The sequence below is a fragment of the Stenotrophomonas sp. INTA L402-1 genome (assembly GCF_059295135.1).
This window is the reverse complement of sequence record NZ_JCAFWP010000010.1, coordinates 1-102,964: the sequence shown is the minus strand read 5'-3', so window position 1 is coordinate 102,964 and position 102,964 is coordinate 1. Positions and strand designations below refer to the sequence as shown.

At 67.3% G+C, this 102,964-nt stretch carries 86 protein-coding genes; 38 read left to right on the top strand and 48 right to left on the bottom strand.

What is annotated here, in order from left to right; all coding sequences use genetic code 11:
• Nucleotides 1-276 precede the first annotated feature (276 nt).
• The gene (locus tag AC5O77_RS08405; protein WP_478058895.1) at nucleotides 277-2,370 is read left to right on the top strand and encodes a M13 family metallopeptidase; all 2,094 of its coding nucleotides are present in this window, start codon (nucleotides 277-279) and stop codon (nucleotides 2,368-2,370) included.
• A gap of 92 nt (nucleotides 2,371-2,462) precedes the next feature.
• Here the strand turns inward: AC5O77_RS08405 and AC5O77_RS08400 are convergent, their stop codons facing one another.
• From AC5O77_RS08400 to AC5O77_RS08385, 4 genes are all read right to left on the bottom strand, one after another.
• Nucleotides 2,463-3,080, bottom strand: coding sequence for an HD-GYP domain-containing protein (locus tag AC5O77_RS08400; protein ID WP_049446339.1), 618 nt, complete (start codon nucleotides 3,078-3,080; stop codon nucleotides 2,463-2,465).
• A gap of 44 nt (nucleotides 3,081-3,124) precedes the next feature.
• On the bottom strand, nucleotides 3,125-6,589 hold the full coding sequence (mfd, locus tag AC5O77_RS08395) for a transcription-repair coupling factor (RefSeq protein ID WP_110711665.1): 3,465 nt from the start codon (nucleotides 6,587-6,589) through the stop codon (nucleotides 3,125-3,127).
• Nucleotides 6,590-6,737: 148 nt separating this feature from the next.
• Nucleotides 6,738-7,283 carry a GNAT family N-acetyltransferase gene (locus AC5O77_RS08390; protein ID WP_004150340.1) on the bottom strand — a complete coding sequence of 182 codons (546 nt, stop codon included), beginning with the start codon at nucleotides 7,281-7,283 and terminating at the stop codon, nucleotides 6,738-6,740.
• A 95-nt stretch (nucleotides 7,284-7,378) separates the two neighbouring features.
• Complete coding sequence (locus tag AC5O77_RS08385; RefSeq protein WP_024958156.1) at nucleotides 7,379-8,236, bottom strand: 23S rRNA (adenine(2030)-N(6))-methyltransferase RlmJ; 858 nt, start codon at nucleotides 8,234-8,236, stop codon at nucleotides 7,379-7,381.
• Nucleotides 8,237-8,271: 35 nt separating this feature from the next.
• Between AC5O77_RS08385 and creB the strand changes: the two genes are divergently transcribed.
• The 7 genes from creB (at nucleotide 8,272) to AC5O77_RS08350 (ending at nucleotide 16,086) form a co-directional block, all read left to right on the top strand.
• Nucleotides 8,272-8,997 (top strand): two-component system response regulator CreB, encoded by a 726-nt coding sequence (gene creB / locus AC5O77_RS08380; protein WP_478057863.1) that lies wholly within the window; start codon nucleotides 8,272-8,274, stop codon nucleotides 8,995-8,997.
• A gap of 3 nt (nucleotides 8,998-9,000) precedes the next feature.
• Nucleotides 9,001-10,461: a two-component system sensor histidine kinase CreC gene (gene creC / locus AC5O77_RS08375; protein WP_478057864.1), complete on the top strand. Its 1,461-nt coding sequence runs from the start codon at nucleotides 9,001-9,003 to the stop codon at nucleotides 10,459-10,461.
• Between the two features lie 81 nt (nucleotides 10,462-10,542).
• Nucleotides 10,543-11,862 carry a cell envelope integrity protein CreD gene (gene creD / locus AC5O77_RS08370; RefSeq protein WP_478057865.1) on the top strand — a complete coding sequence of 440 codons (1,320 nt, stop codon included), beginning with the start codon at nucleotides 10,543-10,545 and terminating at the stop codon, nucleotides 11,860-11,862.
• A 10-nt stretch (nucleotides 11,863-11,872) separates the two neighbouring features.
• Entirely contained in the window at nucleotides 11,873-12,283 is a 411-nt protein-coding gene (locus AC5O77_RS08365; RefSeq protein ID WP_071228476.1) for a hypothetical protein, read from the top strand.
• A 142-nt stretch (nucleotides 12,284-12,425) separates the two neighbouring features.
• On the top strand, nucleotides 12,426-14,003 hold the full coding sequence (locus AC5O77_RS08360; protein ID WP_478057866.1) for a M20/M25/M40 family metallo-hydrolase: 1,578 nt from the start codon (nucleotides 12,426-12,428) through the stop codon (nucleotides 14,001-14,003).
• A 153-nt stretch (nucleotides 14,004-14,156) separates the two neighbouring features.
• Entirely contained in the window at nucleotides 14,157-15,560 is a 1,404-nt protein-coding gene (gltX, locus tag AC5O77_RS08355; protein WP_478057867.1) for a glutamate--tRNA ligase, read from the top strand.
• Between the two features lie 34 nt (nucleotides 15,561-15,594).
• On the top strand, nucleotides 15,595-16,086 hold the full coding sequence (locus tag AC5O77_RS08350) for a Fur family transcriptional regulator (RefSeq protein WP_004150412.1): 492 nt from the start codon (nucleotides 15,595-15,597) through the stop codon (nucleotides 16,084-16,086).
• A 32-nt stretch (nucleotides 16,087-16,118) separates the two neighbouring features.
• Here AC5O77_RS08350 and AC5O77_RS08345 read toward each other — a convergent pair whose 3' ends face one another.
• The 5 genes from AC5O77_RS08345 to AC5O77_RS08325 all read right to left on the bottom strand — a co-directional run bounded on the left by AC5O77_RS08345 (nucleotide 16,119) and on the right by AC5O77_RS08325 (nucleotide 22,692).
• Nucleotides 16,119-16,772: a hypothetical protein gene (locus tag AC5O77_RS08345; protein WP_478057868.1), complete on the bottom strand. Its 654-nt coding sequence runs from the start codon at nucleotides 16,770-16,772 to the stop codon at nucleotides 16,119-16,121.
• A gap of 75 nt (nucleotides 16,773-16,847) precedes the next feature.
• Nucleotides 16,848-18,008 (bottom strand): HlyD family secretion protein, encoded by a 1,161-nt coding sequence (locus AC5O77_RS08340; protein ID WP_121503868.1) that lies wholly within the window; start codon nucleotides 18,006-18,008, stop codon nucleotides 16,848-16,850.
• Between the two features lie 10 nt (nucleotides 18,009-18,018).
• The gene (locus AC5O77_RS08335) at nucleotides 18,019-19,692 is read right to left on the bottom strand and encodes an MFS transporter (protein ID WP_164079473.1); all 1,674 of its coding nucleotides are present in this window, start codon (nucleotides 19,690-19,692) and stop codon (nucleotides 18,019-18,021) included.
• A complete protein-coding gene (locus AC5O77_RS08330) occupies nucleotides 19,692-20,258 on the bottom strand; it encodes a TetR/AcrR family transcriptional regulator (RefSeq protein ID WP_010483118.1) in 567 nt (188 codons plus the stop codon). The genes AC5O77_RS08335 and AC5O77_RS08330 overlap by 1 nt, the downstream gene beginning before the upstream one ends.
• A gap of 229 nt (nucleotides 20,259-20,487) precedes the next feature.
• A complete protein-coding gene (locus AC5O77_RS08325) occupies nucleotides 20,488-22,692 on the bottom strand; it encodes a TonB-dependent receptor (protein ID WP_153856873.1) in 2,205 nt (734 codons plus the stop codon).
• A 136-nt stretch (nucleotides 22,693-22,828) separates the two neighbouring features.
• Here AC5O77_RS08325 and AC5O77_RS08320 point away from each other — a divergent pair, with 136 nt between their 5' ends.
• Entirely contained in the window at nucleotides 22,829-23,242 is a 414-nt protein-coding gene (locus tag AC5O77_RS08320; RefSeq protein ID WP_008264835.1) for a MerC domain-containing protein, read from the top strand.
• A 110-nt stretch (nucleotides 23,243-23,352) separates the two neighbouring features.
• Nucleotides 23,353-23,532, top strand: a complete 180-nt coding sequence (locus AC5O77_RS08315) for a 30S ribosomal protein THX (RefSeq protein WP_004150462.1) — start codon at nucleotides 23,353-23,355, stop codon at nucleotides 23,530-23,532.
• 98 nt (nucleotides 23,533-23,630) lie between these two features.
• Here AC5O77_RS08315 and AC5O77_RS08310 read toward each other — a convergent pair whose 3' ends face one another.
• The 3 genes from AC5O77_RS08310 to AC5O77_RS08300 form a co-directional block, all read right to left on the bottom strand.
• Nucleotides 23,631-24,881 (bottom strand): alkaline phosphatase family protein, encoded by a 1,251-nt coding sequence (locus AC5O77_RS08310; protein ID WP_478057869.1) that lies wholly within the window; start codon nucleotides 24,879-24,881, stop codon nucleotides 23,631-23,633.
• Nucleotides 24,882-25,119: 238 nt separating this feature from the next.
• Nucleotides 25,120-25,611 carry a methylated-DNA--[protein]-cysteine S-methyltransferase gene (locus AC5O77_RS08305; protein ID WP_012510484.1) on the bottom strand — a complete coding sequence of 164 codons (492 nt, stop codon included), beginning with the start codon at nucleotides 25,609-25,611 and terminating at the stop codon, nucleotides 25,120-25,122.
• The gene (locus AC5O77_RS08300; RefSeq protein ID WP_478057870.1) at nucleotides 25,608-27,086 is read right to left on the bottom strand and encodes an AlkA N-terminal domain-containing protein; all 1,479 of its coding nucleotides are present in this window, start codon (nucleotides 27,084-27,086) and stop codon (nucleotides 25,608-25,610) included. The genes AC5O77_RS08305 and AC5O77_RS08300 overlap by 4 nt, the downstream gene beginning before the upstream one ends.
• A 409-nt stretch (nucleotides 27,087-27,495) precedes the next feature.
• Between AC5O77_RS08300 and AC5O77_RS08295 the strand changes: the two genes are divergently transcribed.
• The 4 genes from AC5O77_RS08295 to ubiM all read left to right on the top strand — a co-directional run bounded on the left by AC5O77_RS08295 (nucleotide 27,496) and on the right by ubiM (nucleotide 30,932).
• On the top strand, nucleotides 27,496-28,659 hold the full coding sequence (locus AC5O77_RS08295; protein ID WP_478057871.1) for a COG3904 family protein: 1,164 nt from the start codon (nucleotides 27,496-27,498) through the stop codon (nucleotides 28,657-28,659).
• A gap of 58 nt (nucleotides 28,660-28,717) precedes the next feature.
• Nucleotides 28,718-29,272 carry a DUF4019 domain-containing protein gene (locus AC5O77_RS08290; RefSeq protein WP_423162617.1) on the top strand — a complete coding sequence of 185 codons (555 nt, stop codon included), beginning with the start codon at nucleotides 28,718-28,720 and terminating at the stop codon, nucleotides 29,270-29,272.
• Nucleotides 29,273-29,283: 11 nt separating this feature from the next.
• A complete protein-coding gene (locus AC5O77_RS08285) occupies nucleotides 29,284-29,673 on the top strand; it encodes an MAPEG family protein (RefSeq protein WP_032128357.1) in 390 nt (129 codons plus the stop codon).
• 80 nt (nucleotides 29,674-29,753) lie between these two features.
• The gene (gene ubiM / locus AC5O77_RS08280; protein ID WP_478057872.1) at nucleotides 29,754-30,932 is read left to right on the top strand and encodes a 5-demethoxyubiquinol-8 5-hydroxylase UbiM; all 1,179 of its coding nucleotides are present in this window, start codon (nucleotides 29,754-29,756) and stop codon (nucleotides 30,930-30,932) included.
• 25 nt (nucleotides 30,933-30,957) lie between these two features.
• On the opposite strand, the gene AC5O77_RS08275 is transcribed toward ubiM, so the two are convergent.
• Nucleotides 30,958-31,179, bottom strand: coding sequence for an RNA-binding S4 domain-containing protein (locus AC5O77_RS08275; RefSeq protein WP_010486399.1), 222 nt, complete (start codon nucleotides 31,177-31,179; stop codon nucleotides 30,958-30,960).
• 267 nt (nucleotides 31,180-31,446) lie between these two features.
• On the opposite strand from AC5O77_RS08275, the gene AC5O77_RS08270 reads away from it, so the two are divergent.
• From AC5O77_RS08270 to AC5O77_RS08245, 6 genes are all read left to right on the top strand, one after another.
• Nucleotides 31,447-33,393 (top strand): DEAD/DEAH box helicase, encoded by a 1,947-nt coding sequence (locus AC5O77_RS08270; protein ID WP_478057873.1) that lies wholly within the window; start codon nucleotides 31,447-31,449, stop codon nucleotides 33,391-33,393.
• 227 nt (nucleotides 33,394-33,620) lie between these two features.
• Nucleotides 33,621-36,044 carry a putative bifunctional diguanylate cyclase/phosphodiesterase gene (locus AC5O77_RS08265; RefSeq protein WP_049424576.1) on the top strand — a complete coding sequence of 808 codons (2,424 nt, stop codon included), beginning with the start codon at nucleotides 33,621-33,623 and terminating at the stop codon, nucleotides 36,042-36,044.
• Nucleotides 36,045-36,153: 109 nt separating this feature from the next.
• Nucleotides 36,154-37,818, top strand: a complete 1,665-nt coding sequence (locus AC5O77_RS08260; RefSeq protein ID WP_478057874.1) for a sensor domain-containing diguanylate cyclase — start codon at nucleotides 36,154-36,156, stop codon at nucleotides 37,816-37,818.
• Between the two features lie 34 nt (nucleotides 37,819-37,852).
• Complete coding sequence (locus tag AC5O77_RS08255) at nucleotides 37,853-38,575, top strand: pseudouridine synthase (RefSeq protein ID WP_049424580.1); 723 nt, start codon at nucleotides 37,853-37,855, stop codon at nucleotides 38,573-38,575.
• 144 nt (nucleotides 38,576-38,719) lie between these two features.
• On the top strand, nucleotides 38,720-39,790 hold the full coding sequence (locus tag AC5O77_RS08250) for a sensor domain-containing diguanylate cyclase (protein ID WP_478057876.1): 1,071 nt from the start codon (nucleotides 38,720-38,722) through the stop codon (nucleotides 39,788-39,790).
• 163 nt (nucleotides 39,791-39,953) lie between these two features.
• Nucleotides 39,954-41,114 carry an AAA family ATPase gene (locus tag AC5O77_RS08245; RefSeq protein ID WP_134951490.1) on the top strand — a complete coding sequence of 387 codons (1,161 nt, stop codon included), beginning with the start codon at nucleotides 39,954-39,956 and terminating at the stop codon, nucleotides 41,112-41,114.
• 30 nt (nucleotides 41,115-41,144) lie between these two features.
• On the opposite strand, the gene AC5O77_RS08240 is transcribed toward AC5O77_RS08245, so the two are convergent.
• From AC5O77_RS08240 to AC5O77_RS08230, 3 genes are read right to left on the bottom strand one after another with little or no spacing between them, the layout of a single operon-like run.
• Nucleotides 41,145-42,092 carry a DMT family transporter gene (locus AC5O77_RS08240; protein ID WP_478057877.1) on the bottom strand — a complete coding sequence of 316 codons (948 nt, stop codon included), beginning with the start codon at nucleotides 42,090-42,092 and terminating at the stop codon, nucleotides 41,145-41,147.
• A 34-nt stretch (nucleotides 42,093-42,126) separates the two neighbouring features.
• Nucleotides 42,127-42,954, bottom strand: coding sequence for a DUF72 domain-containing protein (locus AC5O77_RS08235; RefSeq protein ID WP_478057878.1), 828 nt, complete (start codon nucleotides 42,952-42,954; stop codon nucleotides 42,127-42,129).
• On the bottom strand, nucleotides 42,954-43,397 hold the full coding sequence (locus AC5O77_RS08230; RefSeq protein WP_478057879.1) for a VOC family protein: 444 nt from the start codon (nucleotides 43,395-43,397) through the stop codon (nucleotides 42,954-42,956). The genes AC5O77_RS08235 and AC5O77_RS08230 overlap by 1 nt, the downstream gene beginning before the upstream one ends.
• Nucleotides 43,398-43,507: 110 nt before the next feature.
• Here AC5O77_RS08230 and AC5O77_RS08225 point away from each other — a divergent pair, with 110 nt between their 5' ends.
• The 3 genes from AC5O77_RS08225 (at nucleotide 43,508) to agp (ending at nucleotide 48,376) form a co-directional block, all read left to right on the top strand.
• On the top strand, nucleotides 43,508-45,067 hold the full coding sequence (locus AC5O77_RS08225; RefSeq protein WP_478057880.1) for a serine hydrolase: 1,560 nt from the start codon (nucleotides 43,508-43,510) through the stop codon (nucleotides 45,065-45,067).
• Nucleotides 45,068-45,266: 199 nt separating this feature from the next.
• Complete coding sequence (gene smrA / locus AC5O77_RS08220) at nucleotides 45,267-47,099, top strand: multidrug efflux ABC transporter SmrA (RefSeq protein WP_478057881.1); 1,833 nt, start codon at nucleotides 45,267-45,269, stop codon at nucleotides 47,097-47,099.
• 44 nt (nucleotides 47,100-47,143) lie between these two features.
• A complete protein-coding gene (gene agp, locus AC5O77_RS08215; protein WP_478057882.1) occupies nucleotides 47,144-48,376 on the top strand; it encodes a bifunctional glucose-1-phosphatase/inositol phosphatase in 1,233 nt (410 codons plus the stop codon).
• Between the two features lie 141 nt (nucleotides 48,377-48,517).
• On the opposite strand, the gene AC5O77_RS08210 is transcribed toward agp, so the two are convergent.
• On the bottom strand, nucleotides 48,518-50,326 hold the full coding sequence (locus AC5O77_RS08210; RefSeq protein ID WP_012510496.1) for a DUF885 domain-containing protein: 1,809 nt from the start codon (nucleotides 50,324-50,326) through the stop codon (nucleotides 48,518-48,520).
• A 112-nt stretch (nucleotides 50,327-50,438) separates the two neighbouring features.
• Between AC5O77_RS08210 and AC5O77_RS08205 the strand changes: the two genes are divergently transcribed.
• Both AC5O77_RS08205 and AC5O77_RS08200 read left to right on the top strand, forming a co-directional pair.
• On the top strand, nucleotides 50,439-50,795 hold the full coding sequence (locus tag AC5O77_RS08205) for a GFA family protein (RefSeq protein WP_110711692.1): 357 nt from the start codon (nucleotides 50,439-50,441) through the stop codon (nucleotides 50,793-50,795).
• A 32-nt stretch (nucleotides 50,796-50,827) separates the two neighbouring features.
• On the top strand, nucleotides 50,828-51,607 hold the full coding sequence (locus AC5O77_RS08200; protein WP_279913191.1) for a DUF4349 domain-containing protein: 780 nt from the start codon (nucleotides 50,828-50,830) through the stop codon (nucleotides 51,605-51,607).
• A 31-nt stretch (nucleotides 51,608-51,638) separates the two neighbouring features.
• Here the strand turns inward: AC5O77_RS08200 and AC5O77_RS08195 are convergent, their stop codons facing one another.
• Together AC5O77_RS08195 and AC5O77_RS08190 are read right to left on the bottom strand one after the other, a co-directional pair.
• Nucleotides 51,639-51,932, bottom strand: coding sequence for a hypothetical protein (locus AC5O77_RS08195; protein ID WP_012510497.1), 294 nt, complete (start codon nucleotides 51,930-51,932; stop codon nucleotides 51,639-51,641).
• A 68-nt stretch (nucleotides 51,933-52,000) separates the two neighbouring features.
• On the bottom strand, nucleotides 52,001-52,945 hold the full coding sequence (locus AC5O77_RS08190) for a LysR substrate-binding domain-containing protein (protein ID WP_494506670.1): 945 nt from the start codon (nucleotides 52,943-52,945) through the stop codon (nucleotides 52,001-52,003).
• Between the two features lie 115 nt (nucleotides 52,946-53,060).
• Here AC5O77_RS08190 and AC5O77_RS08185 point away from each other — a divergent pair, with 115 nt between their 5' ends.
• Complete coding sequence (locus AC5O77_RS08185) at nucleotides 53,061-53,933, top strand: DMT family transporter (protein WP_478057884.1); 873 nt, start codon at nucleotides 53,061-53,063, stop codon at nucleotides 53,931-53,933.
• A 569-nt stretch (nucleotides 53,934-54,502) separates the two neighbouring features.
• Here AC5O77_RS08185 and AC5O77_RS08180 read toward each other — a convergent pair.
• Nucleotides 54,503-55,405 (bottom strand): peptidylprolyl isomerase, encoded by a 903-nt coding sequence (locus AC5O77_RS08180; protein ID WP_478057885.1) that lies wholly within the window; start codon nucleotides 55,403-55,405, stop codon nucleotides 54,503-54,505.
• Nucleotides 55,406-55,541: 136 nt separating this feature from the next.
• Between AC5O77_RS08180 and AC5O77_RS08175 the strand changes: the two genes are divergently transcribed.
• Both AC5O77_RS08175 and AC5O77_RS08170 read left to right on the top strand, forming a co-directional pair.
• A complete protein-coding gene (locus tag AC5O77_RS08175) occupies nucleotides 55,542-55,907 on the top strand; it encodes a PadR family transcriptional regulator (protein WP_032128337.1) in 366 nt (121 codons plus the stop codon).
• Nucleotides 55,904-56,893, top strand: coding sequence for a sensor domain-containing protein (locus tag AC5O77_RS08170; protein WP_478057886.1), 990 nt, complete (start codon nucleotides 55,904-55,906; stop codon nucleotides 56,891-56,893). Before AC5O77_RS08175 ends, AC5O77_RS08170 begins: the two co-directional genes overlap by 4 nt.
• 199 nt (nucleotides 56,894-57,092) lie before the next feature.
• Here AC5O77_RS08170 and AC5O77_RS08165 read toward each other — a convergent pair whose 3' ends face one another.
• Nucleotides 57,093-58,400 (bottom strand): polyhydroxyalkanoate depolymerase, encoded by a 1,308-nt coding sequence (locus AC5O77_RS08165; RefSeq protein WP_478057887.1) that lies wholly within the window; start codon nucleotides 58,398-58,400, stop codon nucleotides 57,093-57,095.
• 93 nt (nucleotides 58,401-58,493) lie between these two features.
• The gene (locus AC5O77_RS08160) at nucleotides 58,494-59,084 is read right to left on the bottom strand and encodes a class I SAM-dependent DNA methyltransferase (RefSeq protein ID WP_032128334.1); all 591 of its coding nucleotides are present in this window, start codon (nucleotides 59,082-59,084) and stop codon (nucleotides 58,494-58,496) included.
• Between the two features lie 149 nt (nucleotides 59,085-59,233).
• On the opposite strand from AC5O77_RS08160, the gene AC5O77_RS08155 reads away from it, so the two are divergent.
• Complete coding sequence (locus AC5O77_RS08155; protein WP_478057888.1) at nucleotides 59,234-59,689, top strand: CopD family protein; 456 nt, start codon at nucleotides 59,234-59,236, stop codon at nucleotides 59,687-59,689.
• Between the two features lie 330 nt (nucleotides 59,690-60,019).
• On the opposite strand, the gene AC5O77_RS08150 is transcribed toward AC5O77_RS08155, so the two are convergent.
• From AC5O77_RS08150 to AC5O77_RS08035, 24 genes are all read right to left on the bottom strand, one after another.
• Nucleotides 60,020-60,979, bottom strand: a complete 960-nt coding sequence (locus AC5O77_RS08150) for an acetyl-CoA carboxylase carboxyltransferase subunit alpha (protein ID WP_032128332.1) — start codon at nucleotides 60,977-60,979, stop codon at nucleotides 60,020-60,022.
• Between the two features lie 113 nt (nucleotides 60,980-61,092).
• Nucleotides 61,093-61,962: a hypothetical protein gene (locus tag AC5O77_RS08145; protein ID WP_369352686.1), complete on the bottom strand. Its 870-nt coding sequence runs from the start codon at nucleotides 61,960-61,962 to the stop codon at nucleotides 61,093-61,095.
• Between the two features lie 64 nt (nucleotides 61,963-62,026).
• The gene (gene dnaE, locus AC5O77_RS08140; protein ID WP_478057889.1) at nucleotides 62,027-65,617 is read right to left on the bottom strand and encodes a DNA polymerase III subunit alpha; all 3,591 of its coding nucleotides are present in this window, start codon (nucleotides 65,615-65,617) and stop codon (nucleotides 62,027-62,029) included.
• A gap of 218 nt (nucleotides 65,618-65,835) precedes the next feature.
• Entirely contained in the window at nucleotides 65,836-66,504 is a 669-nt protein-coding gene (rnhB, locus tag AC5O77_RS08135; RefSeq protein ID WP_478057890.1) for a ribonuclease HII, read from the bottom strand.
• On the bottom strand, nucleotides 66,501-67,703 hold the full coding sequence (lpxB, locus tag AC5O77_RS08130; RefSeq protein ID WP_100437555.1) for a lipid-A-disaccharide synthase: 1,203 nt from the start codon (nucleotides 67,701-67,703) through the stop codon (nucleotides 66,501-66,503). The genes rnhB and lpxB overlap by 4 nt, the downstream gene beginning before the upstream one ends.
• A 53-nt stretch (nucleotides 67,704-67,756) precedes the next feature.
• Nucleotides 67,757-68,548 carry an acyl-ACP--UDP-N-acetylglucosamine O-acyltransferase gene (gene lpxA, locus AC5O77_RS08125; protein ID WP_071228447.1) on the bottom strand — a complete coding sequence of 264 codons (792 nt, stop codon included), beginning with the start codon at nucleotides 68,546-68,548 and terminating at the stop codon, nucleotides 67,757-67,759.
• A 16-nt stretch (nucleotides 68,549-68,564) separates the two neighbouring features.
• Nucleotides 68,565-69,023: a 3-hydroxyacyl-ACP dehydratase FabZ gene (gene fabZ / locus AC5O77_RS08120; protein ID WP_032128326.1), complete on the bottom strand. Its 459-nt coding sequence runs from the start codon at nucleotides 69,021-69,023 to the stop codon at nucleotides 68,565-68,567.
• A complete protein-coding gene (gene lpxD, locus AC5O77_RS08115; RefSeq protein ID WP_010486339.1) occupies nucleotides 69,020-70,042 on the bottom strand; it encodes a UDP-3-O-(3-hydroxymyristoyl)glucosamine N-acyltransferase in 1,023 nt (340 codons plus the stop codon). The genes fabZ and lpxD overlap by 4 nt, the downstream gene beginning before the upstream one ends.
• Nucleotides 70,043-70,419: 377 nt before the next feature.
• A complete protein-coding gene (bamA, locus tag AC5O77_RS08110) occupies nucleotides 70,420-72,783 on the bottom strand; it encodes an outer membrane protein assembly factor BamA (protein ID WP_049463624.1) in 2,364 nt (787 codons plus the stop codon).
• Nucleotides 72,784-72,857: 74 nt separating this feature from the next.
• Entirely contained in the window at nucleotides 72,858-74,216 is a 1,359-nt protein-coding gene (gene rseP, locus AC5O77_RS08105) for an RIP metalloprotease RseP (protein ID WP_032127946.1), read from the bottom strand.
• 55 nt (nucleotides 74,217-74,271) lie between these two features.
• Nucleotides 74,272-75,462 carry a 1-deoxy-D-xylulose-5-phosphate reductoisomerase gene (locus AC5O77_RS08100; protein WP_049399539.1) on the bottom strand — a complete coding sequence of 397 codons (1,191 nt, stop codon included), beginning with the start codon at nucleotides 75,460-75,462 and terminating at the stop codon, nucleotides 74,272-74,274.
• Nucleotides 75,463-75,464: 2 nt separating this feature from the next.
• Nucleotides 75,465-76,301: a phosphatidate cytidylyltransferase gene (locus AC5O77_RS08095; protein ID WP_010486331.1), complete on the bottom strand. Its 837-nt coding sequence runs from the start codon at nucleotides 76,299-76,301 to the stop codon at nucleotides 75,465-75,467.
• Nucleotides 76,298-77,065 (bottom strand): polyprenyl diphosphate synthase, encoded by a 768-nt coding sequence (gene uppS / locus AC5O77_RS08090; RefSeq protein ID WP_032127943.1) that lies wholly within the window; start codon nucleotides 77,063-77,065, stop codon nucleotides 76,298-76,300. The genes AC5O77_RS08095 and uppS overlap by 4 nt, the downstream gene beginning before the upstream one ends.
• A gap of 5 nt (nucleotides 77,066-77,070) precedes the next feature.
• Nucleotides 77,071-77,625, bottom strand: coding sequence for a ribosome recycling factor (frr, locus tag AC5O77_RS08085; RefSeq protein ID WP_032127942.1), 555 nt, complete (start codon nucleotides 77,623-77,625; stop codon nucleotides 77,071-77,073).
• 96 nt (nucleotides 77,626-77,721) lie between these two features.
• Nucleotides 77,722-78,450 carry a UMP kinase gene (gene pyrH / locus AC5O77_RS08080; protein ID WP_010486325.1) on the bottom strand — a complete coding sequence of 243 codons (729 nt, stop codon included), beginning with the start codon at nucleotides 78,448-78,450 and terminating at the stop codon, nucleotides 77,722-77,724.
• A gap of 121 nt (nucleotides 78,451-78,571) precedes the next feature.
• On the bottom strand, nucleotides 78,572-80,110 hold the full coding sequence (locus AC5O77_RS08075; RefSeq protein ID WP_478057891.1) for an HDOD domain-containing protein: 1,539 nt from the start codon (nucleotides 80,108-80,110) through the stop codon (nucleotides 78,572-78,574).
• A 257-nt stretch (nucleotides 80,111-80,367) separates the two neighbouring features.
• Nucleotides 80,368-81,243 (bottom strand): translation elongation factor Ts, encoded by an 876-nt coding sequence (gene tsf / locus AC5O77_RS08070; protein WP_032127939.1) that lies wholly within the window; start codon nucleotides 81,241-81,243, stop codon nucleotides 80,368-80,370.
• 126 nt (nucleotides 81,244-81,369) lie between these two features.
• Nucleotides 81,370-82,176, bottom strand: coding sequence for a 30S ribosomal protein S2 (rpsB, locus tag AC5O77_RS08065; RefSeq protein WP_005408748.1), 807 nt, complete (start codon nucleotides 82,174-82,176; stop codon nucleotides 81,370-81,372).
• Between the two features lie 219 nt (nucleotides 82,177-82,395).
• Nucleotides 82,396-83,094 (bottom strand): fimbrial biogenesis chaperone, encoded by a 699-nt coding sequence (locus AC5O77_RS08060; RefSeq protein ID WP_478057892.1) that lies wholly within the window; start codon nucleotides 83,092-83,094, stop codon nucleotides 82,396-82,398.
• Nucleotides 83,094-83,312, bottom strand: coding sequence for a hypothetical protein (locus AC5O77_RS08055; protein WP_154353600.1), 219 nt, complete (start codon nucleotides 83,310-83,312; stop codon nucleotides 83,094-83,096). Before AC5O77_RS08055 ends, AC5O77_RS08060 begins: the two co-directional genes overlap by 1 nt.
• Before the next feature lie 289 nt (nucleotides 83,313-83,601).
• On the bottom strand, nucleotides 83,602-84,639 hold the full coding sequence (locus AC5O77_RS08050; RefSeq protein ID WP_478057893.1) for a Csu type fimbrial protein: 1,038 nt from the start codon (nucleotides 84,637-84,639) through the stop codon (nucleotides 83,602-83,604).
• Nucleotides 84,636-87,014, bottom strand: a complete 2,379-nt coding sequence (locus AC5O77_RS08045) for a fimbria/pilus outer membrane usher protein (protein ID WP_478057894.1) — start codon at nucleotides 87,012-87,014, stop codon at nucleotides 84,636-84,638. Before AC5O77_RS08045 ends, AC5O77_RS08050 begins: the two co-directional genes overlap by 4 nt.
• Nucleotides 87,015-87,021: 7 nt before the next feature.
• Nucleotides 87,022-87,771 (bottom strand): fimbrial biogenesis chaperone, encoded by a 750-nt coding sequence (locus AC5O77_RS08040; RefSeq protein ID WP_049399527.1) that lies wholly within the window; start codon nucleotides 87,769-87,771, stop codon nucleotides 87,022-87,024.
• Nucleotides 87,771-88,301, bottom strand: coding sequence for a Csu type fimbrial protein (locus tag AC5O77_RS08035; protein WP_032127934.1), 531 nt, complete (start codon nucleotides 88,299-88,301; stop codon nucleotides 87,771-87,773). The genes AC5O77_RS08040 and AC5O77_RS08035 overlap by 1 nt, the downstream gene beginning before the upstream one ends.
• Before the next feature lie 173 nt (nucleotides 88,302-88,474).
• Here AC5O77_RS08035 and map point away from each other — a divergent pair, with 173 nt between their 5' ends.
• From map to dapE, 6 genes are read left to right on the top strand one after another with little or no spacing between them, the layout of a single operon-like run.
• Nucleotides 88,475-89,317 carry a type I methionyl aminopeptidase gene (gene map / locus AC5O77_RS08030; RefSeq protein WP_080355365.1) on the top strand — a complete coding sequence of 281 codons (843 nt, stop codon included), beginning with the start codon at nucleotides 88,475-88,477 and terminating at the stop codon, nucleotides 89,315-89,317.
• A 20-nt stretch (nucleotides 89,318-89,337) separates the two neighbouring features.
• Nucleotides 89,338-91,947 carry a [protein-PII] uridylyltransferase gene (locus AC5O77_RS08025; RefSeq protein ID WP_478057913.1) on the top strand — a complete coding sequence of 870 codons (2,610 nt, stop codon included), beginning with the start codon at nucleotides 89,338-89,340 and terminating at the stop codon, nucleotides 91,945-91,947.
• Nucleotides 91,947-93,026: a 2,3,4,5-tetrahydropyridine-2,6-dicarboxylate N-succinyltransferase gene (gene dapD / locus AC5O77_RS08020; RefSeq protein ID WP_478057895.1), complete on the top strand. Its 1,080-nt coding sequence runs from the start codon at nucleotides 91,947-91,949 to the stop codon at nucleotides 93,024-93,026. Before AC5O77_RS08025 ends, dapD begins: the two co-directional genes overlap by 1 nt.
• Nucleotides 93,027-93,028: 2 nt before the next feature.
• Nucleotides 93,029-93,898, top strand: a complete 870-nt coding sequence (locus AC5O77_RS08015) for a hypothetical protein (protein ID WP_478057896.1) — start codon at nucleotides 93,029-93,031, stop codon at nucleotides 93,896-93,898.
• Nucleotides 93,899-93,929: 31 nt separating this feature from the next.
• Nucleotides 93,930-94,301 carry an arsenate reductase gene (locus tag AC5O77_RS08010; protein WP_180838119.1) on the top strand — a complete coding sequence of 124 codons (372 nt, stop codon included), beginning with the start codon at nucleotides 93,930-93,932 and terminating at the stop codon, nucleotides 94,299-94,301.
• A complete protein-coding gene (gene dapE / locus AC5O77_RS08005) occupies nucleotides 94,298-95,425 on the top strand; it encodes a succinyl-diaminopimelate desuccinylase (RefSeq protein ID WP_478057897.1) in 1,128 nt (375 codons plus the stop codon). Before AC5O77_RS08010 ends, dapE begins: the two co-directional genes overlap by 4 nt.
• A 58-nt stretch (nucleotides 95,426-95,483) precedes the next feature.
• On the opposite strand, the gene AC5O77_RS08000 is transcribed toward dapE, so the two are convergent.
• A complete protein-coding gene (locus AC5O77_RS08000) occupies nucleotides 95,484-96,362 on the bottom strand; it encodes a tetratricopeptide repeat protein (protein ID WP_478057914.1) in 879 nt (292 codons plus the stop codon).
• Between the two features lie 339 nt (nucleotides 96,363-96,701).
• Here AC5O77_RS08000 and asnB point away from each other — a divergent pair, with 339 nt between their 5' ends.
• Complete coding sequence (gene asnB, locus AC5O77_RS07995; RefSeq protein ID WP_478057898.1) at nucleotides 96,702-98,393, top strand: asparagine synthase B; 1,692 nt, start codon at nucleotides 96,702-96,704, stop codon at nucleotides 98,391-98,393.
• Nucleotides 98,394-98,493: 100 nt separating this feature from the next.
• Complete coding sequence (locus AC5O77_RS07990; protein WP_478057899.1) at nucleotides 98,494-99,879, top strand: cation:proton antiporter domain-containing protein; 1,386 nt, start codon at nucleotides 98,494-98,496, stop codon at nucleotides 99,877-99,879.
• 88 nt (nucleotides 99,880-99,967) lie between these two features.
• On the opposite strand, the gene AC5O77_RS07985 is transcribed toward AC5O77_RS07990, so the two are convergent.
• Nucleotides 99,968-102,295 (bottom strand): penicillin acylase family protein, encoded by a 2,328-nt coding sequence (locus tag AC5O77_RS07985; RefSeq protein ID WP_478057900.1) that lies wholly within the window; start codon nucleotides 102,293-102,295, stop codon nucleotides 99,968-99,970.
• Between the two features lie 123 nt (nucleotides 102,296-102,418).
• Between AC5O77_RS07985 and bfr the strand changes: the two genes are divergently transcribed.
• On the top strand, nucleotides 102,419-102,907 hold the full coding sequence (bfr, locus tag AC5O77_RS07980) for a bacterioferritin (RefSeq protein WP_004151115.1): 489 nt from the start codon (nucleotides 102,419-102,421) through the stop codon (nucleotides 102,905-102,907).
• The last annotated feature ends 57 nt before the right edge of the window (nucleotides 102,908-102,964 follow it).

Here is a 102,964-nt window from a genome sequence, read left to right as displayed (position 1 = left end):
TGCGGGATGGGGATCGCTCGACTCGTCTGTCGGCTAGTATCCGCAGATGCATGCTTGACGGTCCCTCCACCCTGGCTCCTACATACCGCGTAGGAGCCGGGAGGAACATACAAGCCATGCTCGACTGTTGTTGGCCTCTTGCCGCAAGGGCCATGAACCCGGGACGGAGAGCAGTCGAGCATGGCTCGACTCTACATAAGGGCGTCCTGTGACCTTTGGCGGTCCCCGCCGCGGGCCTGCCCGGCTACCCTGTGAAATTACCCGCAGGAGAGCCTCATGAACTTCCGCAACCTGGCCCCGTTGGGCCTGACCATCGCCATCGCTGCCTCGCTGGCCGCCTGTGGCAAGAATGAAACCGCGCCGGCGGCCAGCGCCGACGCCAAGCCGGCCTTCGACCTGTCGCAGATCAAGACGCCGCTGATCTCGCTCAACAGCGCCGACCTGGATCCGTCCATCTCGGCCTGTACCGACCTCAATGGCTTCGTCAACAGCAAGTGGCTGAAGGCCAACCCGGTGCCGGGCGACCAGACCACCTGGGGCAGCTTCGAGATCCTGCGCGAGCGCTCGCTGGAAGTGCAGCACGCACTGGTGCAGCAGGCCGCGGCCAGCCAGGCCAAGGCCGGCTCGGTGGAAGCCAAGATCGGTGACATCTGGAAGACCGGCAACGATGAAGCCAGGATCGAAGCCGCCGGCCTGGCGCCGCTGCAGCCGCAGCTGGACAAGATCACCGCGCTGAACGATACCGCCGCCATCACCCAGTACCTGCGCGACAGCCAGGCCGAGGGCAAGGGCGTGCTGTTCTCGCTGTTCGCCAATGCCGACTACAAGGATTCGGCCAACGTCATCGCCTATGTCGGCCAGGGCGGCCTGGGCCTGCCGGAGAAGGGCTACTACTTCGATGACGCGCAGGCCAAGATCCGCGACGCCTACGTGGCCTACATCGCGCAGGTGCTGACGCTGTCCGGCGTGGACGCGGCGCAGGCTGCCGAGCAGGCCAAGGCCGTGATGGCCTTCGAAACCCGTCTGGCCAAGGCCTCGATGTCGCGCATCGAAATGCGTGACCCGGCCAAGCGCTACAACCCGCTCAGCGCGGCTGACGCCGACAAGCTGACCCCGAACTTCAGCTGGAGCGCGCTGTTCGACACCCTGAAGGTGCCGGCCGCGCAGAAGTTCTCGCTGGCGCAGCCGGGCTTCTTCGGTGAAATGGACAAGATGCTCGCCGATGTGCCGGCCAGCACCTGGCAGGCCTATCTGCGCTTCCACACCATCGACGACGCCTCGCCGTACCTGAGCAGCCAGTTCGAGAAGGCCAACTTCGATTTCTATGGCACCACCCTGCGTGGCCAGAAGGAAATGCAGCCGCGCTGGAAGCGCGTGCTGGAGTCGGTCAACGGTGGCATGGGCGAAGCCCTGGGCCAGCTGTACGTCGATGCCGTGTTCCCGGCCGAGTCCAAGGTGGCCATGCAGCATCTGGTGGAGAACCTCTCGGTGGCGCTGAAGGCGCGCCTGGAGCAGCTGCCGTGGATGGGCGAAGAGACCAAGAAGAAGGCGCTGGAGAAGTGGGCCAGCTTCACCCCGAAGATCGGCTACCCGGACAAGTGGCGCGAGTGGACGGGCCTGCAGACCAACGCTGACAGCTACCTGGGCAACATGCAGGCCGCGCGCGCGTTCAACTACCGCTACATGCTGGACAAGATCGGCAAGCCGGTGGACAAGACCGAGTGGGGCATGACCCCGCAGACCGTCAACGCCTACTACAACGCCACCAAGAACGAGATCGTGTTCCCGGCGGCGATCCTGCAGGCACCGTTCTTCGACGCCAAGGCCGATCCGGCGCTGAACTACGGCGGCATCGGTGCGGTCATCGGCCACGAAATGATGCACGGCTACGATGACTCGGGCAGCCAGTTCGCCGCCAACGGCAACTTCGACAACTGGTGGACCGACGCTGACCGCAAGGCCTTCACCGAGCGTACCGACCAGCTGGTCGCGCAGTTCGATGGCTACGAGTCGGTGCCGGGCGTGTTCGTCAAGGGCAAGCTGACCCTGGGCGAAAACATCGGTGACCTCGGTGGCCTGACCGTGGCCTACGACGCGCTGCAGATGGCGCTGAAGGAAGACCCGAAGGCGAACGTGGAAGTCGACGGCCACAGCCAGGACCAGCGCTTCTTCATGAACTGGGCCACCGTGTGGCGCCGCAACTTCACCGACGGTGAGCTGCGCGTCCGCCTGAACACCGACCCGCACGCGCCGGCCAACTTCCGTGCCAACGGCGCGCCGTCGAACATGCCGTCGTATGCCGCTGCGTTCCAGTGCAAGGCCGGCGACGCGATGGTGCGTGCCGACGACAAGCGCGTGGTGATCTGGTAATCGATCATGCGTGATGTGTGATGCAAAAGGCCCGGTGAACGCCGGGCCTTTTGTTTGCGCGGTCGGTGGCGCCGGGCGGTGCCCGGTGGGTCTCAGGCTAGCTCCGGCTCCCGCGCCAGCATGCGATGGAAGCGCTGCAGCACGTAGGGGTCCACCAGCCCTCCAGATTGCGCTTCGATGATCCGCAATGCGGTTTCGTGCTCCATCGCGTCGCGGTACGGGCGCACGCTGGTCATCGCATCGTAGGCATCGGCGATGGTGACGATGCGCGCGCCCAGCGGGATGGATTCGCCGCGCAGCCCATCCGGGTAGCCGCTGCCATCGAACGCTTCATGGTGGGCGCGGATCAGTCGCGCCACGGGCGCGGCGTCACTGCGGCCGGTGGCCAGGAAGATGTGCTCGCCGCGGACCGGATGCTCGCGCATGATCGCGCGTTCCTCATCGGTGTGCCGGCGCGGTGCCAGCAGCACATCGTCGGGAATGCCGATCTTGCCGATGTCGTGGAAGCGCGCGGCCAGGCCGATCTGCGCACAGGCCTCGTCATCGAGATCGCAGTGCGCGGCCAGGCGCTGCGCGAACAGGCCGACGCGGTCGCAGTGGTGGCGGGTGTAGGCGTCGCGCATCTGCAGCGACATCGAAAGGGCATCGATCAGGCAGGCCTGCGCGTGCAGCAGGTCGGGGGCGGGTACGGCGTCAGGAAACATGGTCATCCGCCCGCACCGGGTGGGGGCCGGTGCGGGGTATTCGGGGGCGATCAACCCGGGGCGAGGGTGGTCAGAAGGGCGCGGGCCGCGTTGAAGCGGTCTTCCGGCAACGGCAGCGGGTGCTTGATGCGCAGCTTGTCAGGCCCTTCCATGGCGTACAGGTTCGGTTGTTTCTGGATCAGCTGGATCACCGCCATCGGGTCGATGTTCGGCTTGGATTCGAACACGATGCGGCCACCGTTCTCGCCCAGGTCGAGCTTGCGGATGCCCAGCGTATTGGCTTTCAGCTTCAGCTCGGCGATGGCGAACAGGTGCTTGGCCGCATCCGGCAGCAGGCCGAAGCGGTCGATCATTTCCACCTGCAGCTCGCGCAGCGCATCGCTGTCGCGCGCGCTGGAAATGCGCTTGTACAGGGTCAGGCGGGTGTGCACGTCCGGCAGGTAGTCTTCCGGAATCAGCGCCGGCACATGCAGCTCGACTTCGGCACCGCGCACTTCCTCGCCGGCATCCAGGTCGGGCAGCTTGCCCTGCTTGATGCTGCGCACCGCGCGCTCCAGCAGTTCGGTGTACAGGCTGAAGCCGACCTCGGCCATCTGCCCGCTCTGGTCCTCACCGAGCAGTTCGCCGGCGCCGCGGATTTCCAGATCGTGCGTGGCCAGAGTGAAGCCGGCGCCCAGCTCGTCCATCGACGCGATCGCTTCCAGGCGCTTTTCGGCGTCCGGAGTGATCGAGCGGCGGTCGGGGGCCACCAGGTACGCGTAAGCGCGATGGTGCGAACGACCGACACGGCCGCGCAGCTGGTGCAGCTGGGCCAGGCCGAAGCGGTCGGCGCGGTTGATGATGATGGTGTTGGCGTTGGGGATGTCGATGCCCGACTCGATGATCGTGGTCGACAGCAGCACGTTGAAGCGCTGCTTCTGGAAGTCCAGCATCACCTTTTCCAGCTCGCGCTCGGGCATCTGGCCGTGGGCGATGCCGATGCGCGCCTCCGGCACCAGCTCGGACAGCTCGCGCTGCATGCGGCCGATGCTTTCCACGTCGTTGTGCAGGAAGTACAGCTGGCCACCACGCGCCAGCTCGCGCTGGAAGGCTTCGCGCAGCAGTGCGTTGTCCCACTGGGTGATGAAGGTCTGCACCGCCAGCCGGTTCGGCGGCGGCGTGGCGATGATCGACAGGTCGCGCAGGCCGGCCATGGCCATGTTGAGTGTGCGCGGAATCGGCGTGGCGGTCAGGGTCAGCAGGTGCACGTTGGCGCGCAGCGCCTTCAGCGCTTCCTTCTGGCGCACGCCGAAACGCTGTTCCTCGTCGACGATGACCATGCCCAGGTCCTTGAACTTCACGTCCGGCTGCAGCAGGCGATGGGTACCGACGATGACGTCGATGGTGCCGGCGGCGACCTTTTCCAGCTCGGCCTTGATTTCCTTGGTGGTCTTGAAGCGCGACAGCACCTCGACCTTCAGCGGGTAATCGGCGAAGCGGTCGCGGAAGTTGCGGTAATGCTGTTCGGCCAGCAGCGTGGTCGGCACCAGCACGGCCACCTGCTTGCCGGCACTGGCGGCGGCGAATGCCGCACGCACCGCCACCTCGGTCTTGCCGAAGCCGACGTCGCCGCAGACCACGCGGTCCATTGGCTGGCTGCTGGCCAGGTCGCGCAGGGTCGCGTCGATCGCGGCCAGCTGGTCCGGCGTTTCCTCGAACGGGAAACCGGCGGCGAACGGCTCGTACATCGCGCGGTCCACCTGTAGTGCCAGGCCAGCACGCGCCTGGCGGCGGGCCTGGATCTCCAGCAGCTCGGCGGCGACGTCGCGCACCTTCTCGGCGGCCTTGCGCTTGGCCTTGCTCCACTGTTCGCCGCCCAGCGAATGCAGCGGCGCGGTTTCCGCCGACGCACCGGAGTAGCGGCTGATCAGGTGCAGCTGGGCGACCGGCACATACAGGCGGTCACCCTTGGCATATTCGATTTCGAGGAACTCGCCGGGCATGCCGCCGACGTCCATCGCGATCAGGCCACGGTAGCGGCCGACGCCATGGTCCTCGTGCACGATCGGCGCACCCTCGGTCAGTTCACCGAGGTCGCGGATGATCGCTTCCGGTTCGCGGCCGGCACGGCGCGTGCGGCGGGTGCTGCCGGCGCGCTCGGGGAACAGCTGGCGCTCGGTCAGCACCGCGATGCGCGGATCGTCCAGTGCGAAGCCATCCTCCAGCGGCGCCACCGCGATCGCGAAGCGCGCATCGTCGGCGAGGAAGCTGGGCAGGTCGGCCACCACCGGCGGCTTCAGCTCGGCGGCCTGCAACACTTCCAGCAGCGCCTCGCGACGCCCGGGCGAATCGGCGGCAATCAGCACCCGGCCCGGATAATGGCCGAGGAAGGATTTCAGCGCGTCGCCAGCGGGGGCCTCGCGCGCGGCCACCGGCAGCGGCGGCAGCGGCTGGTCGCCCAACGCATGGGCATCGGCGATGCGCGCGTGGTCAGCCGACCACACTTCGATGCGCGGGGCATCGTTCAGGCGTTCGCGCAGTAGTTCCGGCGACAGGTACAGCGCCGACGGCGGCAGCAGCGGCCGTTCCACATCGTGGCGGCGCTGCTCGTAACGCTCGCCGGTCTGCGCCCAGAACGCCTCGGCGGCTTCGCCGGCACCGGCGCAGACCACCGGCAGGCTGCCGTCGGGCAGGTAGTCGAACAGGGTCGCGGTGCGTTCGAAGAACAGCGGCAGGTAGTACTCGACGCCGGCCGGGGCCAGCCCGGACTTCAGATCCTGGTACAGCGCGCTGCGCCGGGTATCGACATCGAAGCGTTCGCGCAGCGTGGCCAGCACGCGGGCGATGCTGGCTTCGTCCATCGGTACTTCGCGGCCTGGCAGCATGTGCACCGCCTCGACCTTGTCCAGCGAGCGCTGGCTTTCCGGGTCGAAGGCACGGATCGAGTCGATGTCCTCGTCCAGCAGCTCCACCCGCAGCGGCTCGTCGGCGCCCATCGGGAACACATCGAGCAGGCCGCCGCGCACGGCGAAGTCACCCGGGTCCATCACCTGCGGGACGTTGCGGTAACCAGCACTTTCCAGGCGACGCTTCTCGGCTTCCAGATCCAGGCGCTGGCCGACCTTCAGGTCGAAGCTGCCACCGATCACGTAGCTGCGCGGGGCCAGCTGCTGCAGCAGGGTCTGCACCGGCACGATCACCAGGCCGCGCTTCAGCGTGGGCAGGCGGTGCAGGGCGGACAGTCGCTGCGAAATGATGTCCGGATGCGGGCTGAAGCGGTCGTAGGGCAGGGTTTCCCAGTCCGGGAAGGCCACCACCGGCAGGGCCGGGTCACCGCCGAGCAGTGTCTGCAGGTCGGCTTCGAGCTGGTTGGCACCGTGGTTGTCACGGGCGATCACCAGCAGCGGGGCGTCGTGCGCACGCGCGGCCTGGGCCAGGTACCAGGCCAGGGCGGTCGGAGATGCGGGGGCGCGCCACCAGGCGCGGAGCTGGCCGGCGCGCGGCAGCGGCGGGGCGGGGTATGAGGTACGCGACATGGACCCCGGATTTTAGCAGAAGCCCGATCGAAGCCCGGCGAGTCGTGCCGGCCGTTTGCTGGCCGCCTCATGTGCCGTTGGGGCATCGGAATGCCGGCCAGCGGCCGGCACTACCGGGAGGCGTCGCCGGGCACGCCCGGCGAATCCTTCAGTTGTCCAGCTCCAGCACCATCCGCACCAGGCCTTCGGCGCCGGTCGGGTGCGGCACCGGCTTGAAGCCCAGCGAGGCGGCCAGCTGCTTCATCGGCTCGTTCTCAGCGGCAACGTCGCCGTACAGGCGGTCCAGATACTTGCCGCGGCCCCATTTCACCAGCTTGCGCATCAGCTGCCGGCCCAGGCCCTGGCCAATGAGGAAGCGGCTGATCAGGATCGCGTACTCGGCTTCACGTGTACCGGGGATGATCGAGGCCCGGGCGACCGCGCCGACCACCGCTTCGCCAGCGGGCAGGGATTCGGCAGCGACCAGGGTGATCTCGGTCTTGGGATTCGGGTGGGTCAGGCGCTGGGTGGTTTCCGGCGAAAGCTCGGTCACCGCCTGCAGGAAACGATCACGGATTTCTTCCGGCCCGAACAGGCTGAACGCCGCTTGCAGCGGTGCGCCATCTTCCGGGCGGATGGGGCGGATCAGCAGCTCGTGGCCGCTGGGAGCCTTGAAGATCTCATGCCAGGGCGGCATGCGGTTGCGAGTGGCCATACCGGGTGATTCCTTGGTGGTCCATCGATTGTGGCATCACCGGGGCTGCATTCCGTGAACGAAAGGCTCACGGCGGTACAGCCTCGTGAAGGCCGTTATTCGGGTGCTTTGAGCCAATCCAGGCGGGTGCTGGCCCCGGGTTCACCCAGGTGCTGGCGCAGCGCCGGCAGGGCTGGGCCGACCACCCGGTCGAACTGCCAGGGCGGGTTGAGCAGCAGCATGCCGCTGCCGTTGAGGCGCAGCGGTGAGTCGTCCGGGCGCACCAGGAACTCGATCGTCATCGCCGATTTCACCGGCAGGGCGGTGGCCTTGCGCAGGAAGTGCAGGATGGTGCGGCGCTGCTTGATCGGGAACCAGACGGCACACGTGGCCTGCGGCCAGCGCGCCAGGGTTTCGGCCAGGGCGGCCAGAACGGCCTGGTATTCGGCGTCCTGGGCCTCGTAGGGCGGGTCGATCAGGACCAGGCCACGGCCGATCTTGCTGCCGTTGAACTTCGGCGGCAGCAGCGAACGCAGCAGCGCATAGCCATCGCCCGCCCGCACGTCGACACGGCTGTCATGGGCGAACAGAGCCTTCAGCGTGGCCGTTTCGGCTTCCTGCAGCTCACAGACCGCCATGCGGTCCTGCGCGCGCATCGCCTGCGCGCTCAGCAGCGGCGAGCCCGGGTAGTTGGTCAGGGCGCCCACCGGATTATCGGCCTGGACCGCCTTCAGATAGCGCTCGACCACCTCCGGCAGCTTGGGCTGGGCCATCAGCCGCATGATCCCGGATTCGGCCTCGAGGGTCTTGCGGCTCTCTTCGCTGGCCAGCAGGTAGCGGCCGGCGCCGCCGTGGGTGTCGAGCACGAAGAACGGGCTGTCCTTGCGCTTGAAGCTGTCGATCAGGGCCAGCTGCACGATGTGCTTGAGCACATCGGCGTGGTTGCCGGCATGGAAGGCGTGGCGATAGTTCATGGGCGGCAGTGTACGGGGCGGCGGCCGCAGCGGCTATGCTGCGCGCCATGACAGCTCCCGTTGCCCATGTCCTGGTGGTCGAGGACGAAGCCGCCATCGCCGAAACCGTGCTCTATGCGCTGCGCAGCGAGGGCTATGCCGCCAGTCACTGCCTGTTGGGCGGTGAGGCCCTGCAGCGGCTGCAGGACGGCGATATCGACGTGGTGGTGCTGGACGTGGGCCTGCCGGACCTGAGCGGTTTCGAGGTCTGCCGGCGGCTGCGTGCGCAGGCCGGGCCGGCGGCGCAGCTGCCGGTGATCTTCCTGACCGCGCGCAACGACGAAGTGGACCGCGTGCTCGGCCTGGAACTGGGCGCCGACGACTACATGACCAAGCCGTTCTCGCCGCGCGAACTGGTGGCACGGGTGCGTGCGCGCCTGCGCCGTGCGGCGCCGGTCGTCGCAGCGCCCAGCGCCGATGCGGGCTGGCAGGAGCATGGCGCGTTCGCCATTGACCGCGAGGGCCGGCGCATCCGCTTCCGCGGCCATGCGCTGGACCTGACCCGCTATGAGTACGCACTGCTGGAAGCGCTGCTGCAGCGCCCGGGTGCCATCCTCAGCCGCGCGCAGCTGATGGACCGGGGCTGGGACAGCAGTGCCGACAGTGCCGACCGCACCGTCGACACCCATGTAAAGACGTTGCGCGCCAAGCTGCGCGCGGCCGGTGCCAGCGACGACCCGATCCGCACCCACCGTGGCCTCGGCTACGCGCTGGAGGTCTAGCCGATGCGCCTGGTACTGAAGCTGTTCCTCGGCTTCTTCCTGATCACCGGCATCGCCGCGTTCTTCGTGATGCGCGTGTTCGTCAACGAGGTGAAGCCCGGTGTGCGCCAGGCGATGGAATCGACCCTGGTCGATGCGGCCAACGTGCTGGCCGAGATGGCCGCCGCCGACGTCAAGGACGGCACCATCCGCAGCGGCAGCTTCACCCGCAACCTGGCCAAGGCGCGGCAGCGCGACCTGAAGGCGATGGTCTGGCGTTTCCCCAAGCGCTCGCTGGATTACCGGGTGACCATCACCGACGCCAAGGGCATCGTCATCTACGATTCGCTGGGCCGTGATCTCGGCCGCGACAACTCGCGCTGGAATGATGTCTACCGCACCCTGCGCGGTGAGTACGGCGCACGTTCCAGCCCCGAGATTCCGGGCGAGGAAGGCGATACGGTGATGCATGTGGCGGCGCCGGTGTACGACCCGGCCGACGGCCGCACGCTGATCGGCGTGCTCAGCCTGGCCCAGCCGAACCGCAGCATCGATCCGTTCATCGCCGCCAGCCAGCGCGCCATCATCGAGCGCGGTGCGTGGCTGATCGGGCTGTCGGCGCTGGTCGGCGTGCTGGTGACGATGTGGCTGACCACCGGCCTCGGCCAGCTCAGCCGCTATGCACGCGCGGTCAGCGCGGGCGAACCGGTGCCACCACCACGGCGCCGCCGCGACGAGATCGGCGATCTCGGCCAGGCGCTGGAAACGATGCGCCAGAAGCTCGAAGGCAAGGCCTACGTCGAGCAGTACGTGCAGTCGCTGACGCACGAGATGAAGAGCCCGCTGGCGGCGATCCGCGGTGCCGCCGAGCTGCTGCAGGAGCCGTTGCCCGAGGCCGACCGCGTGCATTTCGCCCGCAGCATCGTCGACCAGCAGGAGCGGCTGACCGAGACCATCGACAAGCTGCTGGCGCTGGCCGAAGTGGAACAGCACGGCTGGCTGCAGACGCGTGACCCGATCGCGCTGCCGGCATTGCTGGCCGATGCGACGGCGGCCGCGCAGGTGCGCGCGCAGGCGGCCGGCGTGCAGGTCCGCATAGGCAGCGTGCCCGACCTGCGGGTGCAAGGCGACGCCTACCTGCTGCGGCAGGCACTGCACAACCTGATCGACAACGCGATTGCCTTCTCGCCGGCCGGCGCGGAGATCGCGCTGCAGGCCGAGGTGGACGGGCAGGGCGTGCGCCTGCAGGTGGCCGACCGTGGCGCCGGCATTCCCGACTACGCGCGTGAGCGGGTGTTCGAGCGCTTCTATTCGTTGGCCCGCCCCGGCAGCGGGCGGCGCAGCTCCGGCCTGGGCTTGCCGTTCGTGCAGGAGGTCGCGCGCCTGCATGATGGGCGCGCCAGCGTGGATATCCGCGAGGGCGGCGGCACCGTGGCCAGCCTGTGGCTGCCTTTGGGTGTGCCAGGCCTGCGCCCGCGCCGCTGACTTCACACTCGCTTCAAATTCGCCACAAACCCTGCTCACCGCGGCGGTCCATCCTGCAGCCCTCTCCAACGAGGATGGACCATGAAATCCCTGAAGATGCTGCTGCGGTTCGCCATTGTCGGCGGGCTGATCCTGCTGCTGCTGGTGCCGCTGACGATGATCCGCGGGGTCATCAACGAACGTAGCGCGTACCGCGACGAGGCCTTCTCACGGGTGGCCGACAGCCGCGCCGGTGCACAGCAGCTGGTGGGCCCGGTGCGGGTGGTGCCGTGGGTGGAACGCAAGCAGGTTGAACTGGTCGACCCGCTGGGCGTCAAGAAGACCGAGGTGCAGGTCACCGAGGGGCACTGGCTGCAGATGCCGGCGTCGCTGGAGGTGGGCGGCGAGATGCTGCCGAGCCAACGTGAGGTCGGCCTGTTCAAGGTGCCGGTATACAGCTGGAACGGCCAGATGAAGGCGACGTTCGCTGCAGACGACTATCCGGTGAAGGCCGGCCGCAGCTACGGCCAGCCGTATGTGGCGGTGGGCATTTCCGATGTGCGTGGTCTGGTCGGTACGCCGAACCTGCGCGTGGATGGCAAGCAGCTGCGCCTGCTGCCGGGGGTTGGTGCGGCCAGCGAGGTGGGGCGAGGCCTGCATGCGCCGGTGGCCGGTTTCGCCGCGGAACAGGGCGGTACGCTGGCTGCCAGCACCGTCGAACTCGAGCTGCGCCTGGATGGCAGCCGCATGCTGTCGGTGGTGCCGGTGGGCGATGACACCAAGATCGCACTGCGTTCGAGCTGGCCGCATCCGTCGTTCAGCGGCGCCTTCCTGCCCAACGAACGTCGCGTCGACGCACAGGGCTTCGATGCGCGCTGGGCGGTGTCCTCGCTGGCCTCCGACGCACAGCGACAGCTGCGCAATGATGGTTCGGTCGACTCGCAGGCGGTGACGGTCTCGCTGGTTGATCCGGTCGATGCCTACACCCAGGCCGACCGTGCCTCGAAATACGGCGTGCTGTTCGTGCTGCTCACCTTCGTTGGCTTCATCCTGTTCGAGCTGATCAGGTCGCTGCGCATCCACCCGCTGCAGTACCTCATGGTGGGCCTGGCGCTGGCGATCTTCTTCCTGCTGCTGATCAGCCTGTCCGAGCATATCGCGTTCTGGAAGGCCTACCTGGTTTCGGCGGTGGCCTGTATCGGCCTGCAGGCGGTGTACCTGGCCAACGTGCTGGGCCACTGGAAGCGCGGCCTCGGCTTCGCTGCGCTGCTGACCGTGTTGTATGGCGCGCTGTATGGCCTGCTGGTGTCGGAGAACAACGCGCTGCTGATGGGTTCGCTGCTGCTGTTCGTGATCCTGGCGCTGGCGATGTGGGTGACCCGCCGGGTGGACTGGTACGCGCTTGGCGCGGAACTGAAGTAAGGAGTACGCCATGGGCTGGCGCCAGGGATTGCGGCAACGGGCACGGCAGGGCATTCCGGCCCTGCTGGAAGTGGATGCACTGCTGCAGGCGCACGGCGTGCTGGCGGCCCTGCCCGGGGCACGGATCGCCCCCGGCCTGGTCCGCTTCCAGCTGGCAGCGGTGACCTGCGAGGGATTGCAGGGCCAGGGACTGGCCTGGCTGCACGGCGCGCGGCAGGGACGCGGCGCGCTGGCTGGCCGGGTGCCGCGCTACCGGCCATGGAAGGCCGGGGCGGAGGCGCTGGCCGAGATCGGCATCGGCGGCCTGCCCGAGGACTGGCCTGCGCATGCGGCGGTGTACGGCTGCAGCAGCATCGACCGGCGGCACTGGTTGCTGCTGCTGCCGGAACGGGCGCAGTTGTGGCTGGGATGGAGTGGGTGATTCGGTTGTTCATCCACGCATGGCGTGGATCTACTGTCGCTGTCCATGACCGATGGGACGGTATCGGCGCGCCCCTGCTGGCTAGACTCGATGGGTTGATGATCGAGCCGAAGGGCAGGGGTGCGATGTGTTGAAGTGGGGCATGCTGGCCGCAGCGCTGGCGATGGGGGGCAATGCAGGCGCGCAGCAGCGCGAGCCGGTGGACCTGGACATGGTCAGCCGCATCCGCCAGGAGGCCTTCCACCGTTCGCAGGTGATGGACACCTTCAGCTACCTCACCGAACGCATCGGCCCGCGACTGACCAACTCGCCGGCGATGGGCCGCGCCAATGCGTGGACCCGCGGCAAGTTCAACGAATGGAAGCTGGACAACGTCCATGACGAAGCCTTCGACGACTTCGGGCGCGGCTGGGAGTTCACCTCGGCCAGCGTGGAGATGCTGGGGGACCGTATACAGCCGCTGCATGCACTGCCGAAGGCGTGGACGCCGGGCACCAATGGACCGGTTGAAGGCGAACTGGTGCAGGTCGAGATCAAGAAGCCCGAGGACATCGAGAAGTACCGCGGCAAGCTGCGCGGCAAGATCCTGCTGCTGGGCGAGGCGCGCGAGTACAAGCGCGGCACCGAGGCGGATTCGCACCGCCACGACGCCACCTCGCTGGAGGGCCTGCAGGAGTTCACCCTGCCCAAGGACAAGGACGCCACCGCCGAGCGTGCGAAGCGGGTCAAGGAATACCAGGAACGCCAGCAGCTGGCGACCAAGGTCAATGCGTTCTTCGTGGAAGAAGGCGCGCTGGCCTCGATCAGCATCAGCAGCTGGGACAACGGCATCATCCGCGTTGCCGGCGGCGGCTCGCGCAAGGCCGGTGAGTCGGTGGGCATTCCCGAGCTGGCGATGATCAGCGAGCACTTCAATCCGCTGGTGCGCGCGCTGGAGGCCAAGCAGACCGTGCGCCTGCGCGTGGATGTGGCTGCGCGCTTCACCGACGAGGCCGACCAGCCGGGTTACAACACGCTGGCCGAGATCCGTGGCAGCAGCAGGCCCGATGAAGTGGTGATGATCGGCGCGCACCTGGATTCCTGGCACAGTGGTACCGGTGCGGCCGACAACGCGGCCGGCGTGGCGGTGATGATGGAAGCGATGCGCATCCTCAAGGCCACCGGCGCCAAGCCCAGGCGCACCATCCGGGTGGCGCTGTGGAGCGGCGAGGAGCAGGGCCTGATCGGCTCGCAGGCCTATGTGGCCAAGCACTTCGGCCGTTTCCCGGAACCCACCGACCCGGCGCAGAAGGCGCTGCCGGCCTCGCTGCGCGAGCCGACCGGCGCGCTGCAGAAGACCCGCGACTACGGCAAGTTCCAGGTCTACTTCAACATGGACAACGGCTCGGGCCGCTTCCGTGGCATCTATGCACAGGAAAACCTGGCGGCGATGCCGATCTTCGAAGCCTGGCTGGCCCCGTTCCATGACGTCGGCGCCACCACCGTGGCCACCCGCAACACCGGCAGCACCGACCACATCAGCTTCGACCGCATCGGCCTGCCGGGCTTCCAGTTCATCCAGGACCGGCTGGACTACTTCACCAATGTCCACCACAGCCACCTGGACACCTGGGACCACGCCGAACCGGAAGACCTGAAGCAGGCCGCAGCCATCGTCGCCTCGTTCGCCTACAACGCCGCGATGCGCGAGCAGTCCTTCCCGCGCAAGGTAGAACCGTAAAAGGGGACGGAGGGGATTAAGTCGTTTCTCCCCTCCGTTTCCCGGTTGCAGGCCCAGCGGCTGGGCAATCGCGACTTAATTCCCTCCGTCCCCTTTTTCCGTCGGGGGCGGCGGGCTGGTAAAATCGGGGGATTCCCGTTCCTCGAGCCGTCCATGACCTGCCGCACCCGCTTCGCCCCCAGCCCCACCGGTTACCTGCACATCGGCGGTGCCCGCACCGCGCTGTACTGCTGGCTGGAGGCCCGCCACCGTGGCGGCGAGTTCGTGCTGCGCATCGAGGACACCGACCGTGAACGCAGCACCCAGGGCGCGATCGACGCGATCCTGGAGGCGATGGAGTGGCTGGGCCTGGACTATGACGAAGGCCCGATCTACCAGACCGACCGCGTCGCCCGTTACCTGGAAGTGGCCGAGCAGCTGGTGGCCGACGGCAAGGCCTACTACGCCTACGAAACCCGCGAAGAGCTGGACGCGATGCGCGAGGCCGCCATGGCCAGGCAGGAGAAGCCGCGCTACAACGGCGCTGCACGCGAACTGGGCCTGCCGCGCAAGGACGACCCGAACCGCGTCATCCGCTTCAAGAACCCGCTGCAAGGCACGGTGGTGTTCGACGACCTGATCAAGGGCCGCATCGAGATCGCCAACAGCGAGCTGGATGACATGGTCATCTTCCGCCCGGACGGCTACCCCACCTACAACTTCGCGGTGGTGGTGGATGACTGGGACATGGGCATCACCGAGGTCATCCGCGGCGATGACCACATCAACAACACTCCGCGCCAGATCAACCTGTACGAAGGCATCGGCGCGCCGGTGCCGAAGTTCGGCCACATGCCGATGATCCTCGACGAGCAGGGCGCCAAGCTGTCCAAGCGCACCGGCGCGGCCGACGTGATGCAGTACAAGGACGCCGGCTACCTGCCGGACGCGCTGCTGAGCTACCTGGCCCGCCTGGGCTGGTCGCACGGTGACCAGGAGCTGTTCAGCCGCCAGGAGCTGATCGACCTGTTCGACGTGAAGGACTGCAACTCCAAGGCCTCGCGCCTGGACATGGCCAAGCTGGGCTGGGTCAACCAGCACTTCCTGAAGACCGAGGACGTGGCCGCGATCGTGCCGCACCTGGTCTACCAGCTGCAGAAGCTGGGCCTGGACGTGGCCGCCGGCCCCGCCCCGGAGGACGTGGTGATCGCCCTGCGTGAACGCGTGCAGACCCTGAAGGAAATGGCCGAGAAGGCCGTGGTCTGGTACCAGCCGCTGACCGAGTACGACGAAGCGGCGGTGGCCAAGCACTTCAAGGCCGGTGCCGAAGTGGCGCTGGGCAAGGCCCGCGAGCTGCTGGCCGCCCTGCCGGAATGGACCGCCGAGTCGGTGGGCGTCGCCCTGCACGACGCGGCCGCAGCGTTGAAAATCGGCATGGGCAAGGTGGCCCAGCCGCTGCGCGTGGCCATCACCGGCACCCAGGTCAGTCCTGACATTTCCCATACCGTTTACCTGGCCGGCCGCGAGCAGGCCTTGAAACGCATTGATGTGGCCATCACCAAGGTAGCAACGGCCTGAGGCATCCTTGCCAGGCCCGAACCGGAGAACACGCATGCCCGCCAAGACCGCCACTGCCTGTACCGCCCCGCACCACCACGTCCACGACGCATCGGATTTCGTGGCGGTGGTCGAGCGCGTCTCGCGCGAACGCGGGCTGCGCCTGACCCCGATCCGCGCCAATGTGCTGAAGCTGATCGCCGAGGCCGGCAAGCCGGTCAAGGCCTACGAGCTGCTGGAATGGGTGCGTAACGGCAAGGGCGTGGGCGCCGATGCCCCGCCCACCGTGTACCGCGCGCTGGATTTCCTGATGGCCAATGGCTTCGTGCACAAGCTGGAATCGGTCAATGCCTTCGTGGCCTGCCACCATCCCAGCAGTGCCGCGCACTCGGTGCCGTTCCTGATCTGCAACAGCTGCCACAGTGCTGTGGAGCTGGAAGACCGCGAGATCGTCACCCAGCTGGAGAAGCGCGCCAAGGAGCTGGGCTTCCAGCCGCAGGCGCAGACCCTGGAAGTGCACGGGCTCTGCGCGCGCTGCGCGGGCTGAGTCGCGGCGCATACCCGGACTGAGCCGCACGCTCAGTCCCGGGCGGCGTGCTCTTTCAGACGCTTCAGGACGCTGCGCTGTGCGTCGACCAGTACAGGGTCGTCCACCCGCAACTGCTCGACCCAGGCGAGCGCTGGTACCGGGTCGGCATGGCGCACGAAATACAGTGCCTGCGCCAGGAAATGCACATTGGGCACCCTGGCGTCCCAGATGAGCTTGGCGATACGCAGCATCGACGCCTGCATGCCGGGTGTAACCTCAACGCCGGTCTTCCCCGAAAGCGCGGTATTGAGGCAGTAAAGCGCCTGGCAGGGCAGATCACGCGGTGTGCCCGCACGCGACCAGTCAGCGCGTTCGGCAAAGTCCAGCAGGACGGCAATGGCGGCGGGGCCACTCACATCGGCCAGTGTGCCGAGCGCGAACACTGCCAGCTGGGGGTCACCCAGCATAGCGCGCAGGCCTTCCACGCCCTGGCGTCCCCAGGCGGTGCAGGCCTTGGCCCAGCCGCCGAACGGTACGACCCGGCTACCATCGCCCAGCAGGCCATCATCCGGCCAACCGTGCAGTATCCGCAGCCGCTCAATTTCCTTGCCACCTTCGGCGCCGTGCTCCTGCACGAAGGCGATCAGATCTTCCGCTTCCAGCGTGTCCTTGGCCGCCCGCCTGGCCAGTGTCGTAAATTTCATCGTCTTCCAGCGATCCTGATCCAGATCCGCAACGGTAGCGGATCAATGGGGTGAAGGCAGTCAGCAGCCTGCACCCTAGTCCATCGGCTTGGACCGGGTATCTACCCGCACGATCACCGACATGCCGGGCCGCAGCTGTGCGGCCAGCGTCTGGCCTTCATTGATCGATATCCGCACCGGCAGCCGCTGCACCACCTTGGTGAAGTTGCCGCTGGCGTTATCCGGGCGCAGCACGCTGAACTCCGAACCTGTGGCGGGTGCGATCTCCTGCACGCGGCCGCGCAGCACCTGGCCCTGGAACGCGTCCACCGAGAACGTGGCCGGCTGACCGATCGCCATGCCCCAGGTCTGGCCTTCCTTGTAGTTGGCCACCACCCATAGCGTGTCAGGCACCAGGAACAGCAGCTGCGAACCGGCGGCGACGTACTGGCCCACGCGCACGCTGGCTTCGCTGATCTGGCCGTCGCGCGGTGCGTGGATCACCGTATTGGCCAGATCGATGCGTGCCAGCTCCAGCTGCGCCTGCGCGCTTTCCACCTGGGCCTCCAGGCTCTTGCGCGCCACCTGGGTCGACACCAGCGTTTCCTCGGCGATGCGGATCTGCGCCTGCGACTGCTGCACGCTGGCCTGTGCCGAGGCCTGGGTGGTGCGGAACTTGTCGCGGTCGTTGACCGACACCAGTTGCTGCGCGGCCAGTTCCTCGTAGCGCTTCAGCTCGTTGCGCGAGCGTTGCAGCTCCGCCTGGCCGGCCGACAATGTGGCGTGTGCGGAGGCGATCTGCGCACGGTTCTGCGCCTGCGACTGGTCCGAATTGGCCAGTGCCGCGCGTGCGCTGTCCAGTGTTGCCTGTGCCTGGGCGACACGCTGCGTGTAGATGCGGTCGTCGATGCGCAGCAGCGGCTCGCCCTCCCTCACGTGCTGGAAGTCCTTCACCAGCACTTCGGTCACGTAGCCGTTCACCTGTGGCGCCATCACTGTGATCTGCCCGCGCACATAGGCGTTGTCGGTCACCATCACGCTGCTGGTGAACGGCCACAGGTGCCAGGCGCGCAGGATCAGCGCAATGCCCAGCAAGGCCACCACCACCATCACCACCACGCTGCGCGCGCTGGGCTTGAGGTACTTCGGCGCGGCAGCCGGTGTCGCGGGCGTGGGCGCAGGCGCCGCATCGGTCGGCGGCGGTGGAGTGACGTTGTCGGCGTCGATGTCGTCGGGGCGGGGCGGGACGGGAGGCATGGAGGAGGACTCAGCGGGGCGCGGCCGGCGTGACCGCAGCGGGGGAAGTGGGGTGGCGCTTGCGCCATTGCTTGAGCACGGCGGTGCGCAGCGACAGCAGCAGCAACCAGCCCAGGAAGCCGATCGCCAGCCAACCGCTCAGCGTGAACACATCATTGAAGCCACGCACGTTGGCTTCGCGGCGCGTGGTCTGCGCCAGCTGCGCGCTGCCCTGCGCGCTGCGCAGCACCGGGTCGGTGATCTGTGCGCTGTACAGCTGCTGCTGGAGGCGCAGGCGCTGCGCCACCACCGGGTCGGCCGGGTCGAGCTGGCTGGTCAACGCGCTGGAGTACAGCTGCTCGCGGTGCAGCTGGAAGGTGCCCAGCACCGCCGAACCGGCCAGGCCGCCCAGCGTCTGTGTGATCGACAGCGTCACCAGGAAGGTGATCATGTGGTCCACGCCCTGTTTCAGCGCGGCGGAAATGCCGAGCATGATCAACGGGCCCATGAACATGCCGGCACCGACCGAGGCCAGGAACTGGCTGACGTAGAAGTCGTGCGGCCGATCCATGCTGGTGCGGTGCTGATCGAAGAAGGCGGCAGCGCCGAGCAGCAGGATCGCCATCAGCAGCTGCGCGATCAGCCGCTTCGGGCCGAACGTCAGCGAGGCACCGGCGATGCCGGTGACCACGCCCGCGAGGATCACCACGAACAGCGGGCGCATCTGGTCCGGGCCCATGCCCAGCGTGCGCATCAGGTTGACCACGCCGTAGGACTGCTCGGTGGTCAGGAAGCGGATCAGGAACGCGCCGACGATGAAGTGCAGCACCGGCAGCTTCGACAGCCAGCGGATCTGCAGCAGCGGATTGCGCCGGTAGTGTTCGATGATGAAGGCAGTGGTGGAGAGCACGATCGAGGCGACCAGCGCCCAGCCCAGCCATGGCGTGTTGAGCCACCAGCGGGTGTAGCCCTGCGCCAGTACGATCACCAGCAGCGCGACAGCCGGCGCAAGCAGGGCGAAGGTGAGGAAGTCCAGTGGCTCGAAGGCTTTCACCTGGATGCCGGGCGGCAGCTTCAGCACCACCACTGCCGCGAACGCGCACAGGGCCAGCCCGGCTTCAAACGAGTAGAGCTGGTGCCACTGGCCGGTATCGACCAGGCCCGGCGAGACGATCCAGGCGATCGGCACCGCCAGCTGCGAGAGGCCCACGCCAACCACCAGCAGATTGCCGGTGAACCGTCGTGGCAGCGCCTGCAGCATGTAGAGCGTGCCCAGTGTCGAACAGGCCGCACCCGCGAAGCCGCTGGCGGCGCGGGTCAGCATCGTGGTCTCGAAGCTGCCGACGAACAGGTGCAGTACCGCCAGCGCCGCGTACAGGCCCAGCCCGATCTCGGCGAACAGGCGGATGCCGTACTGCTGGCGGAACTTGAAGGCCAGCAGGTTGGCCGTGACGTTGACCATTGCATAGGCCGCCACCAGCCAGCTGCCCTGGGTCGGGGTCAGTGCCAGCTGGCCCTGCAGGAAGGGCAGGTTGGCGGTGACCAGCGCATTGCCGAGGCCACCGGTGATCGCCACCAGCAGCGACACCAGTGCATAGGCCACGCGTCGATAGGGGGGATGCCAGGGCATCGAAGCCGAACCCGGCATGGTCGGCTTCTCGTGCTCCTCCCAATCCGGAACCGGCTTCAGATACGGCTGGACCATCAGCGGGCCTCGCTGGTTGCTCCCTGGAGACCCCCGCGCAGCAGCTGCAGGGCACGCCCGGCCAGGTGGGCGCGCTCGTCGCGGGTCTTGCCGCGCAGGGCTGCGCCCAGCATGCCCGAGATCAGTGAAATATCCGTCTTCTCCAGGTCGGCCCGGCACAGGCCGGCGGCCTTGGCACGGGCGATCGGTGCTTCCAGCAGATCGCGCACGGTCTCGCGCGCGGTGCGCATGGCCGGCACGTCCGAATCGACTGCACGCCAGTAATCGGCCAGTGCCGGCGAATCGATGATGCGCTGGGCCATACCCTCGAACACTTCGAACAGGGCATCGTCGCGGTCGCCGAGCTGCTCGACCTGGCGCCGGATACGGTCGACCGTACGTTGCAGCAGTGCCTGGATCAGCGCGGTGCGGTCGGGGAAGTTGCGGTACAGGGTGGCGCGGCCCACCTGGGCGCGTTCGACCACCAGGTCCAGCGGGGCGGTGACACCGTGTTGGCCGAACACATGATCGGCGGCGTCGAGGATGAGGGCACGGCGGGCAGCAGCATCGGCACGTTGGGCAGTCATGGAATTATTTTCGGACAAAAGTGTCCGATTGGCGAGACTTTGAGTGACGGGATTGTCCGCTTGTTGTGGTACGCACATCTTTGTGACGAATACGTGATGGATGCTGCACAAAGAGATGGGGGCCAGAAGGCCCCCATCGGATCTGCTTGCATTGGATCCACGCCATGCGTGGGCTGAGGCTGGGGTCAGAACCCATTCCTCTGGAATGGGATCCGACTCCACTACGCGATCAGAAGAACGCGCGGATGCCGAATGCGACACCACGGCCCGGCAGCGGCGAGTAATCACGCAGCAGCGAGGTATGCGGACGCACTTCGCGGTTGGTCAGGTTGCTGCCATCCAGGAACACCTCGTAGCTGTTGCTCGCGTTGCGATCCCAGCGGTAGGCCAGATGCGCGTCGACCAGGGTGTAGCCGTCGCTCGGCGCTTCGTTCTGGGCGACATCCTTCTGGCGGCTGTAGCGGACCGCACCGACCGAGGCGCGCCAGCCGTCCTTCGACCAGCGCAGGTCGGCGCCGACGCGGGCCGGGGCGATGCGCGGCAGGTAGCCGGTGTTGGCCAGCTCCACGCTGTAGTTGTGGTTGTGGTCGCCATGCGGCACGGCGATGTCGAGGTTGCGGCTGCCGTTGCCATCCAGCTTGGCCTTCACGTAGTCGCCGAACACGCGCAGGTCCCAATCACCGGCGCCGCCTTCGAACAGATGCACCAGCGCTTCGGCTTCGGCACCGCGGAACACCGCATCCTGTTGCGTCCAGGCGCGGACCGGCAGACCCTCGGTAACGCCGGTGTCGGCCAGGTAGATGAAGTCCTTGAATTTGGTCTGGTAGACCGACGCCGAGAAGTCCAGGCGTTCGCTGTGGGTGTGGATGCCCAGTTCCACGCGCTGGCCGCGCTCGGTCTTCAGGTTGGCGTCACCGATTTCCAGCGAGCGGGTGGCGATGTGCGCGCCGGCGGCATACAGCTCTTCGTTGGTCGGTGCACGCTCGGAGCTGTCCACGCCGATGCGAAGGTCAACGGCATCGTTGAGCTTCCAGATGCCGGCCGCAGACAGGTTGGTGGCGCCGAAGGTGCGGCGGCGATAGTCGCCGGTCGGGTCCAGCTTGACCTGGTCGTGGCGGCCGCCCAGTTCCAGCTTGAACGGGCCGAACTGCTTTTCCTGCAGTACGAACAGGCCGATGTTCTTCGTGCCGGTATCCGGAACGAACGCCTCTTCGCCCTTGGCACCGAAATCACTGTTGCCGAACTGCAGGCCGAAGGCGCCGTCCCAGCCGCCGATCTGCTGCTGCACGGCTTCCAGGCGCGCCTCGATGCCACGGTTGGTGAAGCGGGTGGACGGCGTGCCGGCTTCCAGCTCCACGTGCTCGTAGTCGGTGTAGGCCACGCGTGCATTGATGTTCTTCAGGAACGAGACCGGGTTGTAGATGCCGGCCTTGGTCTCGAAGCGGTTCTGCACCATGTCGATGCGCACGTCATGCTCGTCGCCGCCTTCCTCTTCATCGCCATGGTCGTGGCCGTGGTCATGGCCATGATCATCGCCATCGGCATGCACGTGCGCGCCATTGGGAATGCCGTAGTTGGTGCGATAGGTGCTGGCCGATACGCCGAAGTAGCCGCCGTCGCCCAGCCAGGTCGCGCCGACGCCGCCGGCGCGGGTGCGGATCGAGCTGTTGTCGAGGCGGCCGCGGCGCGGTTCTTCGCCTTCTTCGCCCGCGTGGTCATGGTCGTGATCGTGATGGTCTTCAAGGCTGTCGATCACTGCATAGCCGGGAATGCGGTAGTCGTCGCCATTGCGCACCAGGCCGTCCACATGCAGCACGACATTGCCGCTGACGCCATCGAGGCGGAACATGCCGCTGCGCTCGTTGTTCACCGAATTGCCGCGCAGCTCGGCGCGGCCGCTGAGCGGGCGCTCCGGCAGCTCGCGGGCGATGCGGCCATCCACCACATTGACCGCGCCACCGATGGCGCCACTGCCGAACAGCAACGTGGCCGGGCCCTTCAGTACTTCGATCTGGTCGGCCAGGAACGGCTCGATGCTGGTCGCATGGTCGGCGCTGACGGTGGAGGCATCCATGTTGCCCATGCCATTGGACAGCACGGCCACGCGCGGGCCTTCCTGGCCGCGGATGATCGGGCGGCCGACGCCGGGGCCGAAGAACGTGCTCTGCACGCCCGGCAGCTTTGCCACGGTATCGCCGAGGGTGCCGGCCTTCTGCTCGTCCAGGCGTTCGCCGGCCAGTACCTCCACCGGGCGCGCCAGCGATTCGGCATCGCCCTGCAGTGGCGACGCGGTGACCTGCACCGACGACAGTTCAGTCAGGTGGCGGTCACGATGAGCGCTGTCATCGCCGGCGGCAAAGGCAACCGAAGGCAGCAGGGCGGCGAGGGCCAGAGCGAGGGAATGCGGCTTCAACCGCGGGGTGTGGGCGGGCATGGAGCGGGTCCTTTGTTACAGTGTATCAATCGCTGGGCGCACGTATCCCGTCAGCGGGACAGGGGGAGGGAAACCGTGCGGGTCGGGAGCAGATGTTATATTATTCCATAACGATTCGCCGACCCTGCTGGAAGTCATGTCCCTGTCCTCACGCCTGCGCCACCTGCTCGACCGTTTCGGCGCCACTGGTTCGATGCTGTGCGCGGTGCACTGCGCGGTGATCCCCGTGCTGCTGGCCGCGGCGCCGTCGCTGGGCCTGTCGTTCTGGCTGAGCGATGGGGTGGAACAGGCGCTGGTGGTGTTCGTCACCCTGCTCGGATTGTTCAGCCTGGTCTGGGGCTACCGCCGGCACGGTGCGCTGCGTGCGCTGGGCTTCCTGATTCCCGGCCTGGTCGCGTTGTGGGCCGGCGTGCTGTACGACCCGCTGCACCACAATGCGGTGCCACACGCGGTGGTGATGACCATCGGCGGCCTGCTGGTGGGGGTCGCCCATCTGGTCAACCTGCGCCTCAACCACGGTCACGTGCACGACGCCAGCTGCGCGCACTAGGCGCTCCGTGATAGGATTTTCGATCGTGCGCGGGGGCGCCCAGCAAGGCGGCCCCGCCGAACCCGTGTCAGTACGGGGTAACCAGATTTCACATTTGAGGAGTTGAAGACATGGGTAAGGGTGACCGCAAGACCGCCAAGGGCAAGCGCTACAACGCCAGCTACGGCAACGCCCGTTCGCACACCGCGAGCAAGGTCGCCGTAGGCGCCGCCGCTCCGGTTGCCAAGAAGACCGTGGCCAAGGCTCCGGCGAAGAAGGCTGTGGCGAAGAAGGCCGTCGCCAAGGCCTGATCCGGCCCAGACCGGTTCAACGAAAAACGCGGCGCCTGGCGCCGCGTTTTTTTATGCCTGTCCGGCGAGCCGAGCGTGGGCTCGGCTCTACAACCGGATCAGCGCAGGGTTTTCTTCAGCGTTTCCGGATTGCCGTCGTTCGGCGCCGCCGGTACCTGCAGCAGGTGCGCCAGCAGCGGATAGACATCGACGTTGTCGAAGCCGTCGATCACCAAACCCTGGCGGAACGACGGGCCGCTGGCCACGAATACCGCGCGCATGGAGGGCAGGGCATTGTCGTAGCCATGCGAGCCACGATCCTGATGGTCTCGCTTGGCGATCTTCTCCTGGTGCAGGGCATCCCAGCCTTCATCCATCATGCAGACAATGGCGGGAATGCGCGGGTGGGTGCCGTAGTGCAGGCGCGCCGGCAGATTCTCTTTCTTCCAGCACTCATACCGGTCGTGACGACCGAGCAGGGCGCGCTCGGCGGCGGCTTCGTGACCGGCCAACGGCGCAAAACCCACCGACTGGCCCTGGCTGACGTTGCGCGCGATGGCCGGGTCGACCATTGATTCGGTGGAGATCACCTGGCCGACCGGGACGCTGGCCATGCCATGGTCGGAGACCACGATCACGTTGGTGGTCGCGGCCAGGCCGCGCTGCTGCAGGCCGTCGAGTACCTGGCCGATGATCTGGTCGGCGCGCACGATGGCGTCGGCGTACTGCTTCGATTCGGGGCCGTAGTTGTGGCCGGCCTTGTCCACGTGCTCCATGTACAGCGTGGTCAGGCGGGGGGCATCGGCATCGGTCTGTGCAAGCCAGTCCAGCACGATGCCGGCGCGCTGCTCCAGTGGTTCCTTGCCGTCGTACACGCGCCATTGGCTTGGGCGCACACCACGGATTTCCGATTCACTGCCCGGCCACGAGGTGGTGGCCGAACGCACCCCGGCGTTCTCGGCGCCGACCCAGATCGGTTCGCCGCCCCACCAGCCGCTGGTGGTGACCGCCTCACGGTTGCTCAGCTCGAACCGGCCTAGGGCTTCATCGTCCATGCTGTTGTTGACGATGCCGTGGTGGTCCGGGCGCAGGCCGGTGACGATGGTGTAGTGGTTGGGGAAGGTCAGCGACGGATAGGACGGGGTCATCCAGCGTGCACGCACGCCGCCGTCGATCAGGCGCTGCAGGTTCGGGGTCAGGCCGCGGTCCAGCGCATCGGCGCGCAGGCCGTCGATCGAGATCAGCAGCAGCTTCGGCGGCGCAGCCGCAGCGACAGCGGTGGGAGCGGAGGCGGAAGGGGCGGGCGCGGTGGTGCAGGCGGCCAATGGCAGCAGCAGCGCCAGCGCGCAGGTCAGGCGTACGGAAGTCATCCGCGCATGATAAGCCGGTGCAATGACGCGCCCAAGACACGGCGCGCTAGCGCGCGCAGTGTCCGCGCATTTTTCCTTATCCCCGCGCCTGCCGGCGTGCCCCCTTCAACAAGAAGGGGGTTTTTCCCCAAACATATTCCTGATGCTTCCATCCACGCATGGCGTGGATCTACCGTGTCGACCAAGGTCGACACCTGCCAGGTTGCGGCGGGTGCGGGGCGCAGCCCGGCCAGCCCTCTCAGGCGAACAGCGGGGCCTGGCGTTGTTCCAGTCGCAGCAGCGCGGCCTTGGTTTCCAGTCCGCCACCGAAGCCGGTCAGCGCGCCGTTGCTGCCGATCACGCGATGGCAGGGCAGGATGATCGGCAGCGGATTGCGCCCATTGGCGGCGCCGACGGCGCGGGTCGCACTGGGTTGGCCCAGGTGCTGCGCCAGCTGCAGGTAGCTCCAGGTCTGGCCGAACGGGATCAACGCCAGCGCCTGCCACACGCGCAGCTGGAACGGCGTGCCGCGTGGCGCCAGCTCCAGGTCAAAGCTGCTGCGTTCGCCGTGCAGGAACTGCAGCAGCTGCTCGCGTGCTTCCGGCAGCGCATCCGGCGCGTAGTGCCAGTCGTCGCGGCCGCGTGCCGGGTGGCGGTTTTCCGGGAACAGCACATGGGACAGGCCACGCTCGTCACCGGCGATGGTCAGCACGCCGATCGGGCTGTCGAAACGATCGAACAACAGGGTCATGTCGGTTCTCCAACGAAAGTGCCGGACAGGTGCCACAGGTGCAGCACGGCATAGGCGCGCCACGGCCGCCAGGGTTGCGAGCGTGCTTCGGTCGCGCGTTCGCTCAGGCGCTGGCCCTGTGCGTGGCCGAGGACCTGCTGCAGCACCAGGTCGCCGGCGGGGAAGGCATCGGGCTGGCCGAGGCCACGCAAGGCGATGTATTGCGCGGTCCAGGGGCCGATGCCGGGCAGTGCCACGCAGCGCGCAACGAATTCCTCCAATGCCTGACCGGGCGCAAAGTCGATCTGGCCGCTGGCGCAGGCGGCGGCCAGTGCGCGCACGGTGGCGGCGCGGCTGCGCGGCAGGCCAATCGATTCCAGCGGCGCCCCAGCCAGCACCTCGGGGGCGGGGAACTGGCGATCGAATTCCGACGGCATGCCCGGCAGGTGCGCGCCATAGGCATCGACCAGGCGCCGCGCAAAGGTGGTGGCTGCGGCAACGGTGACCTGCTGGCCGAGTACGGCGCGCACGCCGACCTCGAAGCCGTCCCAGCCGCCGGGTACGCGCAGGCCGGGGCGCTCGGCGATGCCACGCGCCAGCAAGGGTTCCTCATCCAGTGCTGCGTGGACCTGCTGCAGGTCGGCATCCAGATCGAACACGCGACGCACGCGGCGTACGATGTCCGGGATCAGGCGCGGATCGACCGCGCCCAGCTGCAGGCGCAGTTCCGGGCGCTTGGGGTCGGCAGTGACGCGCAGCAGGGTGGGGCGCTCGGGTGTGCCGAGCACGCGCTGGTAGCTGTCTTCGCCGATCAGCTCGATGCCGGGCAGGCTGCGCTTGCGCAGGAAGGCCAGCATGCGCGGGAAATCCAGCGGTGGCCGGTATGCCAAACGCAGTACCAGGCAGCCATCGTCGGCGGCCAGCGGCTGGTGCTGGCGACGCAGTGCCGTCGGTGCCATGCCACAGCCCTGCAGGAAGGCGGTATTGAAACGGCGCAGGCTGTTGTAGCCGGCGGCCAGCGCGACGTCGGTCACCGGCAGCGTGGTCTCGGTCAGCAGCTGCTTGGCCAGCAGCAGGCGATGGGTGGCGTGGATCTGCCCTGGCGTTGCGCCCAGATGTTCGACGAACAGGCGCTGCAGCTGGCGCGCGCTGAGTCCGATCTTCTCTGCGAGGTCGGCTACCGGCTGTTCCTGCAGGAAGCCACCATGGATCAGGGCCAGTGCGCGCTGCACGGTCTGCCCGGCCAGTGCCTGCTGCGCCTGCGGTGCCAGCTCGGGGCGGCAGCGCAGGCACGGGCGGTAACCGGCTGCCGCAGCAGCGGCCGCAGTCGGGTAGTAGGTGATGTTGCGTGGCTTCGGTGGCGGTGCCGGGCACACGGGGCGGCAATAGATGCCGGTGCTGCGCACGGCGGTGTAGAACACGCCGTCGAAGCGTGCGTCGCGGGCCAGGCGGGCGCGGTCGCAGGCGGCGGTGTCGAGGGCAAGGGCGGTGTCCATGGCGCCAGTCTAGGCGCGTGCGGGCGGCGATACTCGCCGGATTCGGACATGGATGCTGGAGAGGGTTCTGGCAGGGCTGCGCCCTGCACCCGCCGAGGCCAGAGCAACAGCAACAGCGGGCTTCCTGCGGGTGGGCGGGGTGGGTCCGGTTGCAGGGGGCGCTGCAAGTACGTCCCTGTAAGCTCGGTCGCGCCATCCATGGCGCTCACGCCCCTGCAACCGGACCCACCCCGCCTTCGACAGGTTCCTGCGAGCTGTTGGGACGGCGTTCCGCAATGCTGTTGGTGGGTGGCGACCTTGGTCGGCACGCTTTTTTCCCAAGGGTCAGAAGGGGTTCAGTGCCACGCGCTGAATGCGCGGCCTGGACGGGTAGACTGTGGTTCTTGCTCCCATGAATCCCGGTTGCCCGATGTCCGCCAAATTCCGCTGGTTGCCCCTGTTGTGCCTGGCCCTGGCGGGCTGCAGTCAGTTGGAGAATCCGGGCAATGTGACCGCTGCCGACAAGGCGGCGCGGGCGCCGGCCAGTGATGGCGAGAACATGGTGTCGATCAATGCGGCTGACGCACCGCCACCGCCGGCGCCGCCGCGCAGCCGGGCGGATCGGCCTTGGCCGCAGGCGCAGTTGGAGAATGGCCGCGCCTGGGTCAGCTGCAGTACCGAGTACGCCGGTGAGGCGGGCGATGGCGTCGAGCTGGAGGGCCTGCAGCGCGAGCAGATTGCCCAGGCCCTGGCGCCGTGTGCCGAGCGTGGCCTGATGCGTGTGCGTTACGCCGGCAAGATCAATCCGGGCTTCGCCGAAATGATGTGGCGACTTGCCGTGGTCGCCGATGAACAGAAGATCCACAAGCGCATCCTTGATCTGGACTCCAGCGGTGGCCAGGTGGAATCGGCGATCGTCGCCGGTGACAGCATCGGTGAATCGGGCTGGACCATCTGGGTGCGCGAGGGCTCGATCTGCCACAGCGCGTGCGTGTTCGTGCTGGCCGCCGGTGACAACCGCCTGCTGTCGGGCAAGGTCGGCATCCACCGCATGATGCGCATCAGTTCCAAGGCCACCTCGCGCGCCGAGCTCAACCGCGAGCTGCACGAGGTCTACGACAACGTGAAGGATTACCTGCAGCGCAATGGCGTGGCGGTGGGTGTGGCCGACCTGATGATGACCGTGCCCAACCGCAGCCTGCGCTTGCTGAGCCCGGACGAGCTGCGCCAGTACGGCCTGGATGGCACCAACGCGGTGCAGGACGATCTGGAGCGGATCAAGCAGATGCGGGCCTGCGGCGATGATTTCGTGCAGCGCAAGGACGCGTTCCTGATTGCCTTCGACCAGCAGTGCAAGCGCGAAGGCGCCGACATGGAATCGATCAACAGCTGCGGCCAGGCACTGAAGCAGCGCTTCGGTTTCCCGGATGCGGTGTGCCCGGAAGAAAGCCCGCTGTCGGAAATCGATGTGGCAACGTTGCCGCCGGCACCGTCGGAGCCGCCGCCGGTGGCCGAACAGGCGCCAGCAGACATCGGCACGCCTGCCGCGCAGGCCGATGCCGCAGCGGTGGAAGGCAGCGCCCACGCGCGCTGACGAACAGCTCACCGCGCTGGCGTAGACTGCGGTTCTTTCCCGAGAACCGGCGGTGTCCATGAAGCGCGTGCTCCTGCTGCTGTCCCTGCTGTCCCTGCTGCCCCTGACCGCATTGGCGCAGGCACCCGCGCCGGCCACGCCTGCACCGGCACCCGCGCGCCCCGCACCGGCATCGCCGGCGGCTGCGAAACCGGCCACGGCCGGCGCTCCGGCGTTGACTGCCGCGCAGCAGGCGCAGGTGCAGAAGCAGGATGCGGAAATGGGCGCGGCCGCAGTGAAGGCGGCGCAGCTGGTCGATGCCAACCGCGCAGGCGAGTTGTGGGATGGCGCTTCGGCCGTCGCGCGCCGTGCAGTACCGAAGGCCGCCTTCGTCAGCCAGTTGACTGCCGAGCGCACGCGCCTGGGCGCGCTGGCCGGGCGTGGCCAGCCGACCATCACCCGGGTCAAGTACAGCGCCGGTGCCGCGGTGCCGGAGGGGCTGTACATCAACGTCAGCTTCCCGACCCGTTTCGCCAACAGCGCGCAGCCGGTACGCGAGCTCGTCTCGTTCCGTTTCGACGAGGACCAGGTGTGGCGCCTGGCCGGTTACAGCCTGCGTGCGTCGGCACCCTGAGGAGATGATCGATGGCAACTGAACTGACGATGCTGGCCTGGTCGGTGCTGCTGGGCTTTGTCTACATCTTCGCTACCTCCACCGTGGTCACCCGCGAGCGTGGGATGAAGTGGAATGCCTCGGCGCGTGATGGCGAAGCCAGGCCACTCAGCCCGCTGGCCGGGCGCCTGCAGCGTGCGCAGGCCAACTTCCTGGAGACGTTCCCGTTCTTCGCTGCCGCCGCCATCGCAGTGGTCGTGGCCGGGCGCGGCAACGACACCACGGCGCTGGCGGCGCAGGCCTACTTCTGGGCGCGCGTGGTCTACCTGCCGCTGTATGCCGCGGGCGTGCCCTACGTGCGCAGCCTGGTCTGGGCAGTGTCGCTGCTGTCGATCCTGGCGCTGGTGTTCGCGTTGTTGTGATCCCGGCCTGATCCAGATCAAGGCCGGTCAGGTGCGCGGCGCTATGCTGGCGCGGACTGAATCAACGGCAGGAGGCGCGCATGCGCAGGATGGACGTGGTGGTGGTCGGCGCCGGACCGGCGGGTCTGTGCTTCGCGCGCGCGCTGGCCGGTAGCGGCCTGCAGGTCGGGCTGGTCGAAGTTCAACCGCGCCAGGCCCTGGCCGAGGCCGCCTTCGATGGCCGTGAGATCGCGCTGACCCATGCCTCGCGGCAGAGCATGGAGCAGCTGGGGCTGTGGCAGCGCCTGCCGCATGCCGAAGTCGCTGAACTGCGCGATGCCAAGGTGATGAACGGCGGCTCGCCGTTCGCGCTGACCTTCGCCAGCAGCCAGGTGGACGGTCAGCCGCTGGGTTGGCTGGTGCCCAACCATCTGATCCGCCGCGCTGCATGGGATGCCGTGCAGGGGCAGGACGGCCTGGAGCTGTTCGACGGGCGCAAGGTGCTGGGCGTGCAGGCCGATGCGCAGGGCCACGTGGTCAAACTCGATGACGGCAGCCAACTTCATGCGCGCCTGCTGGTCGCCGCTGACAGCCGCTTCTCCGCAACCCGCCGCATGCTCGGCATCGGCGCGCAGATGCGCGACTTCGGCAAGTCGATGCTGGTGTGCCGCATGCAGGTTGAGCGTGATCATCACCACACTGCCTGGGAATGGTTCGGCTACGGCCGCACGATGGCGTTGCTGCCGCTCAACGAAGGCCAGGCATCAGCAGTGATCACGCTGCCACCGCGGCAGATTGAAGAACTGCTGGCGATGGATGAGGTGGCCTTCGGTGAGGCCATCAGCGGTTGCTTTGAGCACCGCCTGGGCCGGATGCAGCCGGTCGCCACGCCGCAGGCGTATCCGCTGGTGGGTGTGTACGCGCACCGTTTCGTCGGCGAGCGTTCGGCGCTGATCGGCGATGCCGCCGTTGGCATGCACCCGGTCACCGCGCATGGCTTCAACCTGGGACTGGCCAGCGCACAGCGGCTCGCACAGGGCATCGTCGCGCAGCAGCGACGTGGTGCCGACATTGCCGCGGCCGGCATGCTGGCCAGCTACCAGCGGGGTCACCGGCTGGCGTCGCGGCCGCTGTACGAGGCCACCAATGCCATCGCCAGCCTGTATACCGACGATCGCCGCCCGGCGCGGCTGCTGCGCGCGGCCGGCCTGCGTCTGGCACAGGGCGTGGCACCGTTCAGGCAGCTGATCGCCTCGCACCTGACCCAGCGCGTGGCCTGAACCGGTTCAGATCAGCCCGTTCAGATCAGCCGGCGGCCAGCACCCGGATCTGGCTGTCGGCGAACTCGACCACCTGGCCTGCGCGGATTTTGCAGGCCTTGCGCAGTTCGACTTCGCCGTCGACCCGCACCTGGCCGTCACCGATGACCATCTTGGCCTCGCCGCCACTGGTGACCAGGTCGGCCAGCTTGAGCAGCTGCTTGAGTTCGACGTAGTCACCGTCGAGGTCGAATTCGAGAATCTGCATGGAGCGGGGGTTCCTGGGGAAGGGCGCAGCCAGCGGCCGGGCCGGTGAAGAGGGCGCGTATTGTGCGCCAGCTTGGGGCATGACGGTACGCGCACGGCAAGCTGTACGCCTTGTTCAGGATCAATGCGGTATGATTCCGCTCTGAGCGAGTGAAATCTCCTCCAACCGAGCAGCGCCAGGGCACGCGATAAGAAGGGCGCCCAAAGCGCGGACCATCACCTTTTTTATCGCACTGCCAGGAAGACGGCAGTGTCTTCGGAGTTCCCCATGTCCCAAGAATCCCAAGCGCAGCTGCAGTTCGCGCAGCTCGGCCTGTCCGAGCCCGTGATGCAGGCGGTCACCGCCATCGGCTACGAAACCCCGTCGCCGATCCAGGCCGCCACCATCCCGGCGATGCTGGAAGGCCGCGACGTGCTGGGCCAGGCCCAGACCGGCACCGGCAAGACCGCAGCGTTCGCGCTGCCGGTACTGTCCAACATCGATTTGCAGCAGATCAAGCCGCAGGCCCTGATCCTGGCGCCGACCCGCGAACTGGCCATCCAGGTTGCCGAGGCGTTCCAGTCCTATTCGTCGAAGATCCCGGGCTTCCGCGTGCTGCCGGTGTACGGCGGCCAGCCGTACGGCCAGCAGCTGTCGGCCCTGCGCCGCGGCGTGCACATCGTGGTCGGTACCCCCGGCCGCGTGATCGACCACCTGGACCGCAGCACCCTGGACCTGTCCGAGCTGAAGACGCTGGTGCTGGACGAAGCCGATGAAATGCTGCGCATGGGCTTCATCGACGACGTCGAAGCCGTGCTGAAGAAGCTGCCGGAGCAGCGCCAGGTGGCCCTGTTCTCGGCCACCATGCCGCCGCAGATCCGCCGCATCGCGCAGACCTACCTGCAGGACCCGGTGGAAGTGACCATCGCGGCCAAGACCACCACCTCGGCCAACATCCGCCAGCGTTACTGGTGGGTGAGCGGCATGCACAAGCTGGACGCGCTGACCCGCATCCTGGAAGTCGAGCCGTTCGACGCGATGATCATCTTCGCGCGCACCAAGGCCGGCACCGAGGAACTGGCCAGCAAGCTGCAGGCCCGTGGCCTGGCCGCTGCCGCCATCAACGGTGACATGCAGCAGGCCCAGCGTGAGCGCACCATCGCCATGCTGAAGGAAGGCAAGCTGGACATCCTGGTCGCCACCGACGTGGCTGCCCGCGGCCTGGACGTGGAGCGCATCAGCCACGTGCTGAACTACGACATCCCGTACGACACCGAAAGCTACGTGCACCGCATCGGCCGTACCGGTCGTGCCGGCCGCAGCGGCGAGGCGATCCTGTTCGCCACCCCGCGCGAGAAGGGCATGCTGCGCCAGATCGAGCGCGCCACCCGCCAGCCGATCGAAGAGATGCAGCTGCCGAGCGTGGAAGCGGTCAACGACACCCGCATCAACAAGTTCACCTCGCGCATCAGCGAAACCCTCGGCGCCGGTGGCCTGGACTTCTACCGCCAGCTGCTGGAGCGTTTCGAGAACGAGCAGAACGTGCCGGCCATCGAAGTGGCTGCCGCGCTGGCCAAGATGCTGCAGGGTGACACCCCGTTCCTGCTGCAGCCGCCGGTGCGTGCCCCGCGTGAAGAGCGCGCACCGCGCGAACGCTTCGACCGTGGTGACCGTCCGGAACGTGGCGATCGCTTCGACCGCAACGAGCGTGGTCCGCGCTTCGAGCGTGGCCCGCGCCGCGACGACGCCGAAGGTGGCTTCGAGCAGCGTCCGCGCCGTGAGGTTCCGCCGCGTGGTGCGCCGGAGCAGGGCATGGAGACCTACCGCATTTCGGTCGGCCACCAGCACGGCGTGAAGCCGGCCAACATCGTTGGCGCCATTGCCAACGAAGCTGGCCTGGAAAGCCGCTTCATCGGCCGCATCGACATCCACGACGACTTCTCGCTGCTGGACCTGCCGGCACAGATGCCGCCGGACGTGCTGTCGCACCTGCAGAAGGTGTGGGTGTCCGGCCAGCAGCTGCAGATGCGTGCGCTGGCCCCGGGTGAAGACACCAACCCGGCCCCGCGTCCGTTCAAGCCGCGCTTCGACAAGCGTGGTCCGGGCGGCCCGGGTGGCCCGCGTCGCGGTGGCCCGGGCGGTCCGGGTGGCCACGGTGGCGACCGCGGCGGTGACCGCGACAGCCGCCCGCCGCGTCGTGACGGCTTCAAGCCGCGCGGCCCGCGCAGCTTCTAAGCCGCACCTGTGGTCCTGAACAACGCCAGCCTCCGGGCTGGCGTTGTCCGTTATGGGCCTGGAAAAGGGGACGGAGGGGATCAAGTCGTTTATGCCCGGCAGTGCGCTTATGCCGAAAACGACTTAATCCCCTCCGTCCCCTTTTCGCATGGCAAACACATTGCCGGTCATAGGCTGGGCCGGTTCCAAGGGAGGTTGTCACCGCAGCACATTCGGGGGGATCCGGGATGGGTAGAAGTGGCACGGACCAGCAGAGCCGGCGGGTGCCGATGACCCGTGGCCTGGGATTGCGCTTTGCGTTGTTGACGGGCATGGCGATCGGGTTGGTCGCGCTGTCCGCGTTGATCCAGGAACTGCAGGCGGCCTCGACGGCCTGGATTGCCGGCCAGGGCTACTGGTCGCGAGGGCAGCAGGATGCGACCGCTGCGCTGAGCCGCTACCTGGCGCGTGGCGATGCGCAGGACCTGGATGACGCGCGCCAGGCCCTGCGGATTCCGTTGGGGGATCTGCAGGCCCGGCTGGCGCTGGAACAGGCGGTACCGGACGAGGAGAAGGCCCGGCAGGGTTTCCTGCAGGGCGGCAACGCGCGCGCCGATATTCCACGCCTGGTGTTCTCGTTCCGCTACGCCCGTGACCTGGGAGCATTCCGCGAAGCCACTGCACTGTGGCGGCAGACCGATGGTGATCTGGAGGCTGTGCAGGCCCTGGTCGCCGAGCTGCAACGGAGGCATGCGGCAGGTGAACTGCCCGTGGCCGACCGCAATCGCTACCTGCAGCAGCTGCGGGATCTCGACCGCCGCCTGCAGGTGCAGGCCCAGGCGTTCTCGCAGGCGCTGCTGAGGATGGCCACCATGGTCCGGATCGCCACGCTGATGGTTGGCGGCCTGTCGGTGCTGGTGATCAGCCTGATGGCAGTGGCGCTGGCGCGTCGTGTCGGCAAGGATCTGACCGAGCACGAGAGCCGCTTCCGCGCGGCGTTCTACCAGGCCAATGTCGGCATGCTGAAGCTCGACACCGATGGCCGCGTGGTCGAGGCCAACCAGGCGATGGCGGATATCCTCGACTATCGGCGTGATGTGCTGCTGCAGATGCTGCTGGGTGACCTGCTGATGGAGGGGGAACTGGTCCTCGATGGTGTCGGCCGCATCGACTGGGACCGGCAGCTGCGGCCGAGCGAGCTGCGTTTCCGCCGGCGCGATGGCAGCCTCGTCTGGGGACGCTGGAGCGGTACCGCGGTTCGCAGCTCGGGCGGAGGATTGTCGGTGTTCGCGATCATCGAGGATGTCAGCCAGAACCATGCACTGGCGCGCGAGATCGAGCATCACGCCAGCCACGATCCGCTGACCGGCCTGATCAACCGCCGCGAGATCGAACGCCTGCTGGAACGCGCGCTGCTGCAGGTCCGGACCGACGGTGGTACGCATGCGCTGTGCTACATCAACCTGGACCACTTCAAGCTGGTCAACGACAGCTTCGGTCATGCCGCCGGCGACCAGATGCTGCGCGGTTTCGCCGACTATCTGGTGGCGGCGGTGCGTGATGGCGATTGGGTCGGCCGCCTGGGGGCCGATGAGTTCGCGGTGTTTCTCGCCCACGCCGGCCAGGATGAAGCCAAGCGGGTACTGCAGCGGGTGATCCGCAACCTGGGCCAGGCCACGTTCCCGATCAGCGAGGGCAGCCCGCAGTTGAGCTGCAGCATCGGCGTGGTCGAGGTCAGTGCCGAGGCGCCGGACGCGAACTGGTTGATGAGCGCCGCCGACAGCGCCTGCTATGCCGCCAAGCAGGCCGGTCGCAACCGCGTGCACTGCTTCAACGAGAACCGCATGGCGCTGGAGGAGCGGCGGCAGGAGGCCGAGCGTCTGCAGGGTGTCAGCCTGGCCATGGCGGAGAATCGCATGCTGCTGTACGCGCAGCGCATCGCCCGCGTGGGAGATCCGTCCTACCTGCACTACGAAGTGCTGGTGCGCATGCGCGGTACCGATGGCAGCCTGCACCTGCCCGGTCAGTTCATGCCGGCGGTGGAGCGCTATGGCATGGCGGTGGCGCTGGACCGGCACGTGCTCGGGCTGCTGTTCCGCCACCTGCAGGTCTGCCCGGCGCATGTGCGCCAGCTGGGCCTGTGCAACGTCAACGTTTCGGCGCAGTCGATCGCCGAGCCGGGATTCCTCGCCTTCGTCTGCGACCTGCTCGAGCGCAACCGCGCGCTGGCCTCGAAACTGTGTTTCGAGATCACCGAGACCGCGGCGATCAGCAACCTCAGCCAGGCACGCGCTTTCATCGATGCGGTCAAAGCGCGTGGTTGCCGGATGGCACTGGATGACTTCGGCTCCGGCCTGTCCTCGTTCGGCTATCTGCGCCAGCTGCCTGCGGACATCCTGAAGATCGACGGCACCTTCGTGCGTGACATGGACACCGACCCGGTCAGCCACGCCACGGTGCGGGCGATCAGCGAGCTCGGGCGGGAACTGCAGATGGAGGTGGTGGCCGAATGGGTGGAAACCGCCGAGGTGGCTGGCGCACTGACCCGGCTCGGCGTGCAGGGCCTGCAGGGCTACGCGATCGAGCGGCCGCAGCCGCTGGAACGGATGACCCTGAGTGACCTGAGGCCGGTCCGCCTGGTGGCGGTGAAGGGGCCTCCGGCCGCTGGCTGAACGGCGCACGGCGACTTTGGTCTACACATGCGCGGCGTGCCCGGCTGCGATAATGCGCGCCAGGGGCGACGCGCAGTGGGCGCGGACGTAAGCAGGAACAGGATGTGGCGTGGGCGTCAGGCAGTGGCGGTACGAAACAGGGGCGCTGCTGGTCGTCCTGCTGATGGGAGTGTTGCTTCCCGGTCTGGTGCACGCGCGCCTGGCCGAGGCGGGCCGGGATTTCCTGCTGGTTGGCGCACCGACGGACGAACCGACACCCCATCGTGGCTGTACGCCCGCGATGCTGGCCGGGCCGCGCGAGCAGGTAGAGGTACCGGCGCCGCCCGGGGGCTGGTCGGGGCAACCCCAGGCGCTGGATGTGTTCAACGTGTTCGCTGGCGAAGTCCGCGTACAGCATGGTGACCGCGAGATCTGCGGCAACATGCACGATGCGCGCACCCGTGATTCGCGCTTCCGCGCCGGCATCGGCCTGGTGGCGGTGCCAGCGGCAGGCAGCCATGAGCCGTTCCTGGTGTCGTGGCAGGCGCCGCTGAAAGCGCGCTGGGTGCCGACCTTGCGGCTGGGGGCGCCCAGTCCGGTCCAGCAGAACGATACCGCCCGCCTGCTGGTGCGCGCGGCCTGCATCGCGGTGGCGATCGCGCTGGCGCTGTCGGCATTGATGGCCTACCTGACCACCCGTGACCGCAGCTTCCTGGTCTACATCGGCGCGACGATCGTGGTGGTGGTGTGGCAGGCGGTTCTTGGCGGCTTGAGCGGCTATCCCGAACCGTGGCTGCCGGTGGGCGAGCGCGGCGCATGGTGGCTGCTGGCGCTGACCGCCGCGACCCAGGCGCTGGTACTGCCCGCTCTGTGGCGCCTCAACGGCGGGGACCGCTTGCTGCCGTGCTCGCGGCCGGCACAGCAGGCTGTGCTGTGGGGCCTGATGGGACTGGCCGTGCTGGTGCCGTGGCTGCGCTGGGAATCCCTGGCGCTGGTCGCGGAGGTCCTGCAGCTGAGCTTCATCCTCGGTTGCCTGCTGTCACTGGCCGCTGGCATGCGTGCCTGGTTGCGCGGTGACTGCTGGGCGTTGGCGGGCCTGGCGGCGCTGGTGCCACTGCTGGTGATGATCGCAGCCGATGCCAGCAGTGCGGGGTGGCTGCTGGAGTACCGGGTGGAAGCACTGCAGCTGTCGGTGACCTGGCTGCTGATGATGGCCGCCTATGCCATGAACCAGCGGTTGGGCCGGCTGCGCCAGCAGCGCGATGAACTGCGCCAGCTGGCCGAAACCGATGGCCTGACCGGGCTGCCCAACCGCCGGGCCGGCCTGCAGCAGCTGGCCCGTCACCTGGCACAGGTCGACCGTGAGCGCGGCCCGCTGGTGATCGGCTTCCTCGACATCGACCTGTTCAAGGACATCAACGACCGCCATGGCCACGCGGTGGGCGACCAGGTGCTGGTGGCGGTAGCGCGTGCCCTGCGCACGGCAGTCCGCAGCCAGGACGAAGTGGTGCGGATGGGCGGCGAGGAGTTCCTGCTGCTGATGCCGGGCATGCCGCGCGAGGCGGCGTCGGCGCGCCTGGACCGCCTGCGCCAGCGCATCACCGAAGCCGGCCAGGCCCTGCAGGTGCCGGGCCTGGAAGTGACCGCCAGCATCGGACTGGCGCAGTGGCGGCCGGGTGAGGATGACCTGGCCGGGCTGCTGCGGCGGGCCGACCATGCCATGTACGTGGCCAAGCGGGCGGGTCGCAACCGGGTGTTCGACGGCGAAGAGCTCGATCCGCCGGCCCCGGCATGAAGCGCAGCGGGCGGCGATGCCGGATAATGGACCGATGACCACCCGACTCAACAAACATATCGCCGACACCGGCTTCTGCTCCCGCCGCGAGGCCGATCGCCTGATCGCCGCCCGCCGCGTCACCGTCAACGGCCACGCGGCCGGCACCGGTGCGGTGGTGGGCGAGGAAGACCAGGTGCTGGTCGACGGCCAGCCGCTGCGCGCGCGCGTGGCACGCAAGCCCGGCGCCCGCCGCCACGTCTACATCGCGCTGAACAAGCCGGTGGGCGTCACCTGCACCACCGAAACCTCGGTCAAGGGCAACATCGTCGACTTCGTCGGCCACGAACAGCGCATCTTCCCGATCGGGCGCCTGGACAAGGAGTCCGAAGGCCTGATCCTGATGACCAGCAACGGCGACATCGTCAACCAGATCCTGCGTGCCGAGAACGGCCACCAGAAGGAGTACCTGGTGGCGGTGAACAAGCCGGTCACCGACGAGTTCCTGCGTGGCATGGCGCGCGGCGTGCGCATCCACGACCAGATGACGCTGCCGTGCAAGACCTCGCGCATCGCCAAGTTCGGATTCCGCATCACCCTGCAGCAGGGACTGAACCGGCAGATCCGCCTGATGGCCGCCGAATTCGGCTATCGCGTGACCCAGTTGCGCCGCGTGCGCATCGACAACATCAAGATCGGTGCGCTGAAGCCGGGCCAGTGGCGCAACCTGACCGAGCAGGAGCTGCAGGGCCTGCTGCCGAAGCAGCTGGACTGGTAACGCGCGGTAGTGCCGGCCGCTGGCCGGCTGCACCAGGCATCGAATGAGCGCGGGATGCCGGCCAGCGGCCGGCACTCCCCGTTGTGCGGATTGCGCACCGGCATCAGCTAGACTCCGCAGTGACCTGCCGGAACGTGACGCTGCATGATCAAGCCCGACAAGCCTGCCAACGAAGCCCTTCGGCTCGAGGCGCTGTACCGCTACCGGATCCTGGATTCGCAGCGTGAGAAATCCTTCGACGACCTGGTCGCGATCGCCAAGGCGGTCTGCGGTACCTCGATGGCGGCGGTGACCCTGATCGACGTCGAACGGCAGTGGTTCAAGTCGATCCAGGGCATCGACGCGGCGGAAAACCTGCGCAGCGAATCGATGTGTGGCCACGCCATCCTGCAGCCGCAGGAAATCATGGTGGTCGAGGACGCGTTGCAGGACATCCGCTTCCACGATAATCCGGTAGTGACCGGCGACCCGCACATCCGCTTCTACGCCGGTGCGCCACTGATCAGTTCCGATGGCCTGCCTCTGGGCACGCTGTGCGTGTTCGATGCACATCCGCAGCACCTGCCCAGCGACAAGGCCGAGGCACTGGCCGCGCTGTCACGGCAGGTGATGCTGGTGATGGAGCTGCGCCGTTTCGCGCTCGACATCCAGAAGCACATGCTGGAGCGCGATGACTACGAGCGCCTGTTGGCGGAGTACCAGGACGTGCTGCTGGCGCAGAATGCCGACCTGGCCGAGCAGAGCCGCACCGATGCGCTGACCGGCCTGCCCAACCGCCGCGCAATGGCGGCGGCACTGGAAGAGGCGGTGGTGGAGATCGATGGGCAACCGGGCGTCGCCTGCGTTGCGTTGCTCGACATCGATCATTTCAAGCACATCAATGATTTCCAAGGCCACGCTACAGGCGATCGGGTGCTGGCCGAGCTGGGCGTGCTGCTGCGCTCGCACTTCGCCGGCCGCGGCATGGCGGCGCGCTACGGCGGCGAGGAGTTCGTGGCGGTAATGCCGGGCACCGACCTGCACACGGCCGAACTGCAATGCGAGTTCCTGCGCCTGGCCGTGGCTGACCTGCCGCTTGGATTCCCGGTCACGATCAGCATCGGTGTTGCCCAGCACCAGCCAGGTGAAAGCTTGGATGACATGCTGGCGCGCGCCGACAAGGCGCTGTACCGGGCCAAGGGCAATGGTCGCAACCGGGTGGAACGGGCGGGCTGAGACACCGGCGACTCGCGCGCTGAACGCATGCGACGTGTGGATGATTCGATGCCGTTCCAGTAGATCCACGCCATGCGTGGATGCTCTTCCCGATTCGCGTCGCGTCGCAGCTCCTGCGATCAGAACCGGCCAGCATGACGTCCCTGTTCCCACGGACACATCCATGCTGCAGACCCTGGCCATCGCCCACTATCGCTCGCTGCACGGGCTGATACTGCCGCTGCAGCAGTTGAATGTGGTGACCGGCGACAATGGCAGTGGCAAGTCCAGCCTGTACCGCGCGCTGCGCCTGCTGGCGGAGACCGCGCAGGGCGGCGTCGCGGCGGTTCTGGCCCGCGAAGGTGGGCTCGGTTCGGCGCTGTGGGCGGGGCCGGAAAAAATGGACCGTCGGGTTGCTGCCGGCGAAATCCCCTTGCAGGGCGGCCCACGTCAGGAATCGGTGGGATTGAAGCTGGGCTTCACCACCGACGAGTTCGGCTATGCCATTGACCTGGGCTACCCACCGCCCAGCCGTTCGGCCTTCGCACTGGACCCGCAGATCAAGGCCGAGGCGATCTGGGCCGGGCCGTTCCTGCGCAGCGCCAACCTGCTGGTCGACCGACGTGGGGCAATGGTGCGGCAACGCCATGCGCGCGGTTGGGATCTGGTCGATGACCGGTTGTCGCTGTTCGACAGTCTGTTCACCCAGGTTGGCGATCCGCAGCGCATGCCGGAAACCATCGCCCTGCGCGAGTACATCCGTCGCTGGCGCTTCTACGACCATTTCCGCAGCGACGCCGATGCCCCGGCACGGCAACCGGCGATGGCCACGCGCACGCCGGTGCTGCATCACGACGGTCGCGATCTGGCGGCGGCCTGGGTGACCATCCTCGAGATCGGTGATCCGGGCGCACTGGCGCGCAGCGTGGAGGATGCGTTCCCGGGCGCCACGGTGGGGTTCGAGGAACTGGACGGTCGACTCGCCCTGCGCTTCCACCAGCCGGGGCTGCTGCGGCCGTTGTCGATGGCCGAGCTGTCCGACGGCACGCTGCGCTTCCTGCTGCTGGCCGCGGCACTGCACACGCCGCGCCCGCCGCCGCTGCTGGTGCTCAACGAACCGGAGACCAGCCTGCATCCGGACCTGCTGCCGGCGCTGGCGCGGCTGATCATCGCGGCCAGTGCGCGCAGCCAGGTGTGGGTGGTCTCACACGCCAGCCGACTGATCGCAGCACTGGAGCAGGCGCCCGGCTGTCATTCGCTGCATCTGCACAAGGAACAGGGCCGCACGCTGTTGAGCGGGCAGGGCCTGCTGGATGCCCCGGCATGGCACTGGCCGCAGCGCTGACAAGGCGATTCGCACCCTGTGCGGAGGCACTCAATCGGCGATGTTGCGCGCCTCGGCCGTGCCAAGAATTTCCGGATGCTGCACCGGCTTGCGGCGGTTCAACAACGGATGCAGGAACACCGCGCCGACGATGATCGCCACGCCCAGGTAGAACCACGGCGTGACCTCGTGCTGCTCGCGCAGCAGCACCACCGCCAGCACCACCGCGTAGACCGGTTCCAGGTTGGTCACCAGCTGCACCGTGTAGGCGCTCAGGTGGCGTAGCGCGACCAGGGCCAGGGCGAACGGCAGCAGCGTGCAGAACCCGGCCAGTACCAGTAGCAGGATGCCGTCGTGCAGGTCCGGAACCACCCATAGTGGGCTGGCCAGCGCCGGCAGCAGGTAGGGCATCAGCGGTGCCAGCAGGGTCAGGGTGAGGGTGCCGGCGCCCAGCTCCAGTGCCGTGACCGTAAGCGGATCGGCGTGGCTGACCATGCGCTTGTTGAGCGAGCCGAACACCGCCACCAGCAGCGCCGATATCGCGCCGATCAACACACCCAGGCGCATGCCATCGGGCACGCCACCGACCACCAGTGCAACACCCGGCAGCACCGCCAGGCCGAAGGCGAGTTCACGCAGCTGGAACGGTCGCTTGGCTACCCACGGTTCGATGATCGAGGTGAATACCGGCGCCAGCGCGATGCAGGTGGCGGCCACCGAGGCGTTGGCCAGCTTCACCGCGCCGTAGAACGTCAGCCAGTGCAGGGCGACCAGCGCGCCGATGCCGGCGTAGCCCGCCACCAGGCGCAGTGGCAGGGGGCGCAATCCGCGCCAGACCCGCGGCAGCAGCGCCAGCATCGCCGTCACCAGCAGCATGCGCCACCACACCAGCGGCAGTGCGGGCAGGGTGATCAACTTGCCGAGGATGGCGGTGACGCCCCACAGCAGGACACAGAAGTGGATCTGCCACAGCGCTTTGCGGGTGTCGGGTGTGCTCATCCGCCTATTGTGAGGCAAGGCGATGACCGCAGCGCTATCCGCGTGAGGAATTGCTGGCCCCATCTACCCGCCGCTGCAGGGCCATCGCCGCCGCCGGGTTGCGTGCCTTGCCCGCACCAATGCACAGCAGGTAGACCTCGCGCGGTTCTGACGGTGCCGGCGCGGCCTGGCAGGGCAGGTCGTCCACCGGCTCGCCGCGTGACCAGTGGAGCGCGCGTTCGGCCCAGCGCTGCTGCACGGGTGCCGGCAGACCCTCGTTCAAGCGGGCCTGGCTGCGCTTGATCCTGGCGTAGACGAAGCCGGCACTGACATCGCCGTGTAGTGGCGCCTCGTCGCTGTCCTCGATCACCAGCGCCACGCCATGGCGGCGCGCGGCGGCGACCAGTGCCGGGCCATGTGCCTCGGCGTTGCGGACCTCCAGCGCATGCTGCAGCGGCACGCCGTCCAACTGCTTCGGCAGCTGTGCCATCAGTGCGTCCAGCGCTTCGGCATCGGCCGGATGGCGTGGGTCGAACTGCCACAGCAAGGGGCCCAGCCGGTCACCCAGCGCGAGCGCCGCCTGCAGGAACGGCGCTGCAGCCTCCACAGTGCTGGACAGGTCGCGGCGCTGCACCAGGTAGCGTGGCGCCTTCATCGAAAAACGGAAGCCGTCCGGCGTCTGCGCCGCCCATTGCGCGCACTGGGCGGCAGTGGGTGTGCGGTAAAAGGTGCCGTTGATCTCGATGCAGCGCAGGGCGCGGCTGGCATGGGCCAGTTCCTCGCGTTGCGGCAGGCCAGGCGGATAGAACATGCCACCGCGCCATTCGGGAAACACCCAGCCACCGATACCGCAGCGGATCGCGGCCTGCGTCGTTGCGGCCATCACTGGCCGTGGTCCGCGCGCCACGGATCGTAGCTGCCGAACCACCACAGGTAACCTTCCGGGTCGGCACAGGCGTAGCCACGGCCACCGTAGTCCTGGTCGGCAATGTCGATGACGATGCGGGCACCGGCAGCCTTGGCTCGCGCATAGTGCGCATTGGCATCGGTGACGATCACGCAGGCGCTCTGCGTCTGGCGGCCGCCGACCTCGTCCGGCATCACCGCCAGCTTGGACCATTCGCCGCTACTGCTGCTCGAGCCGAGCATGATCATGCCGTTGCCGTATGTCAGCTGCGCATGGAACACCGTATCGCCGTCGGCATACACCGCCTGGACGTGAAAACCGAAGGCGCGTTGCAGCCAGTCGATGGCGGCCTGCGCGTCGCGGTAGCGCAGGCACGGAATGATGGTCGACCCGTTGCTCGGTTGTCCGTTCTCGCCCATGACACCCCTCCTATGGCACAGGGCAGGCTGCGCCCGGGGCCGTTACCATCGCGCGAAACCCCGGTGACGGCCTGCACATGGCCGCCACCCCTGTTCGGAGATCGTGCTGGATGAAACCCTGGATTGGAGGAGCCGTGCTGCTGGCGTGCACGACCATGGCGAGTGCTGCGACCCCGGAGCAGCTGCAGGACCTGGATGCCACCGTCGAGCGCGTGCGCGCACAGTTCGACGTGCCCGGCATTGCCGTGGCCGTGGTCAAGGATGGCCAGGTGGTGCTGGAACGCGGCTGGGGTGTGCGCGAGCAGGGCAAGCCGGAGCCGGTGCAGGCCGATACCCTGTTTGCCATCGCTTCCAATACCAAGGCGTTCACCGCTACTTCGCTGAACCTGCTGGCAGAGGACGGCAAGCTGAAGATGGACGACAAGGTGATCGACCACCTGCCGTCGTTCCGCATGTCCGACCCGTTCGTGACCGGCCAGATGACGATCCGGGACCTGCTGTCGCACCGCAGCGGCCTGAGCCTGGGCGCCGGTGACCTGCTGTTCTGGCCGACCACCTCCTACAGCAACGCCGAAGTGGTGGAGCGTCTGGGCAAGGTGCCACTGAAGGGTGGGTTCCGCGAAAGCTACGCCTACGACAACATCCTGTACGCGGTTGCCCAGCAGGTGATCGAGCATGTCTCCGGCATGAGCTACCAGCAGTTCCTGCAGACCCGCATCTTCGACAAGGTGGGCATGGCCGGCACGCGCTACAACGCCGATCACCTGAAGCCGGGCGACAAGGCGGCGGTCGGCCACGCCAAGTACGATTTCAAGGACCTGCGTACCGTCGCGCCGCTGACCTGGTCGAACAACGCCGGCGCCGGTGGCATCTATTCCAGCGCGCACGACATGGCACGCTGGATGCAGGTGCAGCTGGCCGAGGGCAAGCTGGCCAATGGCACGCCGCTGTTCACCGACAAGAGCCAGCAGCAGATGTGGCGGATGATCACGCCACAGTCGATTCCGGCGCCGAGCGTGCCGGAGCTGGCGCCGGCGCGGGCCAACTTTGCCGGCTACGGCGAAGGCTGGAGCCTGAGTGACTACCGCGGCCGGAAACTGGTCTGGCACACCGGTGGCTGGCCGGGCATGGTTTCGCGTTTGACCCTGGTGCCAGGCGAGAAGCTGGGCGTGGTGGTGCTGACCAACCAGGAAGTGGGCGCAGCGTTCAACGCGATCACCCTGAGCGTGCTTGATGCCTATCTGGGCGGCGAGAAGCACGACTGGGTGGATGCCTATGCCAAGGCCGTGGCCAAGGGCCAGGACAAGGCCGACGAGGCCTGGGCCAAGCACCAGGCGGCGCGCGACAAGGGCAGCAAGCCGTCGCTGGCACTGGCTGGCTACAGCGGCACCTTCCGCGACCGCTGGTACGGCGACATGCAGGTCAGCGCCGAGGGCAAGGGCCTGCGCCTGCGCTTCATGAAGACCGCGCAGCTGAGCGGCCGGCTGGAGCATTGGCAGCACGACACCTTCATCGTGCGCTGGGACGACCGTTCGCTCAACGCCGATGCGTTCGTGAACTTCAGCCTGGACCCGGACGGCAAGGTGCGCGAGGTGCGCATGCAGTCGATCTCCGACCTGACCGATTTCAGCTTCGATTTCCAGGACCTGCTGTTCACCCCGGTGAAATGACGTCGCCGGGCGTGGCCCGGCGCTGCTGTTTGACGAATCCCATCGGTAGTGCCGGCCGCTGGCCGGCAACCTCATGCTCCCCGGAAGCGTCGCGAGGGGGCCGGCCAGCGGCCGGCACTACCGGAACCGCGGCGATCATCGGCTGGCGTACACACGCGGCGTGGGATACTCCGCCGGCTATTGATGGCGAGGGAATGCGATGTTCCGTTGGTTTGAATCCCTGATCCCGGTGTTTCCGCCCGTGGACGGGCGCATGCCGCCGCGCAAGGTGGTGCCGTTCTACCTGCACTACCTGCGCCCGGTGTGGCCGGTGCTGCTGGCCACCCTGATCGCCGGCCTGCTGCTGGCGCTGGTGGAAGTGGCAATGTTCGATTACCTGGGCCGCATCGTCGACATGGTCGCCGAGCAGCCGGGGGCCGATTTCTTCAAGCGCCATGCCAATGAGCTGGGCTGGATGCTGTTCATCACGGTCATCGCGCGGCCGATCCTGGTCGGCCTGCACAACCTGCTGGTCAACCAGGCCATCGTGCCTGGCCTGAGCAACCGCTCGCGCTGGCTGATGCACAACTACGTGGTGCGGCAGAGCCTGAACTTCTTCCAGAACGACTTCGCCGGCAGCGTGGCCAACCGGGTGATGCAGACCGGTACCTCGCTGCGCGAATCGGCAGTGCAGATGGTCGACTCGCTCTGGTACATCGTGGTCTACACCGGCACCGCGCTGTACCTGTTCGCGCAGGCCGACTGGCGGCTGATGGTGCCGTTGATCCTGTGGCTGCTGGCCTATGCAGTGATCCTGGCCTACTTCGTTCCGCGCGCGAAGGAACGCGCATGGATCGCCTCCGAAGCGCGTTCCAAGGCGATGGGCCGCATCGTTGATGGCTACACCAACATTCCCACGTTGAAGCTGTTCGCCCATGGCGGACGCGAGCAGGCCTATGTGGCCGAGTCGATCCAGGAACTGGCGGTCAAGCACCGTGCGCAGACCCGCATCACCACCGGCATGGACCTGACCATCGCCATCGTCAACGGTTTCCTGATTGCCGGTACCTGTGGGCTCGCGCTGTGGCTGTGGAACGGTGGCCACATCACTGTTGGCGCGATCACGCTGGCGACCGGCCTGGTGATCCGCATCCACAACATGTCCGGCTGGATCATGTGGACCATCAACGGCATCTTCGAGGACATCGGTACGGTGCAGGATGGCATCACCACCATCGCCCAGCCGCTGACCGTGCAGGACCGCGAGGATGCGGTGCCGTTGCAGGTGACCCGTGGTGGCGTGCACTTCCAGGACATCCACTTCCACTACGGCAAGAAGGGCGGCGTGATCGCCGGACTGGACCTGGTGGTGAAGCCGGGCGAGAAGATCGGCCTGGTCGGTCCTTCCGGTGCCGGCAAGTCGACCCTGGTCAACGTGCTGCTGCGGCTCTACGACCTGGAAAGCGGCCGCATCCTGATCGACGATCAGGACATCGCCCATGTCACCCAGGAGAGCCTGCGCCAGCAGATCGGCGTGGTCACCCAGGACACCTCGCTGCTGCATCGCTCGATCCGCGACAACCTACTGTATGGCCGTCCCGATGCCACTGACGAGCAGTTGCATGCCGCCGTGGCCAAGGCGCGCGCCGCAGCCTTCATCGATACGCTGGTGGACGGGCAGGGCCGGCGTGGCTACGACGCGCACGTGGGCGAGCGCGGCGTGAAGCTGTCCGGTGGCCAGCGTCAGCGCATCGCGATCGCGCGCGTGTTGCTGAAGGACGCACCGATCCTGGTGCTGGATGAGGCGACCTCGGCACTGGACTCGGAAGTGGAAGCAGCGATCCAGGACAGCCTGGACCAGTTGATGGGCAACAAGACTGTGATCGCGATCGCGCACCGGCTGTCGACCATCGCACGCATGGACCGGCTGGTGGTGATGGACCAGGGCCGCATTGTCGAGACCGGCACCCATGCCGAGCTCATTGCGGCCGGTGGCCTGTACGCGCGGTTGTGGGCGCGGCAGACCGGTGGTTTTGTGGCTGCAGACCAGTAGATCCACGCCATGCGTGGATGCATCCCTTGGGGTCGGAGACCCGCATGATTCGTTCTCTACGCCCCCTGCTGCTGGCGCTGGCACTGGCACTGGTCGCCGCAGCCGCAGCCGCTGCATCGCCATCAGTGGAAGGCGAAGCCCTCGAGCAGGTCATCCTTCTCAGCCGCCACAACCTGCGCGCACCGGTGGTGGCATCGGGCGCGTTGGCCAATGCGACTCCGGAGCGCTGGCCAAGCTGGGACGTAGGTGCTGGCGAGCTGACCACCAAGGGCGGGGTGTTGGAGGTCTACATGGGCCGCTACATCGGCCAGTGGCTGCGCCACGCACAGCTGCTGCCGGTATCAGGCTGCCCGCAGCCGGCGGATTTCCACGCCCATGCCAACAGCCTGCAGCGCACCCAGGCGACCGCACAGTTCTTCGTTGCAGGTGCCTTCCCGGGCTGCCACGTTGCGATCGAGCAGCGCATGCCGCTGGGCACGATGGATCCCTTGTTCAATCCGGTGATCCACAACAGAGACACGCTCTTCCGCGAGCGCGCGCTGTCGGCGATGCAACAGGCGCAGGCCGCATCATCGGATCTGGCACCGGCGTTGGCGGCGGTGGAGGCGATCACCCGCTACCCGCAGTCGGCTGCGTGCGCAGGCCGCAGTGAATGCCACCTGACGCCGGCCGATTCCATTTTCAGCGCAGAGCCGGGCAAAGAACCGCGTACTTCCGGTTCGCTGGCCCTGGCAAGCGGGCTGGTCGATGCCTTGTTGATGGAGCACTACCAGGGAAGTGGCATTCCCGGCGAAGGCTGGGGCCGATTGAACACGGAGGACCGATGGCAGGCGCTGGCGCAGGTCCGCAACCGCTACCAGGACATCCTGTTCGGAACACCCGAGGTGGCGCGTGACGTGGCTGCGCCGCTTTTGGCAAGAATAAACGGGCTGTTCGAAGATCCGGCGTCACCGAAGGTGAGCCTGCTGGTCGGCCACGATTCCAACATCGGTTCCGTGCTGGCGGCGCTGGGAATCACGGACTACACGTTGCCGGGCCAGTATGAGAAGACACCGATTGGCGGCCTGCTGCAGTTTGAACGCTGGCGTGATCGTGGGGCCGGCGAAGTGCGTTTCCGCCTGGCCTACGTCTACCCGACCACCGCGCAACTGCGAGATGCGCTGCCGTTGAGCGATGTACAGCCACCCGGTCGGGTGGAGCTCGCGCTTCCCGGGTGTGGGCAGAATGGATGCAGTGACGTGCAGTTCGAGCGCGTGCTGCATCGCGCGGTGAATTGAATGCCATCCACGCATGGCGTGGATCTACTGGCAGGCGGGTAGTAGATCCACGCCATGCGTGGATGGGTCCATCCCGGGACGCCGAACAGAAAACGGCCCGGGTTTCCCCGGGCCGTTCTGCTTCCGCTCACACCGGCGCGATCACTCGATCGGCTGGTCCAGCATCAGCTGGCGTGCGAAACGCACCGGCGGTGCGCCGTAGGACAGCATCTGGTCGTGATAGGCCTTGAGGTTGAACTTGTCACCCAGCTTGTCCTGCATCGCCTTGCGGGTGTCGAAGTGTTCCTGCGCACCGACGAAGTAGGTCGGCAGCTGTGCCGAGGTCAGCTGCGCGCGCACCCACTTGCCCGAGGCTTCGCTTTCCTGTTGGAAGGCGTCATGGGTCATCAGGTGCATCGCCTTTTCGCGATCCCAGTTGTCCACGTGCACGCCCTGGTCGAGGATCGCGTTGGAGATCGTGCGCAGGTAGAACTTCAGCTGCACCAGGTGGAACAGCGGGTCATTGTTGAGGTAACCCTGCTCCTGCATCATCCGCTCGGTGTAAACCGCCCAGCCTTCGGCGAACAGGCCCGAACGCAGCACTGCACGCAGGGTGGAGGGGAACTTGGCCGAATGCCAGCCTTCCAGGTAGTGCCCCGGGGTGCCTTCGTGGATGCTGAGCAGGTGAATCATGCGCGAGTTGTACTCACGCAGGAACGAGTCGACCTGCTTGTCGTTCCAGTCGTCCGGAATCGGCGAGACGGCGTAGAAGGTCTTCAGGTTCTTGTCCAGCGGGCCCGGCGAATCGCAGTAGGCCACGGCCACGCCACGCTGGAATTCCGGCATCAGGATGATGTCCACCGGCGCGTCGGGCAGGGTCATCAGATCGTGCTCGCGCACGAATGCGGTGGACTGCTCCAGTGCGGCCTTGGCATCGTCGACGACCTTGTCGCGTGCCGGCTTGTCGGCGTAGGCCAGCTCCAGCGCGGCCTCGATCGCCTTCTGCTGCTGCTCGTCGGTCGGCTGTGCCGGCATCTCCGGTGCGCCCGGCTTGTCCTTCAGCACGGTCTGCGCGATGCCGTACATGTCTTCGCGCACGCGCTTGAGTTCGGCGCGTGCTCGCTCACCGATCTCCTGGCGCGACAGCGACGAGTTCAGCGCGAATTTCAGCTTCTGGTCGTACTTTTCCGCACCGATGCGGAAGTCGCCCTTGGCGTTCGGCACCAGGGTCTTGTCCAGCCAGGTCTGCTGTTCGTCCACCGCCTTCTTCAGGCCATCGATGGCGGCCTGCAGGCGCTGCTGGTCGGCCTGCGGCAGTTCGCCGATGTGCGGGGTGATGAAGGTATCGACGATGCTGAGGATGCCCTTGTTCTGCTTGGCCACCGTCTCGGCATGGATCTTCGGCACGCGGGCCGGATCCAGGTTCTCGCGGGCCTGGGCGAAGATCGCCGGCAGCTTCTCCATGCGCGCGGTGGCCGACTTCAGGCGCTCGGGCAGCGGTGCGAACTCACGGGCCATCAGGCCGTAGATCGCGCTGCCGGCCACGCCGTTGTACAGCTGCGGGTCCCACTTGCCGGACTGCATGACCTCGGCATTCCAGATCTCGGACTGCAGCTGGTTGCGCAGGATCGCCGCGTCCACCTGGTTTTCGCGGCCGAGCTTGGCCACCTCGATCTTGTCCAGCTCGCCCAGCAGCGCCTTGTAGGCGGCCAGGGTCTTCTGCTGGCCGGCGGCGCTCAGGTCGTCGATCTCGCTGTCGTAGCGGTGGTCACCGATCTGGGTGGCGCTGACCGGCGAGAGCTGCATCCAGGTGTCCAGGGCGCGCTTGGACAGGTCGGCGAAGGCGGCATCAACCGCCGCGTCACCGGCCTGCTGGTTGGCGGCCGGGGTGGAACCGTTGGTCGGGGCGTCGGCCGGCTGGCAACCGGCAAGGGCGGCGACCAGGGCGAGGGCAAGAAGATGCGGGCGCATCGGCGTTCCTGTACAGGGTCAAACCCCGAGCATAGGGCCCCGGGGCTGCTTTGTCCCCGTGCCATAGGATTACCATGGGCACTGACAAGGACCCTCCAGCGGAGCACAGGACATGGAATACCAGGGAAGCTGCCATTGCGGCAGGATCGCATTCACCGTACAGGCCGAGGCGCCGATCAGCGACGTCATCGACTGCAACTGCTCGATGTGCCGCCGTCGCGGCAGCCTGCTGTGGTTCGCCCCGCGCGAAGCGTTCCAGCTGACCACCGATCCGGCGGACGTGGCCACCTACCACTTCAACAAGGCGCATATCGACCATCACCATTGCCGCGAGTGTGGCGTCGCTCCCTACAGCGAAGCGGTTGACCCGCGCACCGGCACGCCGATGGTGGCGGTGAACGTGCGCTGCGTACCGCAGGTAGACCTGGCCACGCTGGCGGTGATGTCCTACGACGGAGCGGCACTGTGACGCCGCTGCGCGCGTGGACGCGTGTGGTGGCGATGCCGGTGCTGCTGCTGGCGCTGGCGGCCTGTGCCAAGAACGGCGAGAGGGCGCAGGAGGCGGGTGCGGCCGCTGCCGATGCTGCTGTCGCTTCGCCGGAAGGTGCGTTCCTGGCCTACGAGCATGACGTGCAGATCCAGCTGGAAGCGGCGCAGATCGCTGTGCGCATCCAGCAGGTGGCGCAGGCCTGCCAGAGTGCGAAGTTCGGTGATTGCGCGGTGCTGCAGGTCGACCAGCGCAGTGGCGAGCAGCCCAGCGGCGAGGTCAAGGTGCGCATTGCGCCAAAGGGCACCGAGCCGTTGATCGCTCTGGCCGGTGAGGGGGGCACGCTGCAGTCGCGCAATACGCGCGCCGAGGACCTGGCGCAGGAGGTAGCAGACACCGCACTGACCAAGGCGCGGCTGGAGAAGGAACATGCGCGGCTGCTGTCCTACCAGGACCGCAAGGACCTGAAGATCGAAGACCTGATGGCGATCACCACGCGCCTGTCGGAGATCGAAGCGGGCGTCGAGCAGGCCAACAAGGATTCTGCGCAGCAGCGCCGGCGCATCGATACACAGCTGGTCACGATGCACTTCGACACCACCTCGGGCCAGCGCAGCCGCAGCGAGATTGGCGAGGCCCTGAGCGAATCGGGCAGCATCCTCAGCACCAGTATTGCGTTCCTGATCCGCGCCGCGGCCGCGCTGCTGCCGGTGGCGGTGCTGGCCCTGATCGCGGCCTGGGGTGTGCGGGCGTGGTGGCGTCGCCGCCGCCGCAGGCTGCCGCCCAGCCTCTGAGGTGAAGGTTGATGCCGGCAACCCGCCGGCATCAGCCCTCGTCGGTCTCGTACTCGACGAACACGTCCAGCTCCAGTGCCAGTTCCTGCACGGCATCGCGCACCTTCTGCGCGGTGCTCTCGTTGCCCACTTCCACCTCCAGTTCGTGGGTGCCCGGGCCGATGTCGTCGGACAAACCGGCCGAACTGGAATCGTCGTCGTCCATGTGTGGCATCAGGTCGTCGGTTTCCTCGACATGCTCGATGCCGTCCAGGCCAAGCAGCAGATCGCTGATCGCACGGGCGTCGTCTTCGGTTCCGGTAATGCGCAGTCGCAACATGGCCATGGCGTAGGTACGGTGTGGGGTTGCCTGCAGCCTAGCCAGCCGCGGGCAAAGACCGGGTGAGGGCACGGTCAGCCGGCTGTGGGCATGCGCCCCAGCAGGCTGTCCGGCAGCGCCGGGATCGGCGTGCGTTCGTCCTGGGCCTGTTCCAGCAACCAGTCGATGAACAGGCGCGCGGCCGGGCTCGGCGCTTGTCCTTCGGCATGTACCACGTAGTAGGCATAGCGCGCCTTCAACGCCGGGCCAGGCAGGCGCAGCAGCTCATAGCGTTGCAGATAGGGCTGGGCGACATGCGTGCGGGCCAGTACCGCGCCCATGCCGTACACCGCCGCACGCATCGCATCGGTGCTGTCGGCAAAGGTGTGCATCGGCGGCATCGGCGAGGGCGGACGTACACCGGCGTGGCGGAACCAGGCGCGCCAACCCTGCGGTGACAGGTCACTGAGCAGCGGCAGCTCGGCGATGCGTGCCGGATCCTGGAGCGTCTCGACCCCGGCCAGCGCCGGTGAGGCGACCGGGAACAGGTTGTCGTCCATCAGATGCTGCGCATGCAGGCCGGGCCATTGGCCAAGGCCGTAACGGATGCCGACCTCTGGCCCGTTGTCGTCGTAGCGGTCCAGGCCGCTGCCGGTGTGCAGCTCGATGCGTATGTGCGGATGGGCCTGGGTGAAGCGCGGCAGTCGTGGCAGCAGCCAGCAGTATGACAACGAGCGCAGCGTGGTGATCCGCAGTGGCACGCTGTCGGCGTCAGGCTGCAGATGATGGGCGACCGCAGCCACATCAGCGAAGGCCGCACTGGCGGCATCGGCCAGCTGCCGTCCCTCGGCGGTGAGGCGAACGCCTCGCGCATGACGCAGGAACAGCCGGGTCTCCAGCACCTCTTCCAGCCTGCGCACGTGGTGGCTGACCGCACTGGCGGTCAGGTGCAGCTCCTGGGCGGCCTGGGCGAAGTTCTGGTGGCGCGCTGCAACCGCGAACACGGCCAGTGCGGGGAGCAGGGAGGGGCGTAGCTGCATGTCCAGCCTCAAACCATATTTGTGGCTGGCAGCGATACTACGCGCTTGTGTGGCGGGCGTCTGCGCCTGATCCTGTCTGCCTTGGCCAGGAACAGACGATGGACGGAGGCAGGGCATGAATGCGGTCCCACAGGCGGCCGAGCGCGACTGGCGCACGCCGCTGGAATTGACCCTGCTGGGCGCCATCTGGGGCTGCTCGTTCCTGTTCATGCGGTTGGCGGTGCCGTCGTTCGGCCCGTTCGCGCTGGTCGAGGTGCGGCTGGTGCTTGGCGCGCTGGTGCTGCTGCCGTTCCTGTGGCGCGCCCGCGCGCAGTTCCCGCCGCGGCGCTGGCTGTGGCTGGCACCGATCGGCCTGATCAACTCGGCGCTGCCGTTCGTGCTGTTCGCCTATGCCGCCGAACAGGCACCGGCCGCGATCGGTGCGATCTGCAATGCGATGACCGTGCTGTTCGCCGCGCTGATCGCCTTCCTGTTCTTCGGCGAGAAGATCGGCATGCGCCGTGCGGGCGCGCTGCTGGTCGGCTTCGCCGGCGTGGTGGTGCTGGCCACGGCCAAGGTCTCCGGCCTGAGCATCGGCACCGCGGTGCTGGCCGGTGCGGCGGCTTCGTTGCTGTACGGCCTGGGCGTAAACCTGGTGAAGCGGCACATGACCGGCCTGCCGTCGGCGGCCGCGGCGGCGGCAACGCTGTCGTGTGCCTCGCTGTGGATGCTGCCGATGGCGGTCAGCCATTGGCCGCAGGCGGCGATTCCGGCCAAGGCCTGGGGCGCAGCGATCGCGCTTGGCGTGGCCTGCACCGGGCTGGCGTTCCTGATGTTCTATCGTTTGATCGGCCGTATCGGCCCGTCGCGTGCGTCGACCGTGACCTATCTGATTCCGCTGTTCGGCGCTGCGTTCGCGTGGTTGTTCCTGGGTGAGCCGGTGACGCTGCAGATGCTGATTGCGGGTGCGTTGATTCTGGGTAGTGTGGCGGTGAGTCAGAAGGGCTGATGCGTTGGCGTTTTGCGCGTGGCGCGTGCTGAAGGTGCTTCATCGTTCATGGGCGTCACTTTTCTTTTCGCGCGAAAAGAAAAGTAACCAAAAGAAACGCGCCGCCAGGTCGCGAGCCGCCGTGCTTCGCACGTCGGTCCCCTGCGCTTCTCGGTGAATCAGGGGACGGTGCCGAACTCGCTGCGCTCAGACATCGGCACCTCTTCGCCCCTGATTCCCCTGCGATGCTCGGCTCACTCAAGGCGGACCCAGATCAAAGACCGCAGCTGCACCCAGTAGATCCACGCCATGCGTGGATGCCTTTGCCGTTGATCTTGACCTTCCAGTCCGCCTTGAGCGAGCCGAGCACCGCAGGTCCGGCGAGGGCGAAGAGGCGCGGGTGTCTGAGCGCAGCGAGTTCCCGCGCCGTCCCTCGACGGGCCGAGGAGCGCAGGGCACCGGTGCGTAGCACCGGCTCGCGGCCGGCGGAACGTTTCTTTTGGTTACTTTTCTTTGCGTACAAAGAAAAGTAACGCCCATGAACGATGAAGCACCTTCAGCACGCGCCACGCGCAGAACCCGCGACGGCGTTACTTCACCGGCACCGGAACATTGCAAAGATCGATATGCCCCGCCGGGCGCTTGTAGAAATCATCCACGCGATTCCGCCGCGCTTCCACCGTATCGGCGAAGGTCTTCGAATCGGTGCGCAGCACCTGGATCGGCGTGCGCTCAGCCACCGGCACGTCGCTGGCACGGCGGATCGACACGATCGGCGTACGCAGCTTCGGGTCGGTGTAGAAGCCCATCGGTGCCGGGCCGCGCGGGATCGCGCTGAGCAGTTCCATGCCCTTCAGCACGCGGCCGACCAGGGTGATGTTGCGGTCCAGCTGGCGCGGCGACTGGCCGGTCACCACATAGAGTTCGGCGCCGATGCTGCTGTCTTCCTCGTTGCTGCGGCCGGCGCCGAGCATGCCGTAGCAGTGCGCCAGCCAGGCCTTGCCGGCCTGTGGGTCCTGGCCGACCGGGAAGCCGTCGACGAAACCGGTCTGCGCGGCCCAGCCATCGCGATCCGGCATCACGCTCACCTTCAGTCCGGCGCTGGCGCGCTCGAACTCGGCCGGCAGCTTGCGCGCGGCACTGCCGAACGGCTTGGCCTTGGCTGCGTCATCGGCGTCGGCATCGCCGAACTGCACCACGAAGTTGTCCTGCGAGCGGTAGATGCTGGTGCCGTCCCAGAAGTGCTCGTGAGCGAAGGTCTGGATGTTGGCGACATGGCGCGGGGCGAACTGCGGCGCCAGCTCGATGATCACCCGCCCGGCCGGCAGGTCCATGTACAGCAGGTTGGCCGGGTCCGGGGTGCGCCAGTCGCTGGCCGCCGAGGCGTCGAGAATCTGCTGCGGGCTGCGGTAGGGCGAGGCCGCACTGGCCAGGGCGGGCAGCAGGCAGGACAGGGCGAGGGCGGTCAGGGCAAGGCGACGACGGTGCGGCATGGGAACCCCGGAACATGAACGAGGCTTCGATTCTGCGCGAGCGGCCCGGCCACGCCAACCGGCAGAGTGACTAACGACACACTCGCTATACCGAACTTCGCACTACTGTTGACTTCAACGTAGTGGAGGGCCGGTCATGTCCGAGGACGATGTCCAGCTGAAGAAGTTCCAGAAGGAGCTCAGCGCCGGAACGGTGTCGCTGGCCCTGCTGGCGGTGCTGGCGCGGGCCGGGGAGCCGCTGTACGGCTACCTCATTGCCAAGGAGCTGGAGCGGGTGGGCGAGGGCGTGCTGAGCGGCAAGCAGAGCGCGCTGTACCCGGTGCTGCGCAATCTGGAGGGCGCCGGCCTGCTGGAAAGCCATGTGGAGCCGTCCAGCAGCGGGCCGCCGCGGCGCTACTACCGCATCAATGAACGTGGCCGCGAGGTGCTGGCGCAATGGCGCCAAGCCTGGCAGGCCACACGCGATTCCGTCGATTCCGTGTTGGAGGGGGTACCGCAATGAACGACCCGAGGCTGGCAGGCCGAGCCCTGCCCACGACCATCCCGCAGTACCTGGCGCAGCTGCGCGCGGCATTGGAAGGCGCCGACCCGGCGATGGTGCAGGACGCGCTGTACGACGCCGAGGAATACCTGCGCTCGGAGCTGGCGGCGCAGCCCGGCCGTAGCGAGGCCGAGGTGATCGCCGACGTTGCCGGCAGCTACGGTGCGCCGGACGAGGTAGCCGAAATCTACCGCGAGACCGAAGTGACGGTGAATCGCGCGCTGCGTACACCGCGTGCGGATACCGCACCGGTGCTGCGTGCGGCGGCGGAAGCCAGTGGCGTCGAGCCGGCCGCACCCCCGCCGGTACCGGTGCCGCGTTCGCTGCTGGCGCGCTTCTTCGGCGTGGTGACGGATCCGCATACCTACGGTGCGCTGTTCTACATGCTGCTGTCGCTGGCCACCGGCATCTTCTTCTTCACCTGGGTGGTGACTGGCCTGTCGCTGTCGCTGGGCCTGCTGATCCTGATCATCGGCATCCCGTTGACGGTGCTGTTCTTCGGTTCGGTGCGCGGGCTGGCGTTGCTGGAAGGGCGCCTGGTGGAAGCGCTGCTGGGCGAGCGCATGCCGCGTCGTCCGCGCTACACCGACCGCAGCCGCACCTGGCTGCAGCGCATCGGGGACATGTTCACCGACGGCCGCACCTGGCTGACCCTGCTGTACTTCGTGCTGATGCTGCCGCTGGGCGTCATCTACTTCACCATCGCGGTGACGTTGCTGTCGCTGTCGCTGAGCCTGATCTGGGCGCCGGTCGCGGCGATCTTCAGTGGCGACATCCCCGGCGTGTACGTCAACGACGTGAACGTGCTGCCGATGGCGGCCTCGCCGCTGGTGGCGATCGCGGTTGCCGCGGCGGGCGCGCTGCTGCTGCTGCTGACGATGCACCTGGCACGCGGCATCGGCAAGCTGCATGGGCTGATCGCCAAGAACCTGCTCGTGCGGCTGTAAGCGGGTGCGGACGCTCCGGTAGGTGCCAACCTTGGCTGGCACGATCCATCAGTGCAGGGGCGCTTGGCGGAATTCGCTTTGGTAGGTGCCAACCTTGGTTGGCACAATCCTTCAGATACCGGGATTCAGGGTAGAGCGCCAACCAAGGTTGGCATCTACCAGGGCATACCGACCAAGGTCGGCACCCACCCTGGGCGAGTTACCCCGCCTTTCGCCGCAACGGGGTGACGTTGCTCTTCTTCTTCGTGACCTTCGCCGCCGGTGCTTCGGCATGCGCGGCGAAGAAATCGCGCACCTTCGGGTACACCACTTCGCGCCAGCGACGGCCGCTGAAGATGCCGTAGTGGCCGGCACCTTCGACGATGAAATGCTCGCGGCGGTCAGCGTCGATGCCGGTGCAAAGCGCCTGCGCCGCTTCGGTCTGGCCGAGGCCGGCAATGTCGTCCAGCTCGCCTTCGATGCTCAGCAGCGCGGTATCGCGGATCGCCGACGGATCGACCTTCTCGCCGTTGACCACCCACTCGCCACGCGGCAGCAGGAAGTCCTGGAACACCACGGAAATCGTATCCAGGTAGTACTTGGCCGGCATGTCCAGCACCGCGTTGTACTCGTCGTAGAAACGACGGTGCGCGTCGGCGTCTTCCAGGTCGCCCTTGACCAGGTCGGTGTAGAAGTCCCAATGCGAGCTGAAGTGGCGGCTCGGGTTCATCGACAGGAAACCGGCGTGCTGCAGGAAGCCCGGGTACACGCGACGGCCGGCGCCGGGATAGCTGGCCGGCACGGTGTGGATGACGTTGTTCTCGAACCACGACAGCGGGTTCTGCGTGGCCAGGTTGTTCACTGCGGTCGGGCTGCAGCGTGCATCGATCGGGCCACCCATCATCACCAGCGTGCGCGGCGTCGGCTCGCCACGGCTAGCCATCAGCGAAACCGCGGCCAGCACCGGTACGGTCGGCTGGCACACACTCACCACGTGCAGGCGCTCCACGCCGAGGTGGCGGATGAATTCCTGAATGTAGGCGATGTAGTCATCCAGCCCGAATTCGCCTTCGCTGGACGGCACCATGCGCGCGTCGACCCAGTCGGTGACGTACACGCGGTGGTCGCGCAGCAGCGTGCGCACGGTATCGCGCAGCAGCGTGGCGTGGTGTCCGGACAGCGGCGCCACCACCAGCACGAACGGCTGGTTGAGCATCGTGTGCAGCTGGTCGGCTTCATTGCTGTGGCGCTTGAAGCGCAGCAGCTTGCAGAACGGCTTGCTCACTTCCTCGTGCACGACGATCGGCACGCGCTCGCCATCGACGTCGATTTCGTTGATGCCCCACTCGGGCTTCTCGTAATCCTTGCCGATGCGGTGGAAGAGTTCATTGACCGCTGCCAGGCGATCAGCGCCGGGCATCTGCGACCACCAGTGGCCCTGGTTGGCGAAGAACCTGGCGTTGGCCTGGGCCTGGTGCACCCAGGGGGCGAGCAGGTTGCGGGTCAGTTCGTGCAGTTGATAGAGCATGACGACCGAATATGTATGGTCATATGTTGCCGCGCAGCATATCCCATCCGGGTGTCCCGCAGGTTAAGTTGGCTGAAAATAATGAATCCGGATTCACATCCGTTCCAGCGCCGCCGCATCGCCTGCCAGGGCGGGGCCGAGCCAGCAATGCGACCCTACCGGCTGCAGGCCGTGCCGGGCCAGCGTCCGCCGGTACCAGCGCGCCGGGCGGGCCTGGAAACCCTCGTGGTCGCCCTCGAACGCGTCCTCGGCGGCGAAGGTCTCCAGAAACGCCACGCCGCCGGTCAGTTCCGCCACGCCGGCCAGTCCGGCACGCAGCTCGCGGTCGGGCACGTAGTGCATCACGTCGGAGCAGATCAACAGGTCGACCGGGGCGCAGGGCCGCAGCCAGGCGAAATCACCGAAGCGGGCCAGGTGCAGGTTGCGGGTGCGGCCGTAGCGGCGCACAGCGTACTCGCTGCTGTCGAAGCCGAGGTATTCGACCTTCGGACGCAGCTTCAGCAGCGGCGCGCGCCAGGCGCCTTCGCCGCAGCCGATATCCAGCACGCTGCGGATCGGTCGCTCCAGATAGTACTCGGCGCTGGCCACAGCCAATGCCACCTTGCGTGCCAGGCGGGCGCTGCCACCGATGTCGGCACGGCGGTACCAGCGTTGGAAGTAGGCGGCGTCGTAGGTCTTGTCCATGGGGCGGTGCACGATCGGGGAAAACGGCGCCTATCGTACGGTGTTGCGGCGCGCCATGCGTCGATGTGTCGCGGCATGCGTGCCTGCAGTGGGTTTGCCACGGCATGCGAGAATGGCCGCCAACCTACGCCAGCCGCCGGAGCGAGCGCATGCAGAGCTACTACTGGGTCAAGACCTTCCACATCGTGTTCGTGGTGGCGTGGATGGCCACGGTGTTCTACCTGCCGCGCATCCTGGTGAATCTGGCCGAGACCGCAGGCCAGCCGGCGGTGACCGAGCGCCTGCAGCTGATGGGCCTGCGCCTGTACCGTTTCGGCCACTCGATGTTCGGCCTGGCGTTCCTGCTGGGCCTGGTGCTGTGGCTGGGCTACAAGGTCATTCCGGATTTCCCGACGATGGTTGCCTCGGGCGGTGCCGGTTGGCTGCATGCCAAGCTGGGGCTGGTGCTGCTGCTGCTGGTGTATTTCAGCTGGATCGGGCGCCTGCTCAAGGGCGTGGCCAAGGGCAGGGCGCTGCCGTCGTCGCGCGCGCTGCGCTGGATCAACGAGATCCCGCTGCTGGCCTTCATCCCGATCGTGTGGCTGGTGCTGGCCAAGCCATTCTGAGATCCCGCTATCCGTAGAGCCATGCTTGGCTCTACGGGTTCGCGTGATTCTTCGCCAAAGCAGAGGCATCCACGCGTGGCGTGGATCTACTGGGTGCAGCTGTGGCTTTTGATGTTCAGGTCCGCCATGAGCGAGCCGAGCATCGCAGGTGAAACAGGGGCGAAGAGGCGCTGATGTCCTGTAGTGCCGACTGCTAGTCGGCTGACTTCTGCGTGCCGTCCCCTGATTCACCGAGAAGCGCAGGGAACCGGTGCAAGGCACCGGCTCGCGTTCGGCGGCGTGTTCTTTGGTTACTTTCTTGCACGAGCAAGAAAGTAACAAGCCGATGAATCAGGCCGCTTCGTACGTGCCGTAGCTGCGCAGGCGGGCGTAGCGCTGTTCCAGCAGCTGCTCGGTGGACAGCTTGTCCAGCGCGTCCAGCTCGTTCAGCAGCACCGCCTTCAGGCGCTTGGCCATCTGCGTCGGGTTGCGGTGGGCGCCGCCGGTCGGCTCGCGCACGACCTTGTCGACCAGGCCCAGGCTCTTCAGGCGCGGGGCGGTCAGGCCCAGCTGTTCGGCGGCATCCTTGGCCTTGCCGGCATCCTTCCACAGGATCGAGGCGCAGCCTTCCGGGGTGATGGTCGAGTACACCGAGTACTCCAGCATCACGGTGCGGTCGCCCACGCCCAGCGCCAGCGCGCCGCCGGAGCCACCTTCACCGATCACGGTGCAGATGATCGGCACCTTCAGTTCGGCCATCTCGATCAGGTTGCGTGCGATCGCTTCGGACTGGCCACGCGATTCGGCATCGATGCCCGGCCAGGCGCCGGCGGTGTCGATCAGGGTCAGCACCGGCAGGCCGAAGCGCTCGGCCATCTTCATAAGGCGCAGGGCCTTGCGGTAGCCCTCCGGCTTGGGCATGCCGAAGTTGCGCTTGATCTTTTCCTTGGTGTCACGGCCCTTCTGGTGGCCGATCACCATCACCGCACGGCCGTTGATGCGTGCCAAGCCGCCCATGATCGCCTTGTCGTCGGCGAAGGCACGGTCGCCGGCCAGCTCCTGGAACTCATCGAACATGACGCGGAGGTAGTCTGCGGTGTACGGGCGCGACGGATGACGGGCCAGCTGCAGCACCTGCCACGAGGTCAGGTTGCGGAAGATCTGCGCGGTGCGCATGCGCAGCTTGTCCTGCAGCGCGTGCACTTCCGCCTCGACATTGACCGCCGGCCCGGCACTGGCGTTGCGCAGTTCCTGGATCTTGGCTTCCAGGTCGGCGATGGGTTGCTCGAAGTCGAGGTAGTTCGGATTCATCGGAAGCCGTCGTGTAAAGAAGAGGGGAATTCTAGCCGAATGCGTGCAAACCACCCGTACGCCTTCGTCTGGAAGGCGACGGTAGCGCAGCCGGGCAGGGGGCGCCAGTCAGCTCAGGGCACCACCAGGGCGCTGCGGCCCATCAGCTGGCTGCGCTGGGAAACGAAGTCGTTGTAGGCCTCGTTGGCCTCCCGGCCCAGCCCGCTGCCCAGGGTGGCGGTGGCCGAGGTGAAGGCCATCTGCGCGGCGAAGTCCTGCTTGCGCAGGGCCTTCTGTTCATCGGCGGTGGTGGCCTTCAGCCAGCGCGCATAGACCTCACGCAGCGGCGCGGCATGCGCCTCGAAGGCCGGCACCAGCGCCGGCAGGCTGGCCGGGGCCGGTTCCAGGCTGAACGCCGGGGCCACGTAGCCGGCCGGCTGCTCGCGCTTGAACGCACCGGGCTCGCCCATGCCTTCTTCCACGTAAGCGATGAAGTCCGGCGCGGTGAACACCTTGGCCACGATCTGGCCGCCGCTGGAATCGACGTGGGCGACCACCTTTTCCTTGGGGAACGGTTCGCGCACGCCGTAGGTCCAGGTCTTGTCGATGAACAGTTCGTGGCTCTTTTCGAACGGGCCTTCGAAGTCGACGCCGCCCAGCTCGATGCCGGCCTTGCCGGTGCCGAAGTTCTTCAGCTTGCTCTCGTCGGTGACATAGATCTCGCGGGCGATCACGTACTCGCTGAGGGTCGGATTGATCAGGCCGCCACGACCGTCGACGTAGACGATGAAGCGCACGTCGCCGAGCTTTTCGGTGTGCAGGCGATGTTCGCCGACGGCCAGCGAAATCGGGCGCGAGCCCTGTGCGGCCACCGGCAGGTCCTTGCCATCGATGCTCAGTGCCAGCGGCGTGTCGGTCGGGTTGTCGATCTGGAACTCGACCTTCGAGGGCGAACAGGCGGCCAGGGCCAGCGCGGCGGCGAACGGGAACAGCAGGGTCTTCATCGGCAATCGTCCTTGATACATGGAACGGGAAAGCAGGGGTTTCAGCAAAACCAGGGAGCCAGCTTCAGCTGGCCCACGGCGGGCTGTAGCGCACCTTCAGGGTGCGCACGGCCGGGTCGGCGCGCAGCGCCTCCATCAGCTTGGAATCGATGCGTACCGCGCTCTGCCCGGACACATCGAGCATGCCGGCGACACCGCCCTGCGGACCCTTCAGCAGCAGGTCCAGGCGCAGCGGCGTGCGGCCAGGGCGATGGCGGTCGAGCAGCGCATCAATGCGTTCCCAGACCGGGCGCTGCTGGCGCAGGTCCAGGCGCAGCGACAGCCGCGTGGCGTAGTTTGCGCAGACTTCGTCGAAGTCCCAGCACTGGCGGATGCGCAGCGCGAAGCCGCCGTTGAACTCGTCCTCGCGCAGGCCACCTTTGACCACAAGGATGCGGTCCTTGGTCATCAGGTGGCCGAACTCGGCCATCGCGTCGGAGAATGCGCTGCACTCGACGCGGCCGCGGCCATCCTCGAGCTGGATGAAGATCTGGCTCTCGCCCTTGCGGCGCACGCCGACCACCTGGCCGGCCAGCACGGTTTGCACTTCCGGGCGCCAGCGCTTTTCGCCGCCGCCACCGCCACCGCTGTTGGCGCTCCAGATCTTCTCCACCGAGCCCAGGTCGTTGCCGACCAGGTCGCGCACATCGTCGCGCCAGGGATCGAACGGGTGGCCGCTGAGGTAGAAGCCCAGCGTGTCGCGCTCGCCGTTCAGGCGCTGCAGCAGCGGCCATTCCTCGGCTTCGGGCAGGTCCAGCTGGATCGTGGTCGCGCTCGGGTCGGGGCCGCCGAACAGCGAGTTCTGCCCGGACGCACGTTCGCGCGCCATCTGGTCGGTGGCCTTGATCACTTCCGGCAGCTGCAGCATCAGCGAGGCGCGGTTATGCCCGAGCTCATCCAGTGCGCCGCAGTTGATCATCGCTTCCAGCGTGCGCCGGTTGAGCTTGGCCGATCCGACGCGGGTGCAGAAGTCGAGCAGGTCCTTGTAGTCGCCACCCTTCAGGCGCTCGTCCACCACCGCTTCGCAGGCACCCTGGCCGACGCCCTTGATCGCGCCCAGACCGTACTGGATGGTGTCCGGGGTGACGGCTTCGAACATGAAGGCCGAGTGGTTCACCTTCGGCGGCAGCACGGTCAGGCCGAGGTTGCGCACTTCGTCCAGGAAGCCGACCACCTTCTCGGTATTGTCCAGGTCCGAGGACAGCGTGGCCGCCATGAACTCAGCCGGGTAGTGGCGCTTCAGCCACGCGGTCTGGTAGCTGACCAGTGCATAGGCAGCGGCGTGCGACTTGTTGAAGCCGTAACCGGCGAACTTCTCCATCAGGTCGAAGATCGCATCGGCCTTGGCTTCGTCCACACCGTCCTTGGCCGCACCTTCGCGGAAGATCTCGCGGTGCTTGGCCATTTCGGCCGGCACCTTCTTGCCCATCGCGCGGCGCAGCAGGTCGGCGCCGCCCAGCGAGTAGCCGCCGACGATCTGCGCCATCTGCATCACCTGCTCCTGGTACACCATGATGCCGTAGGTGTCCTTCAGGATCGCTTCGGTGCGCGGATCGGGATAGATGATTTCTTCCTGGCCGTGCTTACGCGCGTTGAAGGACGGAATCAGGTCCATCGGGCCGGGGCGGTACAGCGACACCAGCGCGATCAGGTCTTCGAAACGGTCGGGGCGCGCGTCCTTCAGCAGGCGGCGCATGCCCGAGGATTCGAACTGGAACACCGCGCCGGTATTGCCGTTGGCGAAGATGTCCTTGTAGGTGGGCGTGTCGTCCAGCGGGATCGCGGCGATGTCCACCGGCGGAATGCCGGCGCGCTCATGGCGCTTGTTGATCGCCTTCACCGCCCAGTCGATGATGGTCAGCGTGCGCAGGCCGAGGAAGTCGAACTTCACCAGGCCCACTTCTTCCACGTCGTTCTTGTCGAACTGGGTGACCGGGTTCTTGCCGAGGCCGTTCTCGTCGTGTTCGGCGTACAGCGGGCAGAACTCGCTCAGCGGTTCGGGCCCGATCACCACGCCACCGGCGTGCTTGCCGGCGTTGCGGGTCAGGTCTTCCAGCTGCAGCGCCAGATCGATCAGGTCGCGGACATCGTCCTCGGTCTCGTAGCGCTGGATCAGTTCGGCCGAGGCCATTTCCGAGCTCGGGCCTTCCTTGCCCTTGCCCAGCGCATCCTTCAGGTGGATGCCGAGGATGTTCGGGATCAGCTTGGAGACGCCGTCGACCAGGCCGTACGGGAAACCGAGCACGCGGCCGGAGTCGCGCACCACCGCCTTGGCGGCCATGGTGCCGTAGGTGATGATCTGGCTGACGCGCTCGCGCCCGTACTTGCGCGCAACGTAGTCGATCACCTCGTCGCGGCGGTCCATGCAGAAGTCGATGTCGAAGTCGGGCATCGACACGCGTTCCGGATTGAGGAAGCGCTCGAACAGCAGGTTGTACGGCAGCGGGTCCAGATCGGTGATCTTCAGCGCCCAGGCCACCAGCGAACCGGCACCCGAACCACGGCCGGGGCCGATCGGAATGCCCTGGTTCTTGCCCCACTGGATGAAGTCGGCCACGATCAGGAAGTAGCCCGGGAAGCCCATCTTGATGATGGTGTTGAGCTCGAACTCCAGGCGCTCGAAATACTCTTCGCGGGTCTTGCCCGGCGCCAGTGGATTCTTCTCCAGGCGCTCTTCCAGGCCATCGCGCGACATCTTCTGGATCCAGGTGTCCAGGGTCTCGTCGTCCGGCACCGGGTAGTTGGGCAGGAAGTAGGTGCCCAGCCGCATCTCGATGTTGCAGCGCTCGGCCAGCGCCAGCGTGTTGTCGATCGCATCGGGGATGTCGGCGAACAGCGCGCACATCTCCTCGGCCGACTTCAGGTACTGCTGGTCGCTGTATTCGCGCGGGCGCTTGGGGTCGTCCAGCACGCGGCCGGTGGAAATGCACACGCGCGCTTCGTGCGCGCTGAAATCCGTCGGCGACAGGAAGCGCACGTCGTTGCTGGCCACCACCGGCAGGCCACGCTGGCCGGCGGCCATCAGCGCGAACTGGTTGAAGGTTTCCTCGCCCTCGCGGCCGGTGCGGGTCAGCTCCAGGTGCAGGCCGTCGCCGAACACGCGTTGCCAGTCGGCCAGCTGCTGCTCGGCCAGTTCATGCTTGCCGTCCAACGCCAGGCGCCCGGCCAGGCTCTGCCGGCCGGCCAGCGCGAACAGGTTGGCATTGCCGGCCTTCAACCAGTCCGGGTGCACGGCCACGCCGCCTTCCGGACGATGACCTTCCATCCAGGCGCGGGTCAGCAGCCGCGACAGGCTCAGGTAGCCTTCGCGATCGCGGCACAGCAGGGTCATCCGCCACGGGTCCTGGCCTTCCTCGGCGATCAGTACGTCGGCGCCCGCGATCGGCTTGATGCCCACGCCTTCGGCGGCCTTGTAGAACTTGACCAGGGCGAACAGGTTGTTGAGGTCGGTCACCGCCAGCGCGGGCAGGCCGAGCTCGACCGAGCGCGACAGCAGGTTGGCCTGCTTGGCCTTCTTCGGGTCCGCCTGGTCGGGCTTGGCCGGCACGCGGATGGTCGAGTCCGCCAGCGAGAACTCGGTGTGGACGTGGAGATGTATGAAGCGGGAGTTGGACATGCCGGACCAGGTTGGAGCGCGCGGGCCCCGGGTGCTGACGGAAGATCGTCGCCGGGGTCGGGATGCGCTGGAGTGCCCGGTCAGGGTAGCGAGGGCAGGGGGAAGCGACAAGGACTTGACGGTGCGCCGATTGCGCGAATGTCGCCGGGCATGGCCCGGCGCTAGCGGAGGCGTTCACATTGCCGTGAAAGCGCCGGACGATACCCGGCAGCCGTTGTTCAAGCGATGGCTGTGATCGCGGGGGCTGGCGCTGTTTCCAGGCACTCGCGCACCGGGGCGAAGCTGCGCCGGTGCTCCACGCAGGGGCCGTGCTCGCGCAGGGCGGCCAGGTGGGCCGGGGTGCCGTAGCCCTTGTGCTGCTCGAAGCCGTACTGCGGATGGCGGGCATGCACCTCCTGCATGTAGCGGTCGCGCGAGACCTTGGCCAGGATCGAGGCGGCCATGATCGCGCGGTCGATGCCATCGCCGCCGACCAGCGCCTGCGCCGGCAGTACCAGCCCCTTGGGCACCACGTTGCCATCGATGCGCGCGAAGCCGGCCACGTGGGCGACCGCTGCGATCACGTCGCGCATGCCCTGCAGGGTGGCCTGGTAGATGTTCAGACGGTCGATGGTGTCCACGTCCACCAGCACCACATGCCAGGCCAGGGCGCGCTCGATGATGCGGTCATGCAGCTGCTCGCGGCGCGCCGCGGTCAGCTGCTTGGAATCGTCCAGGCCGTTGATGCGCGGCCGTGCCGGGTCGAACACCACGGCCGCCACCGCGACCGGCCCGGCCAGCGGGCCACGACCGGCTTCGTCGACGCCGGCGACCAGGCGCTCCGGCTCGACCACCGCCGCGCCATCGAACAGGGTCAGGCTGACCGCTGCGGCATGGCGGCGGCTCATGCCTGGGCCTGGTCGCGCATCAGCAGCTCGCCGACGGCGTCGGCGGCACGTGCCGACGCATTGCGGCGCAGGCGCTCATGCAGGCGGGCATAGGTGTCCTGCAGGTCGGTCACCCGCTGCGGGTGGTCGAACCATTGCTGGATGGCCGCAGCCAGCTTGTCCGGCGTGCAGTCATGCTGCATCAGCTCCGGTGCCAGGTCCTGGCCGGCCAGGATGTTGGGCAGGGCAAAGCGGTCGACCTTGATCAGGCCGAATGCCTTGACCAGACGGTAGGTCAGCTCGTTGACACGGTAGCCGACCACCATAGGCCGCTTCACCAGCATCGCCTCCAGGGTCGCGGTACCGGACGCCAGCACCACCACGTCGGCCGCGATCATGGCGTTGCGCGCCTGGCCGTCGAGCACATGCGAGTACGCGACCGGCAGCGCCGAGCGCGACAGCTGCTCTTCGATCAGCCGCTTGCAGGCGGGGTTGGCGGCAGGCACCACCACGTGCAGGCCGGGGATGCGCTCGGAGACCTGCCAGGCGGCTTCGAAGAAGGGTTCACCGAGGCGCGAGATTTCGCCCAGGCGGCTGCCTGGCAACACCGCCAGCACCTTGGCCGACGTCGGCAGGCCAAGCGCGGCGCGCGCTTCCTCGCGGTTGCCCTGCAGGGGGATGTCATCGGCCATCGGATGGCCAACGAAACGCGCGTCGATGCCGTGCTTGGCATAGATGGGCGGTTCCATCGGGAACAGGCACAGCACCAGGTCGGCGCTGCTGCCGATCTTCTCGGCGCGCTTCTCGCGCCAGGCCCAGACCGAGGGGCTCACGTAATGCACGGTGCGCACGCCGCGCTGCTTCAGCCAGCGTTCTATGCCCAGGTTGAAGTCGGGCGCGTCGATGCCGATGAACACGTCCGGCTGCCATTCCAGCGCACGCTGGCGGAACGCGGAACGCAGCTTGAGCAGGCGTGGCAGGTGGCGCAGTACTTCGGTCAGGCCCATCACCGCCAGCTCGCTGGCATCGTGCCAGGTCAGGCAGCCGGCGCTGCGCATGGCATCGCCACCGATGCCGGCGAATTCGGCATTTGGAAAGCGTGCCTTCAGTTCGCGCACCAGGCCCGCACCCAGCAGATCACCAGAGGCCTCACCGGCCACCAGTGCGATCCGCAACGGGCGCTCGCTGAGCACCCGCTGCGCGGGGACGCTGCCGGCCATCGAGGCCAGCGGAATCACGGCGGCGCCGGCCGGCGCCTGGCCGGTCGTGCTGCTCATCGCAGCAAGGGCCTCTCGGCGTGCTCGATGAAGTCCAGCATGGCCTTCACGTCATCGCTGTCGCGTGCCTGTTCGGTCAGCTGCACCTTGGCTTCGGCCAGTGGCAGGCCCGCCACGTACAGCGTGCGGTAGGCACGCTTGATGGCGGAAATGCGCTCGGTGTCGAAGCCGCGGCGTTTCAGGCCTTCGCTGTTGATGCCGCGCGGGCGGCCCAACGAATCGGTGCCGACCATGGTGAACGGCGGAACATCGCCATTGGTCAGCGCGCCCATGCCGAGGAAGGCATGCGCGCCGATCCGGCAGAACTGGTGGGCCCCGGCGAAGCCGCTGATGATCACGTAGTCACCCACGGTCACGTGGCCGGCCAGGGTGGTGTTGTTGGAGAACACGCAGAAGTTGCCGACATGGCAGTCATGCGCCACGTGCGTGTAGGCCAGCATCCAGTTGTCGTCGCCGATGGTGGTGATGCCGCCGCCGCCGCCGGTGCCGCGGTTCAGCGTGACGAACTCGCGGAACACATTGCGGTCGCCGATCACCAGCTCGGTGCGCTCCCCTGCATACTTCTTGTCCTGCGGTTCGCCACCGACGGCTGCGTGGCCGATGAAGCGGTTGTCGCGGCCGATCTTCGTCGGGCCGTGGATGCTGCAGTGGGGGCCGATCACCGTGCCGGCACCGATTTCCACATCGGCACCGATCAGGGTGAACGCGCCCACCTGGACGTCATCGGCCAGGCGCGCGGCCGGGTCGATGACGGCGGTCGGGTGGATCCGCGGTGCGTTGTCAGTCATTCCTGCCTCCAGTGGATCAGCCCTTGGCGCCGGCGCACATGACTTCGGCCGAGGCAACGACTTCACCGTTGACCTTGGCTTCGCCGTAGTACCAGCCCATGTTGCGGATCAGGCGCTTCATCTGCACATCCAGCATCAGCACGTCGCCGGGAACGACCTGCTTGTTGAAGCGGGCGTTTTCCACCTTGACCATGTAGAACAGCTTGGACTGCGAGTCACGGCCGAGCGTGAGCTGGGTCATCACGCCACCGGCCTGCGCCAGCGCTTCGATGATCAGCACGCCGGGCATGATCGGGCGGCCCGGGAAGTGGCCCTGGAAGAACGGCTCGTTGATGCTGACGTTCTTCTGCGCAAGGATGCGCTTGGCGTCGATGTCGAGCTCAAGCACCCGGTCCACCAGCAGGAACGGGTAGCGGTGCGGGAGCAGTTCCTGGATCTGGCAGACGTCGATCGGAAGCTGCAGCGTGTCGTTCATTCTTTCTCCTTGCCAGCAGCCAGGACGCGGCGAGCCAATGCGTCCAGCTGCTTGAAGCGCGCGGCGTTCTTGCGCCACGTGCGGTTGTCGGTCAACGGGGTGCCGGACGAGTACTCGCCCGGCTCATGGATGGAATTGCGGACCACCGACTTGCCGGTGATCACGACCTTGTCGCAGATCTCGAGGTGGCCGACCACGCCAACGTGGCCGCCGAGCAGGCAGTAGCGGCCGATCTTGGCGCTGCCGGCGATGCCGGTGCAGCCGGCGATGGCCGAGTGCGCACCGATCTGCACGTTGTGCGCGATCTGCACCAGGTTGTCCAGGCGCACGTCTTCGTCCAGCACGGTGTCTTCCAGCGCACCACGGTCGACGCAGGTATTGGCGCCGATCTCGCAATCGTCGCCGATGCGCACACCGCCCAGCTGCGGCACCTTGATCCACTTGCCGGCGTCCATGGCCAGGCCGAAGCCATCGGCGCCGAGCACGGCACCGGGATGCACACGAACCCGCTTGCCGAGCTTGACCCGGGTGACCAGGGTGACCCGCGCGATCAGTTCGCAGCCGTTGTCCAGGCTGCAGTCTTCGCCGATCACGCTGCCGGTGCCGATGATGCAGTTTTCGCCGACCACGCTGCGTGCGCCGACGGAGACGAACGGGCCGATATGCGCGCTGGCGGCGACCTGCGCGCTGGGATCGATGACGGCGCTGGGGTGGATGCCCGGCGGGCGCGTCGGCGCGATGTCGAACAGCGCGGCGATCTTGGCGAAGGTGGTGTACGGGTCCTTGGCCACGAGCGCGGCGCCGGGGGCGGCCTCGGCGTCGTCGGCACGCAGGACTACCAGCGAGGCCTGGCTGTCGGCCAGCTGGGCGCGGTAGCGCGGGTTGGCGAGGAAGGTCAGCTGGCCAGGACCGGCATGGGCGAGGGTGGCCACGCCATGGATGGCGGTGGCGGGGTCGCCGTGGACCTGCAGGCCGAACTGCTCGGCGAGTTGCTGGGCGGTGTAGGTGGGAGTATTCACGGCGGGAGTTTAACGTGTGACGGCATTGCGGTCATGCGGGGTCAAAAGCGGCGCCTGCCTGATGTCCCGGGGTGATGGCGCAGGGGGCTGCCCAGGACACGCCGTAAACCCATCCCTGGGGGCTCGATGGCGCCATCCATGGCGCCAACGGTCCTGGTCAGCCCCCTGCGCCATCACCAGATGATTTCACGCGAGCGCGGGAAGTAACGGCGGGCGGCGAGCAAGTAAAACGAAAACGCCGGGCAATGCCCGGCGCTTCGCATCCCGTCTGGTGGAGAGCCCCCCTTTGTTAAGGGGGGCGCGCCAACGGCGCGGGGGATAGGTGAAATGCGCGGGCAATTCACCGGAGGTGGATCAGTTCTGAGGAGCGACGTTCCTCAGAACTGGCCACCGAACGTGAATTGCAGACGTTCGATCTTGTCATCGTCTTCCTTCTTCAGCGGGAAGGCGTAGCTGATCGAGATCGGGCCGACCGGGGCGCGCCACAGCAGGGCCACACCGGTGGACACGCGCAGTTCGTTGGCCTTGAAGTTCTTGGTGCCGTTGTAGACGTTACCGAAGTCGACGAAGGCGGACACGCGTGCCGACGGGCTGTCGAACAGGCGCGGGAAGTAGGCTTCGACCGAACCGACGGTCTTCAGCGAACCACCCAGCGGCTGGCCTTCCGGGTAGCCGTTGGTGACTTCGCGCGGGCCGAGGGTGTTGTCTTCGAAGCCGCGCACCGAGTTGGTACCGCCGGCGTAGAAGTTCTCGAAGAACGGCAGGCCGCTGGCGGTCACCGTACGGGTGGTGCCGTCCGGGTTGGTCAGCGTGCGGGTGTAGTCGTTGCCATAGGCATCGCCGTAGCCCACTTCGGCACGGGTGTTGATCACCAGCGACGGCATGATCGGCCAGTACTTGCTGATCTGGTAGTTCAGCTTGTAGTACTCGATGGTCGAACCCGGCAGCGTGGTTTCCAGGCCGATGCGCTGGTAGGTACCGCGGGTCGGCATGAAGTAGTCGTTGCGCGAGTCACGCGCCCAGCCCAGCTCGGTGCGCCAGGCATGGAACGTGCGCCTACCGACGGCGTTGATGTAGTCGATGATCGACTGCGGGGTCGAGCCCTGGTAGGTGGTGATCTGGTTGCTGTCGATGCCGAACATCAGCGAGACGGTATCGGTCTCGGTGATCGGCACGCCGAACACCACCTGCGCCGAACCATTGGTGCTGTTGTACTGCGCGGTGTTGAAGTCGGAGTAGTCCAGTTCGCGCCAGGACAGGTTGTAGCCCAGCGACACGCCGTCATCGGTGAAGTACGGGTTGGTGTAGCTGAAGCCGTAGCGCTGCAGGTAGCTGCTGCGCGAGGCTTCGACCGACACGCGGTTGCCGCCGCCGAGGAAGTTGTTCTGCGACAGCTGCACCGAGGTGGTCATGCCGTAGGACTGCGAGTAGCCCAGGCCGAACACGAAGCTGCCGGACGTGGTTTCCTTGACGTTGTAGACGACGTCGACCTGGTCGTTGCTGCCGCTCACGGCCGGGGTTTCAACGTCCACCGACTCGAAGTAGCCCAGGCGCTGCAGGCGGATCTTGGAGCGGTCGATCGCGGCCTGCGAGTACCAGCTGTTCTCGAACTGGCGCATTTCGCGACGCATCACTTCGTCGGACGTACGCGTGTTGCCACGGAACAGGATGCGACGCACCGACACGCGCGGGCCGGGCACGACCTGCATGTTGATCGCCACGGTCTGCTCGGGGCGGTTGGTGGTCGGGATCGGGTTCACCTTGGCGAACGCGTAGCCGATGTTGGACAGCGAGTTGGTGATGGTGTCCGAGCTGAATTCCAGCAGCGCACGCGAGAACGTGTCGCCGGACTTCTGGATCACCATGCGCTCGACGTCCTCCTGCGGAAGGATCGTGTCGCCGCTGACCTTGATCTCGGAGATCTTGTACTGCGCACCTTCGGTCACGCCGGCGGTGAGGAACATGTCGCGCTTGTCGGGGCTGATCGACACCTGGGTCGAATCAATGCTGAAGTCGACATAGCCGCGGTCGAGGTACCAGGAATTGAGCTTTTCCAGGTCGCCGGACAGCTTTTCCTTGGAGTACTGGTCGTCACGGCGGTACCACGATGCCCAGTTGTGCTCCTTGGACTCCCAGGTCTCCAGGATGTCCTTGCTCTCGAACTTCTCGGTGCCGACCAGGTTGACGTGACGGATCTTGGCCGCCTTGCCTTCCTTGATGGCGATCGCGATGTCCACGCGGTTGCGGTCCAGCGGGCTCACCGTCGGGGTGATCTCGACGTTGTACTTGCCGCGGTCGTTGTACTGGCGACGCAGTTCCTGGGTCACGCGGTCCAGGCTCAGGCGATCGAAGGTGCCGCCCTCGGTCAGGCCGATGTCGGACAGGCCCTTGAGCAGCTGCTCGGACTTGATGTCCTTGTTGCCGGTCACGGTCAGCTTGTTGATCGCCGGGCGTTCCTTGACGGTCACCACCAGGATGCTGCCCTGGCGGTCCAGCTGCACGTCCTCGAAGAAGCCGGTCTTGTACAGGGCGCGGATGGTCTCGCCGACCTTGTTGTCGGTGACCGTCTCGCCACGCTCCACCGGCAGGTAGGTGAATACCGTGCCCGAGCTGATGCGCTGCAGGCCATCCACGCGGATGTCGCTGACAGTGAAGGGCTCGGCTGCCTGGGCCAGGGCGGGAGCGCCGGTGACGGCGGCGAGGGCGAGGGCCAGCAGGCGGCGATTGGGGAGTCGCGTCATGTCACGTCCGGTAGGAAGGTCGATTTCATTGGTGCGGGATGCCGACGCTGTAGACGGCAACAACGTGGAAAAGTTCATCGCGGGACCAGGCCGAGGATGTCGTTGTAGAACGCCAACCCCATCAGCCCGGCCAGCAACGCCAGGCCGATGTACTGGCCGGCGGCGATGGCACGCTCGCTCAGCGGGCTGCCCTTGACCAACTCGATAAGGTAATACAGCAGGTGGCCGCCGTCCAAGATCGGGATCGGCAACAGGTTGATGATGCACAGGCTGAGTGACAGCAGGGCAAGGAACTGCAGGAACCAGTCCAGGCCGCGTTTGGCCGAGATGTTGGCTACCCGGGCGATGGTGACGGGCCCGGAAACGTTCTGCAGCGAGGCTTTGCCGGTGACGATGCGGCCCATCATGCCCAGCGAATCGGCCGCCAGGCGGCCGGTTTCGCGCACGGCCACGGTGACCGCGTCGAGCGGGCCATAGCGCAGCAGGGTGTCGTAGGGAGGGCTGAACGAGGTCGGGAACTGCACGCCGATCTGCCAGATCGGCTCGCCCTTTGAATCCTTGCCCTGGCGCGGGGTGACTTCCAGCGCCAGGCGCTCGCCGCCCCGCAGGACCTCGATCATGCCCGGGCCGCCGGCGCGGCCCAGCGTCTGGATCTCGCCGATGACCTGGTCGGCGCCGTCGATGCGCTGGCCGTCGATCGCTACGATCAGATCGCCCGGCTGCAGCTGCCCGGCCACCACGGAGTCCGCGGTGAGCGACTCGACCAGCGCCGGTTGCAGCCACGACTGCCAGTACAGGCCAGCCAGGATCGGCACGCGCCGTTCATCGAAGCCGGGGGGCAGCTGCGACAGCGGCAGGCTGCGCACGCGCACCTGGTCGGCCGGGTCCAGCACTTCCAGCTTCACGTCGCGGCGGTCCATCGCGGCGGCGGTCAGCGCCATGCTGGCCTCGCCGAGGGTGACCACCGGGCGCTCGTCCACGCGCAGCACGCGGTCGCCGCTGGTCAGGCCGGCGCTGGCGGCGATGCCGCTGACACGGCCGATGGTCGGCGAATAATCCTGCTTGCCGATCACGAACATCGCCCACAGCAGCAGGATGCACAGCAGCAGGTTGGCGATCGGTCCGGCGGCGACGATGGCGATGCGCTGCCAGACGGTCTTGTGGTTGAAGGCCTGGCCGCGCTCGTGCGGGTGCACTTCGACCTCGCGCTCGTCCAGGAACTTCACATAACCGCCCAGCGGGATGGCGGCGATGGCGAACTCGGTGCCGTGCCTGTCCCGGCGCGACCACAGCGGCCGGCCGAAGCCGACCGAGAAGCGCAGGATCTTGACCCCGCACAGGCGCCCGACCCAGTAATGCCCGAACTCGTGGAACGTGACCAGCAGCCCGAGGCTGACAATCATCCACCAGACCGATCCGATGAAGTCAGTCATGCAGGCTCACAGTGGCGGGCAGGGGCGGCGTCGTCATGCTGGGCGAGGCGGTCGTTCAGGCGGCGTCGATGGCGTTCAGGGTCAGCTGGCGTGCCCGCTGGTCGGCGGACAACAGGACCTCCAGTGTATCGGCTGGCTGGGTCGGCAGTGTTGAAAGAGCGTTAGCAACCAGCTCCGGGATGGTCAGGAAACCGATCCGGCCCTGAAGAAACGCTGAAACCGCCTCTTCATTGGCAGCGTTCAGCACCGCCGGGGCGGTGCCGCCGGCCTGCATCGCCTGCCAGGCCAGGGCCAGGCAGGGGAAGGCGTCGGTGTCCGGGGCCTCGAAATCGAGCCGGCCCTGGGCCAGCAGATCCAGCCCGGATACGCCCGATTCAATGCGTTGTGGCCAGCCCAGGCCAACGGCCAGTGTGGTGCGCATGTCCGGCAGGCCCATCTGCGCCAGAGTCGAGCCGTCCACGAACTCGACCAGCGAGTGGACCAGGCTCTGCGGGTGCACCAGCACTTCGATGCGCTCACCGGGGATGCCGAACAGGTGGTGGGCCTCGATCACTTCCAGGCCCTTGTTCATCAACGTCGCCGAATCGACCGAGATCTTCGGCCCCATCGACCACTTCGGGTGGGCAACGGCCTGGGCCGGGGTGACCTGGGCCAGTTCGGCGCGGCTGCGGCCACGGAACGGGCCGCCGGAGGCGGTCAGCAGGATGCGGCGCACGCCGGCGCCATCCACGCTGGCATCGCGCGAGCGCAGGCACTGGAAGATCGCGCTGTGTTCGCTGTCGATCGGGATGATCTCGGCGCCGGCGCGTTCTGCGGTGCGGGTCAGCAGCTCACCGGCCAGCACCAGCGATTCCTTGTTGGCCAGCAGGATGCGCTTGCCCGCGGCGGCGGCGGCCAGGGTGGAAGACAGCCCGGCCGCACCGACGATGGCGGCGACCACGGTGTCGCAGGCATCGCTGGCGGCCAGCTGGTCCAGCGCGGCATGGCCGGCATGCGCCTCGGTGGCCAGTCCGGCATCGCGCAGGCCATCGCGCAGCTCAGCGAACAGCGATTCGTCGGCGATCACCGCGTGCGCGGGCCGGTGCTGGCGGCACAGTGCCAGCAACGCCTGCACCTGACGACCGGCGGCCAGCACGGTGGCCTGGTAGCGCTGCGGGTGGCGGGCGATCACGTCCAGCGTGGAGGCACCGATCGAGCCGGTGGCGCCGAATACGGCGACCCGGCGCAGGTCTGCGACAGCATTCATGGTCAGAACCCGAAGATTTCCTTGCCGAGTGCGAACACCGGCACTGCAGCCAGGACGCCGTCGACACGGTCGAGTACGCCACCATGGCCCGGAATCAGGTGGCCCGAGTCCTTGGCGCCCGCGTGGCGCTTGATCAGGCTTTCGAACAGATCACCCAGCACCGAGGCGAATACGGCCACCACCGAAGTGATCAGCAGGCCCGGCAGGTGTGCGGTATCGATGCCGGCCAGCCAGCCCAGGCCGACGGCCACGGCGACACCGGCCAGCAGGCCGCCGAACAGGCCTTCCCAGGTCTTGTTGGGGCTGATGCGCGGGGCCAGCTTGTGCTTGCCGAAGTGACGGCCGGCGAAATAGGCGCCCGAATCGGCCGCCCAGACCAGTGCCAGCGCAGCCAGCAGCCACAGGTGGCCCTGCTTGCCCGGCGGATCGCCGCCCGCATGGATCAGCACGAGCGCGGCCCAGGCCGGAACGATGGCCAGCGTTCCGGCCAGCATCTTCACGATGCGCGAGGGTGCCGACGGTTGCGCGCCGAAATTGAAGAAGCGCAGCCAGACCAGCGCCGCCAGCCACCAGGCAACACCGGCCAATGTGGTGATCTGGAACAGCACCAGCGTGCTGCCATCGGCCCACACCAGCAGCACCATCAGCAGCAGGTTCAGTACCAGCAGCACGGTGCGCGCCAGGGTGTCTTCGATGCCGGCCAGCTTCAGCCACTCCCACAGGCCGATCAGCAGCACCGCAGCGGCCGCCGCTGCCAGCCATTGGGTCGGCAGCAGCAGGATCGCGGCAATGGCGACCGGCGCCATGATCAGCGCGGCAAGGACTCGGGTCTTGGTCATGGGCTGGAAGTCTCGGTGGCCAGTGCGGCGATCTGGGCGCTGGTCAGGCCGAAACGACGCTCACGGCTGCCGTAGGCGTCCAGCGCCTGCTGCAGCAGGGCGGGATCGAAGTCTGGCCACAGCGCCTCGGTGAACCACAGCTCGGTGTACGCCAGCTGCCACAGCAGGAAGTTGCTGATGCGGGTGTCGCCACCGGTGCGGATGAACAGGTCCGGTGGCGGCAGGTCGGCCAGGGCGACCTGGCTGCCCAGCAGCGATTCGTCGATCTGTTCGGGCAGCAGGCGGCCGGCGGCGACTTCAGCGGCCAGCGCGCGCGCGGCACGGGCGATGTCCTGGCGGCCACCGTAGCTGGCGGCGATCGACAGGGTCAGGGTGGTGTTGTCTGCGGTGCGCTGCTCTGCCAGCTGCATGCGGCTGACCAGCCCGGCACCGAAGCGTTCGCGCTCGCCGATGAAGCGCACGCGCACGCCGCGCCGATGCAGCTCGTCCACTTCGCGGTCGAGCGCGCCGAGGAACAGCTTCATCAACGCATCGACTTCTTCCTGCGGCCGGCCCCAGTTCTCGCTGGAAAACGCGAACAGGGTCAGCGCCGGAATGCCCAGCTCAAGGCAGCGCTCGATGGTGCGGTTGACCGCACGCGCGCCGGCGCGGTGGCCGATCACGCGCGGACGACGGCGCTGCTGTGCCCAGCGTCCATTGCCATCCATGATGATGGCAATGTGGCGGGGCAGGGCGGCCGGCAACGGAGGCGGGACTGAAGGCATCGACTTCAGACCGACAGCAGTTCTTTTTCCTTGTCGGCAACGACCTTGTCGACGTCCTTGATGTTGGTGTCGGTCAACTTCTGGATGTCGTCCTCACCGCGCTTCTTCTCGTCTTCGCTGATCGCCTTGTCCTTGACCAGCTTGGCGATTTCCTTGTTTGCGTCCTGACGGATGTTGCGGATCGCGATCTTGGCGCCTTCGCCTTCCTTCTGCACCTGCTTGGCCAGCTCCTTGCGGCGCTCTTCGGTCGGCGGCGGCATGTTGATGCGGATCGCGGTGCCCAGGGTGTTCGGGGTGAACTCGGCGTTGTAGAGGCCCTTTTCGATCTCCTTGATCATGCTCTTGTCGAACGGCGTGACCAGCAGCGAGTGGGCATCGGCGTTGGAGATCGATGCGACCTGGTTCAGCGGGGTGCTGGCGTTGCCATAGGCGCTGACCGTGACGCGGTCCAGCAGGGCCGGGGTGGCGCGGCCGGTGCGGATCGAGGTGAGGGTGTGCTTCAGAGCGTCGATGCTCTTGGCCATGCGCGTCTGCGCGTTGTTCTTGATGTCGTTGAGCATCGCCCGGTCCTGGGTGTAACTGGAATCGGGCGATTATAGGCGAATACGGGACGCTGCCGGGCCAGAATCGGCCCGGAGCTCGCCTGGCGCTCAGGCTCAGGCCGGGTCGCGGCCCTGGACCAGGGTGCCGATGTTCTCGCCGCTGAGGATCTTCAGCAGCTCGCCCGGCTGGCCCATGTCGAACACGCGCATCGGCAGGTCGCTGTCGCGGGCCAGTGCGAAGGCCGCGGTATCCATCACTTCCAGGCCGCGGCGGATCACTTCGTCGTAGCTCAGGCTGTCGAAACGGACCGCGTCGCTGTGCTTGTTCGGGTCCTTGTCGTACACGCCATCGACCTTGGTGGCCTTCAGCAGCAGGTCGGCACCGATCTCGATCGCACGCAGCGCGGCGCCGGAGTCGGTGGTAAAGAACGGGCTGCCGACGCCGGCGGCGAAAATCACCAGGCGGCCCTTTTCCAGGTGGCGGATGGCGCGGCGGCGGATGTAGTCCTCGCACACGTCGTTGATCTTGATCGCGCTCATCACGCGGGCCTTGGCGCCCAGCTTTTCCAGGGCGTCCTGCATGGCCAGGGCGTTGATGACCGTGGCCAGCATGCCCATCTGGTCGCCGGTGACCCGGTCCATGCCGCCAGCGGCCAGGCCGGCGCCGCGGAAGATGTTGCCGCCGCCGATCACCAGCGCCACTTCGGCACCGGCCTGCTGGGCTTCGATGACCTCACGGGCCAGGCGATTGATGATCTTCGGGTCGATGCCGTAGTCCTCATCTCCCATCAGCGCCTCCCCGGACAGTTTCAGAAGGATGCGGCGATAGGCGAGCTTGGACATAGGGACCTCGGGTGCGTGGAAATCGCGGGCGATTCTACGCGCATGCGGCGTTGGGCCAAAGTGTTTTGTGCACTGCGGCGCGAAATCCTGCCGTCCGCCCCGCTCACGCGGGGCGTCCCGTTCAGCCCAGCTCGGCGCCGGCGGTGGCTGAAAGCTCGTCGTGGCCGAGGGCGCCGGGGGAGCGGGCGATCACCCGGTTGCGGCCCAGGTTCTTCGAGCGGTACAGCACATCGTCGGCTGCGCGCAGCAGGTCCTGCACGTCGGCAAAGCGTTCGTAGCCGCCCTGGGTGGCCACGCCGGCGGAGAAGGTGACGAACAGCGGGCCTCCCTCCAGCTCGGCCATCGGCGTGGCGACGATGTTGGCCAGCACACGCCGGATCACGTCCAGCGCCACCGATTCACTGGTGTTGGGCAGCAGCGCGACGAATTCCTCGCCACCGAAGCGGGCCACGGTGTCGCTGTTGCGCAGCTGGCCCTGCAGCTTGCCGGCAAAGGCGCGCAGCACCTCGTCGCCGGTCAGGTGGCCGTGGGCATCGTTGATCTTCTTGAAGTCGTCCAGGTCGATGAAGGCCACCGACAGCGGCCAGCCCTGGCGCCCGGCGCGCAGGAACTCCTGTTCCAGCACCGCCTCCAGCTGGCGGCGGTTGAGCACGCCGGTCAGGGCGTCGCGGTGGGCCTGGTCGGCCAGGCGCTTGGCCCGCGCCTCGAATTCGTCGGCGCGGCGGCGTGCCTGATCGGCATCCTGCAGCTCGCGCAGGTTGCGCAGGGTGGCCAGCTCCTGTGCGTGGTCGATCAGCTCACGGACCCGCGAGGGCGAGTTCAAGCCGGCCTCGAACAGGCTGGCGATATCCGGCAGGGCATCGCTGATGCGGGTCAGCACCTGGTCGAAACGGGCGCTGTCGAGTTCCAGCCGGTCATGCACCTGGTGCAGGGCGCGTTCGCGGGCGGCATCGGCGTCTTCGTCCAGCCAGATGTCGGCGACAGCGCCGGACAGCTGTACGCAGGCCTGGAACGGCGAGGCGGCAGCGTCGTCGTCCTCGCTGTGGCTGATGCTCTCCACCAGGTAGCGCGGCAGGCCCCACTGTTCGGCCACCCAGGCGCCGACATCGGCGTGGCTGCAGCCCAGTTCCTCGCGCTCGCGTGCGACCAGATCGGTATTGTCACGGGCTTCGCGCAGCAGTGGCAGGTAGCGCTCCGATTCGGCCTGGGCCAGGCACAGCACGCCCAGGTCCTGCAGCAGCCCGGCCAGCATCAGTTCCTCCAGCCGGCGCAGGCCGCGCGCCTGGCCCAGCTGGCTGGCGGCCAGGGCGCTGAGAATGCTGCGCTTCCACGCGCGCTGGCGCAGGTCGTGGTCGGCACCGCCGCCACCGGTCAGGCCCTGGGTGACGGTGAAGCCGAGGGCGAGGCTGATCGTGGCATTCAGGCCGAGCATGGTCAGCGCCTGGCCGAGGTTCTCGATGCGGCGGCGGCTGGCGTACAGCGGCGAATTGGCGATGCGCAGCATGCGAGCGCTCAGCGCCATGTCGATGGCGATGATGTTGGCGGCGGTGGCGATGTCCGCTTCCGGGTCCTGGGCCAGCTCGATGATGCGCAGGGCAATACCGGGTGGCGAGGGCAGGTTGCGGCAGAGCGCCAGGGCAGCTGTCAGCTCGGGAGGCATGTCGGGTCGTTCAATTCCATTGGGACAAGAATACCTAGGAATGCATCACAGTCCGCGATTTTCGTTCCTGCTATGTGACTGTGGATTCCCTGCGCCGAGTATCGGCTTGATTCGCGCGCAACGCAAAGGTGCCGGAGTGCGCACCAACGGTGTGCACCCACCGATGGGGCATGGGTTCATCCCTTGGCCCATACGTAAAAAAGGAGCCGCGGTTTCCCGCGGCTCCTTCTGGTCGCTTCACAGCCGGAAGGCTGGAATCAGACCTGCATCGCCTTGGCAACTTCAGCGGCGTAGTCTTCCACCACCTTCTCGATGCCTTCGCCGACGATCAGCAGCTTGAAGCCCGCCACGTCGGCGCCAGCGGCCTTGACCACCTGCTCGACGGTGGTGTCGCCCAGCACGTAGGTCTGGCCGTACAGGGTCACGTCGCTGACGATCTTGTTGATCTTGCCGCTGATGATCTTTTCCAGGATCTCGGCCGGCTTGGCCTTGTCCTTTTCGGACATCTTGGCCAGCTCGATTTCCTTTTCCTTCTCGACGAACTCGGCCGGGACGTCCGCAGCCTTGTTGTGCGGCGGCTTCAGGGCTGCCACGTGCATGGCCAGGCCACGGGCCAGCTCGACGTCGCCGCCGACCAGGTCGACCAGCACGCCAACCTTGCCGTTGGTGTGGACGTAGGCGCCGATGGTGTTGTTGCCATCAACCTTCACCATGCGACGGATCTGGATGTTTTCACCCAGGGTCTGCACGGCGGTGGCGCGGGCTTCTTCAACGGTGCGGCCATCGGCCAGCTTGGCAGCCTTCACGGCTTCGACGTCGTTGGCGCCCGATGCCAGGGCGGCAGCGGCGACGGCATTGACGAAGGACTTGAAGTTGTCATCGTTGGCGACGAAGTCGGTTTCCGAGTTGACTTCGACCAGCACGGCCTTGCCGCCATCCTGGGCCAGGCCCAGACGGCCTTCGGCGGCCACGCGGTCAGCCTTCTTGTCGGCCTTGGCAGCGCCGGACTTGCGCATGGCTTCAGCAGCAGCGTTGATGTCGCCGTTGGCTTCGGTGAGAGCCTTCTTGCATTCCATCATGCCGGCGCCGGTGCGCTCGCGCAGTTCCTTGACCAGGGAAGCAGTGATTTCCACGGGATTACCTCACGAAAGAAAGGGGTTGGGCCGGCATGGTGGCCGGCCCGTGTGACACGGTCCTGTCACGCGCCAAAGGCTGCGCGCAGGGAGGGTGGACGCCGGGCGTCCACCCCGGGGCCTGGATCAGGCCTGGGCGTCGTCGCCCTTCTTGGCAGCCTTCTTGGCCGGAGCGCGGCGGGCCGGCTTCTCTTCGCCTTCAGCAGCGGCTTCGGCGAACTCTTCCTCACGCACCGAAGCAGCGTGCGGAGCAGCAGCCTTGCCTTCCAGCACGGCGTCGGCAGCGGCGCGGGCGTACAGCTGCACAGCGCGGATGGCGTCGTCGTTGCCCGGGATGGCGTAGTCCACCAGTTCCGGGTTGTAGTTGGTGTCGACCACGGCGATGACCGGGATGCCCAGCTTCTTGGCTTCCTTGATCGCGATGTCTTCGTGGCCGATGTCGATCACGAAGATGGCGTCCGGCAGACGGTTCATGTCCTTGATGCCGCCCAGCGAGGCTTCCAGCTTGTCGCGCTCGCGACGCAGGCCCAGCACTTCGTGCTTGACCAGCTTCTCGAAGGTGCCGTCGGTTTCACCGGCTTCCAGTTCCTTCAGGCGGGCAACCGACTGCTTGACGGTACGGAAGTTGGTCAGGGTGCCGCCCAGCCAACGCTGGTTCATGAACGGCATGCCGCAACGCTCGGCTTCTTCCTTGATGGTTTCGCGGGCGCTGCGCTTGGTGCCCAGGAACAGGACGGTGCCGCGCTTCTGGGCAACCGACGAGATGAAGTTCATCGCATCGTTGAACAGCGGGACGGTCTTTTCCAGGTTGATGATGTGGATCTTGCCGCGGGCGCCGAAGATGTACGGAGCCATCTTCGGGTTCCAGTAGCGGGTCTGGTGGCCGAAGTGGACGCCGGCTTCCAGCATCTGACGCATGGTGACCTGGGGCATTGCAATACTCCTGATATGGAACCGGCGATTCCGCCCGCGGGATAGGTATGCGGGACGCGTGGAAGCGCGGATGGTTCCGGGGTTGGGCTTCCCTGTTGCCTCCGTGGCCGAACTCCTTGCGGAGCACCCCGGCACGGATGGGGGCAGCAGGTGTGGATTCACCGGTGACGTCCGGTGTGGACGGTCTCCCGCGCACGCAGGCGGCAGGAATCCGGTCGATTATAGCCCGCTGGGAGCGCTCGCTGCAATTGCCGGGTCCGGCGCGGTCAGATCGACCACGCGGCCGTCCCGCAGCCGGGCCTGGAAATGGCCACCGGCATAGCCGTCGGCATGGACGGGGAGGGCCCAGCGGCGTTCCCGGCCCGCCAGCAGGTAGCCGGCCAGTCCCGGCAGCAGCAGGGTGCGGCGTCCATCGCCGGCGACGAACGCAAGATCGTGCAGGCGGGCGTGAACGGAACCTGCGTTGCGCAGTCGCAGAAGAGGCTGCGACGTGCCGGGCTCGATCCCGGCATGCAGGTCCGGCCGCGCCAGGGGCGTCGCATGCCCCCGGAACAAGGGCAGCGAGTAGCGTGGCAGGCCCGGTCCGCTGGGGCTCAGGATCACCCGGTAGGCCTGCTCGACGGCAACGGGCGACGTCTCCCGAGGCAGCAGCCAGATGCGTTGACGGGTGCCGGGTGGGAGGTCGAGCCGGGCGGGGCTGGCCAGGATCTGGTCGCTGGGCCGCAGCTTTTCCGCATCGACCTGCTGTTCCCAGGCCAGGATCCGAACCTCGCCCTGCCAGCGGCCGGGCCCGGGGTTGTACAGCCACAGCTCGCCGTGCCCCCCTTCGGCGGGCAGCTGCAGGGTGGTGGGCACCAGGTCCAGCGCCGCAGCGGGCAGTGCCAGCAGCAGTGCCAGCAGGCTCAGCAGGATGCGCATCAGTAGATGAGGGTCACGGCAGGCGCCGCGTCGTCGCTGTCGGCCGGCGGCGCGAGGTCGCGGATCTGTTGCGGAAGCTCGGGCGCGTCGCTGCTCCGGTGCGGTGCCGCGCATCGGGTGTTGCCGGCATCACTGCTGCAGCCCTCGACCACGGTCAGCCGGATCTGCAGGGAGGTGCTGCCGGGATCGGCCCACGCGGGCATACTGGCGACCAGCATCGCCCCGATCAGAAGTGCGCGAACCACCTGCCATCCACCGTACTGTAGGACCCGTTGCGCGGTATCGGCCGGATCGGCCGAATCTGTAGGGTCGACTGCCAGTCGACTGGTCCTGCCGCAGGAGGGATGCGCGCATCCACGCACGGCGTGGATCTACCGAAACCCACCCCGGTGGGTGCCGACCATTCCAAACCCACCCCGGTGGGTGCCGACCATTCCAATCCATCCCGGTGGATGCCGACCATTCCAATCCATCCCGGTGGATGCCGACCGTTGGTCGGCACACAGGTCAGTAAGTGATCGTCACCTGCACCCGATCGTTGTAGGTACCGGCCGGGGGTTGGCCGGTGACCGGCGGCACCCGGCCATGGATGGTCAGCTGCTGCGCGCTGCCACTTCCGGTGCCGCCAACGGTATCGACATTGAGGGTATTGCCCCAGCGCAGGCTGCGCGCGGCGTCGCGGTACAGCTCATAGGGGAGGTAGTAGGTGCCGCTGCCAATGGTGGTGGCCATGCGCCGGGTGGTGGAGGCGGCGGGGTTGTTCTGGCCGTTGTTGAGGCTGATCTGGTAGGCGGTGTTCTTCAGGCAGGTCAGCGTGAGCGTGGCGGTCCGGTCGATGTTGGCGGAAATGCTGCCGGTGACGTTGCCGAAGTCCATGTTGGTGGTGACGTAGCTGCCGCATTGCGGCAGCACGTTGGCAGTGGCAGTGAAGCTGAAGGCCGCACTGGCGCTGTTGGTGCCGGTTGCGCCGCCGTTGCAGGCGGCCGGCACGGTGGCGTTGCCGAGCAGGACTTCGTTCCAGGCCCAGGTGAGCACCACGTTGGCGCCACTGAAGGTGCTGCTGTAAGCACCCGAAGCGAGGATCTGGTTGGCGGGGATCTGCGCGAACAGCTGCACGGACTGCGCACCGCTGCCGCCGGTCAGCAGCGGCACGTTGTAGCTCATGGTCAGTTCCTGCGCCGGCGGCGTGCCGCGTGGCACCAGGCCGGTGACCTGGCCGTAGCTGGCGTTGTTGTAGAGCTGGAAATTCATGGTGTCGCTGGTGGAAGTGGACATCGTGCGGAAGGTGGAGCTGCTGCCGCCGCCACTGCCTGCGCCGATACCCACGCAGACGCGGACGCCGGTGGTGGCCAGCAGGCTCAGTGCGGCGGTGGTGCAGGTCACCGTGATGTTCAGCGTCGCCGCCGTAGGGCCGGGAGCGTTGCTGTTGATGTTGCCGAACGGCAGGGTCGGGTTCGCGGTTGCCGTGCAGACCGCTGTCGCCTGGGCCGGTAGTGCCGCGAGCAGGCCGGCGAACAGCAGCATGCCGAGCAGCAGCACTCTCATGGCGCCACCTCCGGGATGCACGGCAGCGGTGCCGGCTTCGGCCGGGCGCCGGACGCCACTACCTTGGGCTGCTCGGGTACCTTCACCCGGCACTGGCCGCGGCTGGTGGTGATGTACAGCACGCTGCCGGCAGCGACGTCTTCCAGATACAGCAGGCCGTCATAGCCCACCGTGGCCTGGCGTCCGCCGGGCAACTGCACTTCGCTGCCCACTTCCAGCGGCTGCCCGTCCATGCTCTGAAGCGTCAGGCTCAGAGAGGGCCGCGAGCGCAACTGGAATGTCACGTGGGTCCCAGCGCGCTGGCGCGGCGTCACCCAGTCCTCGATGCGGTCGGCACGCATGTCCTCGGGCAGGTCCAGGGTGTCGATCGAGACCCGGTTGCGCTGCCAGGACAGCAGCGGGCTGACCAGCAACAGGCCACGATCATCGGTGACGCCGATCAGGCGGTTCTCCAGCCGCACCGGCACGCCACCGACACCATTGGTGCTGATCACCGCGAATGCATCGGAGACCTCGCGGGTGGCGAACGCGTGCCCGCCCATCCAGACCAGGCTGCCACTGGCGCTGCCGTAGGCATAGTTGAGCCCGCTCTGGCGCGAGGCGCCGAAGGAGTAGCGGCCGACGTCATTGAGGATGCCGACTTCGGCCAGGCCGCCACTGCCGTCCTCGCCGTGGCGCACCTGCGCGCGCCAACCGATGCCGCCTGCACTGCCATCGCCGGGCACCGGCTGGGTGACATCGGCCACCCAGGTCTGGCTGTCGCCATTGCGCTGGCTGGACAGGCTGGCCTGGCGGTTGTTGCCCAGGCTGGCGGTCACCGACAGATAGATGCTGCGGTCATCACTCTGGTCCAGGTTCTGGTTCACCGAGAGGTAGGCTGACCAGCGCTGGCTCCAGGTCCGCGACCAGAACAGGCTGGCGTAGCGGTTGTCTTCGCCATCGGGGTAGCGCAGGCGCAGGTAGCTGGCGCTGAGCGTGCCCAGCCGCAGCAGGTCGGCGCCGACCGTGGCCTGTTCGCTGATGCTGGGTGGCAGGTTGCCCTGCAGTGCGCCCAGGTCGCGGTAATCACCATGGCTGCGCACGGTGCGCAGATTGACGTTGAGTCGGCGGTTGTTCCAGCTGTAACCCAGCGCCCACTGGCCACCCTGCAGGCCCTGGTAGTTGCTGTGCGCATAGGCGGCGTTGAACACGCCCGCGCCGCCGAGCAGCCACCCGCCGCCGATGCCGGCCTGGGCCAGGCCACCGCCGCCTTCGGCATGCGCTTCACCGGTGAAGGTATCGCTGATGCCGCCGCGCCAGCTGGCACTGGCCACGGTGCGGTCGTCGTAGGCGAAGGAGCGCTGGCCGAAGTCCTCGCGCAGTTGGCCAACACCGACCGACCAGTCCGACAGGCCCTTGGCCAGCAGTTGCTGGGTGCCATAGAAACTGAAATCCAGTGTCTGCATGCGGCCGAATGCGTCGGTGACCACCACCTGTGCGCTGCCGGTGCCGCTGATCCCCGGCTGTGCGGCCAGCTGGAACGGGCCGACCGGGACCTGGCCGCTGTACTGGCGCAGGCCATCGACGTACAGCTCGACCGTGGACGGCACCACCGCCTGGCCGAGGAAACTGGGCGTGGGGGGCAGCACGCGATAGGGCTGCAGGCCGTAGTTGCGACCGATCTGCAGGCCACCCAGGCGCACCGGACGGGTCCAGTCGACGAAGCCGCTGTAGAAATCGCCGACCTCCAGCGTCATCGCCTGGTCGGGGAAATCCAGGCTCCAGCGCGTATCCAGGCGCACGCTCTCCCCTCGCCAGCGACGGTCGCCAGGCTGCTGGTAGCGCCGGCTGACCGCGGTGTTCTCGAAGGTGCCGTTGCCGACGCCGAACAGGCGCAGTTCGGAGCTCAGGCTGAGGTTGCCCAGCGTATCCACCCGGCTGCCATACACGTCGTAGTTGAGCAGCAGTCCGGTTGAGGCACTGCCTGCGGGCGCGCGTGTCTGCGGGCGGCTGAGCACGGTGGTTGGCAGGGTCAGCTGGTCCAGTGGCACGTCCAGCGCCAGGGTCTGCAGGCGTGCGTCATAGCGCACCACCGCGCCGCTGATCTGGTCCAGGTACACCGGTGCATCGCCGTGGGCGTTGAAGCCGAGCTGGCGCAGTACGTCGGGGCTGGCCTGCAGGCGGCCACGGTTCTCGATGAAAGGCAGCAGTCCGCGTGGGGTGCTGTTGAGCGAAACGTCCAGGTACAGCGTCTGGTTGGCGGTCAACGGTGTGGGCGGTGGCAGCATCGCATCGGCGGAGATGCCTGATACATCGGCGGTGGCGGTAGCCGCTGCACCGGACACATCGGCGGCTTGGGTCGCCGCAGGAGCCAGGGCAGCAAGCAGCGCGCCCATCAACGCCTCAGCGAGCCGATGGGGGCGACAGCGGCGTCTGTTCCGACTCGCCATTGAGCTTGGCCGTGATCTGGTCGTTGTCGCGGTCGATCGCCGTGCGCTCGATCGGCCAGCGCATCACCTGCCCGGGCAGCACGTAACCCAGCAGTCCGGGATGCACGATGCGTGGGCGCGTGGGGCTGCCCAGCGCAAGATCGGCGATCTGCGCATAGCTGTTGCCTGCGTTGGCCACCTCGACGCCGTTGCGGCCATCGGGCAACTGCACCAGGCGGGCCTGCAGCTGCGGCGCAAGCTTGCCGGCGGCGGGCTGCACGAACACCGGTATCGAATAGCGCAGCACGAACTGCATGCCGTCGGCGCGGGTGGCCAGGTCGGGCACCTCGTCGACAATCAGCCTGTAGTACTGCTGTGCCGGCGGTGGCGTCCTGTCCGGACGCATCACCCGGACCAGCTGCTGCTGCCCGGCAGCCAGTTCCTGCATCGGCGGGGTGACCACCAGTTCATCGGTGGGCAACAGTTGCTCCTGGCCGTCCTGCTGCACCCAGCGGAACACCCGAACCTGCAGCTTCACCGGCGAGGTGCCACTGTTGGTCAGCCAAAGCTCGCCGGCACGCTGGCGCGCTTCCAGCTGCAGGCTGGTCGGGGCGACCTGCAGGCTGGTGGCTTCGACCGGGGCGGCGAATACCAGGCTCAGGACGAGCAGCGCCACGCCGGTGGCGCGCCACGGGCGGGGTCCGGCCATGCGGGCGTGCTCCATCAATAGGTGATCGTGGCGGTAACCGTATCCAGGTAGTTGCCGGTCGCCGGGTTGTTGGTGCTCAGGTTCAGGATCTGGCCGTAGACGATGTAGGGCACGGCCAGGCCGGTGCCGATGCCAGCCTGGGTGTTGGTGCCGGAGGTGGCACCCCAGACCAGGGTGTGCGCGGCGTCCTGGTAGAGCTGGTAGCCGACGTAGTTGTTGGCGGTCACCGCGGCGTTGGTGTTCTTCATCCGGCGAGTGGTGACGTCATTGGCGGTGCTGGCATTGGCACCCGCATTCAGTGAAATCGTGTACGGGGTCAGTGCCGAGCACTGCGCGGTCACCGTGCCCTGACCCAGGGTGGGGGTCGCGGTGGTCGAGGCCGCCGTGCCGAAGTCAACGTTGGTGGCGGCAGCAGCCGTGATCGTGCAGGCCTTGGTCACCACCAGGGTGACATTGAAGGTGGTGGTGTCTGCGGCCAGGGCCGGGCCGGACAGCAGGACCCCGGCCAGGGCCCAGGCAAGCGGGGAACGAAGCGCGGATCGCATGGACAACCTCCCTGACCCGAAGGTCCGTTGAACAAGGCGAAGGCGGCACGTTCGGCACCGCTTCGGCGACGGTGACCCCAGCTTAGGAGGCGTAAGTGTCTGTATTCCGTGATAAACAGGGAGGCGAAAGGGGGGCGGCGATCACGCTTTCACTTTCCTTGCCGGAACCGTGCATGGCCCGGATCGCCAGTTGGGTGGCGTTCGTTCAGATTGTGGCCGGATCGGCGATAATGGGGGCCATGAGCGTGAATCTGAAAACCCCGCAGGAAATCGAGATGATGCGAATCGCCGGCCGCATGGCCAGCGAAGTGCTCGACATCGTCACCCCCCACGTCAAGCCCGGTGTCACCACCGAGGAACTGGACCGCATCTGCCACGACCACATCGTGAACGTGCAGGGCGCCGTTCCGGCCAACGTCGGCTACCGCGGCTTCCCGAAGACCGTGTGCACCTCGGTCAACAACGTCATCTGCCATGGCATCCCCAGCGAAGGGAAGGTGCTCAAGGATGGCGACATCATCAACATCGACGTCACCGTCATCAAGGATGGCTGGCACGGCGACACCAGCCGCATGTACTTCGTCGGCACCCCGTCGGTGATGGCCCGCCGCCTGGTGGAAACCACCTACGAAGCCATGTGGCGCGGCATCCGCGCGGTGCGTCCGGGCGCGACCCTGGGCGACATTGGCCATGCCATCCAGAGCTATGCCGAAGGCGAGCGTTTCAGCGTGGTGCGCGAGTACTGCGGCCACGGCATCGGCAAGGTCTACCACGATGAGCCGCAGGTGGTGCATTACGGCCGCCCGGGCCAGGGCCTGGTGCTGCAGCCTGGCATGACCTTCACCATCGAGCCGATGATCAACGAGGGCACCCGCTACAACAAGGTGCTGCCGGATGGCTGGACCGTGGTGACCAAGGACCGCAAGCTGTCGGCACAGTGGGAGCACATGATCGCGGTCACCGAGACCGGCGTGGACGTGCTGACCCTGTCGCCGGGCGAGTCGCAGGTCTCCTGAGGATGCTGCCGGCGAGTTCGCTGCTGGACACGCCGGCCGCGTCGCTCAACGACCCGGACTGGGCTGCTGCCGCGCGCCAGGCGCTGCAGCAGGCCGACGCGCGTCTGTACCGCCGCTTCGACCAGGGCGACAACATCGAGCGCCTGCTGGCGCTGCGGGCGCGCGCTGCCGACCATCTGATCCGCCTGGCCTGGCAGCGCTGCCTGCCGGCCGACAGCGGGCTGTCGCTGTTCGCGGTCGGCGGCTATGGCCGCGGTGAACTGTTTCCGCGTTCGGACATCGACCTGCTGGTGTTCGGCGATCCGCCGGCACAGCTGGCCCATGAGGCGGCGCTGGCGCGCCTGTTCGCGCTGCTGTGGGACTGCGGATTGGCCGTCAGCCATGCGGTGCGTTCTGCATCGCAGTGCCGCGAGGCGGCAGCGGACCAGACCGTGCTGACCGCGCTGATCGAGGCGCGCCCGATCCTGGCCGATGATGTGGCGCGCCGCGCGCTGCGCGAGGCCGTCGACGATCGTGAACTGTGGCCGGCGCGCACCTTCTTCCTGGCCAAGCTGGAAGAGCTGCGCAACCGACACCAGCGCTTCGGCGACACCGCCGACAACCTGGAGCCGGATCTGAAGGATGGCCCCGGTGGGCTGCGCGATCTCAACACGCTGGGCTGGATGGCACTGCGTGCGTTCGGCGTGCGTGACCTGGAGGCGCTGGTCGGGCTCGGCCATCTGGGCGCTGACGAAGCCGCAGCGCTGAAGCGCGAACGTGCGGTGCTGGCGCGGCTGCGCTTTGGCCTGCATCTGGTCGCGCGTCGCCCGGAAGAGCGCCTGCGTTTCGACTACCAGAAGACCTTGGCGGCACGCCTGGGCTTTGAAGACGATGCCGAGAACCTCGGTGTCGAGAAGATGATGCAGGGCTTCTACCGCGCCGCGCTGGTCGTGCGCCGGATCAGCGACCGCCTGCTGCAGCGCTTCGAGGAACAGTTCGATGGCGAGGCGCAGCCGGAGCCGCTGACCGTGGGTTTTTCCCTGCGCCGTGGTTACCTGGCGGCCAACGAAGCCGACTGGCCGCGCGGCGACATCGGCCAGGTGTTCGCGCTGTTCGCCAGCTGGGCCAACAATCCGCAGGTGCGCGGCCTGCATTCGCTGACCGCGCGTGCGCTGGCCGAAGCGCTGCCACTGCTGCCGGCCTACGACCAGGCTGATGCCGATGCACGCGAGCAGTTCCTGGCGCTGCTGCGCGGCCAGCGCCCGGTCGATACGCTCTCGCGCATGGCGCGGCTGGGCGTGCTTGGCCAGTGGATTCCCGCGTTCGCCCAGGTCAGCGGGCGCATGCAGTTCGACCTGTTCCATGTCTACACCGTCGATCAGCACACGCTGATGGTCCTGCGCAACATCGGCCTGTTCGCCAGCAGTCGTGCCGACGAGCGCTTCTCGATCGCGCACGAAGTGTGGCCGCGCCTGCGCAAGCCCGAGCTGCTGCTGCTGGCCGGCCTGTTCCATGACATCGCCAAGGGCCGTGGCGGCGACCATTCGGAGCTGGGCGCGGTGGACGCGCGCGCGTTCTGCCAGGCGCATGCGCTGAGCACGTCCGACACCGAACTGGTGGCGTGGCTGGTCGAACAGCACCTGCGCATGTCGGTGACCGCGCAGAAGCAGGACATCGCCGATCCGGAGGTGATCCATCGCTTCGCCACCCTGGTCGGCAGCCGCGACCGCCTGGATTACCTGTACCTGCTGACCTGCGCCGACATCGCCGGCACCAGCCCCAAGCTGTGGAATGCATGGAAGGACCGCCTGCTGGCCGACCTGTACTTCGCCACCCGGCGCGCGCTGCGCGAGGGGCTGGAACACCCGGTGCCGGCGGCCGAGCGCGTGGCCGAAGCGCGTGACAGCGTGCGCGCGCTGGTGCGCGAGCGGGGTTACGACGATGCCACCATCGATCGCCAGTTCGCGGTGATGCCCGACGAAGGCTTCATCCGCCTGCGCCCGGAGCAGCTGGCCTGGCAGGCTGCCGCGCTGGTGCCGGTGAAGCAGGGCCAGGCGCTGGTGAAGGTACGCCGGATCAGTGTCGACGATCCCGCGCTGGAAGTCTTCGTGCATTCGCCGGACCGCGACGGGCTGTTCGCCGCGATCGTGATGACGCTGGACCGCAAGGGCTACGGCATCCACCGCGCACGCGTGCTGGACGGTCCGGCCGATACCATCTTCGATACCTTCGAAGTGAACCCGGCCGATACCTTCGCCGATGGCAGCAGTGCCAACCTGGAAGCGGCGCTGCGCGAGGCACTCAGTGGTGACCTGTCGCGCCTGCGGCCGTCACGCCGGGTGGTGCCACGGCAGCTGCGGCACTTCCGCTTCGCCCCGCGCATCGAATTCCGCGATGAGCCGGGCGCAACCCGTTTCGCCCTGGTCGCCCCCGACCGCCCCGGCCTGCTGGCCGATGTGGCGTTCGTGCTGCGCAATCAGGGCCTGCGCGTGCATGATGCGCGCATTGCCACGTTCGGCGAACGCGCCGAAGACACCTTCGTGATCAGTGACGAGCACGACCTCCCCCTGACTGAACCTGCCCGGCAGCAGCTGCATGACGCGATGCTGGCCTGCCTGGACCCTGATCGAAACGCCGGAGACCCCGCCTGATGGCCACCAAGCCCGCCAAGAAGACCGCCGCGACCCCCAAGAGCGCAGCGGCCCGGAAACCTGCTGCTGCCGCACCGGCCGCGAAGAAGACCCCAGCGCCGAAGAAGGCCGCTGCGGTGACGGCCCCGGCGAAGAAAGCGGCTGCGGTGAAGCGTGCTGTGAAGAAGCCGGCGCCGGCCAAGAGTGCCGAAGCGGTCCGCGCCGAAACCATCGCCCGCAAGTCGCTGCGCAAGCCGTCGGCCCCGGGCGTGGAAGAGCTGAAGTTCGGCATCGAGAGTGCCTTCGAGCGCCGCGCTACCTTGACCATGCACGAGCTGGAAGGCTCGACCAAGCCGCTGGTCAACCGCGTGATTGACGGCCTGGAGAGCGGTGAGTTCCGTGTTGCCGAGCCGGACGGTCAGGGTGGCTGGAAGGTCAACGAGTGGCTGAAGAAGGCCGTGCTGTTGTACTTCCGTGTCAATGACATGGCCGTGGTCGACGCCCGTCCGGCGCCGTTCTGGGACAAGGTCGAATCGCGCTTCGCCGGCTATGACGAAGCGAAGTTCCGCCGTGGCGGCGTGCGCGTGGTGCCGGGCGCGATCGCCCGCCGCGGTACCTACTTCGGCAAGGACGTGGTGCTGATGCCGAGCTTCACCAACATCGGCGCCTACGTCGGCGAAGGCACCATGGTCGATACCTGGGCCACCGTCGGTTCCTGTGCGCAGATCGGCCAGCACTGCCACCTGTCCGGCGGCGCCGGCATCGGCGGCGTGCTGGAACCGCTGCAGGCCAGCCCGACCATCATCGAGGACCACTGCTTCATTGGTGCGCGTTCGGAAGTGGTGGAAGGCGTGGTGGTCGGTCACCACAGCGTGATCGGCATGGGCGTGTTCCTCAGCCAGAGCACCCGCATCTACAACCGTGCCACCGGCGAGATCACCTACGGCTACATCCCGCCGTACAGCGTGGTGGTGTCCGGCTCGCTGCCGAGCAAGGACGGTACCCATTCGCTGTACTGCGCGGTGATCGTCAAGCAGGTTGATGCCAAGACCCGCAGCAAGACCAGCGTCAACGACCTGCTGCGCGGCCTGGCCGACTGAGGATGACGGCGCCGGAGGATCTGGCGCAGTCCGCGATCTACCAGCATCCGTCCGACACCCTGTTCGGGCGGATGCTGCCGCGCCTGCTGCATGCCCCGCGCTGGACCCGGCTGCGCCGCGCGCTGTCGCGGCGCTGGCCGATGCCGGCGCTGGTCAGCGATGTGCGCGACGTGGTCTACGTGAGCTGGTGGGTCGACGTGCGCCACGCGCCAATGCCACCACCAGGCCATCATTACGTGGTCCATGCCGGACGCACGCCTTACACCATCCTCAGCTACCGTCATGGCCACTTCGGGCCGGCGCTGGCCGGGCCGCTGCGCTCGCTGACGCCGTCTCCCAGGCAGAGCAACTGGCGCTGGTACCTGCGTCGCGACGACGCTCCGGACGGGGCGCCGGTGGTGCTGTTCGATCGCAACGTGATGGACCAGCTGGCCTTCATCGCCGGCGCGCGCGCTTTCAGCGATGCCATGCAGCCGCATCTGTCCACCGGCTTCGAGCATGTGGTGCGCACCGATGGCGATGGGCACACCCTGATCGAAGGTGGGCAGGGCAGTGCGCCGAGGTTGCACCTGCAGTGGCAGGCCGCTGCAGGCTGGGAGGATGTGGCGGCGTGGTCGGCGGCCTTCGGCGGCCACCAGGCCCTGCTGCGTTTCCTCACCTGCCAGGACGAGGCCATCGCCCGTACCTGCGACGGCCGCTGGGCCAGCACACGCATCGCGCTGCCGGTGGACATCGCGCAGCTGCAACCGTTGCAGCTGGAAGGCGAACAGCAGTGCCCGCGCCTGCAGGCGATGGGCGTGGCGCTGCACGAGGGGCTGGCCTTCCGGCTGCCAAGGGTACCGTTCCGGGTCGTGTCCGAGCGCCTGTTGTGAGATTCTGGCCCTCTGTTTTCCAGCATCACAGATGGCCATGAGCACCACTGTCTACGGTTTGAAGAACTGCGATACCTGCAAGAAGGCGACCAAGTGGCTGGACCGCTTCGGCGTGCCGTACACCTTCGTCGATTACCGCGAGAACAAGCCGAGCCCGGAAACACTGCTGGCGTGGGCTGGGCAGCTGGGGGGCCTGGCCGCGATGGTGAACAAGTCGTCCACCACCTGGCGGCAGCTGCCGGACAACCGCAAGGCCGCCGACTCCGAGGCCGAATGGAAGCTGCTGCTGCGTGAATACCCGCAGCTGATCAAGCGCCCGCTGGTGGTTACTGCCGATGGCACGGTCAGCCAGGGCTTCAGTGACAACGGTTTCAAGGCCCGCTTCGGCGTGGGTGACGCATGAGTGCGGTCCTCGACCTGACCTGCGAACTGATCGCACGGCCTTCGGTGACACCGGACGATGCCGGCTGCCAGGCACTGCTGGCGGCACGCCTGAAGCAGGCCGGATTCCAGTGCGATCACCTGCGCCTGGGCGAGGTCGACAACCTGTGGGCGACCCACGGCCAGGGCGCGCCGGTGCTGGTGCTGCTGGGCCACACTGACGTAGTGCCGACGGGCCCGCGCGAGGCCTGGGCCAGCGACCCGTTCACGCCGCAGATCCGTGACGGCGTGCTGTACGGCCGTGGCACCGCCGACATGAAGGGCAGCGTGGCGGCGTTCGTGGTCGCCGCCGAGCAGTTCGTCGCCGCACATCCCGATCACCCTGGCACGCTGGCGGTACTGCTGACCAGCGACGAGGAAGGCGACGCCATCGACGGCGTGCGCCACGTCGCACGATTGTTCGCCGAGCGTGGCCAGCGCATCGACTGGTGCATCACCGGTGAACCGTCGTCGACCGCGATCCTGGGTGACCTGCTGCGCGTGGGGCGTCGTGGCAGCCTGTCGGCCAAGCTGCGCGTGCAGGGCGTGCAGGGGCATGTGGCGTATCCGGAGAAAGCGCGCAACCCGATTCACCAGGCCGCTCCGGCCCTGGCCGAACTGAGCGCGCGGCGCTGGGATGACGGCTACGAGAGTTTCCCGCCGACCAGCCTGCAGGTCTCCAACATCCATGCCGGCACCGGTGCCAACAACGTGATTCCCGGCGAGCTGGAGGTGGATTTCAACATCCGCTACAACCCGCACTGGGATGCACCGAAGCTGGAGGCGGAGATCACCGCATTGCTGGGCCGCCATGGCCTGCAGTACACGCTGAAGTGGCACCGCAGCGGCGAGCCGTTCTACACCCCGGAAGGCACGCTGCGCGCCACCGCGCGTGCGGTGCTGGCCGAGCACATCGGCCGTGCGCCGGAAGAAAGCACCGGCGGCGGCACGTCAGATGCACGCTTCATCGCGCCACTGGGTGCGCAGTGCATCGAAGTGGGGCCGGTCAACGCCAGCATCCACCAGGTGGATGAGAACGTACGCGTGGACGATCTGGAAGCGTTGCCGGGGCTGTACCAGCGCCTGGTGGAACGGCTGCTGGCGTGAGGTTGGTGGGTGCCGACCGTTGGTCGGCACGCCTCCCGCCGGGCATGGCCCGGCGGCACTACTCTGAAAAAATGAAGAACGGCGGCTCGACCGCTTTCTTCCAGTAGCTTGGCGCGGCCATGTAGAAGTGTTGCGCCTCGGCTCTGGCGAACCAGCGCGCCGCCGCGTCGGTGTCTTTCTCCACACCCGGCGCACTGCGGCCCAGCAGCAGACCGGCGAAGTACTGGCCGAACACATTGCCCTTCTCACCGGCGCGCTGGTACAGCTGCAGCGCACGCGCCGGATCGCGCGGCAGTCCCATGCCTTTCTCCAGCAGCGCGCCCAGGTCGACCTGCGCTTCGGCGTCGCCGTGCTCGGCACGACGCTGGATCTGCGCCACCAGCGGATGCACGGTGTCACCCTGTGCGGCCACCGCATTCGGCAGTCGCGACGATGAACTCGGGTAGCGCTTGTAGATCATTCCGCGCAGGTCCCAGCGCAGCGCCTGCTGCGCGTCGCCTCGCTGGCGGTAGGCCTTGGCAAGCCCGTAGAACGCATAGGGATTGCCGTGGTTGGCAGCCGCCAGATACGCGCGTTCGCCACGTCGCCAGGACGCGCGCAGGACAGGTGCCGGGTTGATGTGGGGGCTGTCGGCATGCTGCAGCGTACCGGAGGTCCAGATCCGTCCCAGTGCTTCTTCCGCTTTGGTGTTGCGGAAGGTCCAGGGCGTGATCGCGGCAGCACGCTCGTAGTAGGTAACGGCGCGCGGATCGTTGAAACGTTCGAAGGTCTGCGCAGTGTCCCAGGCTCCGTCGAAGCTGCCGTCGGTGCCGCGTTGCTCCAGTGCCTGCTGCTGCGCCAGCGGCAACGTGGAGGGCGGAGGCAAGGTCTGGCAGGCGGCCAGGCCCAGGCAGAGCAGGGCGGCCAGCGCCGCGTTGCGTCCAGTGCGGTGTTGCATTTCCATTACACGTTCCAGGGCGGGCCATTATGCGCTTCGGGAGTGGTTGCCAACGCAACGGTTGCGCCGTGCCGGAAACCGCGGTAGGGTCGATGCCATGTCGATCCGCCTGGCCACCGCCGTCAATAACAACAACCGCAATAATCTGCGCGCGAATAATCGTGCGCGGCCGATGCGGGACTGCGCCCTGGGTAGATAGACAGCAACACACGCCCGGACACCAGAAAACCCGCATCAGCCGATGCGGGTTTTTTTGTGCCCGGGCGCAGCCCCACCCGGGCCTGGATGGCCGGTCGAACACCCTCCCACCCGTGAAAATCCCCCAACAGGAGCTCTCCCATGTGTTCGATCTTCGGAATCTTCGGCCTGCAGGCCGGTGACGATCTTCCCGCCCTGCGCCGCCATGCGCTGGAACTGTCGCAGCGCCAGCGCCACCGTGGCCCCGACTGGAGCGGCGTGTACCTCGACGAAGGTGCGCTGCTGGTCCATGAGCGGCTGGCCATCGTCGACCCGGCCGGTGGTTCGCAGCCGCTGCTGTCGGCCGATGGCCAGCTGGCGCTGGCGGTGAACGGCGAGATCTACAACCACCAGGCTTTGAAGGCGGCGCTGACCGCCGCCTACGACTTCCAGACCGGCTCGGACTGCGAGGTGATCAACGCGCTGTATCGCCAGGGCAGTTCGCCGGCGCAGTGGCTGGAACAGCTCAACGGCATCTTCGCCTTCGCGCTGTGGGACCGCGACAGCGGGCGCGTGCTGGTGGCGCGTGACCCGGTGGGCGTGGTGCCGCTGTACTGGGGCCACGATGCCCAGGGGCGCCTGCGGGTGGCCTCGGAAATGAAGGCGCTGGTCGATACCTGTGCCGACGTCGCACAGTTCCCGCCGGGTCACTACTTCGACAGTGCCAGCGGTGAGCTGGTGCGCTATTACCAGCAGCCGTGGCGCGACTACGCCGACGTGCAGGGCCGCCAGGCGGATCTGGCCGAGCTGCGCCAGGCCTTCGAGCATGCGGTGGAACGCCAGCTGATGAGCGATGTGCCGTACGGCGTGCTGTTGTCCGGTGGCCTGGACTCGTCACTGGTGGCGGCGGTGGCCGCACGCTATGCACGTCGCCGCATCGAGGATGGGGGGCAGACCGAAGCCTGGTGGCCGCGCCTGCACTCGTTTGCGATCGGCTTGAAGGGCTCGCCCGATCTGGCCGCCGCTGCGATCGCCGCCGAAGCGCTGGGCACCGTGCATCACGGTTTCGAGTACACCTTCGAGGAAGGCCTCGATGCGCTGCCGGAAGTGATCCGCCACATCGAGACCTACGACGTCACCACCATCCGCGCCTCGACGCCGATGTTCCTGCTGGCGCGGCGGATCAAGGCGATGGGGGTGAAGATGGTGCTCTCCGGCGAGGGCAGCGACGAGATCTTCGGTGGCTACCTGTACTTCCACAAGGCGCCGGATGCACGTGAATTCCACGACGAGCTGGTGCGCAAGCTGGACGCGCTGCACAACTACGACTGCCTGCGCGCCAACAAGTCGATGATGGCCTGGGGCGTGGAGCCGCGCGTGCCGTTCCTCGATCGTGAGTTCCTTGATGTGGCGATGCGCTTCGATGCCGCGCACAAGATGGTCGGCGCCGGCTTTGGCGGGCGTCGCATCGAAAAGGCGGTGCTGCGCGAGGCGTTCGACGGCTACCTGCCGGACAGCATCCTGTGGCGGCAGAAGGAACAGTTCAGCGATGGCGTTGGCTACGGCTGGATCGATGGGCTGAAGGCGCATGCCGAAGCACAGGTGAGCGACCGTGTACTGGCGGCGGCCGACAAGCGCTTCCCGCACAACCCGCCGCAGACCAAGGAGGCGTACTACTACCGCCACCTGTTCGAGCAGTTCTTCCCCAGCCGTGCTGCGGCGGAGACCGTGCCGGGCGGCAAGTCGATTGCCTGTTCGTCGCCGGCGGCCATTGCCTGGGACGCCAGCTTCGCCGCGGCGGCGGACCCCTCGGGCCGCGCGATCGCCGGCGTGCACGAGCAGGCACTGGCCTAAGCCCCCAAAAAGGGGACGGAGGGGATTAAGTCGTTTGTGCCACTAACGACTTAATCCCCTCCGTCCCCTTTTTGTATGATCGCCCCCTGCGCATTGGGGAATGTTCATGGACGTACAGGCAGGCGGCGACGTGCCGCCCACGAAATGGGGATGGCGTTATCTGGCCTGGGCCGGGGTGCCGTTGCTGGCTGGCGTACTGCTGGCGCGGTATGCCGGGCCGGCGGCGCCCGAGGCGGTTGCCCGCGCCACCGCCGCCGAAGGCAGCTGGGCGCAGCACCTTGCCTCACCGCTGGGCTTGTTCCTGCTGCAGCTGCTGGTGCTGCTGCTGGTGGCCAAGGGCGCGGGTGCGCTGCTCAAGCACTTTGGACAACCGGCGGTGATCGGTGAGATGGCCGCTGGCCTGATGATGGGGCCGCTGGTGCTCGGCAGCCTGCTGCCGCAGCTGCATGGTGCGTTGTTCCCGGCCAGCTCGCTGGGTCCGCTGGGCATGCTCAGCCAGCTGGGCGTGCTGATGTTCCTGCTGGTGGCCGGTGCCGAGCTGGACCTGGCTGCGCTGCGTGGCCGCCGGCGCTTCGCCTTCACGGTCAGTCATGCCGGCATCGCGGTGCCGTTCGTGCTCGGCGTGGCGCTGGCGATCTGGCTGTATCCGCAGCACGGTCCGCAGGGTGTGGGCTTTACTGCATTCGCATTGTTCGTCGGCATCTCCATGAGCATCACCGCGTTCCCCGTGTTGCTGCGCATCCTTGCCGATCGTGGGATCACACAGACGCCATTGGGCCAGACCGCGATCGCCTGCGCGGCATTGGGCGATGCCACCGCCTGGTGCCTGCTGGCCTTGATCGTCGCCGCCGCCCAGGCCAGCGGCTGGTTGCCGGCCAGCCTCAACCTGCTGTGCGTGGTCGTGTTCGTGGCGCTGATGCTGGGGCTGGTGAAGCCGTGGTTTGCCCGCCAGCAGATCGCGCCGGGCCGTGAGGGACGTTGGTTGCTGGGTATCCTGCTGCTGTCACTGGCGAGTGCGCTGGTCACCGAGATGCTGGGCATCCACGCGTTGTTCGGTGCATTCGCTGCGGGCGTCGCGGTATCGTCCAACGCGCAGCTGCGCGACCTGTTGATGGCCCGCGTCGAACCGTTCGCGGTGACCCTGCTGCTGCCGTTGTTCTTCGCCATGACCGGCCTGCGCATGCGCGCCGATGCGCTGCAGGCCAGCGATATCGTGTTGTGCGTGGTGGTGATCGCGGTGGCCACGACGGGCAAGCTGCTGGGCACCTTCAGTGCCGCGCGCAGTGCCGGCATGCCCACGCGCGAGGCATGGCGGCTGGGCGCATTGATGAACACCCGTGGCCTGATGGAGCTGATCGTGCTCAACCTGGGTTACGAGCTGGGCCTGCTCGGCGACCGCCTGTTCGCGGTGCTGGTGATCATGGCGTTGGTGACCACGGCGATGACCGGGCCGCTGCTGAACCTGATCGAGCGGCGCCGGGGCTGAGCGCTGGACGGTCGTGCCGGCCGCTGGCCGGCATCCTCATGATGCTGGACACACCTGCATGGATGCCGGCCAGCGGCCGGCACTACCGCTACCGCGCCGGTACCAGCGTCATCCTGTGCTGCGCCTTGCCGGGCAGGAACGGTGTCGGCCGCCCATGCACCCAGTCCTCGTGGCCGGCGCCCCAGTACGGCGACAGCGGATGGCCGCTCTGGCCGCCGGGCATATGCACGATGCCGTCGGCCTCATGTCCGGGCGAAACCACCATGCGTTCGGAGGCGCCGAAGTTCGGCGTCTGCACGCGCGGCATGTCACGGTCGCCGGGCAGCGGGTCGGCGCGCATGCACAGCCAGCGCTTGGCGATGTCCGGCAATGCACGCGCGATGGGATGGCAGAGCGCCGCGGTGTTGCGCTCTCCCCAGGTGCGCTGGGCCAGTGGGCCCTGCTTGGCCAGCTCGCTCTCGGTGCGGCGTGCGGCATCAAGCAGCAGCGCGTCCCAGCTGTCGTAGGCCGGTGGCAGCAGGTTGGCGGGGCGCTGCTGCAGCATCGGCCAGGCCACGCCTTCCAGTTGTGCCAGGCGCGGGTCCAGATAGTCATCGCCCAGCTGCGCGTTGGCCGGTGCCAGCAGTGCTTCGGACAGGGTATCCATCACCTGCGTGCGGAACGCGCGCACCACCCGGTAGCTGACCGAGCCAGCCGAGGCCCGGCCGCCCCATTGATGGCTGACCGCCTTCAAGCGCTTCAGTGCAGGGTCGTCACTGCGTTCGATGACGTCATGCAGCAACGCCCACCAGCGCTGCAGAAACACGGCGCGATCATCGAGCTGGATCGCCAGCAGGTCGTGTTCGTCGAAGCGGTCCTGGATGGCGAGCAGGTCGCGGATCTGCTGCGCACGCGCGCCGAGGTCATAGCCACCGTTGCCGACGCTGGCCAGTGCCTCGCCGTAGAGGACGCGTCCGTTGGCGGTCCACAGGCGATGGTTGGGGGGATCGATCAATGCCGGCGAGGCATCGCTGCGGATCGGCCACGGTGCGCAGTCCTGGTTGCTGGCGGCAGTGAAGCCGGCCGGCGCGCAGCCAGGGCCACGGTCCGGACGGGCACCGATCAAGCGCCAGGCAATGCGGCCGCTGCGGTCGCCGACCACCAGGTTCTGCGCGGGAATGCCGGCGCGGTCGGCGAAGTGCAGTGCACCGTCCAGGTCACCGGCGCGGGCCAGATCAGCGAAATCCAGGCGTACGGCGCCGGGCAGGTGTGCGACCCAGCGCAGGGCATCGCCACTGCCATCGGCATGGGTGTGCAGGATCGGCCCCCAGGCGGTTTCGCGTACCGGGAACAGCACGTCGGCCTGGCCGGCCACCGCAATGCGTTCTTCGTGCACGGTCACCGTGGCGTTGGCCGGTTCCGTGCGGTAGTCCGCCGTGTCGATGTAGCTGTTGGTGAAGCCCCAGGCGACGTGGCCATTGCTGCCGACGATCACCGCCGGCAGGCCAGGGAGCGAGAAGCCAGTGACGTCGACCTGGCCGCCGGCAGCCTGCGGGTCGGGGTAACGCAGGCGCACCCGGAACCACAGGCCAGGCGCGCGCAGGCCCAGGTGCATGTCGTCGGCGACGATGGCGCGGCCGTCCGCGGTGAGTGCGCCGGCCACCGCGAAGTTGTTGCTGCCGATGACGTCCGCCTCCTCCTGCTCGGTGCCCGTCTTTCCCTTCAATGTGCGCAGATCGAGCTGGCTGGCATCGGGCAGAATCGCATTGCCGGTGGCTTCGCCAAACAGCGGTGCATCCCATTCGGTGCCGTCGTGGGCAATCAGCGCGTACAGCGCCGGCGGCACCACCGCACGGATGCGGCTGAGGGCAAGCTCGGTCTGGTTGTTCGGGTCCTGCAGGTCGGCGTACATGGCCAGCCCGGCCAGCACGCTGTCGCTGGCCTGCCACGGTTGCGGTGACTGCCGCAGCAGCAGGTAGGCCCATGGCCGCACGGAGAGATCGGTAAGGCCTTCGTTGACGCCATCTACATAGGCGCGCACGACCGCGCCGTTGTCGCCCAGCGCGGTATCCAGATGCGCCTCGGTGCGGGCGCGCAGGCGGTGCACGCGCATGCGCTTGTCAGCTTCAATGGCCTTCGGCCCGAACAATGCCGACAGCTCGCCGGCGGCACTGCGGCGCATCAGGTCCATCTCGAAATAGCGTTCCTGCGCATGCACATGGCCGAGTGCGCGCATCGCGTCGGCCTGACTGCCGGCAGTGATGGTGACCACCCCCAGCGCATCGCGCTCGATGGTGACCGGCTTGGCCAGGCCCGGCAGCGCATGCTCGCCGTCCAGGTCGGCCAGGCTGCCGCGCAGCAGCAGCCACAGGGCCAGTGCGGTGACCAGCACGATGGCGACCAACACACCCAGCACCCAACGCCATGTACGTCGCATCGCACGTCCTTTCCGAACTCGTGGGCCGATTGTAGCCGCAGGCGCAACTGCGACTGATTCCGATTAGATCACCGTATTTTGAAATGCGGCACCCTATGCAACATCGATTCACAGGAGCCCCCCATGAAAGGCAACCCGGACGTCATCGCCTGCCTGAAGGAACTGCTGCGCGGCGAGCTTGCTGCCCGCGACCAGTACTTCATCCATTCCCGCCGCTACGAGGACCAGGGCCTGTTCGCGCTGTACGAACGCTTGAACCACGAGATGGAAGAGGAAACCCAGCACGCCGACGCGCTGCTGCGCCGCATCCTGTTCCTCGGCGGCGACCCGGACATGCGCCCGCATGCTACCGAGCCGGGCAAGACCGTGGAAGAGATGCTGCAGAAGGATCTCGACACTGAATACGCGGTTCGGAACAATCTCGCCGCCGGTATGAAGCTGTGCGAGGAGAAGGGCGACTACGTGAGCCGCGACATGCTGCTGGCGCAGCTGAAGGACACCGAGGAAGACCACGCCTGGTGGCTGGAGCAGCAGCTGGGCCTGATCAAGCGCATCGGCCTGGAGCTGTACCAGCTGAGCAAGATCGACGGCAACGGCGCCCCGGCGCACTGAGCCGGCGCCGCTTTCTGTAGAGCCGAGCCATGCTCGGCCTGTCTCTTATACACATCT

Coding starts and splice junctions, on each gene's coding strand:
- gltX (WP_478057867.1), top strand. CDS start 14,157: ATGACCTGCCGCACCCGCTTCGCCCCCAGCCCCACCGGTTACCTGCAC.
- AC5O77_RS08305 (WP_012510484.1), bottom strand. CDS start 25,611: ATGACCCTGTTGTTCGATCGTTTCGACAGCCCGATCGGCGTGCTGACC.
- AC5O77_RS08310 (WP_478057869.1), bottom strand. CDS start 24,881: ATGACTTCCGTACGCCTGACCTGCGCGCTGGCGCTGCTGCTGCCATTG.
- AC5O77_RS08210 (WP_012510496.1), bottom strand. CDS start 50,326: ATGCGCCCGCATCTTCTTGCCCTCGCCCTGGTCGCCGCCCTTGCCGGT.
- lpxA (WP_071228447.1), bottom strand. CDS start 68,548: ATGACTGACAACGCACCGCGGATCCACCCGACCGCCGTCATCGACCCG.
- AC5O77_RS08250 (WP_478057876.1), top strand. CDS start 38,720: ATGATCAAGCCCGACAAGCCTGCCAACGAAGCCCTTCGGCTCGAGGCG.
- lpxB (WP_100437555.1), bottom strand. CDS start 67,703: ATGGCCGGCAGCGTCCCCGCGCAGCGGGTGCTCAGCGAGCGCCCGTTG.
- dapD (WP_478057895.1), top strand. CDS start 91,947: ATGGCCACCAAGCCCGCCAAGAAGACCGCCGCGACCCCCAAGAGCGCA.
- creB (WP_478057863.1), top strand. CDS start 8,272: ATGCTGCGCGCCATGACAGCTCCCGTTGCCCATGTCCTGGTGGTCGAG.
- AC5O77_RS08255 (WP_049424580.1), top strand. CDS start 37,853: ATGACCACCCGACTCAACAAACATATCGCCGACACCGGCTTCTGCTCC.
- mfd (WP_110711665.1), bottom strand. CDS start 6,589: ATGTCGCGTACCTCATACCCCGCCCCGCCGCTGCCGCGCGCCGGCCAG.
- AC5O77_RS08205 (WP_110711692.1), top strand. CDS start 50,439: ATGGAATACCAGGGAAGCTGCCATTGCGGCAGGATCGCATTCACCGTA.
- AC5O77_RS08265 (WP_049424576.1), top strand. CDS start 33,621: ATGGGTAGAAGTGGCACGGACCAGCAGAGCCGGCGGGTGCCGATGACC.
- fabZ (WP_032128326.1), bottom strand. CDS start 69,023: ATGAACGACACGCTGCAGCTTCCGATCGACGTCTGCCAGATCCAGGAA.
- AC5O77_RS08230 (WP_478057879.1), bottom strand. CDS start 43,397: ATGGGCGAGAACGGACAACCGAGCAACGGGTCGACCATCATTCCGTGC.
- AC5O77_RS08010 (WP_180838119.1), top strand. CDS start 93,930: ATGGCCATGAGCACCACTGTCTACGGTTTGAAGAACTGCGATACCTGC.
- AC5O77_RS08315 (WP_004150462.1), top strand. CDS start 23,353: ATGGGTAAGGGTGACCGCAAGACCGCCAAGGGCAAGCGCTACAACGCC.
- dnaE (WP_478057889.1), bottom strand. CDS start 65,617: ATGTCCAACTCCCGCTTCATACATCTCCACGTCCACACCGAGTTCTCG.
- bamA (WP_049463624.1), bottom strand. CDS start 72,783: ATGACGCGACTCCCCAATCGCCGCCTGCTGGCCCTCGCCCTCGCCGCC.
- AC5O77_RS08325 (WP_153856873.1), bottom strand. CDS start 22,692: ATGCCCGCCCACACCCCGCGGTTGAAGCCGCATTCCCTCGCTCTGGCC.
- creC (WP_478057864.1), top strand. CDS start 9,001: ATGCGCCTGGTACTGAAGCTGTTCCTCGGCTTCTTCCTGATCACCGGC.
- AC5O77_RS07990 (WP_478057899.1), top strand. CDS start 98,494: ATGTTCATGGACGTACAGGCAGGCGGCGACGTGCCGCCCACGAAATGG.
- AC5O77_RS08040 (WP_049399527.1), bottom strand. CDS start 87,771: ATGGAGCACGCCCGCATGGCCGGACCCCGCCCGTGGCGCGCCACCGGC.
- dapE (WP_478057897.1), top strand. CDS start 94,298: ATGAGTGCGGTCCTCGACCTGACCTGCGAACTGATCGCACGGCCTTCG.
- AC5O77_RS08275 (WP_010486399.1), bottom strand. CDS start 31,179: ATGCAGATTCTCGAATTCGACCTCGACGGTGACTACGTCGAACTCAAG.
- AC5O77_RS08285 (WP_032128357.1), top strand. CDS start 29,284: ATGGCAACTGAACTGACGATGCTGGCCTGGTCGGTGCTGCTGGGCTTT.
- AC5O77_RS08060 (WP_478057892.1), bottom strand. CDS start 83,094: ATGCGCATCCTGCTGAGCCTGCTGGCACTGCTGCTGGCACTGCCCGCT.
- AC5O77_RS07985 (WP_478057900.1), bottom strand. CDS start 102,295: ATGCGACGTACATGGCGTTGGGTGCTGGGTGTGTTGGTCGCCATCGTG.
- uppS (WP_032127943.1), bottom strand. CDS start 77,065: ATGCCTTCAGTCCCGCCTCCGTTGCCGGCCGCCCTGCCCCGCCACATT.
- ubiM (WP_478057872.1), top strand. CDS start 29,754: ATGCGCAGGATGGACGTGGTGGTGGTCGGCGCCGGACCGGCGGGTCTG.
- AC5O77_RS08360 (WP_478057866.1), top strand. CDS start 12,426: ATGCTGGCCGCAGCGCTGGCGATGGGGGGCAATGCAGGCGCGCAGCAG.
- AC5O77_RS08155 (WP_478057888.1), top strand. CDS start 59,234: ATGCAGAGCTACTACTGGGTCAAGACCTTCCACATCGTGTTCGTGGTG.
- AC5O77_RS08190 (WP_494506670.1), bottom strand. CDS start 52,945: ATGCAGCTACGCCCCTCCCTGCTCCCCGCACTGGCCGTGTTCGCGGTT.
- AC5O77_RS08295 (WP_478057871.1), top strand. CDS start 27,496: ATGTCCGCCAAATTCCGCTGGTTGCCCCTGTTGTGCCTGGCCCTGGCG.
- creD (WP_478057865.1), top strand. CDS start 10,543: ATGAAATCCCTGAAGATGCTGCTGCGGTTCGCCATTGTCGGCGGGCTG.
- AC5O77_RS08180 (WP_478057885.1), bottom strand. CDS start 55,405: ATGCCGCACCGTCGTCGCCTTGCCCTGACCGCCCTCGCCCTGTCCTGC.
- AC5O77_RS08385 (WP_024958156.1), bottom strand. CDS start 8,236: ATGAACTATCGCCACGCCTTCCATGCCGGCAACCACGCCGATGTGCTC.
- AC5O77_RS08345 (WP_478057868.1), bottom strand. CDS start 16,772: ATGAAATTTACGACACTGGCCAGGCGGGCGGCCAAGGACACGCTGGAA.
- agp (WP_478057882.1), top strand. CDS start 47,144: ATGATTCGTTCTCTACGCCCCCTGCTGCTGGCGCTGGCACTGGCACTG.
- AC5O77_RS08165 (WP_478057887.1), bottom strand. CDS start 58,400: ATGCTCTATCAACTGCACGAACTGACCCGCAACCTGCTCGCCCCCTGG.
- AC5O77_RS08170 (WP_478057886.1), top strand. CDS start 55,904: ATGAACGACCCGAGGCTGGCAGGCCGAGCCCTGCCCACGACCATCCCG.
- bfr (WP_004151115.1), top strand. CDS start 102,419: ATGAAAGGCAACCCGGACGTCATCGCCTGCCTGAAGGAACTGCTGCGC.
- AC5O77_RS08050 (WP_478057893.1), bottom strand. CDS start 84,639: ATGAGAGTGCTGCTGCTCGGCATGCTGCTGTTCGCCGGCCTGCTCGCG.
- rnhB (WP_478057890.1), bottom strand. CDS start 66,504: ATGAGCCGCCGCCATGCCGCAGCGGTCAGCCTGACCCTGTTCGATGGC.
- rpsB (WP_005408748.1), bottom strand. CDS start 82,176: ATGCCCCAGGTCACCATGCGTCAGATGCTGGAAGCCGGCGTCCACTTC.
- AC5O77_RS08000 (WP_478057914.1), bottom strand. CDS start 96,362: ATGCAACACCGCACTGGACGCAACGCGGCGCTGGCCGCCCTGCTCTGC.
- AC5O77_RS08245 (WP_134951490.1), top strand. CDS start 39,954: ATGCTGCAGACCCTGGCCATCGCCCACTATCGCTCGCTGCACGGGCTG.
- AC5O77_RS08160 (WP_032128334.1), bottom strand. CDS start 59,084: ATGGACAAGACCTACGACGCCGCCTACTTCCAACGCTGGTACCGCCGT.
- AC5O77_RS08015 (WP_478057896.1), top strand. CDS start 93,029: ATGACGGCGCCGGAGGATCTGGCGCAGTCCGCGATCTACCAGCATCCG.
- AC5O77_RS08075 (WP_478057891.1), bottom strand. CDS start 80,110: ATGCCTCCCGAGCTGACAGCTGCCCTGGCGCTCTGCCGCAACCTGCCC.
- AC5O77_RS08225 (WP_478057880.1), top strand. CDS start 43,508: ATGAAACCCTGGATTGGAGGAGCCGTGCTGCTGGCGTGCACGACCATG.
- AC5O77_RS08365 (WP_071228476.1), top strand. CDS start 11,873: ATGGGCTGGCGCCAGGGATTGCGGCAACGGGCACGGCAGGGCATTCCG.
- AC5O77_RS08320 (WP_008264835.1), top strand. CDS start 22,829: ATGTCCCTGTCCTCACGCCTGCGCCACCTGCTCGACCGTTTCGGCGCC.
- AC5O77_RS08290 (WP_423162617.1), top strand. CDS start 28,718: ATGAAGCGCGTGCTCCTGCTGCTGTCCCTGCTGTCCCTGCTGCCCCTG.
- pyrH (WP_010486325.1), bottom strand. CDS start 78,450: ATGTCCAAGCTCGCCTATCGCCGCATCCTTCTGAAACTGTCCGGGGAG.
- AC5O77_RS08195 (WP_012510497.1), bottom strand. CDS start 51,932: ATGGCCATGTTGCGACTGCGCATTACCGGAACCGAAGACGACGCCCGT.
- AC5O77_RS08185 (WP_478057884.1), top strand. CDS start 53,061: ATGAATGCGGTCCCACAGGCGGCCGAGCGCGACTGGCGCACGCCGCTG.
- AC5O77_RS08405 (WP_478058895.1), top strand. CDS start 277: ATGAACTTCCGCAACCTGGCCCCGTTGGGCCTGACCATCGCCATCGCT.
- AC5O77_RS08240 (WP_478057877.1), bottom strand. CDS start 42,092: ATGAGCACACCCGACACCCGCAAAGCGCTGTGGCAGATCCACTTCTGT.
- AC5O77_RS08270 (WP_478057873.1), top strand. CDS start 31,447: ATGTCCCAAGAATCCCAAGCGCAGCTGCAGTTCGCGCAGCTCGGCCTG.
- AC5O77_RS08350 (WP_004150412.1), top strand. CDS start 15,595: ATGCCCGCCAAGACCGCCACTGCCTGTACCGCCCCGCACCACCACGTC.
- rseP (WP_032127946.1), bottom strand. CDS start 74,216: ATGACTGACTTCATCGGATCGGTCTGGTGGATGATTGTCAGCCTCGGG.
- map (WP_080355365.1), top strand. CDS start 88,475: ATGGCCCGGATCGCCAGTTGGGTGGCGTTCGTTCAGATTGTGGCCGGA.
- AC5O77_RS08300 (WP_478057870.1), bottom strand. CDS start 27,086: ATGGACACCGCCCTTGCCCTCGACACCGCCGCCTGCGACCGCGCCCGC.
- AC5O77_RS08035 (WP_032127934.1), bottom strand. CDS start 88,301: ATGCGATCCGCGCTTCGTTCCCCGCTTGCCTGGGCCCTGGCCGGGGTC.
- AC5O77_RS08390 (WP_004150340.1), bottom strand. CDS start 7,283: ATGGCCACTCGCAACCGCATGCCGCCCTGGCATGAGATCTTCAAGGCT.
- AC5O77_RS08335 (WP_164079473.1), bottom strand. CDS start 19,692: ATGGTCCAGCCGTATCTGAAGCCGGTTCCGGATTGGGAGGAGCACGAG.
- frr (WP_032127942.1), bottom strand. CDS start 77,625: ATGCTCAACGACATCAAGAACAACGCGCAGACGCGCATGGCCAAGAGC.
- AC5O77_RS08145 (WP_369352686.1), bottom strand. CDS start 61,962: ATGAAGACCCTGCTGTTCCCGTTCGCCGCCGCGCTGGCCCTGGCCGCC.
- AC5O77_RS08400 (WP_049446339.1), bottom strand. CDS start 3,080: ATGACCATGTTTCCTGACGCCGTACCCGCCCCCGACCTGCTGCACGCG.
- AC5O77_RS08330 (WP_010483118.1), bottom strand. CDS start 20,258: ATGACTGCCCAACGTGCCGATGCTGCTGCCCGCCGTGCCCTCATCCTC.
- AC5O77_RS08095 (WP_010486331.1), bottom strand. CDS start 76,301: ATGACCAAGACCCGAGTCCTTGCCGCGCTGATCATGGCGCCGGTCGCC.
- AC5O77_RS08340 (WP_121503868.1), bottom strand. CDS start 18,008: ATGCCTCCCGTCCCGCCCCGCCCCGACGACATCGACGCCGACAACGTC.
- AC5O77_RS08045 (WP_478057894.1), bottom strand. CDS start 87,014: ATGGGCGCGCTGCTTGCTGCCCTGGCTCCTGCGGCGACCCAAGCCGCC.
- AC5O77_RS08150 (WP_032128332.1), bottom strand. CDS start 60,979: ATGAATCCGAACTACCTCGACTTCGAGCAACCCATCGCCGACCTGGAA.
- AC5O77_RS08100 (WP_049399539.1), bottom strand. CDS start 75,462: ATGAATGCTGTCGCAGACCTGCGCCGGGTCGCCGTATTCGGCGCCACC.
- AC5O77_RS08055 (WP_154353600.1), bottom strand. CDS start 83,312: ATGCTGGTCGCCAGTATGCCCGCGTGGGCCGATCCCGGCAGCACCTCC.
- asnB (WP_478057898.1), top strand. CDS start 96,702: ATGTGTTCGATCTTCGGAATCTTCGGCCTGCAGGCCGGTGACGATCTT.
- AC5O77_RS08175 (WP_032128337.1), top strand. CDS start 55,542: ATGTCCGAGGACGATGTCCAGCTGAAGAAGTTCCAGAAGGAGCTCAGC.
- AC5O77_RS08200 (WP_279913191.1), top strand. CDS start 50,828: ATGCCGGTGCTGCTGCTGGCGCTGGCGGCCTGTGCCAAGAACGGCGAG.
- smrA (WP_478057881.1), top strand. CDS start 45,267: ATGTTCCGTTGGTTTGAATCCCTGATCCCGGTGTTTCCGCCCGTGGAC.
- AC5O77_RS08235 (WP_478057878.1), bottom strand. CDS start 42,954: ATGGCCGCAACGACGCAGGCCGCGATCCGCTGCGGTATCGGTGGCTGG.